The organism is Candidatus Methanoperedens sp. BLZ2, assembly GCF_002487355.1.
In the GTDB taxonomy this organism is placed as follows: domain Archaea; phylum Halobacteriota; class Methanosarcinia; order Methanosarcinales; family Methanoperedenaceae; genus Methanoperedens.
On record NZ_NTMG01000017.1, the window covers coordinates 1 to 115,343 of the forward strand.

Annotated in this window: 126 protein-coding genes and 2 pseudogenes (1 of these 128 running past the window's edge); 68 read left to right on the top strand and 60 right to left on the bottom strand. The window is 42.0% G+C overall.

Annotation, left to right across the window (positions count from 1 at the left end; genetic code table 11):
- On the top strand, positions 1–1,255 hold a 1,255-nt coding region (locus CL181_RS01035), incomplete at its 5' end, for a site-specific integrase (protein ID WP_320410163.1).
- 62 nt (positions 1,256–1,317) lie between these two features.
- On the opposite strand, the gene CL181_RS01040 is transcribed toward CL181_RS01035, so the two are convergent.
- Positions 1,318–2,541, bottom strand: a complete 1,224-nt coding sequence (locus CL181_RS01040) for an IS256 family transposase (RefSeq protein ID WP_097297387.1) — start codon at positions 2,539–2,541, stop codon at positions 1,318–1,320.
- A gap of 361 nt (positions 2,542–2,902) precedes the next feature.
- On the opposite strand from CL181_RS01040, the gene CL181_RS19970 reads away from it, so the two are divergent.
- From CL181_RS19970 to CL181_RS01065, 7 genes are all read left to right on the top strand, one after another.
- Entirely contained in the window at positions 2,903–3,079 is a 177-nt protein-coding gene (locus tag CL181_RS19970; RefSeq protein ID WP_176504997.1) for a hypothetical protein, read from the top strand.
- The gene (locus CL181_RS19975; protein ID WP_176504998.1) at positions 3,076–3,243 is read left to right on the top strand and encodes a hypothetical protein; all 168 of its coding nucleotides are present in this window, start codon (positions 3,076–3,078) and stop codon (positions 3,241–3,243) included. The genes CL181_RS19970 and CL181_RS19975 overlap by 4 nt, the downstream gene beginning before the upstream one ends.
- A 169-nt stretch (positions 3,244–3,412) precedes the next feature.
- A complete protein-coding gene (locus CL181_RS01045) occupies positions 3,413–4,078 on the top strand; it encodes a helix-turn-helix domain-containing protein (RefSeq protein ID WP_097297388.1) in 666 nt (221 codons plus the stop codon).
- A 292-nt stretch (positions 4,079–4,370) separates the two neighbouring features.
- On the top strand, positions 4,371–4,817 hold the full coding sequence (locus CL181_RS01050; RefSeq protein ID WP_097297389.1) for an ERCC4 domain-containing protein: 447 nt from the start codon (positions 4,371–4,373) through the stop codon (positions 4,815–4,817).
- A 12-nt stretch (positions 4,818–4,829) separates the two neighbouring features.
- Positions 4,830–6,599, top strand: coding sequence for a bifunctional DNA primase/polymerase (locus CL181_RS01055; protein WP_097297390.1), 1,770 nt, complete (start codon positions 4,830–4,832; stop codon positions 6,597–6,599).
- 108 nt (positions 6,600–6,707) lie between these two features.
- Positions 6,708–7,061 carry a hypothetical protein gene (locus tag CL181_RS01060; protein WP_097297391.1) on the top strand — a complete coding sequence of 118 codons (354 nt, stop codon included), beginning with the start codon at positions 6,708–6,710 and terminating at the stop codon, positions 7,059–7,061.
- Positions 7,062–7,401: 340 nt separating this feature from the next.
- Entirely contained in the window at positions 7,402–7,602 is a 201-nt protein-coding gene (locus CL181_RS01065; protein ID WP_097297392.1) for a hypothetical protein, read from the top strand.
- Between the two features lie 135 nt (positions 7,603–7,737).
- On the opposite strand, the gene CL181_RS01070 is transcribed toward CL181_RS01065, so the two are convergent.
- Both CL181_RS01070 and CL181_RS01075 read right to left on the bottom strand, forming a co-directional pair.
- Positions 7,738–8,046, bottom strand: coding sequence for a hypothetical protein (locus CL181_RS01070; protein ID WP_097297393.1), 309 nt, complete (start codon positions 8,044–8,046; stop codon positions 7,738–7,740).
- A complete protein-coding gene (locus tag CL181_RS01075) occupies positions 8,043–8,240 on the bottom strand; it encodes a hypothetical protein (RefSeq protein ID WP_097297394.1) in 198 nt (65 codons plus the stop codon). The genes CL181_RS01070 and CL181_RS01075 overlap by 4 nt, the downstream gene beginning before the upstream one ends.
- 95 nt (positions 8,241–8,335) lie before the next feature.
- Between CL181_RS01075 and CL181_RS01080 the strand changes: the two genes are divergently transcribed.
- From CL181_RS01080 to CL181_RS01095, 4 genes are read left to right on the top strand one after another with little or no spacing between them, the layout of a single operon-like run.
- A complete protein-coding gene (locus CL181_RS01080) occupies positions 8,336–8,692 on the top strand; it encodes a hypothetical protein (protein ID WP_141398752.1) in 357 nt (118 codons plus the stop codon).
- A 17-nt stretch (positions 8,693–8,709) separates the two neighbouring features.
- On the top strand, positions 8,710–9,606 hold the full coding sequence (locus tag CL181_RS01085; protein WP_097297396.1) for a hypothetical protein: 897 nt from the start codon (positions 8,710–8,712) through the stop codon (positions 9,604–9,606).
- Positions 9,603–10,520 (top strand): hypothetical protein, encoded by a 918-nt coding sequence (locus tag CL181_RS01090; RefSeq protein ID WP_097297397.1) that lies wholly within the window; start codon positions 9,603–9,605, stop codon positions 10,518–10,520. The genes CL181_RS01085 and CL181_RS01090 overlap by 4 nt, the downstream gene beginning before the upstream one ends.
- Positions 10,521–10,537: 17 nt before the next feature.
- Complete coding sequence (locus tag CL181_RS01095) at positions 10,538–13,759, top strand: hypothetical protein (RefSeq protein ID WP_097297398.1); 3,222 nt, start codon at positions 10,538–10,540, stop codon at positions 13,757–13,759.
- A 151-nt stretch (positions 13,760–13,910) separates the two neighbouring features.
- Here CL181_RS01095 and CL181_RS01100 read toward each other — a convergent pair whose 3' ends face one another.
- From CL181_RS01100 to CL181_RS01135, 9 genes are all read right to left on the bottom strand, one after another.
- A complete protein-coding gene (locus CL181_RS01100; RefSeq protein WP_097297399.1) occupies positions 13,911–14,159 on the bottom strand; it encodes a hypothetical protein in 249 nt (82 codons plus the stop codon).
- Positions 14,160–14,171: 12 nt separating this feature from the next.
- The gene (locus tag CL181_RS01105) at positions 14,172–14,417 is read right to left on the bottom strand and encodes a hypothetical protein (RefSeq protein WP_097297400.1); all 246 of its coding nucleotides are present in this window, start codon (positions 14,415–14,417) and stop codon (positions 14,172–14,174) included.
- 406 nt (positions 14,418–14,823) lie between these two features.
- On the bottom strand, positions 14,824–15,057 hold the full coding sequence (locus CL181_RS01110; RefSeq protein WP_097297401.1) for a hypothetical protein: 234 nt from the start codon (positions 15,055–15,057) through the stop codon (positions 14,824–14,826).
- A 570-nt stretch (positions 15,058–15,627) separates the two neighbouring features.
- The gene (locus CL181_RS19980) at positions 15,628–15,780 is read right to left on the bottom strand and encodes a hypothetical protein (protein ID WP_176504999.1); all 153 of its coding nucleotides are present in this window, start codon (positions 15,778–15,780) and stop codon (positions 15,628–15,630) included.
- Positions 15,781–15,800: 20 nt separating this feature from the next.
- Positions 15,801–16,562 carry a DUF166 domain-containing protein gene (locus CL181_RS01115; protein ID WP_097297402.1) on the bottom strand — a complete coding sequence of 254 codons (762 nt, stop codon included), beginning with the start codon at positions 16,560–16,562 and terminating at the stop codon, positions 15,801–15,803.
- Between the two features lie 108 nt (positions 16,563–16,670).
- A complete protein-coding gene (locus tag CL181_RS01120) occupies positions 16,671–17,984 on the bottom strand; it encodes an ammonia-forming cytochrome c nitrite reductase subunit c552 (RefSeq protein WP_097297403.1) in 1,314 nt (437 codons plus the stop codon).
- Positions 17,984–18,487, bottom strand: a complete 504-nt coding sequence (gene nrfH, locus CL181_RS01125; RefSeq protein WP_097297404.1) for a cytochrome c nitrite reductase small subunit — start codon at positions 18,485–18,487, stop codon at positions 17,984–17,986. The genes CL181_RS01120 and nrfH overlap by 1 nt, the downstream gene beginning before the upstream one ends.
- A gap of 5 nt (positions 18,488–18,492) precedes the next feature.
- Positions 18,493–18,837, bottom strand: coding sequence for an AAA family ATPase (locus CL181_RS01130; RefSeq protein ID WP_097297405.1), 345 nt, complete (start codon positions 18,835–18,837; stop codon positions 18,493–18,495).
- Positions 18,838–19,122: 285 nt separating this feature from the next.
- The gene (locus CL181_RS01135; protein ID WP_097297406.1) at positions 19,123–19,398 is read right to left on the bottom strand and encodes a hypothetical protein; all 276 of its coding nucleotides are present in this window, start codon (positions 19,396–19,398) and stop codon (positions 19,123–19,125) included.
- Between the two features lie 434 nt (positions 19,399–19,832).
- Between CL181_RS01135 and CL181_RS01140 the strand changes: the two genes are divergently transcribed.
- A complete protein-coding gene (locus CL181_RS01140; RefSeq protein ID WP_097297407.1) occupies positions 19,833–20,051 on the top strand; it encodes a hypothetical protein in 219 nt (72 codons plus the stop codon).
- A gap of 281 nt (positions 20,052–20,332) precedes the next feature.
- Positions 20,333–22,594, top strand: a complete 2,262-nt coding sequence (locus CL181_RS01150; protein WP_097297409.1) for a nitric-oxide reductase large subunit — start codon at positions 20,333–20,335, stop codon at positions 22,592–22,594.
- Positions 22,595–22,894: 300 nt separating this feature from the next.
- On the opposite strand, the gene CL181_RS01155 is transcribed toward CL181_RS01150, so the two are convergent.
- Complete coding sequence (locus CL181_RS01155) at positions 22,895–23,203, bottom strand: cupin domain-containing protein (RefSeq protein ID WP_097297410.1); 309 nt, start codon at positions 23,201–23,203, stop codon at positions 22,895–22,897.
- Positions 23,204–23,355: 152 nt separating this feature from the next.
- Here CL181_RS01155 and CL181_RS01160 point away from each other — a divergent pair, with 152 nt between their 5' ends.
- The 18 genes from CL181_RS01160 to CL181_RS01240 all read left to right on the top strand — a co-directional run bounded on the left by CL181_RS01160 (position 23,356) and on the right by CL181_RS01240 (position 39,219).
- Positions 23,356–23,745 (top strand): carboxymuconolactone decarboxylase family protein, encoded by a 390-nt coding sequence (locus CL181_RS01160; RefSeq protein WP_097297411.1) that lies wholly within the window; start codon positions 23,356–23,358, stop codon positions 23,743–23,745.
- Complete coding sequence (locus CL181_RS01165; protein ID WP_097297412.1) at positions 23,732–23,971, top strand: ferredoxin; 240 nt, start codon at positions 23,732–23,734, stop codon at positions 23,969–23,971. Before CL181_RS01160 ends, CL181_RS01165 begins: the two co-directional genes overlap by 14 nt.
- 231 nt (positions 23,972–24,202) lie before the next feature.
- Positions 24,203–25,387, top strand: a complete 1,185-nt coding sequence (locus tag CL181_RS01170; RefSeq protein WP_097297413.1) for a flavodoxin domain-containing protein — start codon at positions 24,203–24,205, stop codon at positions 25,385–25,387.
- A gap of 4 nt (positions 25,388–25,391) precedes the next feature.
- Entirely contained in the window at positions 25,392–25,616 is a 225-nt protein-coding gene (locus CL181_RS01175; RefSeq protein ID WP_097297414.1) for a hypothetical protein, read from the top strand.
- Between the two features lie 243 nt (positions 25,617–25,859).
- A complete protein-coding gene (locus CL181_RS01180; protein ID WP_097297415.1) occupies positions 25,860–26,726 on the top strand; it encodes a c-type cytochrome in 867 nt (288 codons plus the stop codon).
- Between the two features lie 22 nt (positions 26,727–26,748).
- Entirely contained in the window at positions 26,749–30,360 is a 3,612-nt protein-coding gene (locus CL181_RS01185) for a nitrate reductase subunit alpha (protein WP_217993048.1), read from the top strand.
- 2 nt (positions 30,361–30,362) lie between these two features.
- Positions 30,363–31,886 carry a nitrate reductase subunit beta gene (gene narH / locus CL181_RS01190; RefSeq protein WP_097297417.1) on the top strand — a complete coding sequence of 508 codons (1,524 nt, stop codon included), beginning with the start codon at positions 30,363–30,365 and terminating at the stop codon, positions 31,884–31,886.
- 3 nt (positions 31,887–31,889) lie between these two features.
- Positions 31,890–32,414, top strand: coding sequence for a nitrate reductase molybdenum cofactor assembly chaperone (gene narJ / locus CL181_RS01195; protein ID WP_097297418.1), 525 nt, complete (start codon positions 31,890–31,892; stop codon positions 32,412–32,414).
- A gap of 2 nt (positions 32,415–32,416) precedes the next feature.
- Positions 32,417–33,094: a respiratory nitrate reductase subunit gamma gene (gene narI, locus CL181_RS01200; protein ID WP_097297419.1), complete on the top strand. Its 678-nt coding sequence runs from the start codon at positions 32,417–32,419 to the stop codon at positions 33,092–33,094.
- A 19-nt stretch (positions 33,095–33,113) separates the two neighbouring features.
- Positions 33,114–34,169 carry a tellurite resistance/C4-dicarboxylate transporter family protein gene (locus CL181_RS01205; RefSeq protein WP_217993049.1) on the top strand — a complete coding sequence of 352 codons (1,056 nt, stop codon included), beginning with the start codon at positions 33,114–33,116 and terminating at the stop codon, positions 34,167–34,169.
- 44 nt (positions 34,170–34,213) lie between these two features.
- Positions 34,214–34,804, top strand: a complete 591-nt coding sequence (gene mtrA / locus CL181_RS01210; protein ID WP_097297420.1) for a tetrahydromethanopterin S-methyltransferase subunit A — start codon at positions 34,214–34,216, stop codon at positions 34,802–34,804.
- Between the two features lie 99 nt (positions 34,805–34,903).
- On the top strand, positions 34,904–35,530 hold the full coding sequence (locus CL181_RS01215; RefSeq protein ID WP_097297421.1) for a DUF2121 domain-containing protein: 627 nt from the start codon (positions 34,904–34,906) through the stop codon (positions 35,528–35,530).
- A gap of 125 nt (positions 35,531–35,655) precedes the next feature.
- Positions 35,656–35,781: a hypothetical protein gene (locus CL181_RS20995; RefSeq protein ID WP_255251360.1), complete on the top strand. Its 126-nt coding sequence runs from the start codon at positions 35,656–35,658 to the stop codon at positions 35,779–35,781.
- A gap of 143 nt (positions 35,782–35,924) precedes the next feature.
- Complete coding sequence (locus CL181_RS01220; RefSeq protein ID WP_097297422.1) at positions 35,925–36,512, top strand: site-specific integrase; 588 nt, start codon at positions 35,925–35,927, stop codon at positions 36,510–36,512.
- A 16-nt stretch (positions 36,513–36,528) separates the two neighbouring features.
- Positions 36,529–36,840, top strand: a complete 312-nt coding sequence (locus tag CL181_RS01225; RefSeq protein WP_097297423.1) for a hypothetical protein — start codon at positions 36,529–36,531, stop codon at positions 36,838–36,840.
- A gap of 26 nt (positions 36,841–36,866) precedes the next feature.
- Positions 36,867–37,253, top strand: a complete 387-nt coding sequence (locus CL181_RS01230; RefSeq protein ID WP_097297424.1) for a hypothetical protein — start codon at positions 36,867–36,869, stop codon at positions 37,251–37,253.
- A 13-nt stretch (positions 37,254–37,266) separates the two neighbouring features.
- A complete protein-coding gene (locus CL181_RS01235) occupies positions 37,267–38,244 on the top strand; it encodes a 4Fe-4S dicluster domain-containing protein (protein ID WP_097297425.1) in 978 nt (325 codons plus the stop codon).
- 3 nt (positions 38,245–38,247) lie between these two features.
- The gene (locus tag CL181_RS01240) at positions 38,248–39,219 is read left to right on the top strand and encodes a formylmethanofuran dehydrogenase (RefSeq protein ID WP_097297426.1); all 972 of its coding nucleotides are present in this window, start codon (positions 38,248–38,250) and stop codon (positions 39,217–39,219) included.
- A gap of 351 nt (positions 39,220–39,570) precedes the next feature.
- Here CL181_RS01240 and CL181_RS01245 read toward each other — a convergent pair whose 3' ends face one another.
- The 4 genes from CL181_RS01245 to CL181_RS01265 all read right to left on the bottom strand — a co-directional run bounded on the left by CL181_RS01245 (position 39,571) and on the right by CL181_RS01265 (position 43,479).
- Positions 39,571–40,101 (bottom strand): hemerythrin domain-containing protein, encoded by a 531-nt coding sequence (locus CL181_RS01245; RefSeq protein ID WP_097297427.1) that lies wholly within the window; start codon positions 40,099–40,101, stop codon positions 39,571–39,573.
- A 106-nt stretch (positions 40,102–40,207) separates the two neighbouring features.
- Positions 40,208–41,215, bottom strand: a complete 1,008-nt coding sequence (locus CL181_RS20800; RefSeq protein WP_217993050.1) for a restriction endonuclease subunit S — start codon at positions 41,213–41,215, stop codon at positions 40,208–40,210.
- Complete coding sequence (locus CL181_RS01255) at positions 41,212–43,017, bottom strand: class I SAM-dependent DNA methyltransferase (RefSeq protein WP_097297428.1); 1,806 nt, start codon at positions 43,015–43,017, stop codon at positions 41,212–41,214. The genes CL181_RS20800 and CL181_RS01255 overlap by 4 nt, the downstream gene beginning before the upstream one ends.
- 192 nt (positions 43,018–43,209) lie before the next feature.
- Positions 43,210–43,479 (bottom strand): hypothetical protein, encoded by a 270-nt coding sequence (locus CL181_RS01265; protein ID WP_097297430.1) that lies wholly within the window; start codon positions 43,477–43,479, stop codon positions 43,210–43,212.
- A gap of 119 nt (positions 43,480–43,598) precedes the next feature.
- Between CL181_RS01265 and CL181_RS01270 the strand changes: the two genes are divergently transcribed.
- On the top strand, positions 43,599–44,759 hold the full coding sequence (locus tag CL181_RS01270) for a DDE-type integrase/transposase/recombinase (protein WP_217993051.1): 1,161 nt from the start codon (positions 43,599–43,601) through the stop codon (positions 44,757–44,759).
- Here the strand turns inward: CL181_RS01270 and CL181_RS01275 are convergent.
- Positions 44,727–45,017 (bottom strand): hypothetical protein, encoded by a 291-nt coding sequence (locus CL181_RS01275; RefSeq protein ID WP_097297431.1) that lies wholly within the window; start codon positions 45,015–45,017, stop codon positions 44,727–44,729. The genes CL181_RS01270 and CL181_RS01275 overlap by 33 nt on opposite strands.
- A gap of 576 nt (positions 45,018–45,593) precedes the next feature.
- On the opposite strand from CL181_RS01275, the gene CL181_RS01280 reads away from it, so the two are divergent.
- On the top strand, positions 45,594–45,797 hold the full coding sequence (locus tag CL181_RS01280) for a DUF1858 domain-containing protein (RefSeq protein ID WP_097297432.1): 204 nt from the start codon (positions 45,594–45,596) through the stop codon (positions 45,795–45,797).
- 27 nt (positions 45,798–45,824) lie between these two features.
- A complete protein-coding gene (locus tag CL181_RS01285) occupies positions 45,825–46,226 on the top strand; it encodes a cbb3-type cytochrome c oxidase subunit I (protein ID WP_097297433.1) in 402 nt (133 codons plus the stop codon).
- Here the strand turns inward: CL181_RS01285 and CL181_RS19990 are convergent.
- From CL181_RS19990 to CL181_RS01310, 6 genes and pseudogenes are all read right to left on the bottom strand, one after another.
- Positions 46,223–46,363, bottom strand: a complete 141-nt coding sequence (locus tag CL181_RS19990) for a hypothetical protein (RefSeq protein ID WP_176505001.1) — start codon at positions 46,361–46,363, stop codon at positions 46,223–46,225. The two genes, CL181_RS01285 and CL181_RS19990, sit on opposite strands and share 4 nt — an antisense overlap.
- Positions 46,350–46,885: pseudogene (locus CL181_RS01290) on the bottom strand (PAS domain-containing protein). Before CL181_RS01290 ends, CL181_RS19990 begins: the two are co-directional and overlap by 14 nt.
- Entirely contained in the window at positions 46,809–47,075 is a 267-nt protein-coding gene (locus CL181_RS01295; RefSeq protein WP_097297435.1) for a PAS domain S-box protein, read from the bottom strand. Before CL181_RS01295 ends, CL181_RS01290 begins: the two are co-directional and overlap by 77 nt.
- Positions 47,076–47,245: 170 nt before the next feature.
- A complete protein-coding gene (locus tag CL181_RS01300; RefSeq protein ID WP_097297436.1) occupies positions 47,246–47,785 on the bottom strand; it encodes an HPP family protein in 540 nt (179 codons plus the stop codon).
- Positions 47,782–48,354, bottom strand: a complete 573-nt coding sequence (locus CL181_RS01305; RefSeq protein WP_097297437.1) for a CBS domain-containing protein — start codon at positions 48,352–48,354, stop codon at positions 47,782–47,784. The genes CL181_RS01300 and CL181_RS01305 overlap by 4 nt, the downstream gene beginning before the upstream one ends.
- 5 nt (positions 48,355–48,359) lie before the next feature.
- On the bottom strand, positions 48,360–49,088 hold the full coding sequence (locus CL181_RS01310; RefSeq protein ID WP_097297438.1) for an amidohydrolase family protein: 729 nt from the start codon (positions 49,086–49,088) through the stop codon (positions 48,360–48,362).
- 428 nt (positions 49,089–49,516) lie between these two features.
- Between CL181_RS01310 and mcrD the strand changes: the two genes are divergently transcribed.
- The 13 genes and pseudogenes from mcrD (at position 49,517) to CL181_RS01375 (ending at position 62,295) form a co-directional block, all read left to right on the top strand.
- A complete protein-coding gene (mcrD, locus tag CL181_RS01315; RefSeq protein ID WP_097297439.1) occupies positions 49,517–50,038 on the top strand; it encodes a methyl-coenzyme M reductase operon protein D in 522 nt (173 codons plus the stop codon).
- A 111-nt stretch (positions 50,039–50,149) separates the two neighbouring features.
- On the top strand, positions 50,150–51,178 hold the full coding sequence (locus tag CL181_RS01320; protein ID WP_097297440.1) for a (Fe-S)-binding protein: 1,029 nt from the start codon (positions 50,150–50,152) through the stop codon (positions 51,176–51,178).
- Positions 51,175–51,741, top strand: coding sequence for a 4Fe-4S dicluster domain-containing protein (locus CL181_RS01325; protein WP_097297441.1), 567 nt, complete (start codon positions 51,175–51,177; stop codon positions 51,739–51,741). Before CL181_RS01320 ends, CL181_RS01325 begins: the two co-directional genes overlap by 4 nt.
- The gene (locus CL181_RS01330; RefSeq protein WP_097297442.1) at positions 51,738–52,664 is read left to right on the top strand and encodes a CoB--CoM heterodisulfide reductase iron-sulfur subunit B family protein; all 927 of its coding nucleotides are present in this window, start codon (positions 51,738–51,740) and stop codon (positions 52,662–52,664) included. Before CL181_RS01325 ends, CL181_RS01330 begins: the two co-directional genes overlap by 4 nt.
- The gene (locus tag CL181_RS01335) at positions 52,661–55,720 is read left to right on the top strand and encodes an FAD-dependent oxidoreductase (protein WP_097297443.1); all 3,060 of its coding nucleotides are present in this window, start codon (positions 52,661–52,663) and stop codon (positions 55,718–55,720) included. The genes CL181_RS01330 and CL181_RS01335 overlap by 4 nt, the downstream gene beginning before the upstream one ends.
- A pseudogene (locus tag CL181_RS01340) lies at positions 55,717–56,157 on the top strand (hydrogenase iron-sulfur subunit); the annotation flags it as partial. The gene CL181_RS01335 and the pseudogene CL181_RS01340, both read left to right, overlap by 4 nt.
- Before the next feature lie 217 nt (positions 56,158–56,374).
- Positions 56,375–58,336 carry a CoB--CoM heterodisulfide reductase iron-sulfur subunit A family protein gene (locus CL181_RS01345; protein ID WP_097297515.1) on the top strand — a complete coding sequence of 654 codons (1,962 nt, stop codon included), beginning with the start codon at positions 56,375–56,377 and terminating at the stop codon, positions 58,334–58,336.
- Complete coding sequence (locus CL181_RS01350) at positions 58,333–58,797, top strand: hypothetical protein (protein ID WP_097297445.1); 465 nt, start codon at positions 58,333–58,335, stop codon at positions 58,795–58,797. Before CL181_RS01345 ends, CL181_RS01350 begins: the two co-directional genes overlap by 4 nt.
- Positions 58,794–59,261 carry a hydrogenase iron-sulfur subunit gene (locus CL181_RS01355; RefSeq protein ID WP_097297446.1) on the top strand — a complete coding sequence of 156 codons (468 nt, stop codon included), beginning with the start codon at positions 58,794–58,796 and terminating at the stop codon, positions 59,259–59,261. The genes CL181_RS01350 and CL181_RS01355 overlap by 4 nt, the downstream gene beginning before the upstream one ends.
- Entirely contained in the window at positions 59,261–60,415 is a 1,155-nt protein-coding gene (locus CL181_RS01360; protein ID WP_097297447.1) for a Coenzyme F420 hydrogenase/dehydrogenase, beta subunit C-terminal domain, read from the top strand. Before CL181_RS01355 ends, CL181_RS01360 begins: the two co-directional genes overlap by 1 nt.
- On the top strand, positions 60,408–60,614 hold the full coding sequence (locus tag CL181_RS01365; RefSeq protein WP_097297448.1) for a hypothetical protein: 207 nt from the start codon (positions 60,408–60,410) through the stop codon (positions 60,612–60,614). The genes CL181_RS01360 and CL181_RS01365 overlap by 8 nt, the downstream gene beginning before the upstream one ends.
- Positions 60,611–62,023 (top strand): hypothetical protein, encoded by a 1,413-nt coding sequence (locus tag CL181_RS01370; protein WP_097297449.1) that lies wholly within the window; start codon positions 60,611–60,613, stop codon positions 62,021–62,023. Before CL181_RS01365 ends, CL181_RS01370 begins: the two co-directional genes overlap by 4 nt.
- Positions 62,024–62,028: 5 nt before the next feature.
- Positions 62,029–62,295 carry a hypothetical protein gene (locus CL181_RS01375; RefSeq protein WP_097297450.1) on the top strand — a complete coding sequence of 89 codons (267 nt, stop codon included), beginning with the start codon at positions 62,029–62,031 and terminating at the stop codon, positions 62,293–62,295.
- 65 nt (positions 62,296–62,360) lie between these two features.
- Here the strand turns inward: CL181_RS01375 and CL181_RS01380 are convergent, their stop codons facing one another.
- From CL181_RS01380 to CL181_RS01395, 4 genes are read right to left on the bottom strand one after another with little or no spacing between them, the layout of a single operon-like run.
- A complete protein-coding gene (locus tag CL181_RS01380; protein WP_097297451.1) occupies positions 62,361–62,702 on the bottom strand; it encodes a CGGC domain-containing protein in 342 nt (113 codons plus the stop codon).
- Positions 62,702–62,953 carry a hypothetical protein gene (locus tag CL181_RS01385; RefSeq protein WP_097297452.1) on the bottom strand — a complete coding sequence of 84 codons (252 nt, stop codon included), beginning with the start codon at positions 62,951–62,953 and terminating at the stop codon, positions 62,702–62,704. The genes CL181_RS01380 and CL181_RS01385 overlap by 1 nt, the downstream gene beginning before the upstream one ends.
- A gap of 6 nt (positions 62,954–62,959) precedes the next feature.
- Positions 62,960–63,955 (bottom strand): 4Fe-4S binding protein, encoded by a 996-nt coding sequence (locus tag CL181_RS01390; RefSeq protein ID WP_097297453.1) that lies wholly within the window; start codon positions 63,953–63,955, stop codon positions 62,960–62,962.
- The gene (locus CL181_RS01395) at positions 63,952–64,206 is read right to left on the bottom strand and encodes a sulfurtransferase TusA family protein (protein ID WP_217993053.1); all 255 of its coding nucleotides are present in this window, start codon (positions 64,204–64,206) and stop codon (positions 63,952–63,954) included. The genes CL181_RS01390 and CL181_RS01395 overlap by 4 nt, the downstream gene beginning before the upstream one ends.
- 388 nt (positions 64,207–64,594) lie before the next feature.
- Between CL181_RS01395 and CL181_RS01400 the strand changes: the two genes are divergently transcribed.
- A complete protein-coding gene (locus CL181_RS01400) occupies positions 64,595–64,924 on the top strand; it encodes a carboxymuconolactone decarboxylase family protein (RefSeq protein WP_097297454.1) in 330 nt (109 codons plus the stop codon).
- A gap of 73 nt (positions 64,925–64,997) precedes the next feature.
- Here CL181_RS01400 and bioD read toward each other — a convergent pair whose 3' ends face one another.
- The 22 genes from bioD to CL181_RS01510 form a co-directional block, all read right to left on the bottom strand.
- Positions 64,998–65,774 carry a dethiobiotin synthase gene (gene bioD / locus CL181_RS01405; protein WP_097297455.1) on the bottom strand — a complete coding sequence of 259 codons (777 nt, stop codon included), beginning with the start codon at positions 65,772–65,774 and terminating at the stop codon, positions 64,998–65,000.
- Positions 65,737–66,891, bottom strand: a complete 1,155-nt coding sequence (gene bioF / locus CL181_RS01410) for an 8-amino-7-oxononanoate synthase (RefSeq protein WP_217993055.1) — start codon at positions 66,889–66,891, stop codon at positions 65,737–65,739. Before bioF ends, bioD begins: the two co-directional genes overlap by 38 nt.
- Positions 66,888–67,892 (bottom strand): saccharopine dehydrogenase-like oxidoreductase, encoded by a 1,005-nt coding sequence (locus tag CL181_RS01415; RefSeq protein WP_097297457.1) that lies wholly within the window; start codon positions 67,890–67,892, stop codon positions 66,888–66,890. Before CL181_RS01415 ends, bioF begins: the two co-directional genes overlap by 4 nt.
- A gap of 25 nt (positions 67,893–67,917) precedes the next feature.
- Positions 67,918–68,688: a 6-carboxyhexanoate--CoA ligase gene (locus CL181_RS01420; RefSeq protein ID WP_176505003.1), complete on the bottom strand. Its 771-nt coding sequence runs from the start codon at positions 68,686–68,688 to the stop codon at positions 67,918–67,920.
- Positions 68,681–69,655, bottom strand: a complete 975-nt coding sequence (bioB, locus tag CL181_RS01425) for a biotin synthase BioB (protein ID WP_097297459.1) — start codon at positions 69,653–69,655, stop codon at positions 68,681–68,683. The genes CL181_RS01420 and bioB overlap by 8 nt, the downstream gene beginning before the upstream one ends.
- 138 nt (positions 69,656–69,793) lie before the next feature.
- On the bottom strand, positions 69,794–70,534 hold the full coding sequence (locus CL181_RS01430; protein WP_097297460.1) for a sulfite exporter TauE/SafE family protein: 741 nt from the start codon (positions 70,532–70,534) through the stop codon (positions 69,794–69,796).
- Positions 70,535–70,552: 18 nt separating this feature from the next.
- Positions 70,553–71,140 (bottom strand): FmdE family protein, encoded by a 588-nt coding sequence (locus CL181_RS01435; protein WP_097297461.1) that lies wholly within the window; start codon positions 71,138–71,140, stop codon positions 70,553–70,555.
- Between the two features lie 14 nt (positions 71,141–71,154).
- Positions 71,155–72,336: a molybdopterin molybdotransferase MoeA gene (locus tag CL181_RS01440; RefSeq protein ID WP_097297462.1), complete on the bottom strand. Its 1,182-nt coding sequence runs from the start codon at positions 72,334–72,336 to the stop codon at positions 71,155–71,157.
- Positions 72,333–73,268, bottom strand: a complete 936-nt coding sequence (gene moaA / locus CL181_RS01445) for a GTP 3',8-cyclase MoaA (protein WP_097297463.1) — start codon at positions 73,266–73,268, stop codon at positions 72,333–72,335. Before moaA ends, CL181_RS01440 begins: the two co-directional genes overlap by 4 nt.
- Positions 73,261–73,512, bottom strand: coding sequence for a twin-arginine translocase TatA/TatE family subunit (locus CL181_RS01450; RefSeq protein WP_097297464.1), 252 nt, complete (start codon positions 73,510–73,512; stop codon positions 73,261–73,263). Before CL181_RS01450 ends, moaA begins: the two co-directional genes overlap by 8 nt.
- Positions 73,513–73,559: 47 nt before the next feature.
- Positions 73,560–74,771: a multiheme c-type cytochrome gene (locus tag CL181_RS01455; protein WP_097297465.1), complete on the bottom strand. Its 1,212-nt coding sequence runs from the start codon at positions 74,769–74,771 to the stop codon at positions 73,560–73,562.
- Between the two features lie 19 nt (positions 74,772–74,790).
- Positions 74,791–75,201, bottom strand: coding sequence for a cupredoxin domain-containing protein (locus CL181_RS01460; protein ID WP_097297466.1), 411 nt, complete (start codon positions 75,199–75,201; stop codon positions 74,791–74,793).
- Between the two features lie 13 nt (positions 75,202–75,214).
- On the bottom strand, positions 75,215–76,621 hold the full coding sequence (locus CL181_RS01465) for a 4Fe-4S binding protein (protein WP_097297467.1): 1,407 nt from the start codon (positions 76,619–76,621) through the stop codon (positions 75,215–75,217).
- Positions 76,618–77,064 (bottom strand): cupredoxin domain-containing protein, encoded by a 447-nt coding sequence (locus tag CL181_RS01470; RefSeq protein ID WP_097297468.1) that lies wholly within the window; start codon positions 77,062–77,064, stop codon positions 76,618–76,620. The genes CL181_RS01465 and CL181_RS01470 overlap by 4 nt, the downstream gene beginning before the upstream one ends.
- On the bottom strand, positions 77,061–77,915 hold the full coding sequence (locus CL181_RS01475) for an ethylbenzene dehydrogenase-related protein (RefSeq protein WP_097297469.1): 855 nt from the start codon (positions 77,913–77,915) through the stop codon (positions 77,061–77,063). The genes CL181_RS01470 and CL181_RS01475 overlap by 4 nt, the downstream gene beginning before the upstream one ends.
- A complete protein-coding gene (locus CL181_RS01480; protein WP_217993056.1) occupies positions 77,916–78,428 on the bottom strand; it encodes a molecular chaperone TorD family protein in 513 nt (170 codons plus the stop codon).
- Between the two features lie 16 nt (positions 78,429–78,444).
- Positions 78,445–79,581 carry a 4Fe-4S dicluster domain-containing protein gene (locus CL181_RS01485; RefSeq protein WP_217993057.1) on the bottom strand — a complete coding sequence of 379 codons (1,137 nt, stop codon included), beginning with the start codon at positions 79,579–79,581 and terminating at the stop codon, positions 78,445–78,447.
- The gene (locus tag CL181_RS01490; RefSeq protein WP_097297472.1) at positions 79,578–83,042 is read right to left on the bottom strand and encodes a molybdopterin-dependent oxidoreductase; all 3,465 of its coding nucleotides are present in this window, start codon (positions 83,040–83,042) and stop codon (positions 79,578–79,580) included. The genes CL181_RS01485 and CL181_RS01490 overlap by 4 nt, the downstream gene beginning before the upstream one ends.
- A 280-nt stretch (positions 83,043–83,322) precedes the next feature.
- Positions 83,323–85,251, bottom strand: coding sequence for an anaerobic carbon-monoxide dehydrogenase catalytic subunit (gene cooS / locus CL181_RS01495; protein WP_097297473.1), 1,929 nt, complete (start codon positions 85,249–85,251; stop codon positions 83,323–83,325).
- Positions 85,252–85,365: 114 nt separating this feature from the next.
- The gene (locus tag CL181_RS01500; protein WP_097297474.1) at positions 85,366–86,862 is read right to left on the bottom strand and encodes a methanogenesis marker 14 protein; all 1,497 of its coding nucleotides are present in this window, start codon (positions 86,860–86,862) and stop codon (positions 85,366–85,368) included.
- Positions 86,862–87,137, bottom strand: a complete 276-nt coding sequence (locus CL181_RS01505) for a DUF1894 domain-containing protein (RefSeq protein ID WP_097297475.1) — start codon at positions 87,135–87,137, stop codon at positions 86,862–86,864. The genes CL181_RS01500 and CL181_RS01505 overlap by 1 nt, the downstream gene beginning before the upstream one ends.
- A gap of 65 nt (positions 87,138–87,202) precedes the next feature.
- Positions 87,203–87,946, bottom strand: a complete 744-nt coding sequence (locus tag CL181_RS01510; protein WP_097297476.1) for an ATP-binding protein — start codon at positions 87,944–87,946, stop codon at positions 87,203–87,205.
- A 125-nt stretch (positions 87,947–88,071) separates the two neighbouring features.
- On the opposite strand from CL181_RS01510, the gene CL181_RS01515 reads away from it, so the two are divergent.
- From CL181_RS01515 to CL181_RS01540, 6 genes are all read left to right on the top strand, one after another.
- Entirely contained in the window at positions 88,072–88,650 is a 579-nt protein-coding gene (locus tag CL181_RS01515; protein ID WP_097297477.1) for an Lrp/AsnC family transcriptional regulator, read from the top strand.
- Between the two features lie 146 nt (positions 88,651–88,796).
- Positions 88,797–90,746, top strand: coding sequence for an anaerobic carbon-monoxide dehydrogenase catalytic subunit (cooS, locus tag CL181_RS01520; RefSeq protein ID WP_097297478.1), 1,950 nt, complete (start codon positions 88,797–88,799; stop codon positions 90,744–90,746).
- 104 nt (positions 90,747–90,850) lie between these two features.
- Positions 90,851–92,149, top strand: coding sequence for a multiheme c-type cytochrome (locus CL181_RS01525; RefSeq protein WP_097297479.1), 1,299 nt, complete (start codon positions 90,851–90,853; stop codon positions 92,147–92,149).
- 2 nt (positions 92,150–92,151) lie between these two features.
- Positions 92,152–92,724 carry a CBS domain-containing protein gene (locus CL181_RS01530; RefSeq protein ID WP_097297480.1) on the top strand — a complete coding sequence of 191 codons (573 nt, stop codon included), beginning with the start codon at positions 92,152–92,154 and terminating at the stop codon, positions 92,722–92,724.
- The gene (locus CL181_RS01535; RefSeq protein ID WP_097297481.1) at positions 92,721–93,260 is read left to right on the top strand and encodes an HPP family protein; all 540 of its coding nucleotides are present in this window, start codon (positions 92,721–92,723) and stop codon (positions 93,258–93,260) included. The genes CL181_RS01530 and CL181_RS01535 overlap by 4 nt, the downstream gene beginning before the upstream one ends.
- A 2-nt stretch (positions 93,261–93,262) precedes the next feature.
- Positions 93,263–93,496 (top strand): ferredoxin, encoded by a 234-nt coding sequence (locus CL181_RS01540; protein ID WP_097297482.1) that lies wholly within the window; start codon positions 93,263–93,265, stop codon positions 93,494–93,496.
- A 393-nt stretch (positions 93,497–93,889) separates the two neighbouring features.
- On the opposite strand, the gene CL181_RS01545 is transcribed toward CL181_RS01540, so the two are convergent.
- The 4 genes from CL181_RS01545 to CL181_RS01560 form a co-directional block, all read right to left on the bottom strand.
- A complete protein-coding gene (locus tag CL181_RS01545) occupies positions 93,890–94,936 on the bottom strand; it encodes a hypothetical protein (protein WP_097297483.1) in 1,047 nt (348 codons plus the stop codon).
- A complete protein-coding gene (locus CL181_RS01550; protein ID WP_097297484.1) occupies positions 94,933–95,580 on the bottom strand; it encodes an RAMP superfamily CRISPR-associated protein in 648 nt (215 codons plus the stop codon). Before CL181_RS01550 ends, CL181_RS01545 begins: the two co-directional genes overlap by 4 nt.
- Before the next feature lie 228 nt (positions 95,581–95,808).
- The gene (locus CL181_RS01555) at positions 95,809–97,731 is read right to left on the bottom strand and encodes an MBL fold metallo-hydrolase RNA specificity domain-containing protein (RefSeq protein WP_097297485.1); all 1,923 of its coding nucleotides are present in this window, start codon (positions 97,729–97,731) and stop codon (positions 95,809–95,811) included.
- 3 nt (positions 97,732–97,734) lie between these two features.
- The gene (locus CL181_RS01560; RefSeq protein ID WP_097297486.1) at positions 97,735–98,484 is read right to left on the bottom strand and encodes a V4R domain-containing protein; all 750 of its coding nucleotides are present in this window, start codon (positions 98,482–98,484) and stop codon (positions 97,735–97,737) included.
- Positions 98,485–98,580: 96 nt separating this feature from the next.
- On the opposite strand from CL181_RS01560, the gene CL181_RS01565 reads away from it, so the two are divergent.
- The 5 genes from CL181_RS01565 to CL181_RS01585 all read left to right on the top strand — a co-directional run bounded on the left by CL181_RS01565 (position 98,581) and on the right by CL181_RS01585 (position 101,328).
- Complete coding sequence (locus tag CL181_RS01565; protein ID WP_097297487.1) at positions 98,581–98,997, top strand: ferritin family protein; 417 nt, start codon at positions 98,581–98,583, stop codon at positions 98,995–98,997.
- Between the two features lie 21 nt (positions 98,998–99,018).
- On the top strand, positions 99,019–99,258 hold the full coding sequence (gene nrdD, locus CL181_RS21400) for an anaerobic ribonucleoside-triphosphate reductase (RefSeq protein WP_097297488.1): 240 nt from the start codon (positions 99,019–99,021) through the stop codon (positions 99,256–99,258).
- Positions 99,259–99,268: 10 nt separating this feature from the next.
- Positions 99,269–99,925, top strand: coding sequence for an NAD(P)/FAD-dependent oxidoreductase (locus CL181_RS01575; protein ID WP_097297489.1), 657 nt, complete (start codon positions 99,269–99,271; stop codon positions 99,923–99,925).
- Positions 99,926–100,325: 400 nt separating this feature from the next.
- On the top strand, positions 100,326–100,631 hold the full coding sequence (locus tag CL181_RS01580; RefSeq protein ID WP_217993058.1) for a hypothetical protein: 306 nt from the start codon (positions 100,326–100,328) through the stop codon (positions 100,629–100,631).
- An 88-nt stretch (positions 100,632–100,719) separates the two neighbouring features.
- Positions 100,720–101,328 (top strand): hypothetical protein, encoded by a 609-nt coding sequence (locus CL181_RS01585; protein WP_097297491.1) that lies wholly within the window; start codon positions 100,720–100,722, stop codon positions 101,326–101,328.
- Between the two features lie 35 nt (positions 101,329–101,363).
- On the opposite strand, the gene CL181_RS01590 is transcribed toward CL181_RS01585, so the two are convergent.
- The gene (locus CL181_RS01590) at positions 101,364–102,497 is read right to left on the bottom strand and encodes a PAS domain S-box protein (protein WP_176505004.1); all 1,134 of its coding nucleotides are present in this window, start codon (positions 102,495–102,497) and stop codon (positions 101,364–101,366) included.
- Positions 102,498–102,649: 152 nt separating this feature from the next.
- A complete protein-coding gene (locus tag CL181_RS01595; protein ID WP_097297493.1) occupies positions 102,650–102,862 on the bottom strand; it encodes a hypothetical protein in 213 nt (70 codons plus the stop codon).
- 1,384 nt (positions 102,863–104,246) lie between these two features.
- On the opposite strand from CL181_RS01595, the gene CL181_RS01605 reads away from it, so the two are divergent.
- Both CL181_RS01605 and CL181_RS01610 read left to right on the top strand, forming a co-directional pair.
- Positions 104,247–104,828, top strand: a complete 582-nt coding sequence (locus CL181_RS01605) for a hypothetical protein (protein ID WP_097297495.1) — start codon at positions 104,247–104,249, stop codon at positions 104,826–104,828.
- Entirely contained in the window at positions 104,821–105,615 is a 795-nt protein-coding gene (locus CL181_RS01610) for a hypothetical protein (RefSeq protein ID WP_097297496.1), read from the top strand. Before CL181_RS01605 ends, CL181_RS01610 begins: the two co-directional genes overlap by 8 nt.
- A 32-nt stretch (positions 105,616–105,647) precedes the next feature.
- Here CL181_RS01610 and CL181_RS19995 read toward each other — a convergent pair whose 3' ends face one another.
- Genes CL181_RS19995 through CL181_RS20000 form a run of 3 tightly spaced genes read right to left on the bottom strand, consistent with a single transcriptional unit; the run spans position 105,648 to position 106,410 of the window.
- Complete coding sequence (locus CL181_RS19995; RefSeq protein WP_176505005.1) at positions 105,648–105,797, bottom strand: hypothetical protein; 150 nt, start codon at positions 105,795–105,797, stop codon at positions 105,648–105,650.
- The gene (locus CL181_RS01615; RefSeq protein WP_097297497.1) at positions 105,781–106,239 is read right to left on the bottom strand and encodes a hypothetical protein; all 459 of its coding nucleotides are present in this window, start codon (positions 106,237–106,239) and stop codon (positions 105,781–105,783) included. Before CL181_RS01615 ends, CL181_RS19995 begins: the two co-directional genes overlap by 17 nt.
- A 27-nt stretch (positions 106,240–106,266) precedes the next feature.
- The gene (locus tag CL181_RS20000; protein ID WP_176505006.1) at positions 106,267–106,410 is read right to left on the bottom strand and encodes a hypothetical protein; all 144 of its coding nucleotides are present in this window, start codon (positions 106,408–106,410) and stop codon (positions 106,267–106,269) included.
- Between the two features lie 188 nt (positions 106,411–106,598).
- Between CL181_RS20000 and CL181_RS01620 the strand changes: the two genes are divergently transcribed.
- The 4 genes from CL181_RS01620 to CL181_RS01640 all read left to right on the top strand — a co-directional run bounded on the left by CL181_RS01620 (position 106,599) and on the right by CL181_RS01640 (position 109,805).
- Complete coding sequence (locus CL181_RS01620; protein ID WP_176505007.1) at positions 106,599–107,927, top strand: hypothetical protein; 1,329 nt, start codon at positions 106,599–106,601, stop codon at positions 107,925–107,927.
- A gap of 2 nt (positions 107,928–107,929) precedes the next feature.
- A complete protein-coding gene (locus CL181_RS01625; protein WP_141398755.1) occupies positions 107,930–108,544 on the top strand; it encodes a hypothetical protein in 615 nt (204 codons plus the stop codon).
- 267 nt (positions 108,545–108,811) lie between these two features.
- Positions 108,812–109,033: a hypothetical protein gene (locus CL181_RS01635; protein WP_097297501.1), complete on the top strand. Its 222-nt coding sequence runs from the start codon at positions 108,812–108,814 to the stop codon at positions 109,031–109,033.
- 358 nt (positions 109,034–109,391) lie between these two features.
- Entirely contained in the window at positions 109,392–109,805 is a 414-nt protein-coding gene (locus CL181_RS01640; protein ID WP_097297502.1) for a VOC family protein, read from the top strand.
- A 95-nt stretch (positions 109,806–109,900) separates the two neighbouring features.
- Here the strand turns inward: CL181_RS01640 and CL181_RS20005 are convergent, their stop codons facing one another.
- Positions 109,901–110,098 carry a PIN domain-containing protein gene (locus CL181_RS20005; protein WP_338140453.1) on the bottom strand — a complete coding sequence of 66 codons (198 nt, stop codon included), beginning with the start codon at positions 110,096–110,098 and terminating at the stop codon, positions 109,901–109,903.
- A 403-nt stretch (positions 110,099–110,501) separates the two neighbouring features.
- On the opposite strand from CL181_RS20005, the gene CL181_RS01645 reads away from it, so the two are divergent.
- Both CL181_RS01645 and CL181_RS01650 read left to right on the top strand, forming a co-directional pair.
- Positions 110,502–113,414: a helicase-related protein gene (locus CL181_RS01645; protein ID WP_217993059.1), complete on the top strand. Its 2,913-nt coding sequence runs from the start codon at positions 110,502–110,504 to the stop codon at positions 113,412–113,414.
- Positions 113,380–115,343: the start of an Eco57I restriction-modification methylase domain-containing protein gene (locus CL181_RS01650; RefSeq protein WP_141398756.1), read on the top strand. The gene runs 2,047 nt beyond the window's last position; 1,964 of the gene's 4,011 nt are visible here — the first part of the coding sequence; the start codon lies at positions 113,380–113,382; the stop codon falls past the right edge of the window. Before CL181_RS01645 ends, CL181_RS01650 begins: the two co-directional genes overlap by 35 nt.

A 115,343-nucleotide genomic window follows, 5' to 3' on the forward strand; every position in this document is an offset into this window, starting at 1 on the left:
ATGCTCCGATGGGGAGCATATAGAAATAGTTTATACTCCTATACCTCCTATTGAGGAAGTGATGACACGAAATGTTGACGATATTCACTGTTATGATAGCGGTTTTATCAATGCCATGGCTCGATTAGAGTGTGCAGAGACTTCTTCGAAAAATAAAGAATTGATAAAAGGCTTTGTTATGGAATGTAGGCGAGATGAACTGGCAAAAAGTACCACAACCAATTATCTGAATCTCCTCACTCGTATGACTGAAAGGCTGAAAGAAACAACATATACTAAAAATCTTGATGAACTTGATCAAACTGACTTTGATAAGCTGCTTTTACATTTGGAGGTCAGGGGAATAAGTACCGGAGAGATCAGGAATTATAAAAAAGTATTAAAGAAGTTTTTCCGGTGGAAAACAGGAGACGATTTGCCTAAATGGATTGACCGTCTAAAGTTGAAAAGTATTGATAGCACCGTCCAACCAAGCGATCTCCTGACGCAGAGCGATATCGATAAAATGTTTGCAGCTTGTAAGCATCCGAGAAACAAGGCATTTATTGCAGTTTTATTAGACAGTGGTATGCGTGTGGGTGCTCTTGCATCAACTCGAATAAAAAACGTGGAATTTAATCAAAGCGGTGCTATAATATATATAAGCAAAACCAGCAAATCGAAAAAATCCACTGCTCCCAAAGGAATACCTCTAATTTGGAGCGCTGGATTCCTAAATCAATGGCTGGCAATCCATCCGTTAAAGGATGATCTTGAGGCTCCATTATGGACTACTATGACAGTACCTCACGAAGCGCTGAGTTACAATGCGATCCGTGTGATGCTTCAAGAGATAGCGGAGACAGCAGGAGTAACTAAAAGAGTAAACCCGCACTCTTTTAGACACAAGGCAATCACATCTTGGGTGCTTGACAGATTGAGTGAACAGGAAATCAAGCATCGTGCAGGATGGAGTAAAGGTAGTAACCAAATGCTAAAAATTTATGCGAATTTCACTGATGGTGAGATCAATGATCAAATCTATGAGAGATATGGTCTCAAGAAAGATGAAAAGCGCCAGGTAACCTTAGAGAAGTGCCCAAGGTGTTTCAATGTTTTGAGGCCATCAGACAGAGTTTGCAGCCAGTGCAGTCTTATTCTTGATCAAAACCTTGCAGGAAAAATTCAGAATTACGAGAAACAGATACCTCAGCTTATAGAATTACTGCTTAAGAGCGACGAAGCAAAGAAATTATTAATAGGAATGACAAAATAATCCCATTAATAGGGAGTGTCACCTTTTTTGCTGAAACTATCCATATGAATATCTCCTCATATTTATAAATATGTATCAACCCTTTCACCGAAATAGACCCTTAGCTGGTTCACTATAATGCCCCATTCACGCATAGGCATTGTCCATTTCTCAGATGCATCAAACACTATCAGATATAGTATTTTGAATAAGGAATCATCCGTTGGGAAAGAACTTTTGGTTTTTGTGATTTTCCGTATCTGCCTATTGAAATTTTCTATAGCATTGGTCGTGTATATTATTCGTCTTATTTCAGGAGGATATTTGAAGAATGTTGATAGATATTGCCAATTGTCTCTCCAACTCTTGATAGCATATGAATATTTAATGCCCCATTTATTCTCAAACCGGTCAAGAGCAGCCAATCCTGCTTCCTCATTGGCAGCAGTGTAGATCTCTCTCATATCTGCACAGAATACTTTTCTGTCCTTATAACTGACAAATTTGGTGCTATTCCTTATCTGATGAACTACGCATTTTTGAATCTCCGCTTTAGGAAAAGAGGCTTTAATGGCTTCCTCGAATCCTTTTAAACCATCAACAGAACAAATAAGGAGATCCTTTACACCCCGATTTCTTAGATCAGCAAGAACACCCATCCAGAATTTGGATGATTCGGCTTCGCCTATCCATATTCCAAGAATATCCTTCTTTCCTTCAATCGTTACTGCAAATACAACATATGCCGTCTTCTTGACTATCTGCCCATCTTTATTCACGTTAAAAACAATACCATCCAGATAGATGATAGGATACAGTTCGTTCAATGGTCTAATTTGCCATTCTTTCGCAATCGGTAGAATCTTATCAGTTATCCTGGTAACCATTTCAGCCGAAACTTCAAGGCCATATATTTTATTCATATGAGATTCTATGTCCCTGTTGCTCAATCCTTGAGAAAATAATGAAACGATCATTCCTTCAAGGTCGCTTGATATTGTTCTTTGGTGTTTCTTTACAATGATTGGTTCATGTTCACCATCGGCGTCACGTGGGATATCAAGTTCTATCTTGCCAAATTGACTTTTTACTGTCTTTTTTGTATGACCGTTTCTTGTGTTGTCGTTATTTTTATTTGTGTAGTCATATTTAGAATAACCAAGAGTGTTATTCATTTCTTCTTCTAATGCCTCTTGAAGAACTCCTTTTATCTCGTTAATAAACGCATCCTGGATGCCTTTACCCGTTTTTAAATTGTTTGCCCGAAGCCATGCCCTTGCTTGTTCTCGTGTAAATAATTCTGCCATGTCACTCAACTCCTATAATATTTGTTTTAGTTTATAGAAGTTTCAGCAAAATTGATTACACTCCCCATTAATACTTTTTTTCACTAATCTGAAATGGCATTTTCGTTAGCTGCACTCACTAACGTGGATAATTATCAGTCTATCTTTTTTTTAATATCAATCGGCAACGTCTGAATCTGTCATTTTGACAGTTTATTAGTTTTTAATCAAATCACATTAAATTCTTGATTCCGATCTCAAATCAAATAATATTCCAGGATGGAAGTACGACAAAGTTGTCCTGAGGGGACAATTCTTTTCATTTATTGACATAACCGAAAGTTATAAATCAATATTTATACATAATATAACACGCACGTATATGACAAAAACAAAGCTACAAAAAACTTCTGATAGACAATATCCCTATATTTATTTTGATAAACTCCTGATTGAAATAGGCTTTAGATGGAAGAAGGGAGAGCCTTTAGACATTGAATATGATTTGGAGAACAAGCGCATCGTAGTCACTCAAACCAATAAAGGAAAGGAATTATGATCGCTACAAAATCTGAACTTGAAAAACTCCGTAATGACCCGCTCGTTCAGATGTATGCTAATGCCCCGGATGAGATCTATCAACTTGCAAAGAATACGAATCCGATGCTGAGGAAGGCGATCGAGTGGGCAAAGGTAATCGTGACTTCAAATAATATCCAGTGAGTGGAGTTACAAATTTTTGATTGCATATCAAACAGCTATGAGCAACCTTTTAATGATAACTGAAATAGAATACTTCTTTTTTCAAGGTCGGAGCTCAAAAGTGTGGATTACTACTGCGATATATATCAAGACAATTGCAGGTCGTTTGGACTTAAAGATGGTTTGAGATATGCCTGAAAAAAAGAAATATCAAGACAAGAACCATTTCAAAATTACCAGCAGTACTCCTACTCCTACTAATTTTATTTCAAATCCCTGCAAGTTTAGGGGAAAAACCATAGATATTCTTGGTGTTATTTCCAATAGCGGTGGAATGACTACAAGGGAGATTGCTGACCAAACAGGGATGCCGATAAAAACAGTTAATGTATATTGCTGGCTCGGTGAGAAAAGAGGTATTCTTGAAAGAAAAGAACGATGGGGATGGATAGCTACGTCTTTTGGTTTGTTTATATTAAGCATTAATAATAATAATGATAAATCGAATATTAATAAAGTATTAATCAAAGATAAATCGAGTATTAATCATCTTTACACAGTTCCCAAAGAATCGCATCAGCTGAACCTATCAATTTTTACATCTCGATCAGACATCGCCGATCCAGAGAGAGTAGTAGTAGAAGTATTGGTGGGGCATTATGAGAGAACAGGAGAGAAGTATCGCTATTTTCGCGATTTATATCATTTCTGTGATGAAACCGGTGTGAGCGCCGTAGATGCCCCCACTGCCATAGCCCGATTAAAAGAAGAAGGGTGCATCTACACAAGAAAGGATGAGTTTGGATGGAAGATCGGTCTTAAAGTAGGTTTTGTTGAGAGATTAAAATTCTGTTAGTTATCGGCAAAAAAGAAAAACCTTTTAATAAAAATACGTGCGTATCATATAACATAAAAGTATTTATAGGTTAAAATCATACTATAATAAGTACGTATTATATTACAAAAGATGAAAAAATGAATATAATTAGAACGATCTCATACAATTCCTTTTATCCATTAGCAGGCTGTGCCGCGCATCTTAAAGCGTCCATAACTGAAATAGCACAGCTACAGCAACCCTACAAAAATCTGTCCGGGAGGGATTGTGTCAATCTCTCCCTTGCCTCCTGTATTAATGGAGAAATGACTTGAAGCGTTACAAAATTGTTGTTGATTCAAAGGAAAAGGATTCAGGTGTAGTAAAGGCACTTGAGAACCATGACCTTGAAATCGAGATCGCAACCCTTGAAGCTGGAGACTATATAGTAAACCACAGTATTGCTTTCAAGCGCCTGACAATTAATGATATCCTTAAATCTATTTTCAAGGGCGAGAAACTATCCAGCAAGATAGGAGATATGACAAGCATCTATGAGCGCCCAATCCTGATTATTGAAGGAGACGACCCCTTCTTTCCAAGCCGACCGTTTAATCTTTCTTTCATTCAGAACTTCCTTAAGACTATAGCTGTTTCTTTCGGAGTTTCGACGCTTTTCACTTTGAATGAAGAGCAGACAGCTGAGGTAATATCGTATATAGCCAGAGCTGAGCATTTGAACAAACCTGAACCCAGCAGAATTCAGGATTTACAATAAAATGGTGATAGTTTGGGAATAGAGCAGTTGAACGAGGCCATTAAACTCACCAGAAAAGGTTGGGTAATCCATCCACTCGCATGCCCAAAGGACACCGGAAATAGTCCCGGGAAGAGACCTCTATTAAACAGCTGGCAAAAACGAAAGAAGGCTACAGCAACCGAGTTAAAAGAATGGTTTGAGAAAACTGATAATAACGTAGGACTTGTACTGGGAAAAGAGAGCGGGATAATTGTAATTGACCTCGATAAGCTTGACTGGGTCGATGTCATTTTTCCACCCGGGCAGAAGATCCTTGAGAAGACACTTCGAGCAGACAGAATAACTGGCAGAGGGCACGTCTATTTCAAGTTTACAGATAAGATTGGGAACTGGAAATTCCATGAGTTCGGTATCGAGATATTAGGAGAGGGGAATCAGGTAGTTGTGCCCCCTTCAGTCCACAGGGAAGGGCAACAGTATAAATGGCAGCTGACAGAAGGAGCAGACCTGGAAACATTCGAAATTCCAGAATTACCAGAGAACGTCATTGAAACTATCAAACTATTAAAGAAGCTCGATGAGAGGATCAAAGGTTGCCGCAAATGCTTCAGGTGGATCATAAACCAATCACTGGATGCCATGCATGGTAAAGAAGGACGCAGGTTAATGCTTGCAACAGCAACGGAGTTGAAAGCCCAGAAAGTGACGCTTGAGGAGTTCAGGCTGTATGCTAAGAAGGTGTATGGAGATAATTATGATCCCGGGCGCACCACAGATGAGTGGAAGAATGTTGATGAGAAGAAAACCTGGAAATGCGATACCATCCGTCAGAACTTCCCTGAAGTAATGGAAATATGCAGGTCATGTTTCAAAAAAAGCCCGGATATTGAAGACACAGAGATCGAAACAACGAAAAAGGCCATCGAGATCATGACAAAAGGTGATCCTATCGGATATATACTGGACACCTGGAACAAGTTCCATTCGGGAGACAGGCCCTTTGGTTATGTCTTATTATGCAGTTCCGTATGCAGCAGCATAGTTGCAAGCGATGGCCTTGCCATAAACTTTAACGGAGACAGCGGCGGGGGAAAATCGCATGCATGCAGGTCAATGTTGCATCTTATTCCACAAAAATGGTGGATCCGGAGAAGCCTGACCGATAAAGCGATCTTTTATTCTGATTCCGTTCAGCCGGATATGATATTATTTTCAGATGATGTGCAAATGTCGGATGACATGAAGATGATATTCAAAAATAGTATCCGTGATTTCCAGGAACAGTTCGAGCAAGAGAAGGATAACACGCTGCGTAAAGATGTAGTTTTAAAAGTTCCCCCCAGACTGACCTGGTGGCTCACAGCAGTTGCTGATATGGGTGATGACGAGACTGAAAGACGCTGCATGAAGATTGTGATAGAAGTCAATGAGCAAAGATCAAATATCCTATCAGATCGATTGCAAAAGAGAAGACAAACGGGTGAGGAAAAGTATCCTGAAGATTATCCCGAAGTGAAGATATGCAGGGCGATATTCAAAGAACTCAAATCCAAAAAAGAAAAGGTTGTTTTCAATTTTAACCTCAAATTCAAAGATGGCGTTAGCGCAGATACGCAGAACATTATTTTTGAGATGCTTCTGGCGACTGCTCTGATAAACAAGTATCAGAGGCATAGAGATTACGATGGGGCTATAATGTCTTCAAAGGAGGATTTTAAGACAGTTGTTGACAATTTTGCTGCTATCAGCGGTAACCAGGTTAGCAAGATACATGATGTGATCGCGGAGATAATTGAATGATCCTGGATTTTTTGATATTAAGAATGGAAATTTTTAAATATGGATATTGGATAATATGGATTATCAAAACCAAAAGTTAACATTCATAGTTAACAAGAGTTTATAACCATGACAAGAAAAACGGCAGCTTCAAAAAAGTTATCTGATGATAAGTTAAAAGAACTTCTTTCGAACGAAGACAATAAACTTAAAAAGATCTTAATTTTCATGAAATATTCCATACAGGAAACAAATTTGCCCTGGGTTTCATGGAGAATGCTCGAAGACAATGCCGGCAAAATACTGGGGAATTCAAGGCGTCCTGAAGCTGATCTATGGGCGATCATGCAGCCACTCACCTATACAATAGGAGAAAAAGAGGAGGAAGTAGAAAATCCAGAATTTTACGAATATAAGATTGGAAATGCCTGGGTTTATATCCCTGCTCAAATGATCTCATTTTATTGTGAAAAAGAGATTTAACATGATTTTTGATTTCTGGAGTTAATATCATCTTTTGACTTTGATATTTGCTGCTTATTATTCAGATTTTAAAAGATGATCCTGAATAATAGTTATTCGAATGTTTCTAATACTCTTTTTTATTTGATCCTCAAGTTCAGATTTTAATTTCAATTTTAAATTATTAAATTTATATTATCATAAAAATTATATACCCATTAAGACATTTAGCGATCGGAGGTATGGAAATGAGGTTGAAAGGCCTTATTTTCTAATCCAGGATACTAAAAAAATGATTAAGAAAATCTACAAAAATGGCATTATGAAATCAATGGAATTTGAGTTCAATTGGGAGACCTAAATGAATGGAAAGTGTCCCGGTATTCGCAGCTTTCTTTGTCTGGCCGTAATATTAGATCTGGATTACCTTATAGGTCGCGGGATATTTGCTGATGATATACAGGCAATCCAATCCGCAATTACACGGATCGCCATGGTAGAGCGTATAAAAGAGAGGCAGAAGCTCAGAGCACTCAGGAATTGGCAGGAAGACAATGCCTGAAAGAGGCAGAATTAGCTCAGCTAATTGAGCTTGATATAAACTAAGAATGGGATAAGAAGAACTGATTGATCGGTATTAAGGTATTATCGACCATCAGTTCTTCCATTACCTTTTTAAATATAATCTACTTCTTATCTATTTCTGTGTAACTCTTATCCATCTGTCGCCATTGTCCTCAAGAAGACCATCATCCGTGATATTCATCATACTGGTAAATCCTAAAGCATTGGTTATTTCTATAGTGGAGCCACGTTTGACATAGACACCCTTTTGAGTAAATTTAGGGTCAACAGGAACCAGAAGATAAGTCCCATCTTCTCTGAGTTCAAGAGTCTTGGAGGGAGTTTTATCAAGCTTATACGTGCCAATATATGCATTATTGCTTACACACCCTGAGAACAAAGATGCGAGCAATATAATAGCCGCAAATAATTTCAATTTCATTCAAAGTTCACCTTCTTAAGCGGAATAAGCACGATAGTTTTACCATCCCATTTCGCAGCAAGCTCTTCGCCCTGTTCTAGACCTACATCGAACCCTACAGGCAGATTGATGCTTCCGCTTCCATTAGGTTTCCTGTAGTACTTGGCAAATGCGTATTTGATCTCTTCCTTCGAGTTTTTTTCATCTTTAGCCATGTTTAAGGTATATTTTCCCTGAACTAATATAAATCTTCTCATTTTATGTAATTAATAAGTAAAATATATAAACTATTGAGTAATTACCTATATTTATGCGATTATATGTAATATGTTTATTAGTACTCATAATGCTGGCAGGTCTGGCATCAGCCGCGGGAAATGACAGCGATCTAATGCAGCCTGGCATGGGACGCACCTGGCTCGAACAACAGGGAGCAGATGTACAGGAATTGCTTAACTTTGTCCTTGGCGCCCTTGTTGTAGTTACCATAGTTGCTTATGTGATATTCACCGGGAAAGCGGGTATCGGGATCATGGCACATTCAACGACCATGGGAGACCCAAGGGAACGGTCTCATGCACAGAATGCTTTACTTCAAGTCCTTTATGCGCTGGTGGCAATAGTATTACTCATAAAAATAGGAACACGGTTCTTTGGCTGGTATTAGCTTTATTTCTTTTTTCAATGTCGTTAAATCCTGCTTGTGCAGGGCTTCTGGAAGAATTGAACAGTACCTATATTACTGACATTTCAGGGCTTCCTCCCTACAAAGAATCAGACTTACGGCCTGAAATAGAACAGACTATATCCGATCATTTACAGGGTTGGGTTGACATCGTGGGCTTCCAGAATTTAGCGAATATAAGCGGGACTTTTTATATCTGCGGGGATCCAGCAGCAAATGCAGTCGTGAGAGGAAATGCTAGGATATGGCTCCAGCCGCCTGGAATCAACACCGAATTGACTAGAAGCATATCCGTTAAACAGGTCGGAGCAAATATTATTGCCACCCTTCATGCAGTCCTGACGTGGGATACGGTCTCATGTGATTATAAAGGATGCTGGATAAGCGGCAGTTTCACAGAAACACATGATTGGACAGATACAGAGATCTCTCCGCCACAATTCATATTCCCAGGCCCGCAAAACATGATTATAGAGCAATATCTGGGTTTCGCCCCGGTGAGTTTGATACACTTTCCAGGTCTCAATGATTCAATAATATTTTTCAATATCACTACGCAAAGAGGCTCTGTTGAACATTTAATGAACATTGGCAAGGTCGAGCAAACAGGCAAAGGGATCCCTTACATGAACGTAACCCCGTTCTCGGTATGGAGGAAGACGGGAAAAGGAATCTACCATCAGGGTGACGACCCGATAATGGATAATGATACTATTATCTCTGTTTTTTTCTGGACGCCTTTCGGAAGAGCGCCGGATTACGATTTCAGCGAATATGCCGTTTATCACCAGAATAAGCACACAAGCATAAACCCGGCAATTGGTTTCATAATTTATGTAGTTTTGATATTTTTGATAGGAATTTACATAATGTACAGATCGTCGAGGTTTAGATGAAACGAGTGATATTATTCCTGACTCTGTGCCTTATCATGACTCAGCCTGCAGCAGCTTCCTTCGACCTGGAAGACCTTCTTCCTGACCTTATCTCAAAAGGATTTGACAGGATCCTAGAATCGCAGGCTGATAACATATACGATATAATTGGCGTAAACAGTTCAAACGCACAGCCGGCAGTATCCACCCTGATGGCACAGAAAAACGATTTCTTATCAAATCCAATGGTACAGAAACAGAAGAACTTCACATCCTTCTGGTATTTCGTGTTTTACATAATATTCCTGCTGGCAGGAGGGATAGGTGTGATGAAAGAATCTGCAAGTTTTGACACGATGGGAAATGCTTTTGGCAACTGGAGAAATAAATATTTCGAGATAGCCATAATCGCTCCTCTGGTATGGGCATTCTACCTGTACGGGTTGCAGTGGATATTCTCACTGGAATCAATACTTGCAAAATCAGCCTTCCTGGAGTCGATGAATTTCGTTTCATATTCCCCTGATAACTCCATGGCATATCTTCTAAGAGCATTGAGTTTTGTTAGCCTGATGATAATATTTTATTTCAGGTATCTGGTGGTGGGTATCATATCAGCATATTTCCTCTTATTTGCTGCTGCAGGATTTTTCCCGTTGGCAAGATCGTTTGCATTGACAATTTTCATGTATGGAGCAGTTATGCTGTTTTCACGGTTCCTCATGTGCCTGATATTGCTGGGAGGAACCGGATTAATGAGCGGATTGCCATACCCACTGAATGAATCACTGTTGCTTTATTACGTGATCACGCAGGGCGCACTGCTTGCAGGTTTACTGTGCATCCTGTATCCGGTTTTATCTCTGTTTGGTAATCAAATAAAGTATCTGGTAATAGGCAAATATCTGTTCGGATCAGGAAGACGATCTCGTTAGACAGGAGGTGTATTAAAGTGAATGAACCACAATCCCATAAAATAATCGTTCCTTTACCGCCGAGGTATATTGTTGAGAAATTGCAGCTTGGACCTCTGGAATTATCCTGGGATCAGGTAAAGGTAATGTTGATCTGTGCTATTCTGACGACAATAGTAATAGGAGTAGGAGAAGGCACATCAGGACTTATATTCAACCTCACAACCTTATCAATAATATGGGGACTATATTATAAATTCGCAAGAACCCATGAAGTATTGGTAGAATCAAAGATAATTTTCGCTCATAAGATCAGGAAATTAAAGGGGCTGGATAGATATTCAAGCATGTCAAGCCCGGATAAACAGGTCTCAGAGCTGTATAGATTCAGCCTGAAGAACATATCGAAAACAGGAGTAATAGACTTCGGGGATAACAGGTTTGGTGTGATCCTGGGATGCGATACTCGCTGGCTAGATGATGAGGAACTGGCTCTAAATATTGCCAGGGTAAGCGGATTCCTGAACTCGATACAGCCAAGGACCCTGATAAAGGTGCGTGCAAGCTCCCAGATACCTTATCTGAATCCTGTGGAAAGAATGGTAATGGAGCAGGTGAATCAACCAAGATCCCATAATGAAAAGGCTCTGCTGTATTCTCTGCACGATCTTTCTTCCAGGACCCCAAAGACCACGAACTGGGACGTGAAAATATTCATCTCGGTAATATCGAATCCAGACGAAGTAGAGACCCTGATGATGACCCTGCTGCCCGGTGTGCTGAACAGGCTGCAGGCAGCTCATACCGTATCCGCTGTAATAACACAGCGAGATAAGATATACAATATCTTTGCAAATGATAATACAAGATATCAGGTTCAATCTAACAGGACTCCCGCGCTCTACGGAGAGAAGGCAGTCTGGAAGAATACACTGCGCCAGATAATGCAGGGTTCGATCGTGGATAACAGGGACCATCTTCTGGTAAACAATGCCGAGTACATTTCCTGCATAATCGTGGGCATCCCTGTGGGAGGGGTAAGCGGGTTTCCCCCGACTCTGTCACCTGAAATACTGACTCAAGTTTACAGGCTGTCAGCAAGCGAAGAACATGTGATCAGGATCGACCAGAGCATATACCCGATAGATTCTCCCAAAGCGCTTGTTGAGATCAAAAGAGCGATGAATACCATTAAAGGGAATGAGGAATCGCTCCAGAACAACCAGACAGCGCGCTTTGATATGGGGCTTGACCAGGAAGACCTCAGAGCGCTCTATGCCCAGATCAAGGACGGAAAGGAGAGCATGTTCGATATAAACTTCATTATCACGGTCTTTTCCCCTTCATACACATCACTGCTGGCAGGGATATCAAAGGTAAGGGCAATACTTAGCGCCAACAACATCATGAATCGCGTTCCAAACGGCAGGATTCTGGAGACCATCCAGTGCACTCAATTCTTACCTTACTATGACGAGAAGATCTCGGTCTGGCTTCCCACTTCCGGAATCTCAAGGATCACACCTCTCGTGAACGGCCCGAACAATATGGTCTCATCGCACGGGGTTTATTTCGGGAATGATATTCATACTCAACAGGAGATAATAATCGACCTGGATAAGCTTGGAGCAAGCCACACGCTGATGATCGGCCCGACAAGGTCAGGCAAAACCACAGCCATGGCAATAACAGGAATAAGAACTATCCTGAACGGTGATGATGCTATCTACATAACAAATAAGCCGGATTCAACCACAAATTATCTCGCTGTGGCAGAATATTTCAGCGACGTCAGCCAGATCATAAACCTTGGAAGGCAGCCTGACGGCAAGACGTGTTACAACATCAATCCGCTTGAGATAATCTTTAATGAAAACGTCCAGTTCGACCCGATCTCGAAGTTCTATGAGCACCTGAATACTGTCAAGTTTTTCCTGAACCTGCTGACAGGCGGGGACAGGACTCATAAACAAATAACATACATTGGAGAGACCCTGGTAGAGCTCTATGCAAAATTTGGAATTTCCCCGGACGATCGAAAAACCTGGAAACAAGAAAAACAGCCGACCTTTCTTGATTTATATGATCTCTGGGAGAGGGATAAAAAGAAATACAAATCCGATGCTACCATCGAAGCAGTATATAGCAGAACGTCATCTCTCAGGAATACACTGAGGTGGCTTTCGAATCCCACTAACGTTGACCTGACAAAGCAATATACGGTCATAGACCTGTCTGCAATTCCCATAGACACACAGGAAGCCATGAATTACCTTCTCACAGCCATTCTTGCCCTGCGATTCAACATAAAGTCAAAACGAAAGACAACCATTATGATCGATGAGGCAGGCGTATTCCTGAAGAACGCCAGGCTTCAGGATGAGTTCTCGCGGATGCTGAAGCAGGCAGGGAGTTTCGGAGTCAGGATAATTATCGGGTCTCAGCAGCTTTCAGATCTTGTGAGTATCGGTCCTGAGCTGAGGGCGAACATCTTTATTTCAGAGGTATATGGATTGAACATCGGGAAGAGTATTGACGATGTCGTGAGGTTCTTCAAGCTATCGAATAACGATGCACAGTTCTTATTATCCTGCTCCAGGCCAGGCATGTGCGCAGTATCAGTGGGATACCCATACGCGACTACCTATCATATGCAAAGAGTAGCCTCCGATCTTGAGGCTCAGATCCTGTTCGGAAAACAGGAGCGCCAGGTTGCTTATACGTTTGTTCATCCTGATCTTGAATCCTTCGCAAAAGAGCAGGGTGTGATCATGTCCGACTGGATAAATGGCGACACAACAGTACTCAGGGCGGAAAGGTTCGTGGAATGGACTCAGCGCGCGATAGGAAGCGGGAAGGTCTTTGCATATATCGAAAAGGAGAAGCTAAATAACGAACTCATCCTGAACCAGAGCAAAGAACACTATCTGAGCGTCATCCAGATAGCGGCATATTTCATTGACAGAAATATCAAAGTCGAGGTTAATCACTATGAAGACGCTGATGTGGTTGCCTGGCTGCCGGACGGACCAATGGCATTTGAGTACCAGACCTCTGGATATAACGACCCGAAGAGATTGACCGAGAAGAGGAAAAACTGCGAAAACAAGTACGGTCGTCTGTTTTTTGTGGGGAATACTCAGAGCGTAAAAGAGGTCGCGCTTTCGATAGAAACTGACGAAATAGTTATTCCGAGGGGAACTCGCCTGGAGGAGAAGATAAAAGAACTGCTGGGTGAAAAAACTATACAGAATGAATAGAATCTGGTTGTTTTGGAGTGTTTGTTTTTGGAAGGAGGGGTTTTAAGGGGAGAATAGCTGAAGCTACTTTATTATTGGGGGTGTTGCCAGGCTGCTACACTATTGTTTTATAGATAAATCGTGGGTGGTAGAGTGTGTGAGACCGATGGGGTTATAATAAGGATTTGTGAAGGGTCTGTTCGATCGTGAGCGTGGAATCAAATTCTTCTTCTGTATACTTCCATCCATCGTGCCTTCCAGCCTCACTATTCTTTTGAACAGTAATGTATCTCGGATTCAACTGCTCCAGGAAGTCAAAGTCGGACTCAGCCGGATCAAGTACGGTAAATGAGTTCCCAAATACCATGTTTGCAACAGTAAGCTCCGATATCATGGTATCCATCTCATACTCAGAGACCATGTTATTCGCCTGCTATGAGGTATCCCTGTCAGGGTGGACGAAAGTTAACCCGGACTCAGACATGCTGTCTGCTATGCAGGTGATTATCCCGAACACATGGGAATCCTGATAGAAAAAGTTCTCAAACTTCTCGAAATCTGCCGTAACATCGGAAGATTTCAGATTCTTTCCTTTGCCCATCTTGCTTGCTCCTCTATAGGCTTCGGCTACGACGGCCTGGGTTTTCCTGAAAAATCTGATTAGATTTATGCCGAACATTTTAGTGGATTTAACGGCTTTAACTAATAAAATACACCTTTCAACGGTCAGTATTAAATATATCGTTAAGATAAATGATTTTTTATGTAAAAGTATTTTGGAACAATACAACATATCCAAAAGAGCGAAAACAATCCATTTCAGACCGCACAGGTAACCATTCTCTTTGCAATCCGTTAGGTACGAGTGGAGCGCCTTGATGAGTTCCCAGTTTCTCCTTGGTGGATTATGATCTCTTTTTCTACAATCCTATCTCAGCCAACACTCGATGGTAGGAAAGGGTTATACGCGTAGGGGGCATTAAAAAAATGGATTCATGGTTCTATCTGTCTTCTAAAAACAGCAAGTTTGCTTGAGGGGGTAATCTTATCAGATGTGTTGTCCCATATCTGCACTACTTTCACTTTCAGGTTACCCAATTGCCGTCTTCCTTCACGTCTGCAACATGAATTGGCGTTGAACTGCCCTTATAAAGAGCGGAGGGATTAACGCCTGCTGCCTGGCAGACGTCTGGTGGCATTTCGTTAAGCTTCCTTGCCCGTAACATTGAACGGTCTGAGTTTTTAATTTGTTCCGATGCTGCTGAAACACCAATGTTTTTTAAAGTGGCCCGTATTTCTGCCACATCGTTGTTTGACATTGTTTTGGATTCTCCTTTTTAACAGATACATAACCAAATCATGGAAAAGGGCATGAGTAAATATTTCGCAACCTTTGCTTATCTGGTCATTTTCTTCCCTGACTTGCGGCTGCTCGAAGCACCACTTTATTGCTCAGAGTGCCGCTTATATTTACCATACCCTGAGTCCGCTTTATGGGGTAAATATTAGTGGTTCATTACCATCAAGACGGATGAACTTCAAATTGAAGGAAGAGTGCTACTCGAAAATATGTTGCTGTGATTTTATTGAAGACAACTGGATTGGGTGCATCCTTATAATATCTTGGACAGGAATCCTATGCAAAAAGAGGATTGGCAGTATCATATATATATCAACCATACGGCTATATGAGAATACTGAGAACATCGCAGTCAGGCGGAATCTCGGAATAGACTATTTCTCTGAACAACAGACACATTATGGATCTTTTTCTTTATAAGATCTCAGAGGCAGATGTCGAGTAAATAAATACTTCCACTGGAAAGCAGTGCAAGTTCGATATCAGTTCAGTCCATGGGTTTGCTGCTCTATCGTAATGCACTTTTGCCCTATGCTTTTGTGCATGAGTTCTTTGATAACAATGTGGGCTGCAATATTATGACAAAGATGCTGAGGTTTGCGAGCTTGGCCTGAGCTAATCTTCTCTTGAACATAGGGATTATATCTATATCGATATCAAATATGCAGCTTTGAAATTTCATATTTGTAAAGTGCAGGGATGTCATTTATCGTTATTTTCGATGAAAAGAGCATCATGAACCGCCTTTCTGATAATATATCCTGCTTTATGCAGTATAGTATCTTTAAGTTCAGCGTCTCTTTCCATACTAGCGGTGCAGGGATATGCATGGTGCGCATTTGATATAATCTCATCCAATTTATCATCTGAATGAGTGTTTTTGAGTTTCTGTGCTACATAATAAGCGCATCCGCATGGCTGGCTGCATAAAACCTGTACTGTTACAATATTGTTATTTTTAACCCCAATTTTTAATCTGGGGAAGCCTATCTTGAAATGCTCTATAAAATGGTCTATTAATGGATTGTCTCCCTTTTTGAGAGAGCAAAATGGTTTAGGAGCAGTAAAAACTATTCCAAGCTTTTCGCTTTTCTCTTTGATTTGATTTTTCAAACCCGCAGATAGCCAGTTTGGCTCTTCAACGGGAGCTATAATCAAACGAGTGCCTGAATCCTTTGCAAGGTTTGGAAGTTCGCTGATAATATCGGGATGCAGATTTATAGCTAACAATACATCGTTTTCTGGCAGGGTGGGGGGCATATATTTCGCTGGCTCTTCTATATAAACCGGCAGATTTGAAGGTTGAGTGTATATTCCAATAATATTATCAGTATAATTAAGTGCTTTATCGTCCCTGCAAAAGATACATAATTTGTCACAGGAAATGCAGAAATTCTTGTAGTTTATCAGATTCCCTATAACACGTTCTCCGAATTTGCCATTATATGCAACACATATTCGCATTTGGAATTCCCTTCAAGTTTTTATTGCCTTTTTTATATGCACAGTTATATCACTTGCGCTTATGAGACATAATTATTAGATGAAAGAAAACATTCAGTATACCTCAATTTAAATATAATTAACGACTGCTGTTCCGGATAATGCCGGGTTGCCAGCAGCCTGTACTGCTTTCAGTTGGGCCTGACGGGCAAGATCGGTTGAAGCAGCCAAAATGCGCAGGGCTTCTTCAGGGTTGTGGAAGCCCATGCTGTTTTCAGCGTTGATAAAATCCCAACGGAGCTGTGCTTCGCGGTGCAGTCGTCGGGCCTCTTCCAGAGCTGTAGTATTCATGTTGGGTTGCGCCGATGCGGCCTTAATCGCCGTAATTGCCTCAATGAGTGCATCTTCAGTAGTGTTCATGGTTTCCCGCACCTGACTCTGGATCACAGCAACCCGCGCACTCACATAGTCCACATCCCGATGGCAGGCACCGCACGCTACATTAGCATTCAACAATGGGCTTTTAACGTCATGAGTGGAGAACTTAGCAGCACCTTCACGGATGTAAGGCATGTGGCAATCAGCGCAAGCCACCCCTGCCGTGTAATGCGTACTATTTGCAGTGTACATTTCATAGTCGGGATGCTGCATCTTGATCATTGGCGCATCAGTGATATTATGCAGCCAGTCCTTGAATCCTATGTCATCATAATATGTGGCTATATTTTCAATCTTCATGCCATTCTTCCAGGGAAAGGTTAGGTATTTGCCTTCTCCTGCGAAGTAATATTCCACATGGCAGTTTGCGCATACAACAGTGCGCATCTCCTGGCGCGTAAAAGTTTGCCATTCTTTGCCCTGAGCTTTCAGAGCTTCATCCAGGGCAGGATTGGTAACAATCAGGCGCATCGTATTAGCCTCATGACAGCTGGCACAGCCAATCGGGTTGTTTATATGCTTACTAAGTTCTCTAAAGGAACTATTGTCAAACTTTGCCATTCCCATCTCTCCCCATAGGCGGGGATTATCGGCACTCTTGCATGAGAAGCATGTGCCAGGTGTTTTATCGTTGACACGTTTGGTGCTATGCACATCGCTCAGGCTATTAAGATGCCCGCGTTCTTCATTGTAATCCTTGCTAAAACTGTAGCCTGCAAATAAAGTGACAAGACGCGGATCTGCCTCCAATTTTGAATAGGGCATGGACCCGCCATACGTGGTGCGGGCTTGATTGGTTTTAGTGAGCAAGAAAGTTGAGTATTCATTGGGGAAGTTCAGTCCCCATTGAGCAGAATCAGGCTCCATAACATTTACTTCTACCAGAGGATTAACTCCGCGAGTTGACCCTGGCTGATTCTTGATAAAGATCAATGACATGACTAATGCCGCTGCTATAGCCATTGTGATAGTTATCAAAATAAAGATAAAAATTGAGCGTCTCATTACCCCTCCTTGTAGGGTAAGAGTGAGATGCCTGGTTCTCCATGCCCCACGGTTCGATGACAGTTGAAACAGTAGCGCCCAGAATCCATCTGGCCATCCGCGATATTCTCTACGGTTTGTGCATGGCAACGGCGGCAATTCTCCTGAATGATCTCCTGCGAAGATTCTTTGGCACGAATAGTGTCAGGAATGTTACCAGAGATAAAGGCTGTGATATCATGAAAACCAGATTCAGCTTTCACTATATACTTGGGAACAAGATCATGTGGGAGATGACAATCAGCGCAGACGGCATGGTTTTTGTGGTCGCCGTGATACCAGCCTTCGTAAACTGCATCCATCACATGGCAGTTGTTACATGTAGAGGGGTTATTTCCAAGGTATTCAGTAAAATAGCTGACATGCATACCCGAATCGTTGATATATGTGCCTGAATCATTGACATACATACCCGATCCTATTGTGATCAGAGCAATGGTTCCAACAATGAGTAGAATTTTCATTTTCTTCACCTTGTTATAATATTAGGATTTACGCATTTTGTGAGCTTTGCTGCCCCTCTAGTGCAAGGAAGTATCATAAATTCCGCCCTTCCTGATTCAACATATTTTATACCAATGCACCCTCTCCGCAAAATATTTTCAGATCTGATGTCTGCGGTGTGGAAGTTTCTGAGGATAGCAACAATGGTTGTTTGGTTTTTTCCTCTCAGAGGCATCCCCGTAAAGTTAGCTCCGTGATCATAGCCTATCTGCATCACTCGCTTATCCATCGAAGCAAGCGCTGTGGTAAGGTTATATGTCTCCGTGGACTTACCTGCTCCACCTTTCCCGTATATTGATATCTGTCTCATTTATTCCTCCTATAAACGGCAGCCTATTGGTGACATTATAATATATAAAACTAACTATTACAAAAATTATAAGTAAAACAACATTCTTAATATATTATATAATATAATTAGTATTTGTATCTATAATATTATCTATAAGTCCGCACTTCCACAGGTAGATGAGTGCCAATTAAAAAACGCCGCTTATTTGCGCGTTTTTATCAGATTGAAGCGTCAATTGCAAAAAAGTATGGCTTTACTCTCTTACCCTTTTTCCGTACCTTGTAACTGTTACAATAGTTAAAATCATTGTTCAACAAATAGATTCCTCAATATATCCATGTTCTCTTTAATTTTCAGTCGTTTGATCCATTTTTCTAAATGTTTTCGTTCTATTAAACCTCCTCCTATCTTCGTTATGGCTTCCGCTACTTCTTTTTCGGTAGGCGTCTTCATAATTACACTTTTTTCAATATCGACTCTTCCTAAGTATTTTTGTTTTGATTTCTTCTCTGCCTTGCCCCAATACAGGAGATATTTGTACTTGTGACCTTTGATTTCACGTATGAATTCTTTTGCCATGATTCCTATTGTAATTTATTACAATAGTATAAGATTTGCTAAAACAATTTTTGCTGCCATATTGTAACTGTTACACTATAATTCACTCAATAGAATAAAATAATTCATCGACCGTTTATGTAGAAAATAAAAAATTATGGAGATGAAGGGTACGGAAGATGGGCTCTTAGACTGTACATTACAAAGAATATTATAGAATTCCTTTGGAGGTAAAAATATGGATTGAAAGCAAAGTTGGAAAAGGGACTACTGTCTAGATGCTCTGACCTATTGTCAATTAAGACATTATTGAATATAGATATTTCGAGACATTTCTTTATAGTCTATAACGAATACCTATTTACATTAGGGTATTATTTATAAAATATGAGATATCTGCAGTGTGGTGATTATTAACAAATCTGCAAGAATCAAGAGTCTAAAATGATAAAAACATGGCGAGTGAAAGTATGAGGTACTCTATAGGTGATATTGTAAAATTTAAAGTTGGAACAGATGATATACAGGAAGGGGAAGTCCAAATTATTGAAAAGAGCCTTAATGGGGACATATTGTATATAAACAGTTTCGGCGGCTGGGCATATAAAGTCACGGAAAAAAGGATTATATCAATGGTTCCTGTAAAAAAATCATCAAAGCCGCAAAGATCCTAATTATAATTCGTTAAAAAAGTGGGACTTTATTGGGGAAACAGTCGTTTCTCCCCTCCCCAAATAATTGAGATGAAATGTTATAAGCATAACAATGCATCTGAATTCACCCAACACATCGAGCAACGTTTTCAAGCTACTCCTTGTTGTATTGGTTCTGATTGGACTAATCCATCCTTCCATAGCTTCAAATCTTAATAAAAAACCAGCGAAAGGTGAAATCTTATTCAACAGAAAGTTTTTTAAATTCCAAAGAGAATGGAATATGATGTGGAGGTAATATTATGGTATCAAGAAGTTATAAGATAATTTTATTCTTGGCTTTTGTCGTGTCAATTATATTCTTGCTGATTGGGGGTTATTACACCTCCAAAGACACTGTCCCTTACCCTGGAAAGGTCGTATCAGGAGACGAAAATCTCACAGATGGGGTTGCTATAAAGAGCGGAGAAGGAGTATGGCAGAAATATGGGCTCATGGACCTGGGGTCTATCTGGGGCCATGGGACTATAAGAGGACCGGATTTCTCAGCTCAATCCCTTCATATGATGGGGCAAGAGATGCGGAATTACTATGCTTCAGAACTCTACAAGACGCCCTACACCCAATTGGATGCAGACTCCAAGGCGGCTGTGGATGTAAGGGTTATTTCCGAGATTAAAGAAAATCGTTACGATTATACAAAAGATGTTCTTACTCTTACCCCTTCTCAGGCATACGCTTACCAAAAAATAAGAGAGTATTACCAGAAGATATTCTCAGTGGGCTCCATAGATTACAATATCTTGCCGGGATTAATAAAAAGCGAGAGCGAAAGAGACGACTTGGCTGCTTTTTTCTTCTGGACTGGCTGGGCTGCAGGTACCAATAGACCCGGGCAGGATTATACTTATACAACAAACTGGCCTAGAGACCCATCCGTGGGTAACGACTTACCTGCAGTGTCAATCCTCTGGACTTACGTCTCACTCCTTGTCATGATCATTGCACTGGGTGTTGTCGTATACATCATCCATGCTTATGGCTTTTGGGGTGGGGGTGCACAGAACCCCGATGTGGCAGTGGCTATAGCCAATGCTCCAATAACTTCCAGCCAGAGAAAGGCAGGCATGTTTTTCCTGGTGGCAATAACCCTCTTCCTGGCACAGACCCTCGTTGGGGGCCTGATGAGCCATTACAGCGTCCATCCCCTGTCATTCTACGGCCTAGACTTTATCGCCAGTCTCCTGCCTTACAACCTGGTAAAGAGCTGGCATCTTCAACTGGCAATCTTCTGGATTGCTGTCTCATGGATCGGGGCTTCTCTGTACCTGTCCCCACTTCTGATCGGCAAAGAGCCTAAGCATCAAGGACTCTTAGTGAATGTGCTATTTATTGCAGTCCTCATAGTTGCCGTGGGCAGTCTCCTGGGAGAGGCAGCCGGTATAATGGGTCTCCTGAGTGGAGACCTCTGGTACTGGTTTGGGCACCAGGGATGGGAGTTCCTAGAGCTCGGGCGTATCTGGCAGATTCTTCTCTTCCTGGGTCTTGTTATCTGGCTCTTCTTAGTCTTTAGAGTAGTAAAGAGCATCTTCCAGAAAGGAAAGGAGAAAGGTGACCTGCCCCACATGTACGTCTACAGTGCCATCGCAATTGTGGGCTTCTATGCTTTCACATTCCTTGTCAGGAGAGATATCCACATCACCATGGCGGATTACTGGCGCTGGTGGATGGTTCATATCTGGGTAGAATCTATATTCGAGTTCTTTGCTGTAGCAATAATAGCACTTGTTACAGTCTCTCTGGGTCTGGCGGGAAAGGAAGGGGCACTCAAGGTAGTCTATCTATCTGCAGTCCTTGCTTTCATCACGGGTATCATCGGCACAGGACACCACTTATTCTGGTTCGGGGATCCTGCCTTCTGGGTAGGCGTGGGTGGCGTCTTCTCCACTCTGGAGCCCATTCCCCTCATCACCCTTGTAGCCCGGGCATGGAGAGAGCAGAGCCACATGGAAAAAATAGGAGTTAAATTCCCTTATAAATGGCCTATGAGGTTTCTTATCGCTTCATCTCTCTGGAACTTCCTCGGTGCCGGAGCTTTCGGATTTATCCTAACAACACCTGTAGCCAATTATTATGAACATGGTACCTATCTAACCACGAACCATGCCCACACAGCCCTTTTCGGGGTATACGGAATGCTCGCTATCGCCCTCATACTCATAGCCTATCGGGGAATTGTCAAGCCTGAATTCTGGGATGAGAGGCCACTTAAGCTTTCCTTCTGGGCCCTGAACGCAGGCTTCCTTATAATGTCCTTAGGAACCCTTTTCCTGGCCGGGCTCCTGCAACTTGGCTACACCACCTCGGCCACGGGGGGCGTCTGGTACGCAAGGTCGCCAGAGTTCTTCAACTCGCCTACATTCCAGTTACTTGGCAGTTTGAGGATTATTCCTGATACCCTCATCATCGTTTTCGGTGTACTGCCCCTTTTATACTTCTTGGTCACTACTATAACGAGGCGGAAAGAAGCCACCATAAAAGAGGAGGAGCCCATCTTTAGATAGCTTTTGCAAAAAGATACTTACTATAAAAAACTTAACCGTACTCAGTTAAAAGGAATACCGCTATAAAGCACGGATGAATGGGGTCGAGGATGAAAAAGTATCCACTACATCTGGTCATCCTCGCTATAATTTAAATATCCTTATGTTAAATTTTTGTTTGCCCATCCATGTATAATGCTTATTACCGCAGGATTAGCCATTAGTTTCTTGAAGACATTGGAGAACAACAATATGCATTGAACAGACTCTAAACGGCACATGATCATTGGCAGTCATTTGCTGTAAGAACCTGGAAGAAATTCAAGCCCGAAGCATTGTGAGCAACATTTTAAACTTCTGCACTGCTTTGACAGCATGTGGCACATTTGCCGGCATTATTATCAAGTCTCCCTCCTTCAAATTATGTTCCTCACCACCAATTAGGAAACTTCCTTCTCCCTCGATAACATGTACAACTGCATCAAATGGTGCTGAATGCTCGCTCAATTCCTGTCCAGAGTCAAAAGCAAATAAAGTTATAGTACCTGCCGAATTCTGTTTTAAGGTTTTACTGACTACTGATCCAGGACTGTATTCGATGAAATCTTTTAAATTGATGGGTTCAGCCATATTGATTCACATATTAACTTGGTTAAACATTGCAGAAATAGTCTTTGTTGCATATGGGGTAATTTCCACAAATAATTTTAAAGTGTCATAATAGGGGTACATTTATTAAATCTGCGACTGAATAGAATAATCATAAGAATAGAGGTTTATTCATGGAAAAAAAAGAAATTAATGACCAATTAGATGTTACAAAAAAAAGCATGGGTTTCATACCCGAGATCCAGCAGCTTGTAGGAGAGCATGCGCCTGAATGGTTTAAGCTGTACCGTGACAGCGATGAAGCGCTCTGGTCAGAAACGGCTCTTTCGGCAAAGATAAAAGTACTGATGGCACTCGCTGTTGTGGCGGGGCGGCTCTGTCCAGACTGTGCAGAATCACAAATGAAAAGCGCAATTCACCATGGCGCCACTAAGGAGGAGATCCTGGATACGCTTGGAGTAGTCTATGTCACCGCTGGAGCTCCGGGGGTCAATGTTTGCAAGAACGCAATAAGAAAATTGCTCAAAGTTGATTTCGGATGTGAAGGGTGTGGCAAAGTTTAAGGTAGAAATTGAAAGACCATTATGCATAGCATGTGAGAACTGCGTCAATACCTGCCCTGAATTCTGGGAGATGGCTGATGACGGTTTCTCCCATTTAAAGGGGTCAAAAAAAATAGGTGAGAATGAAGAAAGAGAGATGGACGATGTGAAGTGCAACATCGAAGCTGCAGAAAGCTGTCCTGCTACATGCATACATGTGTATGAAAATGGGAAGAAAAGGATATAATAACTAAATACAAAAATATAATAAGTGATATACCTGAAGTAAAATAAAAGAGCTATAGTTTAGGAAAAAAAATTAATACTTGAAGGGTGTCAAATTAAAAACGGAGAAATGGAAACAAAATATTGATCCGGAGGATAAATTATGCCACCACACTGCGATACAATGGATGGGCCTGTTGTTAAGGCTGCAAAACTGGCTCTGGAAAAAGCCTAACATCAGTGAAGTGAGACTATGATAGAAATCAAAGAGAACATATTCTGGGTAGGTATTAAGGACTGGGAAATAAAGACATTCCACGGTGAGGAGTTATCAACACACCGTGGCAGTACTTATAACAGCTATCTGATAAAGGACGAAAAGAACGTACTTGTGGACACCGTCTGGACTCCATTTAAGGAAGAATACGTAGCCAGGCTTGATGCTGAGTTCGGACTTGATAACATCGATGCCGTTGTCGTGAACCATTCAGAATCCGATCATTCCGGAAGCCTGACACATCTTATGTCGCAGATACCGGATGCTGATATATACTGCACAAAGAATGGGCACGATATGATCTACCGCCATCATCACATGGACTGGAAGTTCAATGAGGTGAAAACAGGTGACACATTAAAGACAGGCAAATACGAGCTTGTTTTTGTGGAAGCACCGATGCTGCACTGGCCTGACAGCATGTTCACATACGTCAAGGGCGCTGACCTTTTGCTTTCCAATGATGCGTTCGGCCAGCATTATGCTACATCTGCCATGTATGATGATGAGGTCGACCAGTGCGAACTGTTCCAGGAAGCCATCAAATATTATGCCAATATCCTGACCCCGTTCAGTTCCCTTGTGAAAAAGAAGATTGAGGAGTTCAAGGCAATGAATGTGCCTGTGGATATGATAGCACCGAGTCATGGCGTGATATGGCGCAAGGACGCGCTGGACATTGTAGGGAAGTATTACGAATGGGCTGATGCGTACCAGGAGGACTTTGTTGTTATTGCCTATGATACCATGTGGAATGGAACTAAATCCATGGCTGAGGCCATCGCATCCGGTCTAAAGGAGAGCAGGGTACCCTACAAGTTGTTCAACATTGCAAAGAGTGATATGAACGATATCATAACACAGATATTCAGGTCGAAGGGTGTCATAGTCGGTTCGCCTACAATAAACAGGAGGGTGCTTTCGGCTGTGAGTGCCCTGATAGAGACCATGAAGGGTCTGCGGTTCAAGAATAAGGCCGGGGCGGCATTCGGTGGATATGGCTGGAGCGGGGAGTCGGTGAGTGTCATAGAAGATGGGCTAAAGAGTGCCGGCATCGAGGTGGCTGTCCCCGGAATAAAGTTTAGGTATAATCCAACAAGTGATGAACTGGAAGAATGCAAACAATTCGGGAAGCAATTCGCGAAGAATCTAAAAAAATGATATTATGAATCCGCATAATCAGACAGATGACCTGAGTTTCAAGCCCAATGACTTTCCTGTGGCGAGAGCCATTGATATTGTCGGCTCCATAAGCTATTCAGACGGCTCCGTTGTCAGCAGAACACTGAAAAATACGCAGCGATCGTGGAGCATGAAAGCGAAGAGACTTTTATCAGTTGACACATCTGCGTCAAGAAAGTATGGGGTACACGCATTGGACTGTACGTAACAAAGAGCATTATAGATGCCTTTGGGGTTTAGATCGTGATTAAAAATGAGGTTGGATAGGTACGACTGTTCACTTGCTATTACCGATTGCCAGGCAAGTGCTATTGAGTATAGCTATTTTACGATATTTCATTATAATCTATAACGAATAGCTATTTACATTAGTGTATTATCTTAGCGAATGAGAACAATTATCAAGCGACGATTATTAACAAATCTTCATATATAAGAATTAAAGGTCCAAATGTTAACAGTGAGAAATTTCTTCAACTATGTGGGTAAAGTTTCCAAGCTGCTTCTTTTACTATTAGCTATGATTGGATTAATCCATCCTTCCGTAGCTTCAAATCTTAACGAAAAAGCAATGAAAGGGGAAGATATCTATACCGATAAGTGCATTTCCTGTCATAGTATTGGTGGCGGCAAGAAGATAGGGCCTGACCTGAAAGATGTAACTAGCCTGAGGAATCGAGATTGGCTAGTACGTTATATCTCCGAACCAGACAAGGTTTTAGCTGATAAAGACCCAATTGCTATCAAATTGCTTGAAGAATACAATAACATTCCCATGCCCAACATGGGGCTTTCAGAAGCTGAAGCAGATGATGTTGTGGCGTACCTTGAGGCTGTAGGAGGTATTCAGGCAACGCAACCTTCCATAACTCCTGCTCAAGCAGTTCCCTCTCCTGTAGAAACACTGACCGGTGACGCAAAAACTGGCAGTGCTCTGTTCACGGGGTCTATTCCTTTCAAGAACGGAGGTTCTTCCTGCATAGCCTGCCACAACATTGCGGGAATAATGGAAGGGGGTACTCTGGGACCCGACCTTACACTTTCCTATAGTAAATATGGCGAAGCCGGGATTGCATCAGTTCTAGCCAGCGTCCCCTTTCCTACGATGAGCCCCATATATAGCAATCGTCCACTCACTCTACAGGAGCAGGCCGACCTTAAGGCTTTTTTGCAGCAATCTGCACCTGAACAACCCAAGCAAGCTTTGATTATGATTGTGGTGTTTTCGTTGATAGGAATGGTGGGACTATTATTGCTTTCGCACATCATCTGGCGGCATCGTCTAAGTAATGTGCGAGATTCTTTGAAATATAGGTGAAGGCATGAGCTGGATTCAAGACTTGATAAACCCTAAAGGACGCCTCTGGGAGGAGTTCTACCGCAACCGCTGGCAGTATGATAACATAGTTCGCAGTACACACGGTGTTAATTGCACTGGTGGATGTTCCTGGAATGTGTTTGTTAAGGATGGCATAATTACATGGGAAATGCAGGCTACGGATTATCCACTCCTAGAGGCAAATTTGCCGCCCTACGAGCCCCGTGGATGCCAGCGCGGCATCAGTGCTTCATGGTACGTCTATAGTCCTCTGCGTGTAAAATATCCTTACGTGCGTGGTGCTCTTCTTGATCTCTGGCTTGAGGCAAAAGCAAAGTACGATGATCCGATAGAAGCGTGGGGTTCGATCGTTGAAGATGACCAGAAGCGCACCAGTTACCAGCATGCAAGGGGTAAGGGAGGCTTTCGCCGTGCAACCTGGGATGAGATGCTTGAGCTCATTGCTGCTTCTTGCCTTTATACCGCAAAGAAATGGGGGCCTGACCGTATCTTTGGCTTCTCTCCCATCCCTGCTATGTCTTACTTCTCCTATGCTGGAGGCTCGCGCTTCCTGCAGCTTCTGGGAGGTGTGAACATGAGTTTTTACGACTGGTATGCAGATCTCCCCAATGCCTTCCCTGAAGTCTGGGGCGACCAGACAGATGTATGCGAGAGCGCTGACTGGTTCAATGCCAAATACATTGTTTCCATGGGATCAAACCTCAGTATGACACGCACCCCTGATGTTCATTTTGTCTCGGAGGCACGCCATGAAGGAGCAAAGTTCGTGGTTCTCTCTCCGGATTTCAGCCAGGTGGCTAAATATGCCGATTGGTGGCTTCCGGTCAGAGCAGGAGAGGATACTGCGCTCTGGATGGCTGTTAACCATGTCATTCTCAACGAGTTCTATGTTAAAAGAGAGGTACCGTACTTCATCGACTACCTCAAGCGTTACTCTGATGCCCCTTTCCTTGTACAGCTCGGGAAGGATGAGAAAAACTACAAACCAGATCAGCTACTCCGCGCATATATGCTGAGCCGATACAAGAATGTAGAAAATGGAAACTGGAAGCCACTGGTATACGATAACCAACCGCGAATGCCCAAAGGCACAGTAGGGTTTCGTTGGGGACAGGAAAAGGGCAAATGGAACCTCAAGATGGAAGATGGACTGGATAACAGTCCTATAGATCCGGTTCTCACATTCCTGGACGAGTATGACGAGGTATTTCAGGTATCATTCGAGGATTTTACTCATAGCAGGACCATGCTTCGAGGTGTGCCTGTAAAATACGTGGAAACTACCAAAGGGCGGGTGCCTGTAACGACGGTTTTTGATTTGATGATGGCGCAGTTCGGTATTGATCGGGGTTTGGCTGGCGATTATCCGAAAAGCTATGATGATGACATCCCTTATACACCGGCATGGCAGGAGTCGCATACAGGCATAGGTAGAGAGACCGTGATTCGCCTTGCAAGAGAGTTTGCAGGCAATGCTGAAGTGACGCAGGGACGTTCCATGATTATAATAGGTGCCGGTGTGAATCATTGGTACAACAACAATCTGTCATACCGGGCTCCCATTACTGCCCTTTTACTGTGTGGTTGTTGCGGGCGCAATGGCGGTGGCATGAACCATTACGTGGGCCAGGAGAAGCTTGCCGCAATTGCTCCATGGACAAGCATAGCTTTCGCACTTGACTGGATTAAGCCTCCAAGGCGTCAGCAAACCACAATATGGCACTATGTTCATAGCGATCAGTGGCGTCATGATAGTAGTTTTACAGAATATGCCTCTGTGCCACCTGAGGCTCGTTGGGCCAAAGGTCATGCTATAGACCTGGTCGCCAAAGCAGTTCGCATGGGCTGGATGCCCTTCTTTCCACAATTCGATCGCAACCCTATCGATCTCGTTCGTATGGCAGAAGAGGCAGGTGCACGTACCGATGATGAGATCATCCACTGGGTAGTGGAGAAAGTTAAAGCAAGTAAATTGCGTTTTTCCATAGACGATCCCGATGCGCAGCAGAACTTCCCAAGGATATGGTTTGTCTGGCGGGCCAATGCCATATTATCCAGTGGCAAAGGACATGAGTACTTCCTGCGTCACTACCTTGGCACGCATGATAATGCTGTTGCAGGGGAAAATGCTAAAGAAAGCGTGAAATCAGTCATATTCCGGGAGCCTGTTCCACGTGGCAAGATGGATCTTGTAGTGGATATAAATTTCCGTATGGACACATCGGCTTTATACTCGGATATCGTTCTGCCCACAGCCATGTGGTACGAAAAGAACGACCTGAATACCACAGACCTTCATTCCTTTATTCACAATCTTGGCGCTGCCGTGCCACCTGTATGGGAATCCAAGACCGACTGGGATATTTTCAAAGCTTTAGCCAGGAAGGTTAGTGAACTTTCCCCTTCAGTGTTCCCTGAGCCATTCAAGGACATAGTTGCTGCTCCGCTCATGCATGATACGCCCGACGAACTTGCTCAACCAGAAGTTCGCGATTGGACTCTGGGCGAATGCAGCCCGATCCCTGGAAAAACTATGCCTCATTTGCGGATTGTGGAACGCGATTATGTGAACCTGTACAACCGTTTCATTTCATTTGGTCCGCTTGTGCGTCAGGACGGCATCACAGGCAACGGCGTCAACATTCCGATTGCAAAGTTCTATGATGAACTGCTAAAAAACCCCACTGGAGGCACGCCTGACCCATGGCACAGGCGCTGCGTATCGTGGAATGGACAGAAATACCCAAGCCTTGAAGATGCGCTGGATGCTGCCAATCTTGTGCTCTACCTTGCTCCTGAAACTAATGGAGAAGTCTCTTATGTCGGCTTCGAACATGAAGAGGAGAAAGTGGGTCTTCCTCTTTCTGATTTAGCCGAGAAGGCGCGCGGGGTTAATATGACATTTGGCGACATAATAAGGCAGCCCAGGCGTGTACTCACAAGTCCATGCTGGACAGGGATAGTCAATAACGGCAGGGCTTACGCCGCCTGGTGCATGAATGTGGAACGGCTTGTACCATGGCGCACACTCACAGGAAGGCAGCACTTCTATCTGGACCATCCCTATTACCTGGATTTCGGTGAACATCTGCCCACCTACAAGCCCAAACTCGACCCCGAAAAGATGAATGAAATAGAACATAGCTTGCTGGATGAGAAGGGCATCAAACTCAATTTCCTCACTCCCCACGGCAAGTGGCACATACACTCTACATATTCAGATAATATCCGCATGCGCACATTATCCAGAGGAATTGAACCATGCTGGCTCAGTGATAAGGATGCGGAAAAAGTAGGGATATTGGATAATGATTGGGTAGAAGTTTATAATGATAACGGAGTTATGGTCACCCGTGCAGCAGTAAGCTCGCGCGTACAGCCTGGAACATGCATGATTTACCACTCTCCAGAGCGTACATCTATGCCTAAATCCCAGCTGCGCGGTGGAAGACGGGGCGGAGGGCACAACAGCTTGACCCGTGTGCGCATCAATCCTGTGGAACTGGCGGGAGGCTATGCACAGTTTACTTATGGCTTTAATTACTGGGGGCCCACGGGCTGCAATCGCGATACCTATGTGCTGGTGCGCAAACTTACGAAACTGGAGTGGTAAAAATGGACATACGCGCGCAGGTTTCAATGGTCTTCCATTTAGATAAATGCATTGGCTGCCACACATGCAGCGTTGCCTGCAAGAACATCTGGACAGACCGCAAAGGCACCGAATACATGTGGTGGAACAACGTTGAAACAAAGCCCGGCACTGGATATCCAACATTGTGGCAGGATCAGGATAAATATAAAGGGGGGTGGGAGAAAAAAGAAGATAAGCTTAGCCTGAAATTGCAAGGCAGGATAGGAGCGCTGGCAAATATATTCTTTAATCCCTCACTGCCTACGATAGACGATTACTATGAACCATGGACATACAGGTACGAAGAGTTGTTCAATGCCCCTCCGGGGGATGACCAGCCCACTGCACGACCTGTTTCTCTTATTACGAGCAGGCCTATTGATATAGAAGCTGGACCGAATTGGGATGATGACCTGGGTGGCTCGCAGCTATATGCCAAAAACGATCCAGTTCTTAAAAACAGTACCGAAGAAGAGCGGCACCTGCTGAATGAAGTGGAGCGAAATGTGTTTTTTTATCTCCCTCGCATCTGCAACCACTGCTTAAACCCGGGCTGTGTGGCAGCCTGCCCTGCTGGCGCTGTCAATCCTGGCGCTATGTACAAGCGGGGCGAGGATGGCATAGTGCTTATCAGTCCTGAGAAATGTCGCGCATGGCGCATGTGTGTGTCAGGATGTCCATACAAGAAAGTCTACTATAACTGGGCCACAGGTAAGTCAGAAAAGTGCATTCTATGTTATCCACGTTTAGAGAGCGGGCATGCCCCAGCATGTTTCCACGTTTGCGTAGGACGCGTCCGCTTTCTAGGCATATTGCTCTATGACGCAGACAGAATACAAGAGACTGCATCTGTAAATGATACCGACCTTGTGGAGGCACAAAGGGCAATAATACAGGATCCTTTTGATTTTCAAGTTATAGCTGCCGCAAAAGCTAATGGTATATCAGATGCCATGATCGATTCTGCCCAGAAATCCCCTGTTTACAAGTTTGTAAAGCAATGGAAAATAGCTCTTCCACTTTCTCCGCAGTTCCGTACACTGCCCATGCTTTTTTATGTGCCACCGCTTTTGCCAGTGCTGGCGACGATGAAAAACGGACACTATGAAGTTGCTGGCGCTGGTGAAAAAGGTATGATTCCCCTGTTAACTTCACTTGAACAGGCAAGAATACCCCTGAGCTACATGGCCGGCCTTTTTGCTGCAGGAAATAAAAAGATTGTTGAAGAAGTATACCGAAAACTCATTGCAGTCCGAATATATATGCGTGCTAAAAGTGTGATGGATATTCCAGCCTCTGAGGTACAGCAGGCCCTTGTTTCGGGTGGTACCACGGAAGAGGAGGCTTTAGCAATCTTTCAACTGACATCAAGGTCAACTTTTGAAGAACATTTTGTAATCCCGCCTTTGGCAAGGGAAATGAATATCGAGACAACCGTTGATCCAGACACTCATAAGCAGGATGCAGGTTTCGGATTTCGAAAAATCATTAAGAGGAGAGGGTGAATTATGGAACGGATCATCAGTCTCTTCGCTGATATACTGGAATACCCGCAGTCAAACCTGCTCAAAGTGGTACAGGAGTGTCAAAGTGAGACTATAACAACGAACCCTGAGGCGGGGGCTATGCTTGGTGAATTCAGAGGCTTTGTTGAAGGAACGCCTCTGAATCGGCTGCAAGAGATATATTCCTCAACTTTTGACCTGAACGCAACATCTTGCCTTTACGCTGGACACTACCTTTTTGGGGAGAGCTATGAACGCAGCATGTTTTTGATCGGGCTAAAAGAGCATTATAATGCGTGTGGCTTCACTGCAGAAAACGAACTACCAGATCATCTGACCGTGCTGCTACGCTTCATAGCCGTGTGTGATAAAGTAGATGTGCGAGATGAGATTATAAGCGAAGCTTTGCTCCCTGCGCTCACGCTAATGACAGGAGGAAAAGGTTCTGAAAACGAGTCACAAAGCCAGTACTTTATTGCGCTTAAAGCTCTTGAGGCGGCGCTCAGGCAATATAAAAAGGAGGCTTAACAATGCTTGATTTTGTGCTGTTTGGGATATTTCCATATGTGGCTATCATTTTAGCTTTTGCTGTGGGGATATACAGATACTTCAACGATCGAATCTCTTACTCAAGTTTTTCTTCCCAGTTCCTTGAAAAAAATACCCTGTTCTGGGGATCTGTGCCATGGCATTATGGCATCCTGGCTATTCTGCTTGCCCATCTGCTGGCATTGATTTTTCCTTCAGCCTGGATGATCGTGCCTGATCACCTCTATGTGCTGGAAGTCAGCGGTCTTGCACTGGCCTTATTCACCCTTGTAGGACTGGGTTTTCTCCTGCTACGGCGTCTTGACAACGCCCGCGTATTCAGAGTAACCTCGGTCATGGATTGGATTCTGGTGGCTACCCTTCTGGTTCAGGTTGATATGGGTTTCATGGTTGCCCTGTTCTATAGATGGGGCTCACAGTGGTACCTGTACACCGCTGTTCCTTACCTTGTCTCCTTGCTTTCATTCGACCCGCAGATTCAATACATTGTCACACTGCCGTGGCTGGTCAAGCTTCATATCATAGGTGGATTCGTTATAATTGCGCTCTTTCCTTTTACCCGGCTGATGCACCTGGTGACATTTCCGTTCTCTTATCTATGGCGACCCTACCAGGTTGTAATCTGGAATCGATCACGACAAAGCAAGAGGTCGAAATAGGCCAAACGGGAGAAGAGTCTTGGCATCAAAATTGAAAGAAAACATGCTAACTGGAGTGCGCGAGCTTTACCCTGGTTATTTTGCACTGGTCATGGCAACAGGCATTGTTTCTATCGCCTCATTTATGCTTGGAATGGCCTATTTAGCTTGGCCGCTGTTTTTAATAAACAAAGCAGCGTATGTGATTTTGTGGCTTCTCACTTTGATCCGACTGCTCAGGTACTTTCCTGACTTTATTGATGATTTAATAGATCATGTTCGTGGGCCGGGGTTTTTTACAGTGGTTGCAGGGACGTGCGTGCTCGGAAGTCAGTATGTGATCATTTCGGGGGATTACACCACTGCGATATATCTCTGGTTTACAGGAATTCTCTTGTGGTTCATCCATGTATATACATTCTTCACGGCCATGGTAATACATGAACCAAAACCGGATCTGGAAACAGGAATCCATGGAGGTTGGCTCATCTCGGTCGTGGCGACCCAGTCAGTTTCTGTCCTTGGCACGCTGGTTGTCTCCAGTTTTCCGGCCGGGCAGGAGACCATTCTTTTTTTCACGCTTTTCATGTATCTGTTTGGCGCCATGTTGTACCTACTGATCATCTCTCTGATCTTCTACCGACTTATATTCTTCCGTCCTCTTCCTAAAGCCTTTACTGCTCTCTACTGGGTCAACATGGGAGCTGCAGCGATTACAACGCTTGCAGGAGCCAGACTCATCCAGAACACCCATCATTGGGCTTTCCTTCAAGAAATTCTTCCATTTCTTAAAGGATTTACCCTGTTCTTCTGGGCAACTGCCACATGGTGGATACCTTTGCTCTTAATTCTGGGTGCTTGGCGCCACATTTATAAACGATTTCCACTGGGATATGATCCACAGTACTGGAGCATTGTTTTCCCATTTGGTATGTACACCACCAGCACTCTCGTATTTGCACAAGCTACAGGATTGAGTCCATTTTATCTAATTTCCCGCTATTTCATTTATGCTGCTCTTGTTGCGTGGTTTGTCATCTTTATCGGGATGATTCGTAGCATTGTGAACAGGTTAGTCATGGCACAAGATTTATAATGTATAATAATGTAAGATACTTTTCAATCAAAGGAGGAACATAAATGGTAAACAAAGTTAAACCGGCCGAGGGCTGGCCTGTCATCAAAGGAGAATATGAAGTTGGAAACCCTGAAAATCCTGTAGCAGTAAGTACATGCGGGTCGCACGTCAAAGGCGCTTCACAACTGACAGCCGGTGCTGCTATTACAGGTCCGCAGAAAACAGAAAATCTCGGAATAGAAAAAATAGTAGCCAATGTTATCTCTAATCCCAACATACGCTTCCTGCTTGTTACAGGAGCAGAAGTCAAAGGGCATATATCGGGTGAAGCAATGGTAATGTTTCATAAGAATGGTATCAGAGATAATAGGGTCGTTGGCGCGACAGGAGCTATACCCTACATTGAAAATCTACCTGATGAGGCTGTAAAGAGATTCCAGACACAGGTGGTTGAGGTTGTGAACATGATCGGCATCGAGGATGAAGATGCTATAGTCGCCAAGGTAAAAGAGCTTGCTGCAAAAGATCCGGGGGCCCTTTCAACAGAGCCTGCGATCATCCCGGAGCTTGAGACTGAAGAGGATGCCGAAGAAGATGTTGAAATAGCTGTCCATATTCCCCGGCGTACCAGACCTGCAATCCTGGCATGCTGACTTGGCAATTTATGCTGACGAATCCGTTCAAGGGTCTTTTAGAGTCCAGTATGAAGATTACATCCCATCAAATTTATCCAAAAGTCGTGTGAGAAATAGATGAGTCTGATAATCGCATTTGTTGGGGGAACAGAAGCTGCTATTGTCGCAGACATGCGGGAAATTACTTTTCAAGGGGATAAAGTCCTCAGGGAGAGACTTGAAAGAAAGCTATACAGGGGAGCCATCGCTACAGATATTGAACTTGAAAAAATGGCAGAAGAGATCGGGGTTAAAATAAAGATCAGGGATAATAAGATCAAGGTAATGCAGCGATATGGGGCTCTTGTGGGGGAGGTTGTCTCGGTCGAAGATGGATTTGTGCGAAAAAGGAGGTTGTATGCCACGGCTGGAAGTTATATGATTGCAGAGACCAGAGACTCTGAAGTTAAAGTGACTAATAAGGGTGGTAGTGCGTTCATAGTGCTGGGGAACAATATAACGAAAGAAATAGCTAATAAATGCATTAGAGAAAACTGGAAAAATGGAGGCTTTCACGAAGCAATAAAGGTGTTGATACTATCTATGGAGGCCGCAGCTAAGGTATCAGCATCAGTGAGTAAAAAATTCATTATAATACAGACGTCTTCAAATGTTAATCTTTCTGAAGTTATAGAACAGGATAAAATAGGCAGAAAAAATCTTCCATGGTGTTCGTCGGTGTATGCCTTTGGAGGATATGATTAAATTATACAATTTATGAACAATAATTCTACGATTTTTAATCATTATTAGACAATTTAGCATAGTTATATATACAATTACATTCAATTATTGTTCGCTCCAAAGTCGCATAATGGAGGTGAGATAAAATGGTTGGACTTGAAAGCACAATGGATACAGCTGAAAAGGCAAAGGATATCAAAAAGCCAGAGGTCTCCGAGGCTGAAAGAGAGAGGCAGAAAAAATTTCTCGAACAATTAAAAAGCCACAGATAATCGAAGGACAGAAACATCAATATACGTTGAATAACAACTATCGAAGTTAGTCAGTAGTTATAAAGAATAACTTACATGTTCGTATATCTACTGACTATATTTATTAGACAATTCATCATATTAAAAATACAATTAGAAAATTTATGGGTGATAAACAAATTTCCACAAAAAACGAAAAAAAGCCAGTTGAGTACTTTACTCAATCCGAAATAGATTCATTAATAGATTACTTGGATAAATTTACCGTTCCAACACTATGTAAAGCATTTCTTCAGGACAGGGACAAACTATTAATTCTATTTTTATGGAGTACTGGACTACGGATCTCCGACGCGCTGGGCATAAGATTAGATAATATAGATTTTAAAAAAGAATCGCTAACCTTTAAGATCAGACGGCAATCGCAAAAAGTAGATCATACAATTTCCCTGGATAAGGCATTGCTTTTTGAAATTTTTAAGTATCGGGATACCTGGCGGATAACAAATCTGCTGTTCGATATGTCGCGGGATAATTTTGATAAGAGGCTGAAGGGCTATTGCGACGCTATAGGCATAAAACCCAGGAGTTCCCAGAAGCTCCGCAAAGGCATGGCTATGAAATTGCTCGGTAAAGTCCCGATTGAGGTCATATCATATCGTTTGGGTCATTCAAGTACCCAGACGGCAGATGAAAGCCACTCAAAAGTTACTCCGGAGATCGAAAAAAGGTTTTTGAAAGATATCAAATAATCCGATTGGAGGAGAAATGATAACTAAACAGGAATTGATAGAAGAATTGAAGGTAAAAGAACCGCGTAAAATAAGGAAAGAGTTGCAAGAGAAACTCTTAAAAAAATGGAAAAGCGATGGAGAGCCAGTTGAATGCGGCTGTGGGAAAGAGATTCCAGGTCAATCAGAGCACTATAAACAGATTCAAAATAACATGTTTATTGTTGCATGTGGAAAAAGGAGAAAACTTAAAATGCCGGAGCGTTACGATGCAGCGGCAGTTCTCAGGCAATTGGTACCGTGGATTATTTGGGATGAAAAGCCCAAAATCGCTGTAGAGATGTTATAAATCAATGATTAAAGGAGAAGAGCAATATGGCAAAGATCGAAGGAAAATGTAAAGAAGTTATGGATAAAACAGAATGGGTAGCAATAGTAACAAGTGGTGATAATGGTCTGCATGTTGTAGCGACGTGGGGAGACTATATAAGAGCCATTGGTATAAAAGGTGGCGAAGTTGTCATTATTCCTGCCGGGCATTATAATATAACCGAGGAAAATCTCAAAAAGAACAATCGTGTGGAACTGCTGATCGCTTCAAAACAAGTTCAGGGAAACTACGGTCCTGGACAGGGATGCTGCATCTCTGGAAAAGGTGAACTCCAGACCTCAGGAAAATTCGCCGAGATGGCAAAGGAAAAATTTCCGTGGGCAAGAGGAGCGCTTGTTATAAAGGTGAAGGAAGTAAGCACTCAACTCTGAATACTCAGCGTATATGACACAAGATAAAAAACCAAGACTCATAACCGCAGAGGAACTTAAAAGTGGGGGATTCATCCCGCAGCGACAGAAAGACCTGGTCGCAGTGAGATGCAGGGCTCCAGGTGGGCGCTTGACAGCGGCCAAGCTGAGGAAACTGGCTGATGTTGCTGAAAAATATGGTGATGGAACGGTACATCTATCGGCACGTATGTCCCCTGAAATACTGTATATCAACATGAAGGACTTGACCAGCGTGGTCGAAGAGCTTGGAAGTCTCTGGCATTCACCCATAGCCACATGCGGGAGCAGGGTCCGTGTTCCGACTGCGTGCGGCGGTTGCGAGTACAATCCGAGAGGATGGACAGATACTCAAAAATTCGCTACGGAAGTTGATAGACGATATTTTTGTACAAGGACGCATCACAAGTTCAAGATGGCATTTACTGGCTGCGTCATCGACTGCATGCGTACCCGTGAAATGGATCTGGGTTTTCAGGGCATGGTAAAGCCTGAACTGGTAGAAAGTCTGTGCACGGGCTGCAGTCTGTGTATCCACTCCTGCCATTCAGACGCGCTTGAAATGGTAAATGAACTTCCAAAAAGAATATGGGAAATGTGCGTATCCTGTGGGGACTGCATCAACGTATGTCCATCCAGTGCTCTTGTTGCAAAAAATGTGGGGCATGCCGTATATGTGGGAGGAAAACACGGAAGGAACCCACATGCGGCGTATCCAGTTGCTGAATTCGTTCCCGATGAAAAGGTCTTTGATGTGATAGATGGAACCCTCGCCTGGTATAAATCCAGAGGCAAGCCAGGGGAACGCATCGGTTTCACCATTGATAGAATAGGAATCGACGATTACAGAAAACATATGAAAGATATTTTTGGAGAGTATCTTCTTACACAGAAGGATATTGAACAGCCGAAATGGAAAACTATATTCTGGCCCGGAGCTGCGGAAGCATTCCCCAGGTATGGAGATATTTGATTTATGGAACTGAAACTGAAAGAACCAGTTGATAATCTCTGCGATTACACGTATAACTTCACATGGCAGAGTAATATGATCCGTCCCACCGGTATCATTCCTTCTCAAGAAAACACGAGTTTTACATACAAAGAGCTGGTGAATGAATTAAGAAAAGGCAAAGATGTGCGTATTACTGGCAGCGTTGGGAAGAGGCTTGCTTACAGCCTGGGCGCTGACCTCGTGCATTTCGGGGGAAGCGGAGCGCCTGAAAAAGCAGGAAAGATATACATCGATGGAAATGTTTCTTCTGAAATGGGTATGGGTATGGTTTCAGGAGTGATATATGTTAATGTTAAAGGGCTTATAGAAGAACCTCTCGGAAATGTAGTAGAGGTTGTGTCAGATGAGCCAGGTTATCGAAAGTTCCGATCAATAACCGAGATACTCTGTAAAGGGCTGGGAAAAGATGTTCTTGTCTGGAATGATTATGATGAGCGAAAAAGGCATCTTGTGCTGGATGATGGAATGCTTCGCGGGACAGTGGCCGCACGATGTAATTGTGAGGCTCTTGTCATACTAAAGGGAAATGCCTACAACGGCACAGGGCTGTTGATGCAGAAAGGCACGGTTCATGTCTTGGGAGATGCAGGCATGAACACTGGTGCGCATCTTGATGGTGGTGTGGTTATTGTAGAAGGCATGACAGATGAATTCGCTGGCGCATACATGAAAAATGGCACGCTGATTTTAAACGATTCAAAAGGGTTCGTGGGCGCAAATCTGAAAGACGGGGTAATTTTTGCAAAAAAGAAAATCAAAACCGCACCACCGATCGAAGAGCTTGTTATATTGCAGGAAGATGCGAACCTGATAATGAAAAATCTCGGTTTGGGCCATGTTGAGGCAATGAGCTATCGAAAATATGGGATAAAGAAAGAGAGACTTGTGCGAATGCGGGATGGGTCGGTGGTCGTAATGGAAAAAGATGAATGAGTATCTGAAAAATCATATTAGTATTTGTGGTGTTCAATATGGTGACCTTAGATCCTTGCTATCGACTCAATATAATTCAAAATCCGGCGATTAAAAAAATTCAATAACCCGGTCTTCTAACCTTCTTTCATTATTAAGGTTTTGTATTCATTCCAGTCTGGGCTGGCCTCGGTTGAAGATATGGAACTCCCAACCTCAGTCTGTATTATCATATACGGCATTTGGTGATTGCTAGAGTGCGCCCCTCATAATCGAATAAGAGAGGGTGATTACTCGCCTTCGCTAAGAACCCCGTATGAAACTTTCATCGTTACTGCTCAAGCATTTATAATCCTTTTAGATCGGACAGTTTTAACTCCAGTGTTCTACAATTGATTTGTATTTTTCATGAATCATTTTTCTATCAAACTCCCAACACTCCTGAAGCACGTCTTCCTTCTCTTTTTGGCTAAAATAATCCATGCATGGGATAAAAAAATGCTTATCCTCCTTTCTAATGTGTTCCGGATAAAATTCAACCAATTGATTTAAAAGCCCGAGCACTCTATGAAAATCTTCTCCTTGACCTTGAATATCCTTCTCTTTTGCCCTCACTAATTCTTGAGTTAGTTTTCTCCCATATTTATGCTCATCAATCAACTCATTCATAATTTTCTGGTGTTGCTTTGATATCTGCTTTTTGGAAAGATCTCGAAAAAGGATGTTCTCCTCTTTACCATGATGTGTCATATCTGCATATATCTTGATAAAATCGATGGCAACATCAATGAATACTATATCGATCTTTTTTTCAAGTTCTATTTGTTCTATTTCATTACGAACCTGGTTGATCATTCTTTCTATGAGACGGTGTTCAACCATCAATGGATCTATGGGCAACATAATCAAACCCTATTACTGATTTACCATATATATTTGTTGTGATTATTCGGTTCTGTCAAATCTACGTTTGCTAGGATAGACTGTCAAAAATCGTTTGCTGGTAAAATCACAATGAAGAGCTATAAGGCAATGACTTAATGTAGTTTTCCATAAAATCAAAATCTGGCGTGCCATCTGTTTTTGTTGGAAGTTTAATCTGTGTTTTACTCATCCTATCTTGGCTTGCTTTTCTTCCATAATTGTATCGATACTTCTCTGAATTAATCACAGTGGTTAAGAACATCGCATTATATTTATTCAGTTTAAACCTCGGAATTAGTTTCTCCACATGGTCACTTGCTGAGAAGTCTAAAGGTTGATAACTACAGTAACCTATCACTGCACTATCTACTGTCAATATGTTACCGTCATTTGCCTTAAAATCATAAAATCCACCCACACCGTTGTTTGTAGCTTGCGTTGTTACATATGGATATTTCCCCTTACCGTATGATCCCTCCAATGTTCTCAATGGGGTTCTCTTACTTCCTGTAATCTCAAAAAGGTCTGATAGTTTATGATATTTCCATTGTGAAACATCCAACTCGATTTTCGTGCAGATCAGATTTTTATTTGATATTGGTTTGGTTGAACTCATTAGCGATTTAATATATTTTTCCATAAACTCTATATCTGGTTCGCCGTTTTCTTTCACTGGAAGTTTAATGATGCTTTCATTCATCCTTTCTAATTTCCACTTTCTCCCATAATTAAATCGATATTTCTCTTTTCTAATTAATGTGATTAGAAACATTGCAATAAACATATTTAATCTAAAGTTGTTTTTGGGATACAATATATTTACATCATCAAGTGCAAAATATGGTATTGGTTGATAAAACGTTTCTGCAACACTACTACCATTATAATTCACAGTAATTGTATTTTCGGAATGGTTTGGTTTAATATCAATGTATCTATCGACACCATTGTTTGAATCGATTGGTCTTATACATGGTGTTGTTCCCGGTTGCGTGTCTCTATTAATAATTCTTTTTCCTTTTTGAATATAAAATAGTTCATCGTATCTAAAAGGTTTCCATGAGTTTGTATTCACAAAGGAATTGCCATTCATTTTAAATTCATCTCTTGAAATATAACAAACTCTTTGATTGATTTGGCAAAGTCTCTCTCTGTAAGTGTTGAGTAATCAGTTTCCATATATGCTTCAGCACACCACTCGTCTTCAGATTTCACTACATGATTTACGCTAAAACCTGGTATATTTTTGCGATTTAAATAGCTATTCACCCATACGGTCTTAATACCATCCCATTTTTTATCCAAGTCAATTCTACCTTGATTTTTTTTCTTCACAAATCCATCATCTTTCCAATATCCAAAATAGGTTTCCTTATTCGGTGGGTGTGGCTTCTTTGCTGTTATAACAAGAATTGCAGTTACTACATTCACATCTGAATCAAAAAACAACTCGTTTGGCATTGACATTACTGCTTCTAACGTATGGTTTTTGAGTAAGTTTATTTTATCCTCTAATCCTTCTCCAGATGTAGATAGAACCCGCTCCATTGGGATAATTGCGACACAAGTTCCACCACTTTGTAGGGACTCTAAATTATTCAAGATGAATTTAATTTCCGATGGGTCACCGTCAACAGATTTGTAAGGTGGGTTGAGCATGCCAATATTTGGTTGAAACATGGACATCTTTGTCATTGTCTCTTTATTAAAACAATCTCCCTGCATTAAATTTGTTTTCCCATCGTCATGAAGATACATATTACAGCATGCCAGTGCGTATATGTGTGTCGCTTGTTCAACGCCAATAAGTTGTTTATTTTTTATATCGTTTTCTTTTTGCTTGTCACCTTTTGCATCATCCATCATAATTCGCATACCACTGATTAGAAACCCACTTGTTCCGGTACAATTATCAAGGAGAATACTATTCTTATTTACCAATGCCAAACAACAAAAAAGGTCTGTGATGTGTGGTGGGGTTAGAACGATGCCGAACGCCTTATCTTTATTCGCATACCTTAAAAAAGCTATATATAACTCACTCAGGACATCATAATATTTATTTTTTGCAATAAATGGTTTAATATTGTCCTCGATTGATTTTATAATTGTAAATAATACCTCCCGTTTTTGGGATAATGTAGCATGGTTTTCTATAAAACCAAACTCACTTATTATGATTTGTATTTTTTTCTCATCAAGTTTACCCTTCAATTGGTTTTTAATAGACTCAATTAAAAACCGAGCAAGTTCAACTGGTTCTGTCTGTTCTCGATATGCACTTCTAAACGCCTTATTATCCAAGGCAATCAATATACCACTTAATAATAATAGTCGTTTGTCCTCACCAACCTTATCTTTATGAAGGTTATTATTAAGTTCTATAATATATTTTTTGATACTATCAACCGTGTGGATTGTTTTTTCTTGGCTTTCTTTATAATCATTCAGATAATTTTCCAACGATAGGAGTCTATCGCCGAATACACTGTTGGCTTTGCTTTCGTTCTTTAATTGTAAATAATGAGATACCTTCAATTCTTTTTCAGTTTCTCCACTTACTGCTATTGCCAAAACATCATATTCTTTAGATAAATATGAAGAATAAAGCAATACGCCATCAACAGCGTATTCATCGTACTTATCATGGTTCTTGCTTTCATGTTTCATCACACTTGCCTTGCATTCAACGACTATTATGTAGTCTGGTCTTTCTTTTTGGAACGTGATTATAAATTCTGGTTTTCCTCCACCCATTCCAGACTTTGATGCAATTTTTAATATTTTATCTACACGTGGGATGCTAGACTTTTGTTTTTCAAGAAGAATATCATTATATTTTTCATCGTTTTTAAAATGGTCGTTTACAATATCTTCTGTATTTCGTTCATTCATGTCCTCAGCCACCAAAAAATTCTATTGCTTTCTTCTTTTCTGTTCACATAACTCTTTTCATGCAACGCTAAGAGATTATCCTTTGCGGTCTGCCAAGCGATACCCAATTTCTCCGAGACTTGCCTTGTTGTTAATGGTCTCCGAGCCACATAAAGAAGATTGATTATTCGCGTTTCGTTTGATGTGAATTTGCTAATCACCTTTTTCACTCCGTACGTACGTTATTTCAATCTTCTCTTGCTGATTTGTTTTGGGAGATGGAAGTTCAACTCTGATCTTGATTCTATCTCCTTTTTTAACACCTATCGCTTTAGCAATATCTTTTGGAAATCTAACCAAAAACTGCTTACCATCAAAACTGATACTCATTTCCTTTTCTGTTACGTCAGATGCAGGTTCAATAACATCCTGTAATTCTTTCGGTAAATTATCATAATCTAATCGTACATTTGAGTCATTCATATCTACTACTAATATGTACGATTTACTATATAAACTTAACATTTCGTACGATTGATAGAAAGAGTTATATAATTTGAAGTCCTTTAGTAAATCGTACGATTTATTAAGAGATGATTAAAATGGAAACTAATACAATATATCCACAAGTTATAGGAACAAGAGAAGACAGGGGAAGGGCAATAGCTGAAAAAGATAGACAGATCATGCGAATGAATGACCATTCTTATAAAGTAAAATCACAGTCCAGTGATATTCTTTATGACATAACACAAACTGAGACTGGTTGGAAATGTAATTGTCCTGACCATGAAACAAGAGGTGTGAAGTGTAAACACATTTTCGCTGTGGAGTTAGTCTTTAACTTGAGAGAACAAGTAAAAAAAAATGTAATCCACCCACTTGAAATTACTGATTGTATCTATTGCCATTCGACCAATATTAAGAAATTCGGGGTTCGGCATAACAAACACCATGATGTTCAGAAATATCAATGCAGAGATTGTAAACAGTATTTTTCATTCAATATTGGTTTTGAGAGATTAAAACACAATCCTCAAGCAGTAACAACAGCTATGCAATTATATTTTAGTGGTGAATCACTCAGAAATACAAAAAATTCACTGAAATTGATTGGAGTTCAGGTATCACACCAGACAATTTTCAATTGGATTGAAAAATACACCAATCTCATGAAACAGTATGTCGATAAACTAAAACCAAATGTTGGCAGTACATGGAGAGCGGATGAAGTGTTCATAAAATTCAGCGGTGATACAAAATATCTATTCGCTTTGATGGATGATGAAACAAAATATTGGATTGCTCAGGAAGTCGCTGAAACAAAGTTTAAGCACGATGCCAGAAGCCTACTCCACGAAGGAAAAGAAATTGCCGGAAAAAGACCCAATGTGCTCATTACTGATGGATTGCCAGCTTACCATGATGCCTTCAATAAGGAGTTTTATACAAACACATGCCCTCAATCCAAGCATATCAACGCTATAAAACTGGATGGGGATATGAACAACAATACAATGGAAAGATCAAATGGGGAAGTAAGGGATAGAGAAAAAGTGATGAGAGGTTTAAAGGTAAAAGATACTCCGATTCTTCCAGGATACCAAATATTTCATAATTACATAAGACCACATCAGACATTAAAGGGAAAGACACCAGCGGAAGCTTGTGGTATTCAGGTTGAGGGCGATAATAAGTGGATAACGCTAATCCAGAATGCAACCTTCGATTCAGCGAATAGAAAAAATAACGGTGCTAACTAATTCTTGTTTTTTTTCTTTTTTATCGAATAATTTTCGTTTCTCTCTGAATAAATAAATTACCCAAAGAATAATTTGCATCGCAATAGTTAACTTAATTATAATTTCTGAGTAGAAGATACCTATATCTCCAGTAGGTGCTTTTAAAACATTTATATACATTGAAGCACTCATTAATAAAATTCCTAACAATAAAAAAGAAGTTGTTTTCTTTTTAAAAGCTTCTCCAAAATGTTTATACTCTTCAATTGCTTCAGACATAAACTTAATATTCTACGGTGTTAAATATATATCTTTTGATGATAATATCATGATGATATTATTTTTGGAAAAACCAGCAAACGAATTTTGACAGCATCCCTCAGCAAACGTAGATTTGACAGAACCTGATTATTCCAGTAAAATCTGAGATTTTTGCACAGGAGATAGCTGTAAAGAAATAAGAATCTCGTAAACGATTTTATTCATATCATATCCATTATGTTTAAGATGTTCACTATTGCGGGGAAAAAATTGAACTGTGCAGTAAAGATAATATGAGACTGTCGGATAAGTCCTGTTTTTTGGGTTTTAGAAATAATAGTCCAAACTCGATGTGCCAATGCATATCGGTTTACTTGGATTAATATCTTAGAATGTTCCAATTTTGGTACTTTTCCGACAATCTCAATATAAAAGAATTATTTCAGGAAACCAGGAATAAGTTAGAAAATATATGGGAGGAAAAAGAGAAACAGAACAAAGCGCGCGAAACTGAGAACAAATAGAATAACACGAACAAACAAAAAAATAAATAGTTTTAAGACAAAAGATAATTAATATGAATGTGAGGAATTTATGGTAGACAAAATAACCAAAGATAACAAATTAAACGATGTAATAACAAAATATCCAGCCACCAGGGATGTATTTATCAAACACGGAATGCCAAAATATGTGGGACGATTGCCATCCGAAAATCTGGAATTTTTCTGCAGGATGCACAGGGTGGATATTAATCAATTGCTTGACGAATTGAATAAGGCAGCAGAGACGGCATAAATATAAAATTTTCAGCGAAGGGAAAACATGGAAATACCGCTTAAGTTTGCCTGGGCAAGCCTGGTTTATTTGCTCATAGGCAGCACCATGGGATTCATAATGGTTTTAAACTCATCACCACTTACACCCGCCCACGCTCATGTGCTTCTCATAGGCTTCGTTTCAATGATGATATTTGGTGTGGGGTACCATCTTCTACCGGTATTCGCAGGCACTGACCTGTACAGCCTCGGCCTCGCCGAGATACAATTCTGGCTTCAGAACATAGGGCTCATTGGCCTTGCTTTCACCATGCCCTACAGGTATGCAAGTAACAGCTATCTGCTCGGGACAGAGGTATTTGGTTCGATATCGCTTCTGGCAATTTACATCTTTGTTTATAATGTGGCGCGTTCGATCATACCGCCAAAAGAAATAAAGAAAAGTTAAGACTTTTCTTCAACCTTTCTCAAAATCATTAAAAAATGTTGCTTGCCTACTGCTGGCAAAGGCGCTAAAATGATATAAAGACCGAAAGCCAGGGCAAATATCGTATCAAGGGTTGCTTTCTGTTCATCTTCGAACAATTTCTCGGACGGTAGTTACGACAGTGATTCCTTCCTTATTTTCAATTGGGCTCATGTTAATCTCAACCGGGAACTCGCTCCCATCTTTATTCTTTGCAAGTGAACCAAAGTGAAGCGCTCAGGTATCAGCATATCATACGGTTTACCAAGGAGCTCTTTTCGTTTGTAACCAAATATTTTTTCAGTCTGTGCGTTCACAAGAAGGATATTGAATTTGCTATCTATTATCACGATGGCATCTGGTAACGATTCTATAAATCTCTGGAAATTTTTCTCAGCCCGCTTGCGCTCTGTTATATCGCGGACAAGGGCCATCACGACGGTTCCTTTTTCGGTTCCAAGTGGTCCGAGAGCTATATATACGGGAATTTCGCTTCCATCCTTTCTTATAGCATATAATTCCAATTGGGTGCCCAGAAAGCGGATAATTGGTTTGGACATATAATTATTGCGCTGCTCCACATGCAGCTTTCTGAAGCGTTCTGGTACAAAGGATCTCAACGGGTTTACCGAATACCTCATCCGTGCTATAACCAAACATCTTCTCAGCTTGCTTGTTGATCTGTACAATGTCCCCGCCGCGGTTTACAACTACAATAGCGTCAGGTGCAAACTGGAAAAGACCTTCAAACATTGGTTTGGTTTTAAAAGATTCTGCTAGTTCATTTAATTCACTTATGAGTTGCTCTATTGTCTTACTTTCATCTCCCATATTGGAACCCCCCAGAATAGTTGCAAATAACTTAACAGACCTGAGGTATCGGTTTTGTCATATTTTAATACTCATTCAAGACCAAATAATTATCGATTAGGATTTTAATGGAGCATCTGCTTTTAGAAGTTCCTAAATATAAACCATAAGAGTGGATCAAGTGACCATAGCTAAATCCAGTATTCAGGATATTTTCTGTCTTTTGAGAGGTTATTCACCAAAAGGGCAACGATTAGAAGAATAAAAGCACCAAGACCGGCAGGCATGAAAGCATAGAGATAACCCAGCCTGTGTATATTATCACCACTGATTACAGCAATCAATGAGGTTGCACCTGCCGGAGGATGGAGAGTTTTTGTTATGAGCATTGCTGAAATTGCGAGTGATACGGCAAGTGCAGAGGCAATCCAGATGGTCTTGCCGAATGATTGATAGCATGCTACACCTATAAGGCCTGATATTATGTGTCCTCCAATAAGATTTCTGGGCTGGGCAAGAGGACTTTTGATTGCACCAAAAACAAGGACTGCCGAAGCACCGAATGAGCCTATGATTAGAGTCAAGTCTCTCGGTTCAAAGTATTGCGAGGAGAGATACCCAATTATACTGATGCCAATAACAGAACCAAGCCATGACCAGAATACCTCACTAAATCCAACTCCGGGTGGACTTCTGGTGCTGCCCCTCATTTTCGAAAAATATTCTTTCATTGTTTCCTCATAAACCGGATTATGTTTGCCCTTGAGATTATTCCAATGAGCTTATTCTCCTCATCAACTACAGGGAGCCTTTTGATTCTTTTTTCATCCAGAATCCTCGCTACTTCCCTGATATCAGCCTCAGGTTTTATTGTTATTGCCGGTGAGGTCATTACATCAGCAACAGTTTCACAATTTTTGCGTCTTGGAATCGGCTCTCCAAGTATATGCATTAGAATATCCTTGAATGTATGATCGCTCTTTATGCCAGCCATGCAAAGAATGTCAGCTTCTGTGACAATACCGATCACATGATTTTCCTCATCAATCACAGGCATTCCGCTGATCTTATTTTCTGAAAGGAGCCCTGCAGCCTCATGGAGACCTGCATTTTTTTTAATAGTTATAACGTCTTTAGTCATCACATCGCTGACAGGAATCTTAAGTGCAATTCTTTCTTTTGCATGCTTCAGTGCAATTTTAAAAATTATCTTGAGGTCTTCCTCAGTAATGTCCACGTATTGATGCAGTTCCTTCAAAGCCGCTTGAAGGTCTTCACTTTCAAGTTCCAGTTCCTGCATAATACTCACAACTCCAGTATGCGTCTCATATTTTCCCCCATAATAAGCTTTTTTTCATTCTCGGATATATTGAGCGATTTTATTTTTGTAAGTTCCGATTCCATACTGATATATGGGGAGTCTGATCCCATGATTATTCTTTCAGCACCGAGATCCTCAACCGCTTCCTGGATAATCTCTTTTCGTGGCATGCCTGTTGTCTGAAGATAGATATTTTGGTGGTGTAAAGCCACTCGGAGAAAATCTCCTAACATGTGTGCCATGATTATCTTTGCGTCAGGGAATAAATCTGCCAGTTCTCCAAATTGTTCTGGTGGCGATTCCTTTTTACCTGAATCAAAGATGATAGGAATGTTGAGCCTGTCTGCATTTTTGATAATGTCTTTTAGATTCTCGCTTCTGAGCGAGAACTTCTGGCTTGAGGGATGAAGCTTTAGACCAACAAGCCCAATCTCAACATCACGTTTTAGCTCTTCGACTGCTTTTTTCCCAAAGTTGGGGTCAAGCCGTGCAAAGCCTATGAGCCTGTCCGGATATTTATTGATAGCCTCTGCCGTCCTTTTGTTCGCCATGGAAAAAGATATTCCAGGATTTATCTCGTTGAACGGAAATATCACTGCCTTATCTATACCTAGCCGGTCCATTTCAGTCACTATTTCCTCGGCAGATTGCCTCTTTCCATCACCCCTATCCGGACCACCTACATGGTTGTGTGCATCTATTATCAATCCCATATTATTTCTTTGTCTCCTTTTTATCTTCTCCGTCTAAGCAGACTATTGATGCAAAATCCATCAGTGCCACGCTGTGATTGCTTCAAATCCCGACACTGGTTTTGCTACTGTTCCTTCTGTGCTTCCACTATTCCTGAGAAACCCATGAAAATCAGGGTTACTGCAGCTAACCCAATCAATCTTTTATTCAACTCTTAATCTCCTATCATGTTATTTTTGAATGTTTTCAATCACATGTTCTTGATATTTTTAACAGATAAATCTAACTGCTATAACATATAGATTGAATTAGCTATTTTTATTATAGTTTATAGTGGTTAAGTTTATTCGTGAGCGGTGAGTTAAAATTAATTGAATGCTCAACACCAAAAATAATACGATTAACCAAATAAAATCATAAAAATATAGAAGGAAATGGAGGATAAAAAATGGTTCAAGCTAAAATAGCCAAGAATAAACCCATACAGATAAGAATATTCCCGGCTCGATTGTTACAACCGGAAACTGTTGAAAAAACCTTAAACGAGATTGATCATGTCAAAGGTGTGATCAGAATGCTCATTAATGGAAAAAGCCTTCCCAAAAAAGTCATGTGTGGACCCGGGACTGGCACAGATGTAAACCATCCTGAAAGAAAAATAATTCATGTCGGAGATTGTGCTTTCGAATTGCACATAATGGTCGGAGAGATTTTAGTCGAAGTTGATGATGAACGTGCAATGGATAGCGTCAAAAAGGCATGTGAACGGGTGCTTCCTTTTTCCTTTGAATTCAAACAAGGGAACTATATGAAGAGGAAACCAACTCTTACTGATTACGGCAAATATGGATTCAAAAGCAAGACTGATGAGAGAATCAATGTTGAAGACGAACGACTACTTGGCCTTATAGATCCAAATGCAAAAGCAGAGGATACTTTTTGTATGATCTCTACTGAACAGGAAAAATAAAGAACACAAATTGATTGACATTGTATCCTCATGAATTCAAGTATTAATTGAGGATGAAATTCTATCGAAATTTATGAACATTTAACCAGAAGTAACGATGGTGGATACGAAATGAGTAACGTACAATCTTGTTATCAGTGCGGCAAATGCACATCCATATGCCCAATGCGCCGGGTTTCGAAGACCTCACCACGCAGTTCAATATATAATGCCAGTGTGTATGGGCTTGAAACGAAAGACATCTGGACATGCCTGACATGCGGCCTCTGTCCGATCGAATGCCCGCAGCAGGTGGATTTCCTTGGCTTTATACGTGAAGAGAGGAATGGGAAACAGCCTCTGGATATTGCTCATCTTGGTGTTTTTACGGAAATGGCGGAATTGAGCTCAAAACTGAACAGGAACATTCCCGATAAAACATCAGACTCGAAATATGGATTCTTTCCAGGATGTGTGGACTCACTCGACCTGTTCCTTCACGATGTAAAAACCAATTTCGGGGAAATTACCACATCGTCACTCAAGCTTCTTGATAAACTGGGTATAAAACCGCAGGTCATGAACATGAAATGCTGCGGTCATGATGTTCTATGGCAAGGGAAAAAAGATGTTTTCGATAGGTTAAAGAATTATAATAAGAAATCTATCAAAGAAAGCGGCATTGATACCCTTGTCACAAGCTGCGCAGAATGTTACCGCACATTTTCGAAGGATTATGACATCGGAATAAAAGTCGTTCATACATCGCAACTCTATGATAAGCTTGGAATGAAGATCAATAAGCAAGTTACCTACCATGACCCATGCAGGCTTGGCAGGCACATGGGTGTATATGACGCACCGCGAAATGCACTCACTGCAAATGGCGTGATCATAAAAGAGATGGAGCATTCAAAACAAAATGCCCTGTGCTGCGGGGTAAGTAATTTCATGAACTGCAACGAGCAGACAAAGGCGCTTCGCATTGCACGCATGAACGAAGCAGAAGCTACAGGCGCAAAGACCCTGATCACAACATGTTCAAAATGCCTTGCGCATTTTAATTGCCTTAAAACTGAAAAAGATGCAACAAAGAAGTATGATCTTGATATTGTGGACTTAAGCGTATTCCTTGCGCGGCAGCTGGAGGCGGGAAAATGATAAAATCAACTGATCTTGACCCGGATTTTAAATATGAAATATCCAGAGAACCGGGCGGCGAGAATATTAAAAAATGTTTCAACTGCACGGGCTGTACTGTTGGATGTCCGGTCACCGAAATCGATAAAACCTACAACCCGCGAATGATACTTAGAAAAGCCATCCTTGGCATGAGAAAAGAAGTGCTTTCTGATGAGTCACTCTGGCTTTGCGCTTCATGCTATATCTGCTATGAACGATGCCCGCAGGATGTAAAAATAACAGAAGTCATTGGAGCTATACGCGCGATCGCACAGCGCGAGGCAAAAGCCGGCAAGATCAAGCTCACTAATCACAAACCGCTTTTTGATCATCTTTTCATTGACTCGGTCAAGAAGAACGGAAAATGGTATGAAGCAGGTGTGAGCGGCACATTCATGCTAAAGACAAAAGGTATAGGTGGAGCGATCGGTTATGCTCCAATGGGTCTTGAATTGTGGAAAAAAGGGAAATTAAGCATCCTGCCGCATACGATAAAAGGAAAAGGCGAGATCAAGCGCATATTTGAGGGAGTGGAAAAATGAAGCTTGCTTATTATCCTGGATGTACGCTCCACGGAACAGCCCGCGAATACGATGCATCCACAAAAGCAATATGCAAAGCGGCTGGCATTGAGCTTACAGAAATCGATGACTGGAACTGCTGCGGAGCGCTTGAGGCGATTTTTGACAAGGAACTCTCCATGGGCTTATCTGCCCGAAATAATTTCAAGGCTCAAAAAACAGGTCTTGATCTTGTCATCCCATGCAGCATTTGCTCGCATAATCTTTCAAGAGCTGATAAAGCCATGAAAACGGATAGCGGTTTCAGGGAAAAGATCGAAAAAGCGCTCGGTGAAAAATATACTGGTGTAAATATAAAACATCTTCTGGATGTCGTTGTAAATGACATGGGAACAGAAACCATTGCCACGAAATTCAAAAAGTCCCTGAATGGCATAAAAGCAGTCCCATATTACGGCTGCCTTCTTATACGTCCATCAGAGATATGTAAATTCGATAATCCTGAAAATCCCACATCCCTTGATGATATTATTAAGGCGACAGGTGCCGAATGTCTGCCTTTTATCCAGAAAACGAAATGTTGCGGCGGCAATCTTCTGATGAGCAAACAGGATTATGCATTCATTCTCACGAAGAAATTGTTCGACGAAGCAAAAGCCAGAGGTGCTAACTGTATAGTGGTTGCATGCCCAATGTGCCACATGCTGCTTGACGGGCAGCAGGGAATGATCGAAAAAGCCCATAACACGGTGATCGATATGCCAGTGCTTTATTTTACCCAGCTTATCGGACTTGCGATGGGTCTGGGCGAAAAAGAACTTGAACTGGATAAGAACATGGTTTCAGCTTCAAAACTTATTGCATCCATCGGAAAAGAAAAACCAGCTGAGAAAAAGGTAGAGGCAAAAATAGCAACAGCAGTTGAAGCGGAGGCAGCACAATGAAAGGCTCAGTAGCGGTAGTTGGCGGTGGAATAGCGGGAATACAGGCAGCACTTGACCTTGCTGACAGCGGTTTTAAAACTTATCTTATTGAATCAAGACCAAGCATTGGCGGCGTAATGTCCCAGCTTGACAAGACATTCCCTACGAATGATTGCGCCATGTGCATCCTTTCCCCGAAACTTGTGGAGACCGCGCGCCATCCCAATATAGAATTACTCGCATACAGCGATGTCAAGTCCATAACTGGCACAGCCGGTGATTTCAAAGTAAAAGTCGTTAATAAAGCCCGATATGTCGATGAGACAAAATGCACAGGATGCGGATCATGCACTGAAAAATGCCCGTCTAAAGTAGCCGATGAATATAATGCAGGCATGTCAAAGCGTAAATCCATTTATATCCCATTCGCGCAGGCTATACCAAGGGTTGCGACGATCGATGCCGCACATTGCATTTACCTCACAAAAGGCAAATGCGGAGTATGTAAGAAAGTATGCGGCCCAAAAGCTGTTGATTATGAACAAAAGGATAAAGAAGTGGAACTCGATGTTGGCTCAGTGGTGCTCGCTACAGGTTTTAAGCCGTTTGACCCTTCGATCCTGAAACAATACAGGTTCGATCATCCTGATGTCATAACAGCACTCCAGTTCGAGCGCCTGTTGAGCGCAAGCGGCCCCACGCAGGGTCATGTCACGAAACAAACAGACGGGAAAGTCCCGAAAAATATTGCATTCATCCAGTGCGTTGGTTCACGAAATCCCAGGATCGACAGGAAGCACTGCTCTTCAGTGTGCTGCATGTATGCCACCAAGGAATCCATAATCGCAAAAGAGCATGATCCTGAACTTAATATTACCATTTTCCATATCGATATAAGAGCTTATGGCAAGAATTTCGAGGAATTCTATAACAGGGCGCAGAGGGAATACGGTATTAAGTACATCAACTCCCGCCCGTCTGAAGTAACGGTTGGCATAGATAATTCTCTTTCTTTGAAATATGAAGATTTCAATACGGGAGACCTTATAAAAAAGAATTTTGACATGGTTGTTCTCTCCATCGGGCTTGACCCGGCTGATTCGACCCAAGCTCTTGCAAAGTCCTCAGGAATTGCACTTGATGATTTCGGGAATATTGCCACAAGTATCGAAAATCCTGTGGAGACAAGTGTAGCCGGAATATATGTATGCGGTGTGGCGCAGGGTCCCAAGGATATCCCTGACACCGTAGCACAGGCAAGTGCTGCCGCATCAAAGGCCGCCGCCCTGCTCTCCCCGGAACGCGGGACGCTCATTAAGGAACGAAAATTCCCCGATGAGAAAAAACTCTCGATTGAACCGCGCATAGGCGTATTCGTTTGCCACTGCGGAATAAATATCGGAAGTGTTGTAAATGTCCCCAATGTCGTGGAATATGCAAAGACCCTGCCAGGAGTAGCACATGCCCAGGAAATGCTTTATGCATGTTCTTCTGATTCACAGGTCACGATAAAAGACGCCATCTCAAAGAATGATCTTAATCGCGTGGTAGTGGCATCATGCACGCCGCGTACCCATGAACCTTTATTCCAGAACACATGCCGCGAGGCTGGACTTAATCCTTATCTTTTCGAGCTGGCAAATATCCGCGAGCACTGCTCATGGGTGCATTCAAAAGAGAAAGAGAGGGCCACAGAAAAGGCAAAAGGCATAGTCCAGATGGCTGTGGCAAAATCTGCGCTTTTCCAGCCCCTTTACAAGCAAAAAGTCGATCTCATTAACAAAGCGGTAGTACTTGGCGGTGGTGTAGCCGGCATGACCGCTGCGCTTGATATTGCCAATAATGGCTATCATGTGACGCTGATCGAGAAGGAAAAAGAACTTGGCGGAATGCTTCGTGAAATGATGGAATTATACGATGGCAAAAAACCTGCCGATGTGCTAAAAGAACTGATAGGCAAAGTGAGCGGGAACAAGAATATTAAGATCATAAACGAGGCAAAACTGATCAAGGTCGAAGGTTATCTTGGCAATTTCAAAGGAACTATTCTTGCAGGTGGAAAGGAACTACCAGTTGATTTTGGCGCGGCTGTGGTTGCGACTGGCGCCCTTAACCTTGAGCCTTCGGGATTATTCGAGTATGGAAAAGATCCACGCGTTGTTACGCAGGCGCAACTTGAGAAAATGCTGGGAAAGAGTATCAGCGCTAAAAATGTAACAATGATCCAGTGTGTGGGAGCGCGCAGCAGAGAACGAGAATATTGTGGCCGCACATGCTGCGTTGATGCTGTCAAGAATGCGATAAGGATAAAGAAAGCAAACAGCAGCACAAACGTCTATGTTCTTTACCGTGACATGAGAACATACGGTGTGATGGAGAAGCTCTATGAGACTGCAAGAGACCTTGGCGTTGTTTTCATTAAATACGAACCTGAGAAACTGCCAAAATTGCAAAACGAGTCGGTAATCGTTCATGATGCCATGCTTAACCTGGATATTGAGTTAGCATCAGACCTCATCGTTTTGAGTACACCTCTTGTCGCAGGTGAGAATAAGGAGATCAACGAGCTCTTTAAGATCCCTCTTGATAAGAACAAATTCTTCCTTGAAGCTCATCCCAAATTGCGTCCAGTTGATTTTGCAACGGACGGCGTATTCCTGTGCGGCAGTGCCCAGGCGCCAAAGCTTATCGAGGAAGCAATATCGCAGGCAAGCGCAGCAGCGTCGCGTGCGTGCACGATCCTGTCACGCAAATTCATCGAGACAGAGGGCGCCATATCAGTAGTTAATGAAGCAAAATGCATCGGATGTGGCACATGCGTTACGGTTTGTCCTTATAATGCCCCTTCATTGTATGATGTGACCGTAAAAGTGGAGGAAGTCACATATACTACGAAGAAATCAAAAATAAACGCAGCTTCATGCAAGGGCTGCGGTTCATGTGCTGCTGCTTGTCCTGCTGGCGCTATAACCGCTCTGCATTTCTCCTCAAAAGAGATAGGTGAGGCAATAGATGCTTTTGATAAAGGCGTGAAGAGTATTTCGATCGAGAAAAGTGTTGTGGAGGTGACCGTATGAATTCAGGAACAGCTGCTGTTAAGCCCGCACAGGCAGGAAACGGTTGGGAGCCAAATATTCTTGCTTTTTGCTGCAACTGGTGCTCCTATGCTGGGGCAGACCTTGCAGGCGTGAGCAGGTTCCAGTATCCTCCAACTGTTAAGATACTCAGGGTAATGTGTTCAAGCAGGGTTGAACCTGCATTTATTCTGAAAGCGCTAAAAGAAGGAGCTGATGGAGTCCTTATCGCAGGATGCCATATCGGGGACTGCCATTACATAGACGGTAATAAGAATGCAGAGATCAGGATCAATAACACCAAAAAGGCTCTTGTAAAGCTTGGGCTTGATAAGAGGCTCCGGCTTGAGTGGATCTCAGCAAGCGAAGGATTGAGATTTTCAGAAATCATAAAAGATTTTACAGAAGAGATTAAGAAACTCGGAGAAAACCCGGTCAAACATAAGATAGAACCGCAGATTCCGAGTCGCGCCTCGGAAGGGCGCAGACACGTATGCCCCGATGGCATACGTGGATTCCCGCTCCCGAAGGGTAATCGGGACGCAGATGAACGCAGATTTAATGCATCGGCTAACAAGTCAGCGGTTAATGTTCAAGGAAGTGAGTGAAATGAGTGATAATAAAGGTACTGAAAACAAAGGTACTGTTGAAAAAGATATTGAAGAAAAACGGGTCGGTGTGTTCGTATGCGAATGCGGCGTTAATATCGGAGGCGTCGTCAACACAAAAGCGGTAGCGGATTATATTGGAACTTTACATGGCGTTAAGGTTACCTCCGTTAATAAATTTACATGTTCCGATTCAGGGCAGGCTGACATACAGCAGAAGATAAAAGAGCACAACCTCAACCGCGTTGTTGTAGCTGCATGTTCTCCCAAGACGCACGAACCCACTTTCAGGGCCTGTATCGAGCAGATGGGATTGAACCAGTATTTCCTTGAATTCGTAAATATCAGAGACCATTGCTCATGGATCCACATGTGGGAGAAGGAGAAGGCCACTGAGAAGGCAAAAGACCTTGTCAGAATGGGTGTTGAGCGATCAAAGCTGCTTGAACCTCTTCAGGCAAGCGAAGTACCTGTAACTGATAAGGCTCTTGTTATAGGTGCGGGTGTTGCTGGAATGCAGTCAGCGCTTGACCTTGCCGATATGGGTTTCCAGGTTTATCTCGTTGAGAAGGAGCCTTCAATAGGCGGCAGGATGGCGCGCTTTGATAAAGTGTTCCCAACGAACGATTGTTCCATATGCATACTTGGTCCAAAGATGGTGGAAGTAGCAAGGAACAAAAATATTAAGATAATGAGCTATTCAGAAGTGAAAGCTGTGGATGGCTATGTTGGCAATTTCAATGTTAAGATCGAGCATAAACCCAGGTATCTTGATGTCACCAAATGCACGGGCTGTGCCAAGTGCAGTGAGGTCTGCCCGGTCGAAGTGCCATATGACTTTAATGAAGGGCTTGGGACACGAAAAGCCATATTTGTTCCTTTCCCACAGGCTGTCCCTCTTCGCGCCCTTATTGACAAGGAGAATTGCATAAACTGCAAGGCATGTGCAAAAGCGTGCGCAAGCGGAGCAATTAATTATGATATGCAGACAAGTTATACTGATCTGAATGTTGGTGTCATCATAGGAGCGGTGGGCTTTAAGACCTATGACCCTGAACCGCGGCACGATTATGGATACGGGTTATATGACAACATTATTACTGCCATGGAATTTGAGCGACTTCTGAATGCAGCAGGGCCAACTGGCGGCCATGTAGTGCGTCCATCTGATTGCAAAGAACCAATACGCGTAGGATTTGTAAATTGTGTAGGCTCGCGCGATAAAAATACCAACATCTATTGCTCTGGCGTTTGCTGCATGTATACGATAAAGAACGCTCAGCTTCTCAAGGAAAAGCGCCCTGAGACTGACCATACGGTTATGTATATCGATATCAGGACTCCATTTCGGGCATATGAAGAATCATACAACAGGTCGCGAAACCTTGGCGTTAAGTTCCTGCGGGGAAGACCTGTTGAAGTGAAAGAAGACCCTGTTACAAAGAATATCAAAGTAAGGGTTGAGGATACACTTGCAGGTGAAATGCGAAACCTTGAGTTCGATCTCCTGGTGCTGGCTACTGGTATTGTTCCGAATGAAGGGATAGGCCAGATACAGCAATTATTGAAATTATCAAAAGCAGCAGATGGACTGCTCATGGAAGCGCATCCCAAGCTCAAGCCCGTTGATACTACCATAGATGGCGTCTACCTTGCAGGCTGTGCCTCAGGTCCAAAAGATATACCATATGCGGTATCCCAGGGCAGCGCATGCGCAGGACGGGCAACAATTCTTCTTAAGAACAAGAAAGCCATAACAGAAGGCATCACAGCAGTTGTAGAACCTGATGTTTGCGTGGGATGCCAGGTATGCGTACCCATGTGCCCGTTCCAGGCAATAAAGTTTGATGAAAAAGAAAATAAAGCGAACGTAGTCAAAGCATTGTGTAAGGGCTGTGGAACGTGCGTTGCAGCATGCCCGACTGGCGCGCTTGAGCAAAGCCACTTCAAGAATAACCAGCTGCTTGCGCAGATCAAGAACGTGTTTAAGTTCCAGGAGGTGGCAGCATGAGCGCGTTTATTATTCCTGTAGGCCAAGAGACTTCGAATCCGAGTTTACTAAACGTTGCTGACCATATCGAACATATGAAAGCAAATAATAAAGTTTTTTGGAATGTTGGTTTTCCAGGTGCTTCAATGTCAGTAATTCGAAAATCCCCTTGGAAATATGATGATATATCTACAGGATATTTTTATATTTACAAAACCAAAAAGATTTCTTATGAATTTGAAATTGATTATGTTAAACAAATAATGGAACTGGATTTTCCAAACATACAACAATATGTCCCAAAATTTAGATTAAAATTTTTTGAGCCTATATCGTCTAAATACTCGCCAAATGATTATGCCTTTTTACTCAATAAAATCACTCCTTTACAACCTATGAAAAATCTAAATCATTTTAGGCTTTTAAAAAGTGGAAAACCTGTTAAGAAAATTAGATACTATGCGATCGTGGAGGATTTATGAACAAAGAACAAGGTTCAATTAATTCTTTAAACGTCTCAACAACCAACGGTTGGGAACCCAAGATCGTGGCCTTCTGCTGCAACTGGTGTTCATACGGAGGCGCGGACAGCGCGGGTATGGGAAGATTCCAGCAGCCGGCATCAACGAGGATTATACGAGTGATGTGTTCGGGAAGAATAGACCCGTTGCATGTGTTCAATGCCTTCCTTGAAGGTGCTGATGCAGTTCTTGTCACAGGCTGTCATATTGGCGACTGCCATTATGTTAACGGGAATGATAAGACGAAGATAAAATACAAATATCTTGAAAACGTGGTTCACGAGCTTGGTATTGAAAAAGAGAGGCTTCAGCTCAACTGGATATCGGCAAGCGAAGGCGAGAAATTCGCCAATTTTATCCGCGATGTCACAGCGCAGATAAAGAAACTTGGCCCAAGTCCATTGAAACCTGAGGGGGTGGCGTAATGGAAAAGGGAGAGATGTATGTTGGATGGTCAACAAAAGAAGACGTGAGAAAGCGCGGAGGCTCTGGAGGTCTAGTAACTTCAATGCTGGCAGCGGCGCTTGATAAGAAGCTTGTGGATGCTGTTGTCGTTTTGAAGAAGATAAATGAATTTGAAGCTGTTCCAATAATTACTTCTGATATTAATGAAGTCCTGAACTCAGCAGGTTCCCTGCATTCTGTCCCAAGTCACTTTGCAAAGCTGATCGCGAACAGGAACCTCAAAGTCGCTCTTCCTGCCAAAGGATGCGATGTTCGGGGAATAATCGAGCAGGGAAAGCGCAATGCAATAAATCTTGATAATACTTTCATCGTTGGATTGAACTGCGGCGGGTCAATGCATCCTGCTGTCACACGCAAGATGCTTGAAGTGATGTATAAGATCAAGCCTGAAGATGTCCACGGTGAAGAGATCGAGAAGGGAAAACTTATCTTTAAGACAAAAAACGGGAAAGAACATGCAATAACCATTGATGAACTTGAGGAGAAGGTATTCGGAAGGCGCGAGAGCTGCCGCTATTGTACGATAAAGGTACCAAACAATTCTGATATCGCATGTGGCAACTGGGGCGTTACAGGAGACCTTGTGGGAAAAGCCACATTCGTGGAGATCAACTCTGAAAAAGGCGCAAAACTCCTCCAGAATGCGATTGATGCTGGATATGTGCAGGTGCAAAAGCCTGATGATAAAGGTATTGCAATGCGCGCCAAGATCAAAGGGGTGATGGAAGACCTTGGCAAGAAATGGAAAGGCAAAGTATTTGTCCCGATCGAGAATGGAAGACTTGAATATTTCAGGAAAGAGCTTGAGCACTGCATCGACTGCGGCGCATGCAAGACAGTTTGCCCGACGTGCTCGTGCGGTGAAGTTTCAAAGTGCACAGATTATCATTCCAGAAGCGATGCTTATAAGATGTCGATGTATCATCTCGTTCGCTTCCTGCATCTTGCAGATGCATGTATAGGATGCGGGCAGTGCAGTGACGTATGCCCGGTTGATATCCCGCTTACAAGATTATACAGGAGGTTTGCAAATCCTGTGCAGGAGCAGTTAAAATATGAGCCAGGGATGGATATGCGAAAGCCTCCCTATTTCGAGGTGAAGTTAAATGAGTGAAGATTTTAATTTAAACAGTAAAAATAAGCCGCAGAAGAACCCTGATGAACTCGGATGCAGGCTGGATTTATTTTCATCTCTGGGAAAAGGGATGTTAGCTACGGAGGCTATGAGAAACGCTCCCGGATTAACTCCTGTGCATTTTGTTAATGAGACTCGTCCTCTGGGAAGATTTACAAAAGAGGGGTATTTAAGATGAGCGATGTTTATTCAACAATATGTCCTGGCTGCAATTTCGGCTGCGGCCTCTATATCCGCAAAAATGCCGATTTGGCAGTTGATTTCAGAAAATCATCGCCTGCCAATGCCGGAAAACTGTGCAGGTTTGGAGTGAGCCTTCCAAGGTTCTTTGGACCTGTAAAATCGACCGTAGATGGCAAAAAAATAACGCTTGACAATGCTGCAAAGGAAGCAGCAAAGAGAATTTTAGCAAATAAGGATTCTGTTGCATTTCTTTCATCAGGCAATACCACATGTGAAGAGCTTCTTGCATTCCAGAAGATCGCCGAATCATATTTATGCACAGGAGTAAATTTTGAAGCGCTTCCGAAGGATACATACCAGACGATCAGCGTAGGAATTCCGTACAGCGAGATCGAGGCCGCAAAACATATTGTGCTTTTTATTGACCCGTACGAGCAGTATCCTCTGATCGTACGGCGCTTGCTTTCTGCAAAGAACAAAGGTGCTAAAATCACAGCAGTCTGGTGGAAAGACCTGCCGCTGGCAGATGAGAACATCAGACTGAAAGATACCTCAAAACTTACACTCACAAAAGACTCACTCATTATTGCTGATTTCCATCCGTTTTCGGATATGGAGCAGGTAAAGAATGTGCTTTCACTTGCAAAGAACAGCGGTACAAAAATAACATTCCTCAAACCTTTTGCGAATTCAACTGGCGCATATATACTGTCAAAGGATGCAAAACAAAAATCCCTGGCACAACTCGTTGATGATATTAATAAAGGAACGATAAAGACGCTTTTTGCTCTTGAATCCGATCCGTCGGTGTTGATACCCCCTGAGACTCTTTCAAAGCTCACGAACCTGATAATCCAGACAGGCCAGGCAGTCTCTGCAAAAGCTAATATCGTGATAGCCCATGAGCCGCTTTATAAGAAAAAAGGTACGCTCATAAATAATGAAGGGAGGATGCAGGCTCTTGGCGGCAGCGGGATAAACGGGCTTTACGTGCTTGGGACCATTGTAGGCGCCAAATTTGATTTCAATGAACTTCATGAATCTGTAAAGAAAGCGATCGGCATTACGGAAATTGATGAATTTACCGTACCGAAATACGAGAGACCCGGATACGGTGCAATACAGGCAGCGCCGAAGGCATTGGAGGCTAAGCCAGTTCTTATTGATGTGTATAATCCTTTCACGTGGTTCAACCTTGCCGATGACAATGATTTCGTAGAATTGAATTTGAACACAGTCAGGGCGCTAAAGCTATTAAAAGGCGGGACGTTAAAGATAAAATCAAACGGAAACGTTGTTGAAAAGAGATTCAAGGTTGCGCCTGTCCAGGATAATATTTTGCTTACAGGAAACAGGTTCGGGATAGAGAAGGGAATTATTACGCCTGTTGAGATTTCGAGGTGATAGGAATGGCAGAAGAAGTAGAGAAAGGAGTCAAAACAGAAGAGGCAGTTCCTGAACCAAGGCCGGAAGCAAAGAAAGAATCTGACCTTAGCAAGGAATTCGTGGATGGCATTATGGCAGAGATGAGCTTAAAAGGCGCATCAAAGAAGAGGCTTATCAGGACGTTGGCCGAGCAGTTCAATTTCGATAAGCAGAAGGTCATGTTCAGGCTCAAGCGGGCGCTGATCACGGAGAGGTATGCGGCAGTAATCAGTAGTGAGCATTTAATATAGGACTTAAGCAATTGAACTTAAAGTTCAATAAAGTTAGACATTTTGCATTGTGTATTAAGAATCTCTCAATGGTGCGTTCCATCCACAACTTTCACGCCTTTTTTAAGTATCATCTGCCTGATCTCATCTATATGAGGGCATTTGGGATAACCCCCTTCCATGAGCATACATGAACTCAGGTGAACTACATCCACGCCATGTTTGAGAAGGCTATCCACAAGCCTGAAGACTCGTCTTCCAGGGCAGCCTCCACAGGTGAAAAAACCGATAATCTCAGCTTCACCGTAATCGCTAAAATGAACTTTCCTTTTGTTGAATGCCTTGAAACATGCCATGCCTGGGCAGGTCTCACTTACGATGTCGCATCTGACAATTGCGATCTTTGTGGTCTTTTCATCCTTTTTCATTATTGTAAGGACTCTGAACTCAGAATAAAACCATTTCTCTCCAATTCAAAAAGAATTGAATGTATATCATCAGATGAGATTATTTTTATTTCAAATAATGTTTTTCCCATAGGTATGTGAACAAAAGGGATGTTGTATCTTCTTATCAAGTCTGATAACATCGTTAACTTATCTGCTTCCCACTGCCCATCTTTCCCAAGGAGATGGAGAGTGACTCCATCCTGATTTTTATATGCTTTGACTTTATACATACTTCCTCACTCAAAGTGGATCTCATTTTTATATGGCATTTTTGGAGCCGGGAGCAGTTTCTTATCAAACTTAATTCTTAATTCGCAAATAAAATTATCCCATTGTTCAGGCATTCTCAGAATATCCCCGATCCGCAAAGTTCCACATGTTTTGCCTGCTTTTTCGTACCATTTTATAATCGCTTCAATGAACTCCGGAATATCTTCATCGCTCACAAACTCGGCTATTTTGCAACCCACGACAGGATGTCTTCCATGCTTTCCACCGATGCGGATAATCCAGCCCTTTCTCTCTTCCTGCCATGAATCTGTCGGGCACGAGCGGATACAGTCTCCGCAATAAAGACATTTTTGAGCGTAAAATACAGGTTTTCCGCTCTCAGGATCGCTCTCTATCGCCCCTTCCCTGCAAGCACTGGCGCAAATGCGGCATCCAATGCATAGTTCATCAACCCATTTGGGTTCGACAGCACCCTGAAAACCAAGGTCGTTTTCAGAAGTGCGGGCGCAATCTATGGGGCATCCTGAAAATGAGATCTTAAATTTATGGGGCATTGGATGTGCAAAGAATTTTTCATTTACAACTTCTGCCATTTTTTGTGTATCCATGATGCCGTTTGGATTATACTCACAGCCGGAACATGCTGTGGGCACCCTGACCCGCCTGCCGCAAGAGGCAATCTTCTGATCAGCTACTGATAGCTCCTCATTTAATTTTTTAAAATCATGATAATCAACATACGGTAATTCAATAGACTGCCTGACAGAAAGATGTACATAGTCTCCGGCATATTTTTTTGCTACTTCTAAAATTTTCTCAAGCTTTGAAAGTGGGACCCTGCCTCCTGGGCAGCGAAGTCTGACCGTGAACAAATCTTTTTGCGTTTGCTTGATCAGACCCCCGGATTTGAGAGTATTGAAATCTATGTCCCCCGTTTTCCCTTCAACTTCCGTATCTACTTTTACTTTATTGCTTTTATCTTTTACAGATTTATCTATCATTTCAAACCACCTCCATTTTTCCTTACTAGAAGTTTATAGCAGCCCTCAGGAATCTTTTCAACTTTTACTACCTTGTGCCCTTCTTTTTTTATCGAACGTGGCACATTTTGCATCGGTTCTCCTTCGTCAAGAACTATTTCTAAAATACCATCGTTTTCAATTTCTTTCATTTTCAGCTTAATCTGAACAACATTAATAGGGCACATCACTCCTCTGAGATCCAACTGGCTGGAAACCATATCTTCTACCATTTATTCACCTTTTTATTTTCTTTATATTGCACGGTATCAATCCTAGATATTTACTAATTTTTTATAACTAAAAATTGATGATGGGCCAGAAGCTTACGCATCATCATGAATCTATAGAGGCTTTTACATTGATGTGATTATATTGACAATGTTTATAGTTTTTTATCAACCTCTGTGGTTCTATTTCAATCGTTTATATCTTATTAACTTAAGAATTTAACCGCTATCAACTATAATCTAAAATGTGATCTATAGCTATTGAATATAGCCACTTGCAACCAGTGCATCGACTATGAACAAAATTATTTGACTGTAAGGATACGCTGGCTTATTGAGCAGAAATCTTTAATAGGAAAGGACTCACTCACGTAATTAAGGAGAGCAGGAAATGAAGAAATTCTCAGATGCACTCACATCCTTTATTGAAAAGTACCCAGAGGTCTGGGAAGCACATGAAAAAACAGGCAACCTGATACATACCAGTGGACCCCTTGATAAAAAGACATGCCATCTAATACAGCTTGGTATGGCAGCATCAGCCCAGTTGCACGGCGCAGTTCGCTCGCATGTCACTCAAGCCTTTGAGGCAGGAGCCACACCAGAGGAGATATATCATACCATCTTGCTAACCCTTAACACGGTAGGCTTCCCGAAAATGATAATGACCTATAGCTGGGTCAGAGAACTCCTTGAAAGGTTAGAGAACGAAGAGCACTAGCGCAAACTGGTGCTCTTGATGCGTGCATCTATCTCAATCGATCTCCTGATGCATCATAAGACTGGTATCAATTTTAAGAGGAGAGGATATAGTGTATATCGTTATGGATGAAGTCAATAATTCGACCTACATCCACATTCTTCTCCATAAGAGATACGATATTTCCAGGCACACCTCTTTCTGAACAGACATCCGGGTCATTTGGAATAATTGCCAATATGGGGATACTTGTCAGGTCAGTTATAATTCCTGGATTTTTCTCTTCCACAAAACCGCCCCTGTAATCGTTAATTATTACTCCGATTATTTTTATCCCTGATCTTTTCGCATATTCGATAGTGAGAAATGTATGATTTATGGTCCCAAGACCTGCCCGTGCTACGATAATGGCTGGGATATCCATGTATTTTATCAGATCCGATATCAAGAATCTCTTTTTTACAGGAACGGCAATACCACCTGCTCCTTCAACTATCACAATATCATGTCTTTTTTCAAGTTCTTGGAAGGCGTTCTTAATAATTTCAAAGTCAATGTTCTTTCCTTCGATTTCCGCCGCGATCCCTGGCGCCATCGCTTCTTTTAGAAGATAGGGACAGACAAGCTCCATTTCATCATTGACTTCCATCACTTTTTTCATGAATTCAATATCCGGGGAATAAAGTTTGCCATTTTTGATTCCTGCCCCGCTCTGCACAGCTTTCATAACGCCAACACTGTATCCTTTATTTTTTAGGGCGCCTGCAAGTCCTGCCGCAATTACAGTTTTTCCGATATTGGTGTCGGTTCCTGTTATGAATATCCCGGTCATATCACAAGTTGAATTTTTCTTTAACTTTTCGAATGGCAATGAGGGCTTCGCTTATATCCTGCCTGCTATGTGTCGCCATCAATGTAGTTCGTATCCTGCCTTTGCCTTCAGGCACTGTGGGCGGTCTGATTCCCTGGACAAAAATTCCCAGTTTGTCAAGCTCTAATGCAGCTTTGAGGGTCGTCTCCGTATCCCCGGTTATTAAAGGAATGATCTGGGTTTCACTCTGAATATCAAATCCCGCATCGATAAGCCCTTTTTTATAAATTGCAATATTCTCCCATAATTTTCTTGCAGGATTTTCTTTTCTGATAATATCTATGGCAGTACTGGCAGCAGCGACATCAGGCGGTGAAAGTGCAGTTGAGAATATGAATGAACGTGATATATTGCGAAGATAATCGATAAGCTCGCTATTTCCTGCGATATATCCCCCTGAACTTGCAAGCGCTTTGCTAAGAGTGCCCATGTTTATATCAGGTTCGACATTAAAATAATCCCCTGTACCCCTGCAATGTTCTCCAAGAATACCAGTAGCGTGGGCATCATCAACCATGACTATTGCATCGAACTTTTCTGCAACTTCAATGATTTCAGGAAGAGGCGCAATATCGCCATCCATGCTAAAGACACCATCTGTCACTATGAGTTTTTTATTATTCTTTGAAGCGCGAAGTTCCTTTGCGATATATGTGACATCCCTGTGGGGAAAGACTTTCACATCTGCGCGGCTCAGCCTGCACCCATCGATAATGCTTGCATGGTTGAGTTCATCGCTAAGGATCATGTCGCCATTTGTCATCAATGCGGATATCGTTCCGATATTTGCCATGTATCCAGAGCTAAAAACAATTGCATCTTCAGTCCCTTTAAAATCTGCAATTTTCTCTTCCAGGCTATCGTAGAGGTCGGTGTTCCCTGTCGTTAGTCGTGAGCCTCCGGCGCCAGACCCATATTTTTCGATAGATTCGATCGAGGATCTTTTTACCTCCGGGTGAGTGGCCAGACCAAGATAATTGTTGGATGAAAGAAGTATGTATTCTCTTCCATCTTTTTTTATCCTTGGGGTCTGTGCGGTTTTTATCGTCCTGAGTTCCCGGTATAATCCTTTACTTTTTATCTCTGCAAGCTCATTTGAGAGCCAATCCATACTCATAGGACGAATCTTGGCATCAGTTCAGCAGAGCCGAATACGCCATATATACCCCTTGTATGGAACTCAAGACCGGCTTTCATCCATCCAAGAGCAGGTCCAACCACATTTGCTGCCATTGTGGTCTCATCGCCAAGGATGAATTTGTGGCTTGAAACCGCACCATCAAAGGTTTTTCCAGTGAGTGTCATCGTTGTGCTTACTGGTTTTCTGGGATTTCGCGTGTCAACTACTCCGCCAACAGTGACTTTTTCACGAGAGACTACCCCGGCCCTTTCAAGAAGCACATCATCCGCATGTTCCATATCGTGCAAGTGTAGAATTCCTTTTCTATTATCAAGCTCATTCTTTATCTCGGCGCAGGTCATGTCCGCAGCTTTTTGAAGGTTAAAACCCTCAAGATGCGCAATATCTTCTCTTATTGTTGCACGATATGATTCCCAGTTTGAAACTCCAACTCCGAAATTGATATCAACGCCTGTTACTTCCATAAAAGAATTCGAAGCTATCGCAGCAGCACATGTCAGTAATCCCGGAGTGGCGCCGGCTCCTGTAATATATGTGATACCTGCATCCTGTAAAACATCATCCAGTCCAAAGATCATTTCAACTGCCTGCGACCGTTTCATGGCATCCACCATCACTCCGTTATAACCCGCATCGGCAAACCTTGATACTATATCGGGGATAAAGCTGTTCGCAAGGTTTGGGAGAGCTAAGAAAATGCCATCGAATTCCTGTGAATTTTCAATGATATGGGTAATAGCGTCATCGGTATTGATACCAATTTCACCGGGCTTTTTAGTCTCAAGAAGCCCTGGATCTATCCCTATAGGATCAATAATATACCCTGTCTTATCAGCTATGGCCGCAAGTCTCATTTCCTTTTTCTTTGCCAGCATTTTTGCTGCTGCCATTCCAAGACCGCCGGCGCCAAGAACGGCGATGTTGGCAGTTTCATTCCTGTTCGATCGTTTCAATTTCAGTACCTGTTGTTGTTTCATAAAAAGCCTCTATTTGTTTTGTTTATCATTCATTAAAGCTCCTTATTCCGCCAAATCTATTGACCAGAACCGGAGCACTTTCCATCTCATTAATATAATTTCCAGGGTCGATATTTTCTACAAAAAACACGCGCCCTCCGCAGGGATCGCCTTTCTTTTTCAAATGCGGTATACGGATGTACCCCATTTTTCCTGACGCAACATAACCTGCGGTATATGAAGGGTCATCAGACCAGCAAAGTTCACCGAGCGTCCCTTTGACAGATGCTACTTTTGTTGCAAGTACAAGTGCATCACTGATATATGTATAAAAGGTTGACAATCTCATATCTGAAATCGCCGTTTGAAGTTCCTTTGAAGCTTCTTCCGTTATCCCAATGTGGGATGCTCGGATGCCTCGAACGACGTCGGGCTCAAGCCTGTTCCCATTAAGATCCATAATAATCGCACCCCGCATATTTTCACCATTTGCCGGTCCTTTTTCAAGAAGAGAGATGCTTTTTGCAATGCACAATTTCGGTATTCCAAGTTCAAGAAGCAATTTCCTGGCAAGTGTTTTTCCTTCGGTTTCATTTTCAACATGCGTCAAAATAAGCGGAAGGGAAGTTAGTTTCTTGACCGGGATTTTTAACGATTCAACTGATATATTTATGAAATCGGGCTCTCCTTTTTCATGAGATAACGCCCTTTGGGCAAGTTCCATGATGGTAGCCGAGATCATGTTTTTCTCAACGAGTGTCTCTGCTCCTGATATGTGTTTTTCGTTTTTTTCCGCTCTCATTCTGATGCTAAACATGAACACCTCCCGGAATAAGTCCAAGGTCATTTATCATCATAATGTCATCGCGCGGCGTTCTACCCTGGGTGGTGAGATAATTGCCAAGAAGCAGCCCGTTCGCGCCTGCAAGAAGACATAAACCCTGCATATCCCGGAGATTTTTCTCGCGACCGCCGGCTATTCGTATATTTTTTCCAGGTAGAATGAGACGGAAAACTGATATTGTTTTCATGATATCAAGGGGTTTTATGGGTTTTTCAGTATCAAGTGGCGTTCCTTTGATGGGATTTAATATGTTTATAGGGATGGAATCCACATCCAGTTCCCGAAGTGTAAAAGCAAGTTCCAGGCGGTCTCGTATCGACTCGCCCATCCCGATTATCCCGCCACAGCAGACTTCAAAACCAGCCCTCTGTGCAATATGAATGGTTTTTATTTTGTCATCATACGTGTGCGTGGTGCATATTTTATTGAAAAAACCTTTTGAGGTCTCAAGATTATGATGCAATCTCGTTGCTCCCGCACTTTTCAGGGCTAAAGCGCGCTCATCTGTGAGCATGCCCGAAGAAATGCACACCGATAAACGGGTTTCCTTCCTGATCCGTCGTATGGAACTTAGCATATTTTCAAAATCTTCCACACCTACATCTTTTCCACTTGTAACGATGCAAAATCGGGCAGATCCCTCTTCTTCCATCATTTGGGCCATGTTGAGAATCTCTTCCTCTTCCATCATCGGGTAAGGCGTTATCTCGGTATCGTTGTGTACCGATTGCGCGCAGAATTTGCAGTCTTCGGAGCATAAGCCGCACTTTGCATTAACGATGGAGCACAGGTCAACCCTGTCACCGAGCTTTGACCGCACATGGTTTGCCAGGGAGAATAATTCCATACAATCTTTTCCTTCCAGTTGAATGAGTTCTAATGCTTCCGTGAAGTCTATAGATTCATTTTTTTCGATTTTGGCAACGATTTTTTTTAGCATGATTTGAGGGATTGTTAACTTTTGTGGTGGAAATGTTGACAATCAATTAAAATGTTATGGTGTTTTTAGAGCAAATAAAGGTCAAGAATACAATACATACCATGGGCGTCAATTCATATTCGATAAGCGATTTTTGCTTTACACAAGCAATAGCTTAAAGCCTGCAATAACAAGCACTACCGCCAGCAAGCGATAAAGTATTGTGGGTGCAAGTTTTTGACTGCCCAGATGAGAGCCCACTGTCCCTCCAAGAACTGCTGCTAATCCCCAATATCCAATGTCTACGGGTATAAATTTCATGCTCGCTAAATGCCCCAGGATACCAGCCACAGAGTTCACAAGAATGAATGCTGCTGAAACTCCCGCAGTTTGCCGTGCTCCAGCCCAGCCAGTTAACATGAGCAATGGGCTCAAGAAGATACCACCCCCTATACCAATGGATCCAGATAATAAACCAATTCCACCCCCACACAGAACAGCTATAGGAATTGATAGGGGCTTGACATCAGTTTTTATCTCTGACTGGTTCGATTGAAAAAGCCGAAGAGCTGCGAACAATAAAATAAGACCAACACCTTGCACATATACAGAACCTGGTAAAGATAGAGCACCTCCAATAAATGCAAAAGGAACCGAAGCTATAGCAAAAGGCCAAAAGGTAGACCATGAAAAACTGCCAGCTTTGAAGAATTGCGCTGTGGCGATGCTGGCAACGAGAATATTCAATACGAGAGCTGTTGGCTTCATTACTTCAGGTGCCAGTCCAAATAGCGCCATTACTGCTAAATATGCTGACGCTCCACCGTGGCCAACGCTTGAATATAGCAACCCTGCCGCTAAGATAAGGACAGAAAGAAGGATGACCTCCTCCAAATTCATTTTATTTTCCTAAAATGATCATGCTTTTTGAGTTTCAAGTAATGCATAGTATGTTTCGCCCTTGCACGCTTTACAATAGGTGATATCCTCCTTAATTACTCCCAGACCCCTTGGAATTGACTCATTGCATTTTTGGCACCTGACAATTTTGGAATTATCAAAATCTTGATTCCTGTTTATCTCAACGTTTTGAATTAAAAAATATTTGTCCTCTAATTTCAGCAACTGGTTGCCGAGTTCATTCTCTTCCTCATGCGTGAGTTTTCCAAGGCGCATCATCCATTTATTCATAAGAGGAGAAAGATTATTCGCTTCATCCTTAAGAGCAACCCGCACTCCTTTTTTTGTTTTTATATCCCCTATGGTAATTGCAAGTTTCCCATAATTTTCAACAAAGGCATTTCCATGACCAAGAGTGCAGCCCGTTGCAGCCTGCATGGCATCGGCAAGGCAGCGTGCTGTTTCGGATATTCCGATAAGATACTTATTTCCTTTACTTATGCCCATGTGTGAAAGGGAAAGCTCACTCATTCGAAGTCCCAGAGCTATTCCCGGCGCCAGATGACCATGCAGATCGATTGCAAGTTTTATTATTTTTTCATCCATATTTGTTCATCTTCCTAGCTGAAAAGATTGATTATAACAGCTTCCCCTTTTTTAATATCCCTGTCAGTTACAACATAGCCGTCCACCACAGTTGAGCGCGGTGATGAAGAAATTATCCCGGTCTCATATTTCTTATCAAAAAGTTTCATTCCTGAATTCTTATATCCCATGGTATTTGCAGAATTTTCTTTAATTTTCATGAAGAGAATGTAATCAAAACCTTTTTCATCCAGTACAATATCTTCGTTTATAATAAGCTCACATGTGGCCCTGGGTATATTTGTGAAATAGCTGCGAAGCACCATTTCAAGAGCTGCAAACGCACCTGTGGGCTTGCCCGGCAGACCGAAAACCGGCTTATCATTAACTATTCCAACAGCCAGGGGTTTTCCCGGTCTTATGGCAACCTTATGGAATACAAGTTCACCGATTTCCTTGATGATATCTGAAATGTAGTCTCGCTCACCCACTGAAACGCCGCCTGTTGAGAATACAATATCATATTTCTCGCAGGTGTCAAGCAGCATTTTCTTTGTTTCCTCATAGTCATCAGGCACAGTCCCTATAAATGTGGATTCGCAGCCCATCTCTTTCATAAAACCCTGGATCAGCACTGCGTTTGTATTTTTTACCATGCCATTATGTATCTCAGTGCCTGTGGATATTATACCCGCTTTTAGCTTTTTGTATACGGGTGCTTTTTCTATACCAAGGCTATATAAAAGCGCTGCGCTCTGGGGCATTATGCGATGATTTCTTTCAAATATCATATCGCCCTCTCTATAATCCGAACCTTTTCTGAAGATATTTTTCCATTTTGGTAATGTATTCCCGAAAAGCAGATCATTTTTTACCCCGGCATCCTCTATTTTCAGCACAGCATTTGCCCCCTCTGGCAGCAATGCTCCTGTTGTTATTGCAAGGGCTTCTCCCCTTTTTATCTTTAGAAGGTTATCACCTGCATACACTTTCCCCGTGATCTTCAGAGGAAACTTATCTTCACAATTAAAAGCAAAACCATCCATGGCAGCTATATCGAATTCTGGCGATATTGAATTTGCAAAAATAGTTTCGCTGAGTTCTCTGCCTATCGAATCATTCAGAGTGGTATCCTCTGATTCGCGTCTGAAGTAATACTTAGTCTTTAACATTCTTATTTTTTCAAGCGCATCTTCAAGTGCTATCGGTGAATTCATGTTTTCAATAAAATCATATTTTTCGAGTTCAGTTCTTTATAATACGGCTCTCGTCTCTGCACCGCTCTTTCAAGCATTGCTTTGATTTCCGGGACGGTGGCTTCTTCGTGAATATCTATCAGGTTATCATTCCTCATCAGGCAGGGTTTCAATTTTCCGCTTGAAGTTAAACGCATCCTGTTACAGTTCGCGCAGAAACTCGAATTATCTATAGGTCTTACCAGTTCCACTTCAACTCCATCTATAAAATATTTTTTTCTCCGATGCATCCTGCGTTCATACATATAGGTTGCTCTTGATTCAAGCATTTTTTCTACGGTTTCTATATCTACCGTGTACTGGCTGGTATTCTTGAAATTCATAAGTTCGATCAGCTGCAACATCAAATTCCCATCGAATCTGGATGCAAATTGAATAGCTTTATCAATTTCAAATTCATTGATGCCCTTCAACAAAACCATATTGAGTTTTATAGGAGTTAAACCAGCGTCGATTGCAGCATTTATCCCCTCCATGATCCGGGGAAGCCCATGCCGGGAACCGGTTATGAATTTATAATGTTCCTTATTCAGTGAAGGAAGGCTTATATTCACACGGTTAAGACCGTTCTTTGCCAGTGATGCTGCCCGTTCTGAAAGAAGAACGCCATTGGTGGTGGCTGAAACATCCTTCAATTCAGGTAATGCTGCTATTATTTCTTCAAAATCATTCCTCATAAGCGGCTCTCCCCCGGAAAATTTCACTTTTCTTACTCCATATTCGGTTGCAGCCGTTACAATCCTGGCAATTGTTTTGGGGGATATTTCAGATATGGAATTGCTATTTTCACCTTCCTGGTGGCAATAGATACAACCTAAGTTACATCTCTGCGTTACTGATATACGCAGACTTGTTATTACCCGGCCATAAGGATCCATGAGCATATTATTCATGAAGCTTTCCTTCTGTTTTGATATTAAGATCTGATGCAAGCTTCTGCACGTTTTGCGAGATGCTTCCAGCTTCCTGGCGGATAGGTTCGTCGAGCCTGCGCATTTCAAGTTCGGTCTCTCGCTGAGCACGCTTGAATTCACCAGATGCTTTCCCCATGGACCTTGCAAGCTCAGGGAGCTTACTTGCTCCAAAAAGAAGTACTACCACACCGAATATCAATATCATCTCTGTAGATCCGATCATTGGTTCTCACCTCCTTTTTTGGTACTTCGTCTTATTTTGCATAGTGTTCAGTTTTTCTTTCTGTATATCATGGAAACAGCCATCATAACTGCAATAGCTCCAATCCATCCAATACCTGGCGTTTTCTTTGATGTCGTTGCTTCTACTCCAATTGTCCTGTTGAGCGATGTCGTCTTACTCGTCTGTGCGATTTCCAAGTTCATAGATTCCAAAGACTTGGTGATAATCTCTGCTTCAAGCTGATACTCCAATGTCGCTTTGGTCTTTACTTTTCCTGAACTATCGGGCACTTTGAACTCGAATACTTCAATTCTGCTCTCTCTGGGTTTGATTCTATTATCCTTTGATATGGATGCTGCCTTCCAGAAGTCAGCCACTTCATTGCCGTACTGGTCAACAAGGGTCTTGGCGTAAACTCTATCCTCGCGATATATCTCCTGCTCATTCTCGTCGCTTGCAGTGAAGTGCAAAACTACTTTTCGCGCAGGGAAACCGCTCGGGATCTTGTGACCCACATTCCTGTTGGTGATGTTGAGCGTCACTTTGACCATGTCTCCAGTCTCCAGGATCGAGTCTTCCTTCAAATCAAACGCCTTCTCCAGGAACAACCCTGAATGTCCCCCATACCAGAAATGCTGGTAAACCTTCTCCCGTATTGTTCCGTTTTTTGCTGCTTCGCCGCGTTTAGCCTCCATGTGGCAGTCCTGACATTGCTTTCCCTCAGCCGCATAGGGACTTTCCTTCCACTCAGTGTATGTTTCATAAACTGGTACATCGTTAATTGAGAACTCATGACATCCGGCACAGAACTCGGATTTTGTGAGTAAGTCAGAATATGCAGATGTATGCGCCTCTGTCTTTGAGTCTGAATATGGACCCTGCATCGGGTTGCTCTGGTTGAAAATATAATTGTTCTTTTCAACCCCTGTGACCGAATGACAGAAAGTGCAGCCTACCCCTTCAATGGAAATCGATTTTGTAAGATTGAAATCCTTTGATGCCCTGGTAATTGGAGAATGACAGCTCAGGCAGTATTCCCTGTATTGTGGATCGGATTTGAGCGCTCTCATGTATGATGCTTCAAAGACCGGATCGCTCACTGCAAGGGCATGTGTAGAACGCGTCCATTCTTCATACCTGTCAGGATGACATTCGATGCAGGTATAACTTGACTGAAACTCTTCATTAGCCTGAACCACAGGGATTATCCATATGGCTATGAAACCAATTATTGCTCCATATATTAATTTTGAACTCATATCTTCCTCCTATAATAGATTATTTTTCTGAAATTATTATCCTGCCTGTCATCTGCATGTGCTGGGTGCTGCACCACGTTGTACAGGTAAACAAGAAATCACCCGTTTTATCTGGGGTGAACTCGATTACCCCCACATTGCCTGGCTTGATCTCTCCGGTGCCGTTGAGGCTTATCCCGAGCTCCGGGATGGCAAAACCGTGGCTCACAGTGTCTATGTTCCTGATCTTTATCCTTACAGGTTCTCCCCTGACCAGATGTATCTCCTGTATGTTCCAGTTTCCCCTTTCAGGGGCCTGTGCAGTGAGCTCAATGGTTCTGAGCCCACCCCATAGATGTTCATCATAAAGGAGCGCAGCACCAATGGTGCCGACTGTAGCCAGAAGCACAAGAATCCCCGCAATGATCTCCATAAGTTGTTTTTTTTCCATTTTTTTCACCTCTTTACCCTGTGAAGAGCCATATAAGGAATATTGTCACTGCTGTCAGGAAGGCCGCGATGGGAATGAAACCCCTGACAGCCTCGTCTCTTTTCTGGAATGTCTGTTTGGATATCTTGAAGCCTATGTCAAGCGATAAGACAAGCCCGAATAGCAGAGTCCCTATCTGGAAGTAGGGCATCACCCCTGTCAGAAAAGGCGTCCAGGGGAAATGCGCTGTCCCGAAGAGGTCCCAGCCCCAGGCAAATGGGTCTGAGATCACATGGAGCACATAGCTGCTGTTGGGAAAGAGGATGCCGAAGCTAAAGGCTATCCATGCTATCAGTCCCATGGGCACAAGTGTGTAGGAGAAATTGGTAAATAATTTTTTAAGCGGAATCTCCTTATTGCCAAGGGTGCGGGAAGCATAGACAAAGACAAAGAACACTCCCGGAATCAGCAGGAGGTTGAAAATTGAGTGTAATACAACGAAAGTGAGATAGCCTTCTGTTGTCTTTGCGTTTGCCCAGTCTTTCAGGAAACCCATGTTGCCCTGCATGATCAGGAAAAAGAATATGGCGATGCCCAGCATGATAAAGGCCTTCCATGCCTCATCCAGTCCTCGATTCTTATCTACAAGTAGATCTGTTGCAGGCGGTCGAAGATTAATCGCCATGTTATCATAGGGACAGGTCTTGAAACATTCAAGGCACATGCCGCAGTAAGTATTTCTCCCGATGTCGAACGGGAGAATCATCCATGGACAGGCGTGACCTTTTTCATTCCCGATCACGCAATCCTTATGCTTATGGTCCTTACATATCTGCGGATCCTTTGCGCGTATCTCAGTTACTGCCATGTTCGAATAAAGCCCCAGGAAACCGCCTACAGGGCATCCAATGTACTTGCAGAAGTTTCTCTTCTCAAAAACAGCCATTAGAACGATGGAGCCAATGATTATAGACATTAACAGTATGAAAGTAGCTATTGGACGTGTCGTTAAGAAGCCTGTAGTATAAGTGGTGCCCAGGAACAGGAAGTTCACCAGCCACATGTTCTTCAATGCTTTCGGCCATTTTTTATTAAGCCCAAAGAGTTTATTTCTCACCTTCATGAAGCCGAGTCTCTGGAGCCATTCACCGAAAGCAGGAAGCGGGCATATCATGCACCAGATCCTTGAGAAAAATGGCACCATGACCATCATTAATAAAAGCCACCAGACTATCCATACGAACATTATCCCAAAATTATAATTGCCAGCAGAAACCCCTCCAACAAAGCCTGCCATCAGTATTATCGTGAATACGGATAGATTCAGCACGATAGGAAGGAAAGGCATCCACCTGCTCTTGATTATCTTCCGGACATAGGGAAGCGAAGTAAGCTCAAATCTCCAGTCAACGGGGATCAGTCCAAGTATCTTTTCTGTCATGGTTTCTGCCTCCTTATTACAAGTAAAATCGAACCAATGAATATTCCCACCGCAAGCCATATTGATCCAAAGAGCCGGTAGTCAGGTTTGACTTTGAGATAGCCTATCATGTATGGATGGAAAGGTCCACATGTGACTGAGCAGCGCATTACGAATTTTCCGGTATTATTTGCGACAAAAGTTAAGCTCCCATCCTGTCCTGGGCGCGCATCTGTTGAAACCTCATAGCCGTCGATATATAAGCCGTGGTGCACATCTGTGCTGATTAACCTGATGGTTACCCTGTCCCCCCTGTTCACCTCCACTGTACCTGGTGTATAGGAGAACTGTTGGGCGTTGATGGTAATCACCTTCTCCTTTGGTTCTTCTGTTTGAGCGAGTATGACTATTGGAATGGCCAGAAGAACGAGAACCATGATGAGAATCTTCATACTATTTTTCATTTTGTTCCCCCCACAGGTATTATATCAAGCGCTGTCCAGTCGTGAGCTATGGACTTTCTTCCCCCTCTGTCACCATTTGCTCCATTCCATACAGCGAAAGCAACTCTCGTTAGCGTGTTAAAATCAGCGTCCTGTTCCGGGTCGGCAATGTCAAGGGAACGCTTGAATACCACCTGCCAGGTTCCGTTATCCCAGATGCCTCTGCCCTGCACATTCTGGGCTGGCTTGGGCGTAAGCGTACCCACTCTTATCACCATAAGGTCGTTGACCGCTGATCCGGGTGCTGCTTTTGAAACTGCTAAAGTTTCATTATCTTCGAAAGGATAATAATAATCTGAATAAGCTTCAATTTTTGATGTCTCATTTAACCAGTACTCATTGTCCTGGCTTGCTTTCCACTGCCAGATATTTGATCCATTTCCCATGAATCCCATCATAATTGTGGAATTTTGAACATTATTTCCAATAGGGAACATTATGGCTGCTGCGTCAGAGAATCTGCTTGTCCCGATAATTCTATCCTCAGTGTCATCCTTCCAGCTCATATAAAAGTAAATTTCCTTTCCGTTGTGGAATGACTTTACAGTAACGGGGTTGATCAAGCTCTTTCCCCACGGTAATACCATGACCTGATATTCCATCTCTATATCGATTGGATGGATGGGCTCCCATATTTCAGGAAAAATGCCTTTCTCAAGATCTATATCTTTGTCAATGAACTGAACTTCTATTGGCATTTGGTGTGCTTGTGTAGCAGCCAGTATTCCACTTGAAACTCCTAATCCACAATAAGCCAGTGCAACTGAAGATATTGCAACAATGATTATTAAAATAACATTATTTTTTTTCATCTATGTATTCCTCCCAAAAATTTTCTCTTCTGATTCTAAGAATTCAAGCATGTCATTCGCAGTTTCTACATAAAAATTATTTTTGCTTTGGGAAATTATTGCTTTTGCTATCTTCCCTGCCGCAGGATAGAGGTGCTCATTGAAGAATTTTTTCTGGGCATCAAGGCAGATAAATGCTTTTTCGTTTGAATCTGCTTCGTCCTTCTCCAATGCATGAAATCTCTTAAAGACAAGATAATGCATGAATTCAAGCTCGATATGCAGTGAATCCGGTCTATCGTTTTCAGGTTCAAGACCAAATGCTTTATAAAAGCCCATGATGTCAGAAAGATACTGAACCCTCTGGAATTCATTCAGCGCTGTGTACTCTGTCCCATAAAGCCAGATATCTTTTGCCCTGAAAAGCCTGTCATATTCCAAAATAAGTTCCTTCTTTTCTGCATCTGTGAAAGAAAACAGGTTGAAGAAATGTTCATCAGGATAAGAGAAAGCCGATGAAAACGTTTTGTACATATTCATCCTCTCCGTATCATGTAACATTGAATCTTCGCACATTTCTCTGTTCATCGTATTCCTCTCTGATAATGATGGGTTCTTTCAATGGGACTTTTATAAGTTCATTCCCCTTATCGTCATAGCCAGCACAATACCCATTGTTTATGTCACCTTCAACTTTGAATGAACTTATTATTTGATCAGTAGAGCCGAATAGCATCAAAAGGCCGGTAAGGTTCAGATCCTCATAGGCTTTTTTGTACTGTTCAACTGCGTTTTTAGCTCCAGGACCGAACAATTGCCTGTTGAATGCCTCCGGCACGTGTATGGGTGGTATGTAATACACGTTGGGCTGGGTTCCGAATTGCGGATAAAGTGGAAGAGCGATCTTTTTAATATGGACAAGATAATCAATAGGATTGTTCCCTCTTGGCTCGTTCCAGTTACTCTTGAAACCGAAAAGCCTGATCTTCCCGATGCAATTCTGGACACATTGCGTTTGTTTCCCCTGCTCAACAGCAGGGAAACAGGATATGCACTTCTCTGACTTTCCTGTATTCGTCCTGAACATTGATTTTTTATAAGGGCAGGCGCGCACACACTCCTGATAACCCCTGCATCTTTTCTGATCGATAAGAACTATCCCGTCTTCTTTTCTTTTGTAGATCGCTTTCCTAGGGCAGGCTCCAAGACAAGCAGGATATGAGCAGTGGTTGCATATTCTCTGAAGATAGAACATCCAGGGCTGGTGGGGGATCGTTATATATTCCTTTTCTTTAACCTGCTGGTTTACTTCATCCTCGCCCAGGTTCGGGTGCGAGTAATCATTTTCATCAGGCGCATATCCCAATATTTCCTCCCCGTACTGTGCTCCTTCAAAGATGGTCTTTCCAGCATATTTATCCCCGTTCCATGGCTGGGGCCCGAGTTTTTCCAGGAGCTTTACATCCCATCCAAGAGGATAGAATCCCCATGGCTTGCTCTCAACATTGTTCCAGAACATGTACTCCTGTCCTTTACCTGATGTCCAGGCATTTTTACATGCCATAGTGCATGTCTGGCAGGCAATGCACTTATTAGTATCAAAGACCCAGGTGACCTGTTTTTGCGGATGTATCTCCTGATATTTATAGTCCATTTCCCTGTTCAGCTGCCAGTTGTAAACTTTCATAATGAAAAGCCTCCTTTGAGGAATTTTTTAATAGCTTCACCTTCGTAGCCAGGCCGGAAGCCAAGTTCAGCCGGTCTCCAGAGAGCATGCTCCACGCCGCCCTGCTCTGCTTTTGTAGCCTTCACGAACGCCTCTTTAGGCGCCCCGACCGTACAGTAAACATCAGCAGCAAAGCCTTTTCCGATTTTCTGTCCAAAATAGTCCTTGCGCGCCATCGAATCTGTCATTAAGGTCGGTTTCAGCCAGGCGCGAGTTGCAGACTGATGAGAGCCGTATCTGAACATTGCCTGGTATCCTGTGCGCGGGTTCCTTGCAAGTTTATCCGGATTGGTTTCGTGTCCCTCTACAGAACCATAGGTGGCAACGAACATATTATGCCATGAACGGGCTATACCGCGAGGAATGCCCATGTAATAGCGCGCACGCATCATTGCGCGATGCACCCTGTGGTCATCGGGCTTATTCTGCCATCCCCGAAATGGCCGGTCATCGGGATCAGCATCGATATAGACATAGTCTCCATCTGCTATTCCCAGTTCTTTTGCATCAACCGGGTTCAGGTCAACATATCCTTCCCCCACCCATGGCATTCTTTTATCCCGACGTGATATATCACCGAATGGCCCGAACCATAGGGACATGAGATCGATATCAACTGGCGTGGTATGTGCACCGTGGCGGTATTTAGGCGTTATGTAAACTAGAGAAAAACCATTCTTACGCAGGGGATGGACAGTCTTTGTGACCTGCGCAGGCTGTATAATAACATTTCTGACCTGCCTGACTTCGCAGGAGAGATCGTCCCGTGATAAACCATATTTCTCCGGGCTCTTAGGTCTTATCAAATTGGTTCCACCGCACACGATCACATTCGGTTCATAGATCGTGGAATCAATGGGTTCACGATGAATAGGGATGTTCTCCCCGTACTCTATGAACTCATCTTCATCGCGATAAAACTCCATCCTCCCGGATTTTGTGTAATGCGGCTTATTATCAACGGACTGTTCCCAGCCCATGGCTTTGGGATAGGTTCGTAACATAATCAGCGCTGGTATGCCTTCTATGGCGTTAGCCTCAAGCTCCTCTATTTTATAGCCTTTGAGGGTAGAAGAGTGGTCGATGATCCTCTGGAGATAGACTTCGACATTCTGTTCGTTCACGAACTTCCAGTAATCATCAAAACGAGCATCTTCTGTAACTTTTGCCATCGCTTTTCCAACGCCTGCCAGAACTTCGATATCGCTGCGGGTATCATGCACCTTCTTCAGGGAGGTTCTTGGAAATATCGACAAGAATGGATTGGTGACAGCTGCGGTCATATCAGGGTATTTTAACTCTGCCCATGAATCTATTGCGAAGACCACATCAGCGTATTCACAAGACGCTGTCCACCACCATTCATTCACAACCACGCATTCGATCTTTGGAAGCGTGTTCATCACAAAATCATGATGCCATTTCAGATTTCCAAGAATAGAGTTCCCGTTATTGAACCAGAAGAATTTGGTCGGGGTGGGCATGTGGCTTTTCCCGGTGAAAAGCTTATCTCCTGCCCTGAGCGGGCGGTCACCATAATTAAGGTAGTGAGCGGATTCATATTTATAATAATCCTTGTGACGGGGGGTTTTTGCAGGGTCAAGTTCAATATCAAAAGGATCTTCAGCGATATAATAAGGAAGGCCGTTAAAATATGCGCCCCGGTAGTTACCTGAGAAACTTCCGATATTTCCTCCGTGGAACCCTATATTTTTAGTGAGAGCGCAAACAAGGAATATTGCTCTGCCACTGAGGTCACCGTTGTAGAAATGGTTCGGACCCATTCCGACAGGTACCAGGGTCTTTGATTTGTTTTTGGCAATTTCACGGGCTAGCCAGGTTATCGCATCCTGGTTCACACTGCATAAATCACTAACAACTTCAGGAGTGAAATATGAGGCATGTTCTTTGAGCATATCGAACACGGGTCTAACAGAGATTTTTTTCCCGTCTAAGGCATCAACTGTAAATTCGCCTTCAAGCGCAAAATTTTTAATGGTGGCTGCGTCATCCCTCGTAACGATTTCTGTTTGATTTGTATCTGAATTCCAGGCAATGAAATCTCCCCATTCATTGCGCAACTTTTCGGTTGTTATCTGGCGGTCCTGTTCCGTGTTAGGGAGGGCATTTTCCCCTTGTTTGAGTATTGTCGTCTTTTTCAGTTCACTGGGCTGGTAATCTACAATTATATCCTGAGGCTTGAGCAGTTTTAGTGTGTCCATCCGCACTAAAAGAGGCATGTCGGTATGCCCCCTCACAAAATCAGTATCGTAAAGGTTCTCGCTGATTATGATATTAGTAAGTCCAAGCGCAAAGGCGGTATCACTTCCAGGCCGAATTACGATGACATTATCTGCCTTGTTGGATGTAGACTGGTACTCGCATGCCACGGTAACGACCTTCGTCCCTTTAAGCCTCGCTTCAGTTAACCAGTGCGCATCGGGCATTTTTGTGGAGATCCAGTTCATTCCCCAGCAGATAACGAGATTGGAATTTTCCACGGTGGATAGATCGAAATCCATTGTCTGGTGGCCGCATGTCATGGTATGTCCCGGTGGCAGATCCGTATGCCATGAATAACTGTCAAAACCACGCCCGCCCAAAGCCTTCTCTTTTCCAACCTTTCGTATCTTGTCATCCAGAAGCGCTAATGAGTTTGCGAACCTGTACATACCAAATATTCTTGTTGCCCCTAAGAATGCCATGCCGCCCCGAAGCTTCAGCGTTTGAGTCCCTGCGCCTTGCATTTCTTCGATCATTGATTCGTCATAGCCCTGTTTCTTAAGAAGATTCTCTCCAGTCTTCCCTGAGTATGTAGTTGCAATGTTGACAGCGGACTTAGCGACTATCTCGCAAGCCTCTTCAAACGTAACCCTTATAAATGATTCTTTCCCACGATTGAGATATCTTTCCGGCATTCTCCCATTTTCGTCCCTCGGAAATCCGGCGTCAACCCAGTTTTTGAATCCCTCCCTTATCATCGGATATTTCACTCTCCTCGGCCCATAGATCTTTCGAACCATCACAAGCCCTTTCTGGCATAAGCGTGGGTCCCAGCGATGGGAGGCCTGGTTCCCGTAAACATCTTTAGCCTTGCCATAGCCATAGCTTGGGCCTATCCTGGTAATGATGTCATTCTTTACATATCCCCTCAAAAGGCAGTTATGGGTATCGTTCGGAGCGCATAGAAAATGAACCGTAGAATCGTATTTAAACTGATCGCGGTATATCTTCTCCCAATCCCTGTCAGGGTAAAAGTCAAGAGGATTATCGATCTCAGGGATAAATTTGAAAGCAGCAAGTACGGGGTTACTCATACCGAGTGCTGCAACTGCAGCTGCGGAAATTTTTATAAAATTTCTTCGCGTTATTTTTTCTATAGTCGGAACAGTACTATGTTGGGCATCTATTAAAGAACTCATGGGACGTATCCCGTCCCATCAAATATCGATCTTTTTTTCCAAATTAATTTCCGCTCAATAGAATCTCTATACAACTGATACTTTATTCCAGGCATTGTCATGAATTCATCTCCTATCTTCATTTTTTAAAAGTCACATCCGCATATGGTTTTATGAATTGTCAACGTAAATATATACCCGTTATGAACTATAACTCAAAGTTACATTTTCAACTATACCCTATAGAAAAATAATGCGCCGGGCTTGCAGCGCATCGTTTTCATAGTATCCTGGTTTGCATTCAGACTGGAAGTCCCAGAGCCTTTCTCTTTGTGTTGATGTGGGCTTCGATGGCATCAGCAGCCTTTACAGGATCAAGCTCCACAAGCACCTTACCGCCGGTCAGTGATTCCACGTCGTTCGTGAGTACCTTTGCCACGAGCGGCGCTCCGGTGACCGGGGGCACTGGCGCGAGGTGGAGCAGCAATCCGAAGGCAACTGCGAATGCACCGTCAGCGACCGCCTTCTGCTCAAGATATTCAGGTGCGGATGCCGCGACTGGCAGAGCACTTGGATCAACTCCGAGAGCAGCTGCTATCTCGGTAACGGCAACGCCTATTCTCCCTATGTCCACGCATGAACCATAGTTGAGACACGGAGGTATATGCAGTGATCTGCAAACCGCTTTCAGACCTTCGCCTGCCTGGTCAGCTGCTTCCGGCTTCATTAGCCCTTCTATCTGAATTGCAGAACTTACACAGCCCGCGTTTATTACCAGTATATTGCGCTTGATGAGCTCGCGCGAGAGCTTGACCGACACAGTATCGTGTTTTGTCTTTGCCGTGGTGCACCCCACAACTGCAACAATACCTTTTACGCTTCCAGCCTTTATCGCGTCGATGAGAGGATTCCAGGTTCCCCCCAGGGCAGCTTTACAGCTTTCAACCGAGAAGCCTGCCATCACCTCAGATTTATACTTTGGTATATGGACCTTGCTTTTATCCCTCATCTTGTATGCATCGATAGACATCTTCACTATCTGCATAGCCTGCTCATCCGCTTTTTCCGGATTGAAATCAAGGTGGTCTGTAACCCCTGCCATCCTGACAAGCTTATCCACTGAGATGACCCTGGTGTGGAAGTGGTCTGCCATGTTCTTAAGCCCTGGTGTCGAGCAGTTGAGGTCCATCATCACAAGGTCAATTGCCCCTGTGGCGATGAGGTACTCCTGGTTTATCCAGTTGCCTGTCTGTCCTGCGAATCCCTTTGCACTCGTTGCAGAGCGCTGCATGAGTTCCTGGCCTGTACACATGGAACCGAGAAGCTTTATATCCGATGCTCCCGCCTCTTTTGCCAGTTTCTGCATCTCAGAGCTCTGCGTTGCCCGAAGAACTGCTGTTGCCATAAGCGGAACATGCCCGTGTGCAACGATATTTACCGCCTTTGGATCTATGATGCCAAGATCGGCTGAGGAGGTTGTTGGAGTCGGAGTTCCAAGCAGTATATCCTGTAAGGTGATCGTTGCGACAAGGCCCATGTAACCTGTGGCTATTCCCACTTTGAGAGTTGTAAGCAGAAGGTCTACCGGGTCTGTGTCTATGGATGTGAGCGTCTTTGTCATTGCATCTCCCACTTCCGCATACGTGCCGCCTGGCATTATTCCGAGCTTTTTCCATACCTCAAGCCTTGTCTTTGGTGCGAACTTTTCCACAAGGAGAAGCGGTTCATCTGCACTCTTCTTGACCTCTGAAAGAACAGCATCAGCAAGAGCGATTGCAAGGTCTTCAGTTGATTTATTTGTATCAAGTCCAAGCGCACCGGCGACAGACTTGAGTTTTCCTGGGTCCTGTATCTTGAATGTGGTCTTTCCCTGTGCTGTTGCCTTGAGGGTTTTTGCTATCATCTCAAGATGGTGGGTGTAGGCTGCTGAGCCTCCTGCTGTAAGTCTGAGGAAGTTCCTGGCAGCGATGACATCCGCGGTTGCGCCGCAAATGCCGACTGTGGCCTTATTCGTTATTCTGCATGGGCCATGGCTGCACAACTGGCAGCATATGCCCTGCGCACCGTAAGTACACTGGGGCTGCTGGGCATTGTACCGGTCGAAGATGGTGGGGATGTTCATCTTGCCTGTTCTTTCATACATTTCCAGGGTGGATTTATGAACTGAAGCATTTTCTTTTTCGTTCTCTTTTCGGTTTCCAATTCCAAGTTTATTTAGTATATCAACCATTTTGAGTTGCCCTCCTGTTTTCGGGTAATACTAACTTAAACCATATAATGTATAAACTTAATTACTATGAATGATAGGTAAAAAATCGAAATGAGCTATTAATTATGAAATAAATCAATTTTCTTTTGAATTTTTATAATGCTCGATGCGCTTTCCCAGAACGCATTTTCCACCCCTTATTCCCCCGATCGGATTACCCGGGACTCCCAGTGAGTTCATACAGCGAGCCATAACTCCGGCGCCGCGGGCAAGGCCATCATCCACGAAAACCACATGGTTTCTTGCATTATCATAAATCCCAAGTTTCTCTATCTCATCCAGTATCAGGTACGGCTTGCAGCCTGTGATGGCTGCCCTGCCTGTTAACCCGATAGATGTTTTCTCAGAGATCAGATGATTATCAAGGCTCAATTTTACAAGCCTCTTTACCATCATCGCAGAAACAAGATCAAGAGTTGCAAACATCGTTTTTAAACCGTGCTTTGAATATATTTCAACGCCGATATCGGTGAGTTTGGGCATAAAGCTTCCATTAACACCAACATCACATCCTATGAGCGTGACACCTATATCTCTTGCTGCGGCAGGATCTACAGGCACACTTCCGTATTTATCCCTATCCTGTGGCACTAGATCGATAGTTATCAAAGAATCGATAGCATGGGCATATTTTTTAATAATACTTTTTTTCGTGAGCCAGATAAATATCTCCCTTTTATCTTTAAATAGATCAAGCGCAGCACCATATCTCTTATCCACAAGGTCGGTTCCTTTTATCACAGCATCAGGGATCGCACCTGCATAACCGCACAGGTTAGCAATGGTTCTGGCATAAGGGGTATCATCATTGGTGATGCGGCCTTTAAGGGTGGTGCCAAAATCCATCGAAAAAACAGGATTCCTGAAATCCACACCCGTCCATTTGGCACCCTCCTTGATCCCGGCTGTCGCAAGCTCACCTTCCATCTCGTTTGCCACTATCTCTACTCCAGTGGAACCAATGGGGGGTAGAACCCCTCCCACAGCGCCTGTAAAGACTACTTTATCAATAAAACTGTGGGATTTGAACTTAACAGGCACATTATCGATAGACATAGCTGGAACCATTTTTTTAGGGGGAATACCTGCAAGAAGACATCCGTCGGCCAGGGCTTTTACGAATTCCCCCACCTCATGAGGGGATGAAAAACCTGCAACAACACCTGTTGATCTCACTGCAAAATCAAGGTCTGTCCTGATATCGAGATTTACATCCTCATGCGCCTCGATCAGGGTATCCCGGACTAATTCAGAAATAGATTCCCTTGTCAGTGCTACACCACTCAATGTTGTGCCAAAGATCCGCTCATTTGGTTTTGGTTTTCGCACATTACGTGTCATTCTCACGGTCTTGTTTACAAGACGTGAGCGACCATCTTTCATGTTTGTTGCGGTCAGGATGCACTTTGTTGTGGTGTTTCCTACTTCAATGGATGCTACCAGGAAGAACGGGATCGTTTCAGCCAACCTGTATGGGTCTGCCTTCAATTCGACAGGACGTATGGGCTGGCTCTCTGCTATCCTTGGTTTTGGGCCGAAAGAGCATTCCAGGATCAGCTTGATCGGGTTCATTATATACCTCCGGCTCTAAGTCTTTCAACTTCCACCTTTCCTTTGATCTTTAGAACAAAGCTTCCATGGCACGGTTTGACGTATGGCATGATAATATAATCATTATCCACTGCAACAGGAATTGGATTGATCCCGATCAAATATGTATTGAAAATCATGTATCCCTGGCGCACATAATATATTTCTTTAAAATTTTTCTTTATGTAATCAGCACATTCCTTTATGGAACTGTTTGGTAGCAGTATCTCATAATCCAGTTCATCAATACAGCTCATGTCACTATCTCATCATTCAAGTTATATTCATGCCTCTGGATAGTGCTTTCACGTCCGCAGTAGATTTATTGTTTTTCACCCTTTATCGTTATTACCGTCTGCCTGATGGGCAGAACCTTCCCGGACTTCTTTACCGCCTCTTCTACGATTCTTTGCAATCCAAAACAGCAGGGGACTTCCATGTTGACAAGAGTGATGCTTTTGATATTGCTGGTCTTGATCAATTCGGTCAATTTATCTATATAGAAATCCGCATCATCCAGCTTGGGACACCCTATAACAAGCGACTTTCCTGCAAGGAAATCCTGATGGAAATTCGGGTATGCAAATGGAACGCAATCAGCTGCTACGAGAAGGTCCGCGTCCTTGAAATACGATGCCTGTGGAGAAACAAGTGTAAGCTGTACAGGCCACTGCCTCAATTGAGGTTCCTGCCTCTGTGAAGTTGTGGCGTTTGAGCTTTGTCCGCTCCTGAAATCCATTGCCATGCTGCCCGGACATCCTCGTGGCCCTGCCCCAGGCATCGTTCCGCGGGGTACTCCCTTATGTACCCTATTGGGCTTTTCTTCCGTAACATTCAGATGCATCTTTACCGCCTCCTCATCAAACTCCAGCGCATCCCTTTCGATTACTCTGATTGCATCCTGGGGACAGTGTCCAAGACATGCGCCAAGTCCATCGCAGAACTTATCATCCAATAGTTTTGCTTTCCCGTCAATTATCTTAATTGCTCCTTCGGCACAGTTAGGTATGCATTCACCGCAGCCATTACACTTTTCTTCATCAATAGATACTATCTTTCTTTTCATATTCTATCATACTAATATCTGATTTTATTTCTTATAAAGTTAATGGCTTTTAAATATAGTTAAATTATAACATTGAATTCTGAATTATAGATAAATTATTTATACCACTTTGATAATTTAGATTTATGCGAGATTTTCTTGACATTGATAAAAGAGATAGGGAGATATTGTCCCTGCTGGAAAAATCACCTGAAATGTCCCAGAATGATATGGCAGAAATACTTAAAATATCACAGCCATCTGTCAGCGCCAGGATTCATAAATTAAAACAAAAAGGAGCTCTAGTTCATATCGTGGGAATGAATCTAAAAAAAGTTAAACTTCATATGGCAAAAGTTGATGTGACAGCTAACAATACATCATCCCTACTTGATATTTTCAAGGACTGCCCGTACTTCTTAAACGGCCTGATCGTGTCAGGAAAACATAACCTGTGTCTTTTTTTCGTAAGCGAGGATATCGCTACTCTTGAGGCTATCGTGGATGGACATCTTCGGAACAACCCTTTAGTAAAGGAAGCGGAAGTCAGCATAGTAATTAGTCCGATGAAGGATTTGATCATGCCATTAAGGATGAACTTTGATTTCAAAGACATTCCACCCTGCGGAAATCAATGTAAATGTGAGGATTGTCATCATCATATATCTAACAGATGTCTGGGATGTCCTGTGACTAATAACTATAGCGGGAATATCTGGAAATAAGCACTATTTCAGTAATCACCTATTCGATTCTGATATATATTGTATTTTTATATAGGCAATTTCCAGTTATTTATTATAATTTATAGTCAGCAAGTATATACATTCTGAAATCTATTATGAGTAAAAACATATCGGAGGTAAAATATATGAGTTTTTTAGAGAAAATTGGAATCGGAACTAAAAAAGAGGAAATAAAAGTGGATATAAAAGAGAATAAACCTGAGGACGTAAGTGCACATCTATCAGTGATCCAGATGCACAAAATATTGCATAAAGATAATATAACCAACAGTTTTGATAGAGCCCTTGCCCAGGGAAAACGCTGTTCATTCTGCGAACAGGGCATAAGCTGCCAGCTTTGCAGCAATGGCCCATGCAGGATAAAACCTGGCGTGGATCGTGGAGTATGCGGGATTGATGCCGATGCCATGGCCATGAGGAATATGATGTTCCTGAATACCATGGGAATAGCAGCGTATACCTATCATGCCAAGGAAGTCGCAAAAACATTAAGAGCAACAGCGCTTGGCAAAACGCCATTCAAGATCACCGATGAAGCAAAACTTAGAAGCTTTGCCGGTAAGCTGGGATTAAAAAATGATGGAAGTACAAATGATGTCGCAATAGCAGTAGCAGATGCGATGATTGCAGAAATAAACTCTGATTCTGACATCGAGCTTTCAAATGTTCTTCGTTTTGCACCAAAATCAAGAATAGACCTATGGAGAAAACTTGGGATCCTTCCGGGAGGACCGCTAAATGAAACCACGGATTGTGTCACAAGTTCAATGACAAATATTGACGGCGATTATGTTTCACTGGCTAAAAAGGCATTGCGCCTTGGTATTTCCTGCATTTACGGCTCACAGATACCACTTGAAATGGGACAGGATATTCTTTTCGGGACACCCAAACCGCATGCGGTTAATGTTGACCTTGGAATCATCGACCCCGCATATGTAAATATTGCTGTAAACGGTCATGAACCCTTCATAGGTGTAGCTCTTATCAAAGCTGCCCATGAGGCGAAAAACCAGGAAACTGCCAGGAAAGCAGGTGGAAAAGGACTTCACATAATCGGTTCTATCGAGACAGGGCAGGAACTTGTCCAGAGGTACAATATTGATGATGTATTCGTCGGACTGACCGGTAACTGGCTTTCTATCGAACCAGCACTTGCAACAGGCGGCATCGATGTCCTTGCAATGGATATGAACTGTTCACCTCCGGGAATGGCAGAATACCAGGATAAATACAATACAAGTCTCATTTCAGTATCTAAACTGATCAATGTTCCGGGCATGAAAGACCAGATCATATATAAACCTGAAGATGCAGCAGCCCAGGCGCAGAAACTCATAGATATCGCTATTGAGAACTTCAAGAAGAGAAAAGGAAAAACCACAACTCCATCAAGCAAGAAGCAGAATGCTGTGATCGGTTTCTCGACAGAAGCATGCCTCGGTGCACTTGGCGGGACTCTTGATCCCCTGCTTGATGTTATCAAGAAAGGTACTCTAAAGGGTGTTGTTGCACTTGTCAGCTGCACAACTCTTCGCGACGGCGGACAGGACATCAATACCTTGAAGATGGCGAGAGAGCTTATCAAAAGGGATATCCTCGTAATAAGCGCAGGATGTGGAAATGCTGCCCTCCAGGTCGGAGGACTTACCACACTTGAAGCAAAACAAGAAGCTGGTCCCGGGCTCAGGGCGGTTTGCGAACTGCTCAAGATCCCTCCGGTGCTGAGCTTTGGCACATGCACAGATACAGGAAGAATTGCCCTTCTTGTAACGGCTGTAGCAGATGCTCTTGGAGTTGACCCGTCCCAGCTTCCTGTTGCGGTGACGGCACCTGAGTATATGGAACAGAAAGCAACAATTGATGCGATCTTCGCACTCGCTTTTGGTCTATATACCCATGTTTCACCTCTCCCTCCAGTGGCAGGAGCTCCACGCCTCGTGAAACTCCTTACTGAAGACCTTGAGGGAATAACAGGCGGGAAGATCGCTGTAGAGACAGACATGGTTGACGCAGCAAATGGTATTGAAGCCCATATTATGAAGAAACGTGCGGCACTCGGATTGCCAGCTTAACAGACTTACCTCCTATAAGAAAAAAGTGATGCCCCGGACTTCCGGTGCATCATACATATTTATATTATCCTAACTAAAATTATCGACACGAAGAGGGTTAATAGATGATTAAAGAATTTATTGGAATAGCTATTGTTTTTTTATTTTTAACCGGATTATCTGCAGCAGCTGAAAACGCATGTGTGGGCTGTCATGCCTCGGTGGGAGCTACAAAAGGGATAATCAATGACTGGAAAGAAAGTAAACATGCTTTAAACAATGTTACATGTGATAAATGCCATGAGGCAGCGCAAGGTGATAAAGACGCGATAAGTCACAATGGTTTTCTGATCACAACGACGCCATCACCTAAAGATTGTGCAAATTGCCATTCAACGCAGGTAAGCCAGTTCAATGCAGGGAAACACAGCATCAGCTGGTCAAAAATGACCGCTGCAGCCCGATACAAGGCTATCCCGAATGAAAAAATGCGGGAAAGCATGTGCGAAGGCTGCCACAGCATAGGAAAAATATATGCTGACGACTCTGCCGGTAAATGTGATTCATGCCATACAAGGCATCTATTTAGCAAAGAGGAGGCGCGCCAGCCAGAAGCATGTGAGACCTGCCATATGGGGCTTGACCATGAACAGATAGAATATTACAAGAAATCAAAGCACGGGATGATACAGGAAACAAACAGGACGAGTGCACGCGCTCCGGGTTGTATCACATGCCATATGGATGAAGGAACTCACGATGTGAGCCAGGGAACAACAATAGGCACGGTTTCACAGGGGGCGTTCATAAGCAACAAGAGCAGTGGAAATGACTATGTCAAAGACTCAAATGGCATTGCGATGAGAGCGATCACCCAGGAACAGTTCGATACCAACAGGAACAAAATGCTATCAATCTGTGCACGCTGCCATTCCAGAAATTTTGCACAAAATGTACTTGAAAATGCAGATGAGATAAAAGTGCAAGCTGATAAAAAAGTGGGAGAAGGCATAATAATAATTGAAGGACTGAATAAAGATGGATTGCTTGATCCCATGCCTGAAAACAGGCCGGCTAATCCCGTTACAGGAAATAAACTTACTATTACAGGACAGCAGACATACACAAATACCTCAGGCATTGAGGCTGAGTTCTTTGGAATGTTCAAATATGCATTGATCCACTCCTGGAAGGGAGCTTATCATATGAACCCGGATTATTCGCATTGGTACGGATGGGCGCAAATAAATCTTGATCTTGAAAAGATAAAGTCCCAGAACCGGACACTTCGAAGGATAGCAGAGCTTGAAAATGCTCAAAAGACAACGGAAAAAGGAACAAAAGCAACTCCGGGATTCGGGACTGAGCTTGCAGTTTTGGGTATAATGGTATCTTTGTTACTCGTCATGAAGAGACGATCATAGATATGCAAGATATCGAACTTGAAAGTGAGGATCTCCATGCGGCATTAGAGGAATTGCATCAATATGTGGACATCACGGAAGAAGACCTCCAGAAAATTTACACAATTGCTCTTATACATGCAAAAAAAAGGCTCACTCTCAAGGTTTCCGTTAAGGATATGATGACAACGAATGTGATATACATCAGTAAAGATGCAGATATTCATGAAGCTGCAAGGATCCGGTCAGAAAACAGGATTAGCGGGATGCCTGTTGTGGATAAAGAAAAGCATGTGATAGGGATTGTCACGGAAGCAGATATCCTTTATTCAACCGGCATGAAAAAAAGCCATGATTTCAGGGATATTTTAAGGCATGTTCTTGGTGAACCACATCCGAAGATCAGGAATGGGGGCAAGGTCGAAGAAATAATGACCACACAGGTAATAACAATATCACCTGATAGAGACATCAGGGAAGTAGCCAGGATACTGGATGAAAAAAGAATCAAAAGGCTCCCTGTAGTTGATGAGGAGAATAAGCTCATTGGAATAATCTCAAGGGCGAACATCGTGAGATACCTGGGGAAACAATGAAAGAATATTTCTTAAAACTGAAAGGGGGCGCAAAAAGTCCTCCGGGTGTGGGAATTTCCGAGGTGATGTGGTCATGGCTTGGCTCAGTTACAGGTATCGGGATATTAGGGTATCTTTCATCAGCATACTTTGAACCCAGAGACCTGACAATGATAATTGGCTCCTTTGGGGCATCCGCTGTCCTTGTATATGCTGCAATTAAAAGTCCTCTTGCACAGCCGAGGAACCTTATCGGCGGACATATACTATCCGGGCTTGCAGGGGTATTCTGCTACCAGGTATTTGGAAAAGTGATCTGGGCAGCAGCAGAGCTTGCTGTTTCCCTATCCATAGCATTAATGCTTGCCACAAAGACACTGCACCCTCCAGGAGGTGCAACTGCACTGATAGCTGTAATCGGGGGTGAACAGGTCCATAATCTTGGTTTTCTTTATGCCATTGTACCTGCCGGTCTGGGAGCTTTCATTCTTCTTATCGTTGCCCTGTTGGTGAATAATCTCTCAGAAAATAGAAAATATCCTGAATACTGGTTTTAGATATGGCAGAAAAACTGAAAGTAAGTATAGACCGCAAGGGTTGCATCAGCTGTGGAACATGCTGGAATAGCTGCCCTGAATTCTTTGAGCAGAATCCAAAAGATGCTTGCAGCCAGGTTATCGATGAGTATAGGATCGCAAACAACCCTGGTGAAGGAGAAGTATCCGGCGAATTTGAGAAAATGGTGCGAAGGGCTGCAGATCTATGTCCGGTGCAGATAATTCATATACATTAGCAGAAGCTGCAATGGCAACTTTCAGTAATTAAGAGCATGCTCTGAGGTTCATAGGTTTCAAATTTTTAATTTATATAAATAGATTAATGTTACATCCTCATATCATCAGGAACGTGTCCTGATACAAATATAAGCTTTTCAATATGGCAGTATGCGACAGGAAGTTGCACCCTCATATCATCAGGAACGTGTCCTAAAACGGTCCAAGAATCAGACTTAGTTTCTCATTTCGAGTCACATATTTCCTTGAAATAGGAAATATCAAAGTGCATACTCTCAAAACCGATACATCATTTAAAAAGACTTGCACAAATATACTATACTTCAGAATCAGAAAAGCCAGCATCGTACCTCATCCTCAAAACAAGGTATTCATTGATGGACATCAATCGTTTAACTTACTACAAACTCCCCCTTTCCAAAACTTGTACGATCCCCCAAACCTCTTAGCAGCTCTGCCATTGCAAACGCATTAAAAAACTCTGGAACAGCATCAGTTACCTGATATCTAAATCTTGTACCTCTTGAAATAACACTCTTTGGCGCTTCAAATCTGGGTTTTCCTGTTTTTACTTTCAGGTCAAGAAAACTCAAATTGACAAGAAGTTCGACTGGTTTTTCTATATGCGTTATTTTCGGATCTTTATACTGCGTGAAATCAGGATCAAAGAACTTTGCTGCATTCTTCGTATCTCTTACAATATCCTCACCTGACAGCGGGAAGCTGCTGAGAGTATCAGAGAAAAGATGAATCCACATTTTCCCGTCTTCATCTCTCACTATCTGAGAAATGATTTTTGCTCTCTTTTTGATATCTTCCATCGTAATAGGCACTATTGTCAATTTCTTGAGGATGACCTTACCCAATCCCTTTGAGTTCCGCTTGCCGATATATAAACCATTGTCTTCAACATATTTCAAGGCTGAGATAAATTCTGCCAGGTATTCTTCATTGAGCTTTTCCTCTTGGGCGCTTTTTGCCTTCATGTTGAAAATCGCTTCGAACCTGAACCTGTTTTTGCTTGAGATTACATCAGTCGTGTACATATTCCTGACAGTTCCTCCAATGCCAAGCGATATTCCAGCCATCGGCTGTCTCAAAGCAGGATATTTATCGATATGCAGGCATTCACAACATTCGTAAACCACCTGTCTTATGCCTTTATCCAATTTAACTACAGGAATAAAAATGCCGTCATGATGTTTTATCAGCGCGTCCCTGAAATAGATAACAGGATGTCCATTCTCAAGAGTGTCTGCGATCTTGCTTTTCATTTCAAGAAAAAGATATCCGAATGCTCCCCTGAGATTCTGTCCTAAAGGGTAGATATCGCTTGCTTTTATCCGTGATCCCCTTTCATTATATGTATTATTTGTGGCTATATGCAACTCTGATTGGTTTTCAAGTTCTCCCTGTATTTTAAAAGCCAGCGGCTTCATTTCATGTTCACCAGTTTCTTAGCTTCCGCCGCCCCTAACTCTTTGTAGTTTGCCCATTTGACCTTTTTTGGCGTTACTTCAAACTTAACTCGCCCTTTCCCGCGCCGTGTCCATCCGCCTATTCCATTATCTTCAGCTGCCGCAAGAGCAGCGTTTATGACTTCAATATCCTTTTCAGTAGGGTTCTTGATAACGATCTTGCCTGTCAGTTCGGTTCCTTCTACGATCTCTTCAAGCTCGATTGACGCGCCTTTTCCAGCAGATATCGCACCTGTTTCCCTATCAATGTGCGGATGTACTGTTCTTTCAACTACTTTATCGAAGGGTCGTACAGATTTTAAATCTTCAAAGGATACTCTTCCTTTTCGTCCCAGATTTCCGAACATATCGCATGTTAGACATCTCCCGCAGCCTTTTGTGTCTTTTCCGGTATCGCATGTCCCGGCGTCTTTATATATCTTCTCTGCATACCCACGGACTGCTCCGAATATGCTGATCGATGCGAATCCATCCCCTGACATCCTGGTCGGCAGCATATTTCCCTGTTTTCTTCTTTTCTGGCTCTCCAGTTTATTCTCACCTGTATAGAGTGGTGACACTGCTGTTGCTTTTAGTTCTAATATCCATAAGTCTTCATTTAACATTATTTTATCTCCTTTCTAATAATATTTGAAAAACCCCAATTGAACGAGAACTTTGAGTTAAACGTCTTTATCAATAATAAATCTTTCAATTCTGATCGATTTCTCATATTATCGATAATTTATGGTATCACCTATAAGAGCAAGAAAGCCAGCATCGTACCTCTCTTCCTCAGAACAGGGTATTCATAATTAATATATTTATAAATTAGATTTTAATATATTTCTCCTTTATTTTATTTCGGTAAACATTCGATGGAGTGCTAACTGCAAATTTAACTGTTCCATTAAGGAGCTTCTTTTCAATAAGTCTTCCAGCTGTCCTGAAATAAGAGACCTGTCCGGGATTTGAATTCCTTTGCGACGTAAATCATTTTCATCCAGAATCAATGCATCGTTTTTAATCTTCTTGTCGATAACCTTCCTATATTCGCTTATCCCACGCTCTGATGCATCCATCAGATCTCGGATAAGGCCTTTAGAAACATAACCTGCCTTAAAAATTTTAATTAAACCAAGGATCAACTCCTCAGGTGATGGAGGAGTTGCACTCGATAGAGTCTCAGGTCTGATATGGGTTTCCGAAATAATTATTTCTTCAGGGAGAGATTTTACCATTTCTTTTTTCAAATCATGAAGCATTTCCTCTATTTCACGAACAGAAACAAGGGAATATTCGTTACCATTATCTATTATTCCCCCTGCAAAAAGAGCTATCTTCTTACCAGATATATTTTCAAAATTCAACCTGACATTTCCAATTGATATTCCCTTGATTATTGTTCTTTCCCTTATCTCACCTGCTGCCAGATCATATTTTTCGTTTATTTTTGGAAGAACCGTTTTTATCCTGAATTTCTCTTTTATGGCATCAGATAATTCCAGGGATGCTACCATCTCTCCATGTACGATGAAAATTTTTACAGGTAATGTCTTGAAGCAATCGATATAATTTAAAAGTGCAGTCTTATCAGCATGAGCGGAAAGCCCTTCAATTTTCCTGATCTGTGCTTTTACTTTTACAGGTATTCCATCTACATTCACTTCTGGATATCCATTTATGATATCCCTGCCCAGAGTCCCTTCTGCCTGGAAACCTGAAAAAAGCAAGATATTCTTTTCATCGGGAAGGAATTGGGGAAGATATTTCCTGATGCGTCCTCCTTCCAACATTCCTGAGCTTGCAAGGATTATGCATGATTCGCTTGATTCAGCAAGTTCATCGCTATTTTTTTTTGCTCTTAGCCTCTCGAAATTATCGGGGTGGAATATTTTATCAAGTTCCTTTGAATTTTTTTTTATGAACTCATCTGAAATCTTAGATAATAGATATTTATTATGTGAATAGATATCAAGTATATCAATTCCCATAGGAGTATCAAGATATATTTTTTCTTTGATGTTCAGCTCGCGCAGCATGAACAGGATCTCTTCAGCCCGGTCTATGGAAAAGATAGGTATCAAAAGTCTTGAGTTATTCTTCCCGATTGATTCAACAGCGGCTTTCAATTGCGATAATATTTCACTATTGCTTTTTTCAAGATTTCGATTTCCATATGTACTTTCGATAATAAGATAATCACATGTATCAGGCGGTTTTGGAATGGAGTGAAGGCTGGATGAGCCGCCCCCAACATCACCTGAATATAAGAGGGAAACTGGCTCCTCTATGAATATTGAAGAGCTTCCCAGGATATGTTCTGATGGGATGAATTTGATCTTTATCTTTTTTTCATCATCCTGCCACTGCGGATAATCTTCATTTAATGGAACGAAAAGGCTTTTTGCTTTCTTTACATCATCTTCTGAGAATAATAGTTCTTTCCCTTCTTCTTTTTGTATTCTTAAAGAGTCATCCATTATTCGAAAAGTTATTTCCCTTGTCACAGGTGTAGTTATAATCTCACCTTTGAAGCCTCTCTGGCATAACATTGGCAATCTGCCGGTATGGTCATAATGTGCATGGGTCAAAAAGATATAATCTATTTCAGCAGGATCAAATATAAGAGGGGCTGAATTCTTATCTTTTGCCTCAGTTCCCTGAAAAGCTCCTGCATCAAGAAGTATTTTCTTATTATCAATGGTCAGTAGATGCATTGAACCTGTGACTTCACCTGTAGCACCACAAAATTGGATATTGATTGGACTGGACATGGGCTACAATTCCTTTATCTCAAACTCACAAAAGTCATACCCTGTCCCCCAGCATTTTGTCTCTTTTACAGAATATCTCTTTTGGCAAACTGTGTTCAGAACGCCTGCAATTATTCCAGCATCACTTGGACAGAGAGTTTTTCCCATATTGGGCATATTTCCACATTGGTAACAATCTGCTACCTTGATTTTATTTTCTGAGACTAATTCTACAGTTCCAAGCTTAAGTTTCTCCCACAAAACGGCTAATTCTTTTAAAACATCTTTTAGTGTATTGGCTTTTACCTGTTTAGATATTACATTAACCCCTATTTTGTAGCCAGCATCATAAAATGGTTTATCCATATCTATTCCTGTATTGAGAATTGTGGATTTCAACATACGTAAGAATGCACTGTTAGCATGGCCACCAGAGAGACCCGATCTTGCATCCATAGCTTCCTGGATTTCTTTTGAAATCTGCTCAGTCAATTTATTATCTTTAAGCGCTTCAACTGAAAGAATATTGGGATTGACTGCATAGAATTTCATCGCAATGCCATGTTCCTCATGTTCAATCCTTGATATTTTCACAATGCCACCATCCAGAAGTAATTTCAGGTGATGAGAAATAGTGGGTTTACTCAAATTCAACATCCCGGCAAGCTGGGAATTTGTCAATTCTTTTTCGGAGAGTAACTCCAATATCTTCAGTCTTGTTTTGTCTGAAAATAATTTTGCCGTTTTTTCGTCAGGTTTTAGAATGTAAGCCATATCATACTCTTAGTATCGTAATTTTCAGTAAGTTTTATATGGTATTAGTTATACTTGAACCTTACTGTTAGTTTGATATCTAACAAAGGAGTTTTTATGGAATTGATAAGCGAGAACAAAATCGGAATTGTCAAAGGAACCGTAATGGAAGAAGCAGCTGAGAATAGCTTCAAAGGTGAGACCGGTGAGGTCGGGCTATATCTTGCAATGGCAAAGCAGGCACAGCGTGAAGGTTACCCTGAGATTGGAGTAGTTCTGGAAAAAATAGCTTTTGAAGAAGCCTGGCATGCAGCAGGCTATGCCGAACTTGCAGGTAAAATTTCCATCAGTACAAAAGAAAACCTTCAGAGGATGCTAAAAGGTGAAGAGGGTGCGAATAAATTCAAGCGTGAGTCAGCATTAAAATCAAAAGAAGCAGGAATTGATGAAGCACATGACTTTTTCGATGTCTCGGCGCGGGATGAAGCTCGACATACAAGAGCTCTACAAGGCATGTTTGACAGATATTTTTGAAAATAAACGGAGATTGAAATCATGGAAAACAAAGAATGTACAATCGCATTAAAAGCAAATGCAAGCAAACCGTGTAAAGAGACCATATCAGGAACTGCAACATGCCATGAATGTGGGAAGCCAATGTGTCCGGTATGTAATCGGCATAATGTCACCCAATTATCCAGAGTTACCGGATATATCGGAGATGTTAAAGGCTGGAATGCAGGCAAACAACAAGAACTAAGAGATAGGAAACGGTATGATATGCCGAGTCGATAGGGAGGAATTTATGGCAAAAGACATGTTAGAAAAAGGAGCTATTTCTCAAAGAGATGGAAAAACATTCGCTGTTGCTCCACATATACCTGGTGGAATAATAGATGTGGCAGGACTTAGAAAAATTGCAGATATAGCAGAAAAGTATAATGCTCAGGCATTGAAATTAACTTCTGCCCAGAGGATAGCAATTGTAGGAATAAAACCGGAAGATCTGGACAATTTGTGGGATGACCTGCAAATGAAACCTGCTCATGCAGCGGGACTCTGTGTGCGCAGTGTCAAGATATGCCCTGGTACTACTTTTTGCAAGAAAGGCCAGCAGGATTCTGTTGGAATAGGCTTGAAACTGGATGAAAAAAATTATGGCAAGGAATTACCATCAAAATTAAAAATTGGAGTCTCAGGATGTCTTAATTCTTGTTCTGAACACATTATCAAGGATATAGGAATTGTAGGCACTTCCAAAGGTTGGAATATCACAGTAGGCGGCAGTGCGGGATTAAAACCTAGATTAGGTGTAACACTTAATGAAAACCTATCAGATGAAGAAGCGCTTGATACCGTAGACAGGATAATAGAATACTATAAAAGACATTCCAAGAAAAAGAGACTCGGGGAATTCATCGATGAGATCGGATTCGAAAAATTCAAAGCAGAAATTCAATGAGGTTGTTTTAATTATAAATAGGGGTTGATTCAAATGATTATCAAAAACAAGGATTTCCACACCCAAATTTAGGTTACACCGTTATAAAAACCTAACTTCAATTTTTCGACCACCTAACCATGAAATGGGAACATTCATGTAACTTCACATACCGCACCGCAAAATTGGATGGTGATTGGACTGGACATAGTTTTGTATAGCCTAACAGGAAGTTATCCTATATTATGGACGTGGTTCTATTAAAAAGCTTACAAGCATATATGATCCACAAGAAAACCTTATTATGAATGCAATTCGACTATAATATATGAATAAAGGGTGTGAATAATTGTTCAGGAGATTTCTGGAATCGTATGTCGAAGTATGCAATAATATTGTGACTGAGGCAGCCAATTCGGTATTGATGTTTGAAGCGGGGGAGCAGGCGGCACTTGATATGAAAACTCTTAAAATAGAGGATGTTAAGAGGGAATTTGAAAATGAAGGTATTACTATTTCGATCGAAAAATCGGAAAAAAAAGTCATATTTCATGTAAAAGGTTTGCCTGTTGAGGGAAAAAAATGCAGATATTGTGGTATTTGGAAGGGATTCTTTGGAGGATTATCTAAAAAACACATAGATGCGAGATATTATTGCAAAAAAGGCGAAGAATGCATCATTAAGGGTGCAAAAGAGTGTGTTTTTATTGCGGAGTTGATAGAATGAGTACCGCTATCGATCATTTCAATTTATATAAGGATAGTGCTATCAAATGGAGTAAGAAATCAAGTTAGATCTTACTGAAGAGGAGTTAATGCCAAAAGATTTGATAATAATCCTGAACGACCTTGAATATGAGATACTTAAGAAAATAAAGGTTGTCGAGGGGGAAGACGGAGAGAAACTAAGAAATCTTTTCAGGCTCTATGTTTCAACGATACCGGAATTGAAATCCTCTGAATATGCATTAAAACGAGTTGATAAAAAGGAATTAATTGATGAACATCTTCGAAATGTCTGGGCTGAATATGAGTTTACGGATTTTCCCACAGAACACTGGGATGAGGAAAAGGTCAACAAATTGATTTCAGAGCTTATTGAAATCAATGCGATGGTAAAAGTTGGTGAGAAACAATACATTCCTTCCAATAAGTTCAGAAGCCTTTTTAAAATGCTGCTCCACGATATAACGACTGAAAATAAAGATATGGATGAATATTCAGCTGCGTGTGTTGCCACAATTCAGTTGTTGATGGAATTCAGTGTTGAGACACTCAGCAAGGAAACAATCCGCAACGGAACGATTTTTATTAATGAGGGATGGATGTTCGTATATTCAACTGCGATTAAGAAAGCAAGGGAATTCATGATGTCAAAAAAATTGTTTCCGGGTGCAGAGGCTCCTGTTCCAAGAGCTCCTTAGAACACTTTTGCAATTATCAAATCCCCTAAATCAAATCATTTTTTCTTTTCCGAGATGTCACGAATATCAATCACTATAATAATTCCTCCATCAGTTTCAACTGGACTCATATTGATCTCAACAGGGAATTCACTGTTATCCATGCGCTTTGCAACTGAGTTCATATGAAGAGCCATTATTTTTGTTGAGGGATTTGCATAGTATGTTTTACAATATACTGCGTGTTTCTCCCTGAATCGTTCAGGTAACAGGATATTATAAGGATTGCCTATTAATTCTAATCGAGTATATCCGAATAATTTCTCAGTACGAGTATTAATAAGAAGTATGTTGAAATCCCTATCAATTGCTATTATAGCATCTGGCGCACCCTCTATTAAATTCTGGAAATTCTTTTCCGCCCTCTTGCGATTAGTAATATCAATTACCATCCCTTCAAGACCCAAGACCATGCCAGCGGCATCTTCCAGCGCATGAGCGTTTATTGAAACCCATATCTTGCTTCCATCCTTGCGGTTGATCATAGCTTCAAAATCGGAAACAGCACCATCGGCCCGGATCAGTCTTACCAAATGCAGACGCCTTCCCAGTTCTGCATAGAGCTTGCGGACATCGGTAACACTGGCGATAAGTTCTTCGGTTGAAGTATAGCCCAAAATACGCACGCATGCGGGATTTGCTACAAGTATTCGCCCATCGATGGTAGTCTGGAAGATGCATTCTGCAGCATTCTCAAAAATTCCGCGGTATTTTGCCTCGCTGATCCTTATTGCTTCTTCCATTCTCTTATACTCGGTAATATCACGGACGATACTCAAAACAATAATTCCACCCTCAGTTTCAAGATAACCAAGAGCGATGTCAACGGGAAATTCAGTTCCATCCTTTCGAAGGCCGTAAAGGTTAAACTCTGATCCCATAAGGCGAATCCGTGGCTTTTCTATATATCCTTTCAGGTGTTCATCATGACGTTTCCTGAAGCGTTGAGGTATAAGGATTTCAACCAATCTGCCAATAAGCTCTTTCCCGGCATATCCGAAAATCTTCTCGGCCTGTGAATTCGCCTGTAAAATCCGCCCTTCTCTGTCGACGATGATGATGGCATCAGGTGCAAAATCAAAAATTCCCTGGAACATCACTTCTGCTTTATTCTTTTCTTCATCTTTCATGCCGTCCTCCAGGAATAACAATAATATCATTTAATATCTGCTTGTTGATAAAACCTTCATATAAAACGCAAAATGCCATTTGCGTTGCGCATTAAAGGATCAGTAGCCAATCTTTAAATTATCTTGCCCTGAACTGTTGCAGCTTTTTTTGTTTATGTGCATCCACCACACCTACTACAATCTCCTACACAGCCTCCAAGGACATCATCTTCTTCACCATCTTCTCGTTTTTTCAATCTGCTGAGTTTTCTTTTCTTTTCAGTAATTATAGCGTCAATGTTGTTCCATTCTATACTACCTGATTTGTAATGTTCTTTTACTTTTTCAATTTCTATGATTTCCTCTTCAAGTTCTCTTATTGACATTATTAATTCTCCATTCTGTACTACCTGACCTACATTGTTCTTTGTTAAAAAATAATCTCTACTATTGGTAATCCTTAATTCTGACCGCCGTGAGACTCCCTTAACCACTTAAAAATATCAAAAAGACTCATAATGTTCAATATAAATCTAAGCCGACTCTTCACTAACCAAGGTCATCGTGATGGAAATCTACAAGGCGCAAGCAAGATGGGGAAAGGAACCGCAAGCCTCCTCATTCAGCCAATAACCTCCGTCATTCGTTTGAACTTCTCAGATTGCAGCTTTTTAGCCAACTCCAGCTTCTGCTGTATGGGCATTCGCGCAAGTTCTCCACTGACTATTCAGGTTCAGGCTACCCTTCGTCGTGCAAACCTCGGTGCTCTGGTCATCACATTCTGGTTATAGCCTGCCTCAGTGTAGTCCTGCACGAATGCATAGGGAAGCAGAGCGTATGACAGGGTTGCGTACCCGTTTGCAGAAGTAATCGAGAATTCTCCGCTGCTTGCCCGTAGAGGTCGAGACTCCCCCAGCCTCTTTGTATTCCTGTTCCGGATATGTGACCTCCTCTAACGCGCTCTCCCCCTGCACACGATTACCCTCCGTCTGGGGCTTGAAGATTTGCCCCTTCGGGGTGTCTGCGGACATCCGCTGCGGCGGACAAACCATCAAAGCCCCAGCCGGTTTCCACAAGAACGTGTGCGGGTTGAGGCGGCGTCTCTGTCTCCCTGCTGGAGGTTATTATGGAAAGCAAAGAAAGACGAGTAGAATGTCCTGAATGCAAAGAGTTGATGCCTGCTCTGCTGTTGAATGATTTGAACAAATGTGATAATTGTGGCTGCCCAGCTCACCTTTTCGACCGGGATTAATTTTTTTTTGAGGTCGGATAAATCACATCACTCTTTTTGCGATGTGTTTTTTCTCCTGGAAATAGCATTGATAGCTGTGATTCATGGTTGCCTTGTTGTCCGTACGCTCCAATCACCGCATCCTTCGCTCACTCCGCTTCGCTGCGTTCACTCAGGCACGGCTGCTGCCTTGCGGTCATTGTCGCTGCTGTCCTGGCGACAGTCCTGCGCCGGGTGCTCGGACAGTCGCCGGTATCGGTGGCATGTTTCTTTCAGCTGCAAGTTGTTTCTTTATATGGGAGCATGCTGAATTGGCTAGAGTAACGGAGATTTACTCGCCATGGTCTTAATTGGCAGCAGTTGATGGTGCGGGAAAGACGGGAATGTGATACAACTGGTGATGGGGATGGAAGGGATTGGTTTTATGGCGACTGTGAAAAAGTTGTTGAATTACATGATTTATGAATGTAAAGTATATAAGTAACCTCAATTAACTATATAGTTAATATATATAAACACATAAAGTTACATTCACAATCATGCGCGGAAAAGTAAGAGATAGAATACTAAGAGTTCTCACAAACAATCCAACCGGTGATATGAGCAAATACGAGATCGCCAGGCAGGCTGGCGCTACATACCCCTGGGTGCGTGAGTTTCTCTTAAAACTCGAAGGGCTCGGAGTGATAAAAGGTACAGAAGTCTTAAGTTACTCTGCCCTATTGCGTTTCTGGCAGGCATTTTATATCCAACCTAAATATAGGGAGTATATGGTCAAAGAGCCGTTGAAGCTTCTCAAAAACAGTAAATTACCCTATGCATTGACCACATACCAGGCAGAAAATCTCATCCAGAATTATTTGTTTCCAAGCAGGATAGATGTTTATATAAAAGAAGACGACTGGAAACAGTGGCATGATATGATCACAAAAAAAGGACTGGTAGGTAAGGGAAATATGAGGTTATTACTTGCGGATGAGCATGTTTTTTATAAGGCCTTTGAAAAGAATGGGTTGAAAATAGTTTCTACGCCTCAGTTGATCATTGACCTGATGATTGAGGGGGGCGTATGTGTTGAGGCTGCAGAACTGCTTATTAAGAAGGTTATGAAAGATGTATGAACCGTATGAAATAGATATTTCTTATAAATACCTTAAAACAGTGGTAGACAGACTTGAAGAACCAATTTGTTTGATAGGGGGATGGGCAGTTTTCCATAATGTAAATAAGAATTTTAAGAAAGCAACAGGCAGAGATTACATAGGGTCAAGGGACATTGACCTTGGATTTCATTTTGAGAAGGATTGGAGCGAGAAAGATCTGCATGAGTCGACATTTGCTAAATCTCTTCAAATTATTGAGAAAGATCTTGGGTTCATGCCAGTAGGATTCAGATACTTAAAGGAGTTTCACATAGAAACCGAACAAGAACTGAACAAAGAGGAAGCGAAAACAACGCCACAGCATTTCGTATTTCCTTTATATATAGACCCGGTTGTTGACATCATTCATCCAAAATTTTATGATGTTTTTCATTTTAACCCGGTCGATGAACCACTGATTGAAATGGTTTTCAGAAATAAAGCCAATAGGACGATAGAAAAATCATTCGGAAGAAATCTCTGGCTTCCAAAACCCCATGTTTTGTTAGCCACAAAATTAAACTCGGTAATCGGTCGGGATAAAGAACACAAAAGATTGAAAGACATTGCTGATATTTTCGCTTTGCTATGGTTTACTGATGTTGAAATTCTGGATATTAAATCAAACCTGCTTGAGTTCTATGATGGGGGGAAGATCAAAAAGATCATTGGCTCTATTTCAAAACAAGAGATCATAAATGTCGCATCTATTATTGGTTTTAGCTACGAGGAAATTGAAAGAATTTTATTGGAAATCACAAGATAAACAAGAAACTAACAAGATCAAACAGCTTTCTTTCATTGTGATCTTCCTGATTTGTATCCATCAATAAAAGGCAGCAGAAGCCAGAAATGCATATTCAGGTTTTCCGAAGAACTCACCGTCAGGATAAGTAGCCAGCTCATACTTTTCATTGCTATAGTTAAAGCATCAATATGTATCTTCATGCCATTCGGGAAAATTTTCCATCACAAATTTATCCATTTCTTTAAGATTCCTGGGATCAGTATTTCCCTTTCTCCACTCCTCAATGACCTGTTTGAGATTTTTATGATTGTCATATTGCCCCCAATCAAATAAATCGTTCATGCGTTCATTTTCAAACTTATAAATCCCTTTCAATATCCCCATGCATTGAATTGTTGCTGAATCATCCCTTGAATTATTTTGATACTCCCTGAGAACATCAAGATAAGACTCTATAACGTCGTCATACATCCTGGATGCCTGTTCTTCTGGATCAACATCTTTCTGTTGTATTTCTTCCACTTCCTCCCAGTCGCTCTCAACGTCAAGGCTATCCAGATCATCGAAAACAGATTCTGCAATTTCATCCAGTACTTGCGTGATAACTGATTTTTCATAGGAAGAAAATATGTTTTTGGTCATGGTTTCTTTGTTTGTATTATCTATTCATTAGAACATTTCACTGAATTTCTTTTCTTTCGTATAAACGCTATTTTCTGGCTTGTGTCCACATTTTTCATCGATCATATCTGCTGAAAGTTCTTCTATTATCCCTTCAAGCAGCATGCAATAGCCTGGAACCTTTCTGCCCATTTGAGTCACCCCTTTTAAAATCCGTTAATCTGGTCTGGCCAAATGGGATATTCAATCCACATCAACGTTGTTTAAGATTAAATCTTGGTTTTAATATACGAGATGAAAACTGAAGATAAAAACTAATTTTAACTTTTATATATTATATGTGCAATAATTTAAATACATAGCCGCAGTATCGAATTTTTGTGAAAAAACTAATGTATAAAAAAAGAATTGCAACTATGAATTATCAGAAGGTATTGTATTCAATAATATTGGTATTTTTAGTTACTTCCGTAGCCGGAGCGGAATCCGGTAAAGTCGTCGTAAACGACACCCAGGAAAAAAATTATACTCATGTTTACACATTTGGGAACGGGAACGATTGGGCTACCGAATATAACGTATTATTCGATAAACTATATTTTGATACTTCTTCCTGGGATCATCTGGCAGCTCTAACCATTAATTTAACGAATCTATATTCGTTCCCTCCCAGGGATTATACAACTTCCTTTACGATAAGGTCCGGCGGTTCTGGCGGTGGAGTTGTATCTTTTTCTCGTCTCAATAACAAAGTTCATTGGGCTTTTAATGATAATGCCGTAATTACATCTACAGATATCGTTTTATCATATGACACAAATATATTTACAAATCTGGATCGCATAAACAATTTAGTTCAATACTATAAGGATTGCAGTCCTGATACGAATGAGTCTGCTTTTGTACGTGTTGAGGAAGGGGGCTGTTATATCGGAAGCGATGACGATTATGGCGGCTCATACGACGCAACCTATGAAACATCAGTATCGAAGAGTTCAACTATTCCTTATGTTGTTACTTACTCATCAAACTCTACAAAAACATATTTTAATTTCACATACAGTAAACCCGATGTATTATACCATGTAATTATTCAGGATTCATCAAAGAAGCCCTATTATGATGAAATGGGTTTTACCTCCGGAACCACCGTATCTGTTGTCAGGGAATATGGAAAAGGGATCTACTTCAATGTAACCTCATTACAGGAGGAGAACCAGGTCATAACAATAAATGCAACTGAAGAGTCACAGCAAACCCCATCGATTGGCGCGCCGAATATAACCAGTTTCAGCCCCACTACTTCCACAGTAAAAAATACTGTGGGTGAAAAAAGGACATTTGGTATCACAACAGATCAGAATGCAAATTATATATGGTCTCTCAATAATGCATTAGTTCAGACCGACAACAGCGTAACCCAGGCGAACTATGTCAACGCCAGCGCATCACCTGGCACATGGATCGTAACTTCAATTGTCAATAATGCAAAAGGCAGTGCCATACAAACATGGGTGTGGGTTGTTGAACCTGCAAGTGCGCCTGATATTCTTGCATATTACAGAGGACTTGGTGATGATCCCGGCACAGTGGAGTATGCTGACATTCAACAAGCAATAGATGACTGGATAAGCAAAACAGTACCAGCTGGATATGCGCATTCAATAACCTACCAGGAGCTTCTAACTTTAATTTATCAATGGTTATAATTATGAAAAAGAAAAACATTGTATTGACTTTATCTTTGCTGATAATCGTTATTTTCAGCGGATGCATTGCAGGTAATGAGACATTATCCAATACTGATCAAATCAGAAAGGATGTTTATTCCAGCAAAACGCTCATGTTTGAAATGAAGCTTCCCGCAGGATGGAAAGATGATGCGATGTGGAATTTACCTTATGGCGGTGTAGTAAATTTTGTTAATGACAAATATCCCTGGTGGCCGTCGGGTGATGATGGCTCCATAAGGCTTGATCTGCAAAAGTACGGCACTCTTTCTATAGTCCAGGTGAGTATGGATACACAATTAGTCCCTATCGGGTACACTCTGGCGTATGCACGTTCACAGGAATTGAAACGAGAAGAAGGCATTACCTATGAGGGAGAGACAAAACTCGGTGGAGAAAAGGCATGGGAGATCATCAGGAAATACAGGACTGTCGGGGACTTATACCAGCGAGATATACATGTTATTCACGGAAACAGGTTGTATGTATTACGTTTCAAGGTCATCAGCACCGATGCAGAAAAACGGGATAATGTTACTGCTGAACTTGGACATAATTTCAATGAGATTTTTGAATCGTTTAAGTTCATAGATTGACTGCGCCGGGGTCTTGATGACCCCAGACCCTGATGCTAGAGGAATAAACCGGCGAGAATATGGTATCTGGACATTCATCCAGAGTCAGGGATTGTGCTTGCGCAGGAACAGACAAAATACTGAAAATTTACTTTCTGGATACCACATCTGGGAGCAATGTAAGTAGCCTGAAATTAAATAAAGCACAATTGCCTGTAATAGAATTATATACATATTTATTCAAGTTAGCGATACTTGAATATATGAATAACATAGATATAACATACGATGCCGATAATATTCAGTGATGAAGACCTGATGTATCTTGACAAAGATCAGGATGAAAAATTGCGATCTATAAGGCAGACAATTGATGCCATAAAAGCGAAAGGCAACACAACACTTTATAAAAAATGCGGTCACATGATGCAATATTTCACAGTTGGAAATGCAAAGCTTCTCCAATGTGTTTTCTGCGGAAATAGAGTTGCTGAGATGATCGAATTATAAAACCTTAGTCTGAGTATGTCATAATGATAATCATTTTTTAACGAAATAGGTATATTAGTTTTGATGGTTATTGTTAAGTGTGAGCAGGCAATTAGCTTCATATCACTCCACTTACCATCCTATCCATCGCCTGCTCTATCCTATTAGCATTGAATAGATTAACTTATATAATTTTCCAGTAGAAATAAAGGGGTTTATTTCTTCCTCCATTTATTCAACCGTTCAAATCTTACCTGTTCAATCGCTTTCTTTCTTTCTTTCAGTCTCAAGCTTGTTAATGATCTCCTCAAAAGATTATCAAATGTAAAATATTTAATATTCTAAAGGCGTTCTGAAAAAGCAGCAGGGAGGAAAAACAATGATTAAAAAAATCGACCATATTGGGATTATGACAAATGACTTAGATCAGTCAGTGGGATTCTATACTGATGTGCTTGGCTTTTCTATTTTCAGCAGGATAGAGATGGCAGAGGCTGGATTATCAGCAGTTTTCGTAGAAAAGGATGGAAGTAAAATAGAACTCATGAAGTATAGAGGCAAAAATGTTCCAGAGCATTCTGAGGGTGTTAAACTCAAAATGGGAGAGGGTTCAATCCCGATAAATGACCATATCACTTTTTCCGTGGATGATATTGAAGCTACAGTATCTCAATTTAAGGAGAAGGGGGTTGTATTTCATTTAGAGCCAATACAACTGGAGGGAGGTATGAAACTTGCCTCATTTAAAGACCCGAATGAGGTGCTGATAGAACTGGTAGAACATCCTCAGTAATAGAGATTTCAATACCCATAGAACCGTTCAGCTTATTTATAAGCTGACTATTATTGAAGGTAACAGCCGGGGACTCATTAATGCGATCTTGTAGTTCATCTTCCAAGGATTTCAAGTATCTGCTTTGGAGTCACGATTTTTATCCCCCGGAATTCCTTAACATCAAGAAGATGTTTGTTGCCTGAAACCAGATAATCTACCTCACCTTCAACAGCACACTCCAATATCCTGTCATCTGCAGGATCCTTAACAATAACGTTCAAAGTGAACGCCTGGTTCAGGTTTTGTGAAATGTTTTACAAGGGGACAGTTAGAGGTCTGCATAAAGGGAGATATTTTTCAATCTGTATAATATAAGCTTAGTTTTATTGTTTTGGTGAGTGGGGTGAAACTATTCGTTATTTTGTTGAATCATTGTACAGATTTTCGAAATTACTTTTTACTCTTTCATCTTACTGCTCTGGGGTATGCGATCCCAGACTTTGATATTAGAAGAATAAACCCACATGAATACGGTGTCTTGACATTTCGTCCAGAGTCTGGGAGTGAATCACAAAAGTATCACACCTTTGTTTATGTACATGTGATTAGGCATTACAACGTATAAAAAATAATAGTTAAATGATAAAAAACTGCAAAATTGACCGATAAAAAATCAAATCAAAATGATGTAAAGTTCATGGGAATGTGTTTAGTTTGAAAAATGATACAATACCGCATACACCTGATAACTTCGAAACTATTAGACAAAATAATAATCAATTTCTCAGCCCTGGTTCCATAATTAAAAACCATTCCAGATTATGGCGGGTTGATGAAGTTTCTGATGATGTTCTGACCGCAACAAGTATTGACGGTGGAAATACAATACATCGCAGATTTCTAATCCCATTAGAAGATATAAAACCAGGGAATCTTGAAGCCCCAAATCCAGAAATAATAGGCAACATCTCGGCTCAAGATTTGATGTTAAGAGCCTTTAAACTCAGTATGCTTCATGGAACTGCTCCCCTTATGAGTCTTCAAAGAAGCCGTGTAATTCCAACTCAATACCAGCTTGTTCCTGTTGTAATGTCCCTTGAAATGCCAAAAGTAAGGATGCTTATAGCAGATGATGTTGGTCTTGGAAAAACCATAGAAGCAGGGCTTATCATTACAGAATTGCTCGGAAGGCAGCAGGCAACAAGGTTATTGGTTATCTGCCCTGCAAATCTACGTGAGCAATGGCAAGAAGCTCTGGAGCATTTCTTTCACATTGATGCTAAAATAATCTCCACGCGGCATCGCCGTGAAATGGAGAGATTACTTCCGCCCGGCACTAATCCTTGGGAATACTATCCTTTTCTGATAACTTCATTGGATTATGCCAAAATGCCCCAAATAAAAGTCCAGATATTGGAGCTGAATTGGGACATAGTTTTGATTGATGAAGCTCATAATGTTGCAAAGCCCCATCAGGCATCTGCCGAACAGAAAATCAAGATGGATCGCTGGGAGCTTGCTGAAGCAATTTCCAAAATAGCAAAGCATTTGCTACTCCTTACTGCAACTCCACACAATGGGTATACAGATACATATGCAAGTCTCATCCGAATGCTTAATGTGGACGCAGTTTCGGGACTGCCTCATGAACCTATAATTAACAGAGACATTGCTAAGTCATATATTTGTCAGCGTAGGCGGAAAGATGTTGAAGATTGGTTCAAGAAATCATCAACTGAAAAGAGTCCTTTTCCTGAAAGAGATCAGAATGAAATTTACCGCCCTTTATCAGATGCACAGCGAATATCCATAGAAAAAGTTGATGAACTCGGTAATTACATTCTTAATGTTGCTGAAAAGGAAAGTGCATACAGAAGAAGGCTTGCTAGATGGGTGGTCATGCATTTCCATAAACGTTCACTGAGTTCTCCCCGTGCATTGGTGCTTTCACTTGAAAATAGATTGAGAAAATATGAGGAAAAAAAGAAGATATATGAGGAAGGAGAAGAGGACAGTGCTGGTATAACTGAGGATGATGCAAGAGCAAATGTTTTAGATCATGATACAGGCGAGAAAACCACAGACGAAGAAACAGGATCTCGATCTGAGCGAATAACTTTTGGAGACAAAGCTGCTCAAGAAAGGGAAGTAGCACTTTTGAAAGAGGTTCTTGAGTATGCCAGAAAAGTAACTCCGGCTAAGGATAATAAACTTCAGGACTTGCTTGAAAACCAGCTTCGTGAGAGACTTAAGACGTATCCAAGAGTGATAATATTTACCCGATATAAGGATACACTGGATTATCTTGAGGGCAATATAAAAAATTCATCCCGCTACAGAGATATTCCGATTATTACAATAGATGGCTCTTTGAATGAATTGCAAAGAAAAGAGAAATTCAAAGATTTCGAATCTTCGAAAACGGCCATTTTGATTGCTACGGATTGTATTTCTGAAGGTATTAATCTTCAGGCTGCATGCAATCAATTAATTCACTATGAACTTCCATGGAACCCGAATAGATTAGAGCAAAGAAACGGTAGAATAGATAGATACGGGCAGAAAGAATCGAAAGTTTATATTCGGACTCTGGTAATGAAAGATACCCTTGAGGCAGCGATTTTAAAGATTCTTGTCCAAAAGGCAGACCAAATACGGAAAGATTATGGCTTTTCTCCTCCATTTTTTGGTGATGATGTTTCTGTTCTGGATTTAATCAGGGAAAAGGGACTTCAGGTCAATGTAGGCCAGAGGACTCTTGATGATTTCTATCAAGCTGTGGAGGTGAAAAAGGGAAGTGCAAATCCCTTCTCAGATGAATCAATTCAAAAAATCAAAAGTGAAAGCTTCTATGGAAAGACTGAAATAGATTTAGTGGAAGTCCAACAGAAACTTAAGGAAACAGAAAGGGCAATCGGCAGCAGCGAACAGATAGAACATTTTGTCAGGAGCTCTCTGAATAAGCTAAACTGCACTCTAATTGAAAAGTCTTCTGAAATATTTAACATTGAAATTACAGATAATCGCCTCAAAACTAGATTTGGCAATAAGATTGAAAATGCAACATTCAATCCAAAATGTGCTTTTGTTGATCCATCTCTTGAAGTGATTGATCTGGGACATTCTCTTGTCCGCCAGTTGACAGAACTGGTGAAACAGTCAACATTTGTTGATTCCTCTAGCTATGGAAGAACGGCTACAATGAAAACAGATGCCGTAAAGCAAACTACTGCGCTGTATAACGTTATAGCGCGGTATGTAGTGCAAACCAGACCTGTTTCCATTATTGAAGAGATTATCCCGATAGCTGTAGTGCTTTATGGAGAAAATGTGTTTTCAAGAGATGAGAAAGATAAACTCATTTCAGCAAAACCAATTTCAGATAATAGAACCGCCAGAGAAAAGATTGAGGATCTTAAGGAAGCTCTCGGAAGATGTGATCTAACAGATATAATTTTACGAAAATTGAAAGAGCGGCTCATTGAGATCTCCAGAGAACGAAAAACAATAAAAGAGCGTCTTGAGAAAAATGGAACACAGGATTGGCTGTCGGGTTTGGATAATCTCACTCTTGGCTCTAATGACTTACTGAGTGTTACATTATATTATCCTGCTCAGGTGGGGTGATAACATTCGCAAAGACCCACTGGCTAATATAAATTCACGTGGGGGATTAATTTCATCAGATTTTCTCAAGTCATTGAGGCAGGAGAATTTCAATAATCCCTATATCAGACCTGAGACATTCTCTGTTCCAGGCGAGCCACCTCTGACCCAAAAGCAGCTTAATGAGCAGATGATTTCAGCGTGGCAAGAGCTTTTAGAGCGCTGGGATGAATTTTCTTTCAATGTGCAAAATAAGGATACTACAGAAGCTAGAAAAAAATGGATTCTTCCAATCTTACGGATTCTAGGATTTAAACCAGTGTATCAGCCACAGGATATTGTAATTTCTGAAGATAAACGGCTCAAGTTCAATATTTTATACCGAGGTTTCCCTGAAGAGCGCGATCCAATGATCCATGCAGTCTCCCCTTCAGAGGATCTTGATGTGCGGAATGGTAATGATAGAAATGAGAAAAGTCCGCATGACACCCTCCAGATTTTTCTTAATGTAGATAAAAAGAGCCAGTGGGGATTACTTACTAATGGTATACTCCTGCGGATTTTAAGGGATTTCTATCATACATCCACAAAGGGATATGTGGAATTTGACCTTGAGAATATCTTCACCGAGAGAAGTTTTTCAGATTTCCGTGCACTCTATCGCATGGTTCATGCCAGCCGTTTCTCTAAAAATGGGGATAATACTATAATTCTGGAACATTTTTATAAAGAAAGCTGCGCAGCAGGAGTCAAGGTCGGCGAGGATCTGCGAGGTAATGTTAAACTAGCAATTGAAACCCTTGGCAACGGCTTTCTAACCGAAGATCTCGTACAGCGTATGATTTCTGATGAAAAATTCTGCAAAGAATATTATGAAGAACTGCTGACATTGACTTATCGTATCCTATTTTTGTTATTCGAAGAACAGAGAGGCATACTGCCAAGCCGCGATTCCCTGTACGCCGAGGAATACAGCATTACAAGTCTCAGGGAACGGGCTGAGAATTTCAAAATCAATGATAAGTATGCAGATATATGGTATGGATTAAAGGTTACTTTCAAAATATTAAAGAAGGGATATCAGAAGCTCAATGTGTTTCCATATAACGGCAGCCTATTTGATGATGATAGGCTGAAAACCCTTTCAGCACTTGAGTGCAAAAATGAAGACCTTCTTACTGCCGTTCATTATTTAACTTGGATTGAAAAAGACAAGGTTCTCCAGCGTATTAGCTACCTCGATCTTGGTGTTGAGGAGATTGGTTCAATCTATGAGAGCCTACTAGATTTGATTCCAAGTGTTCTAGCTCAGGATGGGGAAGTTGATGGAAAGCCTATTCGTGCCAAGACATTTTTTCTTGACTCAAGAGGTACAGCCAGAAAAACAACTGGCAGCTATTACACAGATAAGCGTCTTGTAGATGAGCTTATCAAGAGCGCCCTGATTCCAGTGGCACAGGAAAAAATATACTCTGGGAAGACATCTCTGGAGAAAGAAAAGGCGCTTTTATCACTTCGGGTCTGCGATCCAGCATGTGGTAGTGGAGCCTTCCTGATAGCAGCCACAATGTATCTGGGGAAAGAGCTTGCCCAGATACGTACTGGTACTGAATACCCATCAGATAAAGAGGAGCAGCGTGCAAGGCGCGAAATCCTGCAGCACTGCATCTACGGGGTGGACTTAAACCCGATGGCTGTAGAACTTGCCAAGGTATCACTCTGGATTAATGCGGTTGTAGAGGATATGCCTCTGAACTTCCTCGATCACCACATCAAATGTGGCAACAGTCTTATTGGAACGACGCCTACACTTTTGAGTAAGGGCATACCAGATACAGCATTCACTCCTGTAGAGGGAGATGATAAAGCGGTTGCAAAAGAGATCATTAATATTAACAAGAAGCAAAAGAAAAGCCAGAGCCTTGCAGAATGGGAAACCAGGGAGGAAGA

Bases quoted from the DNA above. Each gene is read 5' to 3' on its own strand.
- CL181_RS01040 (WP_097297387.1), bottom strand. From the start codon at position 2,541: ATGGCAGAATTATTTACACGAGAACAAGCAAGGGCATGGCTTCGGGCA.
- CL181_RS19970 (WP_176504997.1), top strand. From the start codon at position 2,903: ATGACAAAAACAAAGCTACAAAAAACTTCTGATAGACAATATCCCTAT.
- CL181_RS19975 (WP_176504998.1), top strand. From the start codon at position 3,076: ATGATCGCTACAAAATCTGAACTTGAAAAACTCCGTAATGACCCGCTC.
- CL181_RS01045 (WP_097297388.1), top strand. From the start codon at position 3,413: ATGCCTGAAAAAAAGAAATATCAAGACAAGAACCATTTCAAAATTACC.
- CL181_RS01060 (WP_097297391.1), top strand. From the start codon at position 6,708: ATGACAAGAAAAACGGCAGCTTCAAAAAAGTTATCTGATGATAAGTTA.
- CL181_RS01065 (WP_097297392.1), top strand. From the start codon at position 7,402: ATGAATGGAAAGTGTCCCGGTATTCGCAGCTTTCTTTGTCTGGCCGTA.
- CL181_RS01070 (WP_097297393.1), bottom strand. From the start codon at position 8,046: ATGAAATTGAAATTATTTGCGGCTATTATATTGCTCGCATCTTTGTTC.
- CL181_RS01075 (WP_097297394.1), bottom strand. From the start codon at position 8,240: ATGGCTAAAGATGAAAAAAACTCGAAGGAAGAGATCAAATACGCATTT.
- CL181_RS01080 (WP_141398752.1), top strand. From the start codon at position 8,336: ATGCGATTATATGTAATATGTTTATTAGTACTCATAATGCTGGCAGGT.
- CL181_RS01085 (WP_097297396.1), top strand. From the start codon at position 8,710: ATGTCGTTAAATCCTGCTTGTGCAGGGCTTCTGGAAGAATTGAACAGT.
- CL181_RS01090 (WP_097297397.1), top strand. From the start codon at position 9,603: ATGAAACGAGTGATATTATTCCTGACTCTGTGCCTTATCATGACTCAG.
- CL181_RS01100 (WP_097297399.1), bottom strand. From the start codon at position 14,159: ATGGTCTCTGAGTATGAGATGGATACCATGATATCGGAGCTTACTGTT.
- CL181_RS01105 (WP_097297400.1), bottom strand. From the start codon at position 14,417: ATGTTCGGCATAAATCTAATCAGATTTTTCAGGAAAACCCAGGCCGTC.
- CL181_RS01110 (WP_097297401.1), bottom strand. From the start codon at position 15,057: ATGTCAAACAACGATGTGGCAGAAATACGGGCCACTTTAAAAAACATT.
- CL181_RS19980 (WP_176504999.1), bottom strand. From the start codon at position 15,780: ATGAAATTTCAAAGCTGCATATTTGATATCGATATAGATATAATCCCT.
- CL181_RS01115 (WP_097297402.1), bottom strand. From the start codon at position 16,562: ATGCGAATATGTGTTGCATATAATGGCAAATTCGGAGAACGTGTTATA.
- CL181_RS01120 (WP_097297403.1), bottom strand. From the start codon at position 17,984: ATGAGACGCTCAATTTTTATCTTTATTTTGATAACTATCACAATGGCT.
- nrfH (WP_097297404.1), bottom strand. From the start codon at position 18,487: ATGAAAATTCTACTCATTGTTGGAACCATTGCTCTGATCACAATAGGA.
- CL181_RS01130 (WP_097297405.1), bottom strand. From the start codon at position 18,837: ATGAGACAGATATCAATATACGGGAAAGGTGGAGCAGGTAAGTCCACG.
- CL181_RS01135 (WP_097297406.1), bottom strand. From the start codon at position 19,398: ATGGCAAAAGAATTCATACGTGAAATCAAAGGTCACAAGTACAAATAT.
- CL181_RS01140 (WP_097297407.1), top strand. From the start codon at position 19,833: ATGGCGAGTGAAAGTATGAGGTACTCTATAGGTGATATTGTAAAATTT.
- CL181_RS01150 (WP_097297409.1), top strand. From the start codon at position 20,333: ATGGTATCAAGAAGTTATAAGATAATTTTATTCTTGGCTTTTGTCGTG.
- CL181_RS01155 (WP_097297410.1), bottom strand. From the start codon at position 23,203: ATGGCTGAACCCATCAATTTAAAAGATTTCATCGAATACAGTCCTGGA.
- CL181_RS01160 (WP_097297411.1), top strand. From the start codon at position 23,356: ATGGAAAAAAAAGAAATTAATGACCAATTAGATGTTACAAAAAAAAGC.
- CL181_RS01170 (WP_097297413.1), top strand. From the start codon at position 24,203: ATGATAGAAATCAAAGAGAACATATTCTGGGTAGGTATTAAGGACTGG.
- CL181_RS01175 (WP_097297414.1), top strand. From the start codon at position 25,392: ATGAATCCGCATAATCAGACAGATGACCTGAGTTTCAAGCCCAATGAC.
- CL181_RS01180 (WP_097297415.1), top strand. From the start codon at position 25,860: ATGTTAACAGTGAGAAATTTCTTCAACTATGTGGGTAAAGTTTCCAAG.
- narH (WP_097297417.1), top strand. From the start codon at position 30,363: ATGGACATACGCGCGCAGGTTTCAATGGTCTTCCATTTAGATAAATGC.
- narJ (WP_097297418.1), top strand. From the start codon at position 31,890: ATGGAACGGATCATCAGTCTCTTCGCTGATATACTGGAATACCCGCAG.
- narI (WP_097297419.1), top strand. From the start codon at position 32,417: ATGCTTGATTTTGTGCTGTTTGGGATATTTCCATATGTGGCTATCATT.
- mtrA (WP_097297420.1), top strand. From the start codon at position 34,214: ATGGTAAACAAAGTTAAACCGGCCGAGGGCTGGCCTGTCATCAAAGGA.
- CL181_RS01215 (WP_097297421.1), top strand. From the start codon at position 34,904: ATGAGTCTGATAATCGCATTTGTTGGGGGAACAGAAGCTGCTATTGTC.
- CL181_RS20995 (WP_255251360.1), top strand. From the start codon at position 35,656: ATGGTTGGACTTGAAAGCACAATGGATACAGCTGAAAAGGCAAAGGAT.
- CL181_RS01220 (WP_097297422.1), top strand. From the start codon at position 35,925: ATGGGTGATAAACAAATTTCCACAAAAAACGAAAAAAAGCCAGTTGAG.
- CL181_RS01225 (WP_097297423.1), top strand. From the start codon at position 36,529: ATGATAACTAAACAGGAATTGATAGAAGAATTGAAGGTAAAAGAACCG.
- CL181_RS01230 (WP_097297424.1), top strand. From the start codon at position 36,867: ATGGCAAAGATCGAAGGAAAATGTAAAGAAGTTATGGATAAAACAGAA.
- CL181_RS01235 (WP_097297425.1), top strand. From the start codon at position 37,267: ATGACACAAGATAAAAAACCAAGACTCATAACCGCAGAGGAACTTAAA.
- CL181_RS01240 (WP_097297426.1), top strand. From the start codon at position 38,248: ATGGAACTGAAACTGAAAGAACCAGTTGATAATCTCTGCGATTACACG.
- CL181_RS01245 (WP_097297427.1), bottom strand. From the start codon at position 40,101: ATGTTGCCCATAGATCCATTGATGGTTGAACACCGTCTCATAGAAAGA.
- CL181_RS20800 (WP_217993050.1), bottom strand. From the start codon at position 41,215: ATGAATGGCAATTCCTTTGTGAATACAAACTCATGGAAACCTTTTAGA.
- CL181_RS01255 (WP_097297428.1), bottom strand. From the start codon at position 43,017: ATGAATGAACGAAATACAGAAGATATTGTAAACGACCATTTTAAAAAC.
- CL181_RS01265 (WP_097297430.1), bottom strand. From the start codon at position 43,479: ATGAATGACTCAAATGTACGATTAGATTATGATAATTTACCGAAAGAA.
- CL181_RS01270 (WP_217993051.1), top strand. From the start codon at position 43,599: ATGGAAACTAATACAATATATCCACAAGTTATAGGAACAAGAGAAGAC.
- CL181_RS01275 (WP_097297431.1), bottom strand. From the start codon at position 45,017: ATGTCTGAAGCAATTGAAGAGTATAAACATTTTGGAGAAGCTTTTAAA.
- CL181_RS01280 (WP_097297432.1), top strand. From the start codon at position 45,594: ATGGTAGACAAAATAACCAAAGATAACAAATTAAACGATGTAATAACA.
- CL181_RS01285 (WP_097297433.1), top strand. From the start codon at position 45,825: ATGGAAATACCGCTTAAGTTTGCCTGGGCAAGCCTGGTTTATTTGCTC.
- CL181_RS01295 (WP_097297435.1), bottom strand. From the start codon at position 47,075: ATGGGAGATGAAAGTAAGACAATAGAGCAACTCATAAGTGAATTAAAT.
- CL181_RS01300 (WP_097297436.1), bottom strand. From the start codon at position 47,785: ATGAAAGAATATTTTTCGAAAATGAGGGGCAGCACCAGAAGTCCACCC.
- CL181_RS01305 (WP_097297437.1), bottom strand. From the start codon at position 48,354: ATGCAGGAACTGGAACTTGAAAGTGAAGACCTTCAAGCGGCTTTGAAG.
- CL181_RS01310 (WP_097297438.1), bottom strand. From the start codon at position 49,088: ATGGGATTGATAATAGATGCACACAACCATGTAGGTGGTCCGGATAGG.
- mcrD (WP_097297439.1), top strand. From the start codon at position 49,517: ATGGTTCAAGCTAAAATAGCCAAGAATAAACCCATACAGATAAGAATA.
- CL181_RS01320 (WP_097297440.1), top strand. From the start codon at position 50,150: ATGAGTAACGTACAATCTTGTTATCAGTGCGGCAAATGCACATCCATA.
- CL181_RS01325 (WP_097297441.1), top strand. From the start codon at position 51,175: ATGATAAAATCAACTGATCTTGACCCGGATTTTAAATATGAAATATCC.
- CL181_RS01330 (WP_097297442.1), top strand. From the start codon at position 51,738: ATGAAGCTTGCTTATTATCCTGGATGTACGCTCCACGGAACAGCCCGC.
- CL181_RS01335 (WP_097297443.1), top strand. From the start codon at position 52,661: ATGAAAGGCTCAGTAGCGGTAGTTGGCGGTGGAATAGCGGGAATACAG.
- CL181_RS01350 (WP_097297445.1), top strand. From the start codon at position 58,333: ATGAGCGCGTTTATTATTCCTGTAGGCCAAGAGACTTCGAATCCGAGT.
- CL181_RS01355 (WP_097297446.1), top strand. From the start codon at position 58,794: ATGAACAAAGAACAAGGTTCAATTAATTCTTTAAACGTCTCAACAACC.
- CL181_RS01360 (WP_097297447.1), top strand. From the start codon at position 59,261: ATGGAAAAGGGAGAGATGTATGTTGGATGGTCAACAAAAGAAGACGTG.
- CL181_RS01365 (WP_097297448.1), top strand. From the start codon at position 60,408: ATGAGTGAAGATTTTAATTTAAACAGTAAAAATAAGCCGCAGAAGAAC.
- CL181_RS01370 (WP_097297449.1), top strand. From the start codon at position 60,611: ATGAGCGATGTTTATTCAACAATATGTCCTGGCTGCAATTTCGGCTGC.
- CL181_RS01375 (WP_097297450.1), top strand. From the start codon at position 62,029: ATGGCAGAAGAAGTAGAGAAAGGAGTCAAAACAGAAGAGGCAGTTCCT.
- CL181_RS01380 (WP_097297451.1), bottom strand. From the start codon at position 62,702: ATGAAAAAGGATGAAAAGACCACAAAGATCGCAATTGTCAGATGCGAC.
- CL181_RS01385 (WP_097297452.1), bottom strand. From the start codon at position 62,953: ATGTATAAAGTCAAAGCATATAAAAATCAGGATGGAGTCACTCTCCAT.
- CL181_RS01390 (WP_097297453.1), bottom strand. From the start codon at position 63,955: ATGATAGATAAATCTGTAAAAGATAAAAGCAATAAAGTAAAAGTAGAT.
- CL181_RS01395 (WP_217993053.1), bottom strand. From the start codon at position 64,206: ATGGTAGAAGATATGGTTTCCAGCCAGTTGGATCTCAGAGGAGTGATG.
- CL181_RS01400 (WP_097297454.1), top strand. From the start codon at position 64,595: ATGAAGAAATTCTCAGATGCACTCACATCCTTTATTGAAAAGTACCCA.
- bioF (WP_217993055.1), bottom strand. From the start codon at position 66,891: ATGAGTATGGATTGGCTCTCAAATGAGCTTGCAGAGATAAAAAGTAAA.
- CL181_RS01415 (WP_097297457.1), bottom strand. From the start codon at position 67,892: ATGAAACAACAACAGGTACTGAAATTGAAACGATCGAACAGGAATGAA.
- CL181_RS01420 (WP_176505003.1), bottom strand. From the start codon at position 68,688: ATGTTTAGCATCAGAATGAGAGCGGAAAAAAACGAAAAACACATATCA.
- bioB (WP_097297459.1), bottom strand. From the start codon at position 69,655: ATGCTAAAAAAAATCGTTGCCAAAATCGAAAAAAATGAATCTATAGAC.
- CL181_RS01430 (WP_097297460.1), bottom strand. From the start codon at position 70,534: ATGAATTTGGAGGAGGTCATCCTTCTTTCTGTCCTTATCTTAGCGGCA.
- CL181_RS01435 (WP_097297461.1), bottom strand. From the start codon at position 71,140: ATGGATGAAAAAATAATAAAACTTGCAATCGATCTGCATGGTCATCTG.
- CL181_RS01440 (WP_097297462.1), bottom strand. From the start codon at position 72,336: ATGAATTCACCGATAGCACTTGAAGATGCGCTTGAAAAAATAAGAATG.
- moaA (WP_097297463.1), bottom strand. From the start codon at position 73,268: ATGAATAATATGCTCATGGATCCTTATGGCCGGGTAATAACAAGTCTG.
- CL181_RS01450 (WP_097297464.1), bottom strand. From the start codon at position 73,512: ATGATCGGATCTACAGAGATGATATTGATATTCGGTGTGGTAGTACTT.
- CL181_RS01455 (WP_097297465.1), bottom strand. From the start codon at position 74,771: ATGAGTTCAAAATTAATATATGGAGCAATAATTGGTTTCATAGCCATA.
- CL181_RS01460 (WP_097297466.1), bottom strand. From the start codon at position 75,201: ATGGAAAAAAAACAACTTATGGAGATCATTGCGGGGATTCTTGTGCTT.
- CL181_RS01465 (WP_097297467.1), bottom strand. From the start codon at position 76,621: ATGACAGAAAAGATACTTGGACTGATCCCCGTTGACTGGAGATTTGAG.
- CL181_RS01470 (WP_097297468.1), bottom strand. From the start codon at position 77,064: ATGAAAAATAGTATGAAGATTCTCATCATGGTTCTCGTTCTTCTGGCC.
- CL181_RS01475 (WP_097297469.1), bottom strand. From the start codon at position 77,915: ATGAAAAAAAATAATGTTATTTTAATAATCATTGTTGCAATATCTTCA.
- CL181_RS01480 (WP_217993056.1), bottom strand. From the start codon at position 78,428: ATGTACAAAACGTTTTCATCGGCTTTCTCTTATCCTGATGAACATTTC.
- CL181_RS01485 (WP_217993057.1), bottom strand. From the start codon at position 79,581: ATGAAAGTTTACAACTGGCAGCTGAACAGGGAAATGGACTATAAATAT.
- CL181_RS01490 (WP_097297472.1), bottom strand. From the start codon at position 83,042: ATGAGTTCTTTAATAGATGCCCAACATAGTACTGTTCCGACTATAGAA.
- cooS (WP_097297473.1), bottom strand. From the start codon at position 85,251: ATGGTTGATATACTAAATAAACTTGGAATTGGAAACCGAAAAGAGAAC.
- CL181_RS01500 (WP_097297474.1), bottom strand. From the start codon at position 86,862: ATGAACCCGATCAAGCTGATCCTGGAATGCTCTTTCGGCCCAAAACCA.
- CL181_RS01505 (WP_097297475.1), bottom strand. From the start codon at position 87,137: ATGAGCTGTATTGATGAACTGGATTATGAGATACTGCTACCAAACAGT.
- CL181_RS01510 (WP_097297476.1), bottom strand. From the start codon at position 87,946: ATGAAAAGAAAGATAGTATCTATTGATGAAGAAAAGTGTAATGGCTGC.
- CL181_RS01515 (WP_097297477.1), top strand. From the start codon at position 88,072: ATGCGAGATTTTCTTGACATTGATAAAAGAGATAGGGAGATATTGTCC.
- cooS (WP_097297478.1), top strand. From the start codon at position 88,797: ATGAGTTTTTTAGAGAAAATTGGAATCGGAACTAAAAAAGAGGAAATA.
- CL181_RS01525 (WP_097297479.1), top strand. From the start codon at position 90,851: ATGATTAAAGAATTTATTGGAATAGCTATTGTTTTTTTATTTTTAACC.
- CL181_RS01530 (WP_097297480.1), top strand. From the start codon at position 92,152: ATGCAAGATATCGAACTTGAAAGTGAGGATCTCCATGCGGCATTAGAG.
- CL181_RS01535 (WP_097297481.1), top strand. From the start codon at position 92,721: ATGAAAGAATATTTCTTAAAACTGAAAGGGGGCGCAAAAAGTCCTCCG.
- CL181_RS01540 (WP_097297482.1), top strand. From the start codon at position 93,263: ATGGCAGAAAAACTGAAAGTAAGTATAGACCGCAAGGGTTGCATCAGC.
- CL181_RS01545 (WP_097297483.1), bottom strand. From the start codon at position 94,936: ATGAAGCCGCTGGCTTTTAAAATACAGGGAGAACTTGAAAACCAATCA.
- CL181_RS01550 (WP_097297484.1), bottom strand. From the start codon at position 95,580: ATGTTAAATGAAGACTTATGGATATTAGAACTAAAAGCAACAGCAGTG.
- CL181_RS01555 (WP_097297485.1), bottom strand. From the start codon at position 97,731: ATGTCCAGTCCAATCAATATCCAATTTTGTGGTGCTACAGGTGAAGTC.
- CL181_RS01560 (WP_097297486.1), bottom strand. From the start codon at position 98,484: ATGGCTTACATTCTAAAACCTGACGAAAAAACGGCAAAATTATTTTCA.
- CL181_RS01565 (WP_097297487.1), top strand. From the start codon at position 98,581: ATGGAATTGATAAGCGAGAACAAAATCGGAATTGTCAAAGGAACCGTA.
- nrdD (WP_097297488.1), top strand. From the start codon at position 99,019: ATGGAAAACAAAGAATGTACAATCGCATTAAAAGCAAATGCAAGCAAA.
- CL181_RS01575 (WP_097297489.1), top strand. From the start codon at position 99,269: ATGGCAAAAGACATGTTAGAAAAAGGAGCTATTTCTCAAAGAGATGGA.
- CL181_RS01585 (WP_097297491.1), top strand. From the start codon at position 100,720: ATGCCAAAAGATTTGATAATAATCCTGAACGACCTTGAATATGAGATA.
- CL181_RS01590 (WP_176505004.1), bottom strand. From the start codon at position 102,497: ATGAAAGATGAAGAAAAGAATAAAGCAGAAGTGATGTTCCAGGGAATT.
- CL181_RS01595 (WP_097297493.1), bottom strand. From the start codon at position 102,862: ATGTCAATAAGAGAACTTGAAGAGGAAATCATAGAAATTGAAAAAGTA.
- CL181_RS01605 (WP_097297495.1), top strand. From the start codon at position 104,247: ATGCGCGGAAAAGTAAGAGATAGAATACTAAGAGTTCTCACAAACAAT.
- CL181_RS01610 (WP_097297496.1), top strand. From the start codon at position 104,821: ATGTATGAACCGTATGAAATAGATATTTCTTATAAATACCTTAAAACA.
- CL181_RS19995 (WP_176505005.1), bottom strand. From the start codon at position 105,797: ATGAAGATACATATTGATGCTTTAACTATAGCAATGAAAAGTATGAGC.
- CL181_RS01615 (WP_097297497.1), bottom strand. From the start codon at position 106,239: ATGACCAAAAACATATTTTCTTCCTATGAAAAATCAGTTATCACGCAA.
- CL181_RS20000 (WP_176505006.1), bottom strand. From the start codon at position 106,410: ATGGGCAGAAAGGTTCCAGGCTATTGCATGCTGCTTGAAGGGATAATA.
- CL181_RS01625 (WP_141398755.1), top strand. From the start codon at position 107,930: ATGAAAAAGAAAAACATTGTATTGACTTTATCTTTGCTGATAATCGTT.
- CL181_RS01635 (WP_097297501.1), top strand. From the start codon at position 108,812: ATGCCGATAATATTCAGTGATGAAGACCTGATGTATCTTGACAAAGAT.
- CL181_RS01640 (WP_097297502.1), top strand. From the start codon at position 109,392: ATGATTAAAAAAATCGACCATATTGGGATTATGACAAATGACTTAGAT.